The 115343-nt window shown below is 68.7% G+C and carries 107 protein-coding genes, 3 tRNA genes and 1 pseudogene (2 of these 111 running past the window's edge); 45 read left to right on the top strand and 66 right to left on the bottom strand.

Annotated elements, in window-relative coordinates; genetic code table 11:
* A protein-coding gene (locus tag AB1K56_RS07845) for a hypothetical protein (protein WP_371205195.1) crosses the window boundary here: on the bottom strand, positions 1-410 show its 5' portion. 175 nt of this gene lie to the left of the window's left edge; 410 of the gene's 585 nt are visible here — the first part of the coding sequence; the start codon lies at positions 408-410; the stop codon falls past the left edge of the window.
* 146 nt (positions 411-556) lie between these two features.
* Here AB1K56_RS07845 and AB1K56_RS07840 point away from each other — a divergent pair, with 146 nt between their 5' ends.
* On the top strand, positions 557-1231 hold the full coding sequence (locus AB1K56_RS07840; protein ID WP_136585590.1) for a response regulator transcription factor: 675 nt from the start codon (positions 557-559) through the stop codon (positions 1229-1231).
* The gene (locus tag AB1K56_RS07835; protein ID WP_371205194.1) at positions 1228-2658 is read left to right on the top strand and encodes an ATP-binding protein; all 1431 of its coding nucleotides are present in this window, start codon (positions 1228-1230) and stop codon (positions 2656-2658) included. Before AB1K56_RS07840 ends, AB1K56_RS07835 begins: the two co-directional genes overlap by 4 nt.
* 112 nt (positions 2659-2770) lie before the next feature.
* Here AB1K56_RS07835 and AB1K56_RS07830 read toward each other — a convergent pair whose 3' ends face one another.
* Positions 2771-3109: an ATP-dependent DNA ligase gene (locus AB1K56_RS07830; RefSeq protein WP_205822589.1), complete on the bottom strand. Its 339-nt coding sequence runs from the start codon at positions 3107-3109 to the stop codon at positions 2771-2773.
* Between the two features lie 232 nt (positions 3110-3341).
* Here AB1K56_RS07830 and AB1K56_RS07825 point away from each other — a divergent pair, with 232 nt between their 5' ends.
* From AB1K56_RS07825 to AB1K56_RS07795, 7 genes are all read left to right on the top strand, one after another.
* Positions 3342-3737 (top strand): GntR family transcriptional regulator, encoded by a 396-nt coding sequence (locus tag AB1K56_RS07825; protein WP_371205193.1) that lies wholly within the window; start codon positions 3342-3344, stop codon positions 3735-3737.
* Positions 3734-4645 carry an ABC transporter ATP-binding protein gene (locus tag AB1K56_RS07820; RefSeq protein WP_371205192.1) on the top strand — a complete coding sequence of 304 codons (912 nt, stop codon included), beginning with the start codon at positions 3734-3736 and terminating at the stop codon, positions 4643-4645. Before AB1K56_RS07825 ends, AB1K56_RS07820 begins: the two co-directional genes overlap by 4 nt.
* Positions 4642-5337: a hypothetical protein gene (locus AB1K56_RS07815; RefSeq protein WP_371205191.1), complete on the top strand. Its 696-nt coding sequence runs from the start codon at positions 4642-4644 to the stop codon at positions 5335-5337. Before AB1K56_RS07820 ends, AB1K56_RS07815 begins: the two co-directional genes overlap by 4 nt.
* A gap of 242 nt (positions 5338-5579) precedes the next feature.
* Complete coding sequence (locus AB1K56_RS07810; protein ID WP_371205190.1) at positions 5580-6959, top strand: hemolysin family protein; 1380 nt, start codon at positions 5580-5582, stop codon at positions 6957-6959.
* Positions 6956-7981, top strand: a complete 1026-nt coding sequence (locus tag AB1K56_RS07805) for a CNNM domain-containing protein (protein WP_371205189.1) — start codon at positions 6956-6958, stop codon at positions 7979-7981. The genes AB1K56_RS07810 and AB1K56_RS07805 overlap by 4 nt, the downstream gene beginning before the upstream one ends.
* Positions 7982-8168: 187 nt before the next feature.
* The gene (locus AB1K56_RS07800; protein ID WP_371205188.1) at positions 8169-8987 is read left to right on the top strand and encodes an SDR family oxidoreductase; all 819 of its coding nucleotides are present in this window, start codon (positions 8169-8171) and stop codon (positions 8985-8987) included.
* 113 nt (positions 8988-9100) lie between these two features.
* Positions 9101-9469, top strand: coding sequence for a hypothetical protein (locus tag AB1K56_RS07795; protein WP_136585582.1), 369 nt, complete (start codon positions 9101-9103; stop codon positions 9467-9469).
* Between the two features lie 82 nt (positions 9470-9551).
* Here the strand turns inward: AB1K56_RS07795 and AB1K56_RS07790 are convergent, their stop codons facing one another.
* The 4 genes from AB1K56_RS07790 to AB1K56_RS07775 form a co-directional block, all read right to left on the bottom strand.
* The gene (locus AB1K56_RS07790) at positions 9552-10418 is read right to left on the bottom strand and encodes a zinc-ribbon domain-containing protein (protein ID WP_136585581.1); all 867 of its coding nucleotides are present in this window, start codon (positions 10416-10418) and stop codon (positions 9552-9554) included.
* Between the two features lie 115 nt (positions 10419-10533).
* Positions 10534-10607: transfer RNA gene (locus AB1K56_RS07785), tRNA-Ile, on the bottom strand.
* A gap of 87 nt (positions 10608-10694) precedes the next feature.
* Entirely contained in the window at positions 10695-11651 is a 957-nt protein-coding gene (locus AB1K56_RS07780) for an isoprenylcysteine carboxylmethyltransferase family protein (protein WP_371205187.1), read from the bottom strand.
* Positions 11652-11662: 11 nt separating this feature from the next.
* On the bottom strand, positions 11663-12625 hold the full coding sequence (locus tag AB1K56_RS07775; RefSeq protein ID WP_371205186.1) for a DMT family transporter: 963 nt from the start codon (positions 12623-12625) through the stop codon (positions 11663-11665).
* 41 nt (positions 12626-12666) lie between these two features.
* On the opposite strand from AB1K56_RS07775, the gene def reads away from it, so the two are divergent.
* Positions 12667-13233: a peptide deformylase gene (gene def, locus AB1K56_RS07770; RefSeq protein WP_136585578.1), complete on the top strand. Its 567-nt coding sequence runs from the start codon at positions 12667-12669 to the stop codon at positions 13231-13233.
* A 36-nt stretch (positions 13234-13269) separates the two neighbouring features.
* Here the strand turns inward: def and AB1K56_RS07765 are convergent, their stop codons facing one another.
* From AB1K56_RS07765 to AB1K56_RS07755, 3 genes are all read right to left on the bottom strand, one after another.
* Positions 13270-14574 carry a glutathionylspermidine synthase family protein gene (locus AB1K56_RS07765; RefSeq protein ID WP_371205185.1) on the bottom strand — a complete coding sequence of 435 codons (1305 nt, stop codon included), beginning with the start codon at positions 14572-14574 and terminating at the stop codon, positions 13270-13272.
* Positions 14574-14948, bottom strand: a complete 375-nt coding sequence (locus AB1K56_RS07760) for a tRNA-dihydrouridine synthase (RefSeq protein WP_136585576.1) — start codon at positions 14946-14948, stop codon at positions 14574-14576. The genes AB1K56_RS07765 and AB1K56_RS07760 overlap by 1 nt, the downstream gene beginning before the upstream one ends.
* Before the next feature lie 146 nt (positions 14949-15094).
* The gene (locus AB1K56_RS07755; protein WP_371205184.1) at positions 15095-17626 is read right to left on the bottom strand and encodes an acyltransferase family protein; all 2532 of its coding nucleotides are present in this window, start codon (positions 17624-17626) and stop codon (positions 15095-15097) included.
* 139 nt (positions 17627-17765) lie between these two features.
* Between AB1K56_RS07755 and AB1K56_RS07750 the strand changes: the two genes are divergently transcribed.
* The 3 genes from AB1K56_RS07750 (at position 17766) to AB1K56_RS07740 (ending at position 20200) form a co-directional block, all read left to right on the top strand.
* Positions 17766-18260: a DUF2231 domain-containing protein gene (locus tag AB1K56_RS07750; RefSeq protein WP_371205183.1), complete on the top strand. Its 495-nt coding sequence runs from the start codon at positions 17766-17768 to the stop codon at positions 18258-18260.
* Between the two features lie 143 nt (positions 18261-18403).
* A complete protein-coding gene (locus AB1K56_RS07745) occupies positions 18404-19936 on the top strand; it encodes a serine/threonine-protein kinase (RefSeq protein ID WP_371205182.1) in 1533 nt (510 codons plus the stop codon).
* A 69-nt stretch (positions 19937-20005) separates the two neighbouring features.
* Positions 20006-20200 carry a hypothetical protein gene (locus tag AB1K56_RS07740; RefSeq protein ID WP_371205181.1) on the top strand — a complete coding sequence of 65 codons (195 nt, stop codon included), beginning with the start codon at positions 20006-20008 and terminating at the stop codon, positions 20198-20200.
* Between the two features lie 50 nt (positions 20201-20250).
* On the opposite strand, the gene AB1K56_RS07735 is transcribed toward AB1K56_RS07740, so the two are convergent.
* The 8 genes from AB1K56_RS07735 to recO form a co-directional block, all read right to left on the bottom strand.
* A tRNA-Asn gene (locus AB1K56_RS07735) sits at positions 20251-20326 on the bottom strand.
* 62 nt (positions 20327-20388) lie between these two features.
* Complete coding sequence (locus AB1K56_RS07730; RefSeq protein WP_264630858.1) at positions 20389-21162, bottom strand: ATP-binding cassette domain-containing protein; 774 nt, start codon at positions 21160-21162, stop codon at positions 20389-20391.
* An 80-nt stretch (positions 21163-21242) separates the two neighbouring features.
* Positions 21243-23084 (bottom strand): DNA primase, encoded by a 1842-nt coding sequence (gene dnaG / locus AB1K56_RS07725; RefSeq protein WP_371205180.1) that lies wholly within the window; start codon positions 23082-23084, stop codon positions 21243-21245.
* Positions 23084-24418: a deoxyguanosinetriphosphate triphosphohydrolase gene (locus tag AB1K56_RS07720; protein WP_371205179.1), complete on the bottom strand. Its 1335-nt coding sequence runs from the start codon at positions 24416-24418 to the stop codon at positions 23084-23086. The genes dnaG and AB1K56_RS07720 overlap by 1 nt, the downstream gene beginning before the upstream one ends.
* On the bottom strand, positions 24408-25574 hold the full coding sequence (gene dusB / locus AB1K56_RS07715) for a tRNA dihydrouridine synthase DusB (protein ID WP_264630861.1): 1167 nt from the start codon (positions 25572-25574) through the stop codon (positions 24408-24410). Before dusB ends, AB1K56_RS07720 begins: the two co-directional genes overlap by 11 nt.
* 82 nt (positions 25575-25656) lie before the next feature.
* Complete coding sequence (locus AB1K56_RS07710) at positions 25657-26340, bottom strand: DsbA family protein (protein WP_136585568.1); 684 nt, start codon at positions 26338-26340, stop codon at positions 25657-25659.
* A 49-nt stretch (positions 26341-26389) separates the two neighbouring features.
* Positions 26390-27193, bottom strand: coding sequence for an isoprenyl transferase (locus tag AB1K56_RS07705; protein ID WP_264630862.1), 804 nt, complete (start codon positions 27191-27193; stop codon positions 26390-26392).
* The gene (gene recO, locus AB1K56_RS07700) at positions 27190-27918 is read right to left on the bottom strand and encodes a DNA repair protein RecO (protein WP_136585566.1); all 729 of its coding nucleotides are present in this window, start codon (positions 27916-27918) and stop codon (positions 27190-27192) included. The genes AB1K56_RS07705 and recO overlap by 4 nt, the downstream gene beginning before the upstream one ends.
* Positions 27919-27991: 73 nt before the next feature.
* Here recO and AB1K56_RS07695 point away from each other — a divergent pair, with 73 nt between their 5' ends.
* Complete coding sequence (locus AB1K56_RS07695) at positions 27992-28693, top strand: trimeric intracellular cation channel family protein (RefSeq protein WP_371205178.1); 702 nt, start codon at positions 27992-27994, stop codon at positions 28691-28693.
* Positions 28694-28753: 60 nt separating this feature from the next.
* Here AB1K56_RS07695 and AB1K56_RS07690 read toward each other — a convergent pair whose 3' ends face one another.
* The 16 genes from AB1K56_RS07690 to lepA all read right to left on the bottom strand — a co-directional run bounded on the left by AB1K56_RS07690 (position 28754) and on the right by lepA (position 45184).
* The gene (locus AB1K56_RS07690) at positions 28754-29578 is read right to left on the bottom strand and encodes an MOSC domain-containing protein (protein ID WP_371205177.1); all 825 of its coding nucleotides are present in this window, start codon (positions 29576-29578) and stop codon (positions 28754-28756) included.
* Positions 29572-30360 (bottom strand): methyltransferase domain-containing protein, encoded by a 789-nt coding sequence (locus AB1K56_RS07685; protein WP_371205176.1) that lies wholly within the window; start codon positions 30358-30360, stop codon positions 29572-29574. The genes AB1K56_RS07690 and AB1K56_RS07685 overlap by 7 nt, the downstream gene beginning before the upstream one ends.
* Positions 30361-30383: 23 nt before the next feature.
* Positions 30384-32144 (bottom strand): 2-isopropylmalate synthase, encoded by a 1761-nt coding sequence (leuA, locus tag AB1K56_RS07680; RefSeq protein ID WP_264630867.1) that lies wholly within the window; start codon positions 32142-32144, stop codon positions 30384-30386.
* A gap of 180 nt (positions 32145-32324) precedes the next feature.
* The gene (locus tag AB1K56_RS07675) at positions 32325-32915 is read right to left on the bottom strand and encodes a GNAT family N-acetyltransferase (protein WP_371205175.1); all 591 of its coding nucleotides are present in this window, start codon (positions 32913-32915) and stop codon (positions 32325-32327) included.
* Entirely contained in the window at positions 32912-33859 is a 948-nt protein-coding gene (locus AB1K56_RS07670; protein ID WP_371205174.1) for a zinc-binding alcohol dehydrogenase family protein, read from the bottom strand. The genes AB1K56_RS07675 and AB1K56_RS07670 overlap by 4 nt, the downstream gene beginning before the upstream one ends.
* 106 nt (positions 33860-33965) lie before the next feature.
* Positions 33966-34859 carry a GTPase Era gene (gene era, locus AB1K56_RS07665; protein WP_136585560.1) on the bottom strand — a complete coding sequence of 298 codons (894 nt, stop codon included), beginning with the start codon at positions 34857-34859 and terminating at the stop codon, positions 33966-33968.
* Entirely contained in the window at positions 34856-36166 is a 1311-nt protein-coding gene (locus tag AB1K56_RS07660) for a hemolysin family protein (protein WP_264630870.1), read from the bottom strand. Before AB1K56_RS07660 ends, era begins: the two co-directional genes overlap by 4 nt.
* Positions 36163-36630, bottom strand: a complete 468-nt coding sequence (gene ybeY / locus AB1K56_RS07655; RefSeq protein WP_076675771.1) for an rRNA maturation RNase YbeY — start codon at positions 36628-36630, stop codon at positions 36163-36165. Before ybeY ends, AB1K56_RS07660 begins: the two co-directional genes overlap by 4 nt.
* Positions 36627-37652 (bottom strand): PhoH family protein, encoded by a 1026-nt coding sequence (locus AB1K56_RS07650; protein ID WP_371205434.1) that lies wholly within the window; start codon positions 37650-37652, stop codon positions 36627-36629. The genes ybeY and AB1K56_RS07650 overlap by 4 nt, the downstream gene beginning before the upstream one ends.
* A gap of 49 nt (positions 37653-37701) precedes the next feature.
* A complete protein-coding gene (locus AB1K56_RS07645) occupies positions 37702-38049 on the bottom strand; it encodes an HIT domain-containing protein (protein ID WP_371205173.1) in 348 nt (115 codons plus the stop codon).
* A 147-nt stretch (positions 38050-38196) separates the two neighbouring features.
* The gene (locus tag AB1K56_RS07640) at positions 38197-38931 is read right to left on the bottom strand and encodes a 16S rRNA (uracil(1498)-N(3))-methyltransferase (RefSeq protein WP_371205172.1); all 735 of its coding nucleotides are present in this window, start codon (positions 38929-38931) and stop codon (positions 38197-38199) included.
* A 2-nt stretch (positions 38932-38933) separates the two neighbouring features.
* Positions 38934-40055, bottom strand: a complete 1122-nt coding sequence (gene dnaJ, locus AB1K56_RS07635) for a molecular chaperone DnaJ (protein ID WP_136585555.1) — start codon at positions 40053-40055, stop codon at positions 38934-38936.
* A gap of 49 nt (positions 40056-40104) precedes the next feature.
* Positions 40105-41145: a heat-inducible transcriptional repressor HrcA gene (gene hrcA, locus AB1K56_RS07630; protein ID WP_371205171.1), complete on the bottom strand. Its 1041-nt coding sequence runs from the start codon at positions 41143-41145 to the stop codon at positions 40105-40107.
* Between the two features lie 305 nt (positions 41146-41450).
* Positions 41451-42668: a radical SAM family heme chaperone HemW gene (gene hemW / locus AB1K56_RS07625; RefSeq protein WP_371205170.1), complete on the bottom strand. Its 1218-nt coding sequence runs from the start codon at positions 42666-42668 to the stop codon at positions 41451-41453.
* Positions 42668-43312, bottom strand: a complete 645-nt coding sequence (locus AB1K56_RS07620; protein WP_371205169.1) for a DUF1990 family protein — start codon at positions 43310-43312, stop codon at positions 42668-42670. Before AB1K56_RS07620 ends, hemW begins: the two co-directional genes overlap by 1 nt.
* Before the next feature lie 27 nt (positions 43313-43339).
* The gene (gene lepA / locus AB1K56_RS07615) at positions 43340-45184 is read right to left on the bottom strand and encodes a translation elongation factor 4 (RefSeq protein WP_136585551.1); all 1845 of its coding nucleotides are present in this window, start codon (positions 45182-45184) and stop codon (positions 43340-43342) included.
* A gap of 162 nt (positions 45185-45346) precedes the next feature.
* Here lepA and AB1K56_RS07610 point away from each other — a divergent pair, with 162 nt between their 5' ends.
* The 4 genes from AB1K56_RS07610 to AB1K56_RS07595 all read left to right on the top strand — a co-directional run bounded on the left by AB1K56_RS07610 (position 45347) and on the right by AB1K56_RS07595 (position 47841).
* Positions 45347-46072: an alpha/beta fold hydrolase gene (locus tag AB1K56_RS07610; RefSeq protein WP_371205168.1), complete on the top strand. Its 726-nt coding sequence runs from the start codon at positions 45347-45349 to the stop codon at positions 46070-46072.
* A 115-nt stretch (positions 46073-46187) separates the two neighbouring features.
* A complete protein-coding gene (rpsT, locus tag AB1K56_RS07605; protein WP_136585549.1) occupies positions 46188-46448 on the top strand; it encodes a 30S ribosomal protein S20 in 261 nt (86 codons plus the stop codon).
* A 144-nt stretch (positions 46449-46592) separates the two neighbouring features.
* Positions 46593-46838, top strand: coding sequence for a hypothetical protein (locus AB1K56_RS07600; RefSeq protein WP_264630876.1), 246 nt, complete (start codon positions 46593-46595; stop codon positions 46836-46838).
* A gap of 181 nt (positions 46839-47019) precedes the next feature.
* A complete protein-coding gene (locus tag AB1K56_RS07595) occupies positions 47020-47841 on the top strand; it encodes an alpha/beta hydrolase (protein WP_371205167.1) in 822 nt (273 codons plus the stop codon).
* A gap of 143 nt (positions 47842-47984) precedes the next feature.
* Here AB1K56_RS07595 and holA read toward each other — a convergent pair whose 3' ends face one another.
* The 4 genes from holA to AB1K56_RS07575 form a co-directional block, all read right to left on the bottom strand.
* Positions 47985-49022, bottom strand: coding sequence for a DNA polymerase III subunit delta (gene holA, locus AB1K56_RS07590; protein WP_371205166.1), 1038 nt, complete (start codon positions 49020-49022; stop codon positions 47985-47987).
* A 990-nt stretch (positions 49023-50012) separates the two neighbouring features.
* A complete protein-coding gene (locus tag AB1K56_RS07585; RefSeq protein ID WP_371205165.1) occupies positions 50013-50486 on the bottom strand; it encodes a hypothetical protein in 474 nt (157 codons plus the stop codon).
* A gap of 115 nt (positions 50487-50601) precedes the next feature.
* Positions 50602-52908 (bottom strand): ComEC/Rec2 family competence protein, encoded by a 2307-nt coding sequence (locus AB1K56_RS07580; protein WP_371205164.1) that lies wholly within the window; start codon positions 52906-52908, stop codon positions 50602-50604.
* A complete protein-coding gene (locus tag AB1K56_RS07575; protein ID WP_371205163.1) occupies positions 52905-53564 on the bottom strand; it encodes a helix-hairpin-helix domain-containing protein in 660 nt (219 codons plus the stop codon). Before AB1K56_RS07575 ends, AB1K56_RS07580 begins: the two co-directional genes overlap by 4 nt.
* 108 nt (positions 53565-53672) lie before the next feature.
* Between AB1K56_RS07575 and AB1K56_RS07570 the strand changes: the two genes are divergently transcribed.
* Positions 53673-54182 (top strand): DUF2087 domain-containing protein, encoded by a 510-nt coding sequence (locus AB1K56_RS07570; RefSeq protein WP_371205162.1) that lies wholly within the window; start codon positions 53673-53675, stop codon positions 54180-54182.
* A gap of 64 nt (positions 54183-54246) precedes the next feature.
* On the opposite strand, the gene leuS is transcribed toward AB1K56_RS07570, so the two are convergent.
* Positions 54247-56820 (bottom strand): leucine--tRNA ligase, encoded by a 2574-nt coding sequence (gene leuS / locus AB1K56_RS07565; RefSeq protein WP_371205161.1) that lies wholly within the window; start codon positions 56818-56820, stop codon positions 54247-54249.
* 65 nt (positions 56821-56885) lie between these two features.
* On the bottom strand, positions 56886-58145 hold the full coding sequence (locus tag AB1K56_RS07560) for an anthranilate synthase component I family protein (RefSeq protein WP_371205160.1): 1260 nt from the start codon (positions 58143-58145) through the stop codon (positions 56886-56888).
* A gap of 42 nt (positions 58146-58187) precedes the next feature.
* On the opposite strand from AB1K56_RS07560, the gene AB1K56_RS07555 reads away from it, so the two are divergent.
* The 6 genes from AB1K56_RS07555 to AB1K56_RS07530 all read left to right on the top strand — a co-directional run bounded on the left by AB1K56_RS07555 (position 58188) and on the right by AB1K56_RS07530 (position 62288).
* Entirely contained in the window at positions 58188-58868 is a 681-nt protein-coding gene (locus AB1K56_RS07555; protein WP_371205159.1) for a DedA family protein, read from the top strand.
* A gap of 5 nt (positions 58869-58873) precedes the next feature.
* Positions 58874-59905: an App1 family protein gene (locus AB1K56_RS07550; protein WP_371205158.1), complete on the top strand. Its 1032-nt coding sequence runs from the start codon at positions 58874-58876 to the stop codon at positions 59903-59905.
* A gap of 138 nt (positions 59906-60043) precedes the next feature.
* Positions 60044-60754 carry an SOS response-associated peptidase gene (locus AB1K56_RS07545; protein WP_136585540.1) on the top strand — a complete coding sequence of 237 codons (711 nt, stop codon included), beginning with the start codon at positions 60044-60046 and terminating at the stop codon, positions 60752-60754.
* Positions 60755-60798: 44 nt separating this feature from the next.
* A complete protein-coding gene (locus AB1K56_RS07540; protein WP_371205433.1) occupies positions 60799-61662 on the top strand; it encodes a 3-methyladenine DNA glycosylase in 864 nt (287 codons plus the stop codon).
* A gap of 42 nt (positions 61663-61704) precedes the next feature.
* Positions 61705-61777, top strand: a tRNA-Ala gene (locus AB1K56_RS07535).
* A gap of 130 nt (positions 61778-61907) precedes the next feature.
* Positions 61908-62288, top strand: a complete 381-nt coding sequence (locus AB1K56_RS07530) for a hypothetical protein (protein WP_371205157.1) — start codon at positions 61908-61910, stop codon at positions 62286-62288.
* A gap of 54 nt (positions 62289-62342) precedes the next feature.
* Here the strand turns inward: AB1K56_RS07530 and AB1K56_RS07525 are convergent.
* The 8 genes and pseudogenes from AB1K56_RS07525 to AB1K56_RS07490 form a co-directional block, all read right to left on the bottom strand.
* A pseudogene (locus tag AB1K56_RS07525) lies at positions 62343-63377 on the bottom strand (recombinase family protein); the annotation flags it as partial.
* Between the two features lie 231 nt (positions 63378-63608).
* Positions 63609-63842 (bottom strand): hypothetical protein, encoded by a 234-nt coding sequence (locus tag AB1K56_RS07520; RefSeq protein ID WP_371205156.1) that lies wholly within the window; start codon positions 63840-63842, stop codon positions 63609-63611.
* A gap of 4 nt (positions 63843-63846) precedes the next feature.
* Positions 63847-64404, bottom strand: a complete 558-nt coding sequence (locus tag AB1K56_RS07515; RefSeq protein WP_371205155.1) for a hypothetical protein — start codon at positions 64402-64404, stop codon at positions 63847-63849.
* A 19-nt stretch (positions 64405-64423) separates the two neighbouring features.
* Positions 64424-64864, bottom strand: coding sequence for a single-stranded DNA-binding protein (locus tag AB1K56_RS07510; protein WP_371205154.1), 441 nt, complete (start codon positions 64862-64864; stop codon positions 64424-64426).
* An 80-nt stretch (positions 64865-64944) separates the two neighbouring features.
* On the bottom strand, positions 64945-66723 hold the full coding sequence (locus AB1K56_RS07505; protein ID WP_371205153.1) for a type IV secretory system conjugative DNA transfer family protein: 1779 nt from the start codon (positions 66721-66723) through the stop codon (positions 64945-64947).
* The gene (locus AB1K56_RS07500) at positions 66720-67268 is read right to left on the bottom strand and encodes a hypothetical protein (protein WP_371205152.1); all 549 of its coding nucleotides are present in this window, start codon (positions 67266-67268) and stop codon (positions 66720-66722) included. Before AB1K56_RS07500 ends, AB1K56_RS07505 begins: the two co-directional genes overlap by 4 nt.
* Entirely contained in the window at positions 67265-68749 is a 1485-nt protein-coding gene (locus tag AB1K56_RS07495) for an ATP-binding protein (RefSeq protein WP_371205151.1), read from the bottom strand. Before AB1K56_RS07495 ends, AB1K56_RS07500 begins: the two co-directional genes overlap by 4 nt.
* The gene (locus tag AB1K56_RS07490) at positions 68746-69576 is read right to left on the bottom strand and encodes a hypothetical protein (protein WP_371205150.1); all 831 of its coding nucleotides are present in this window, start codon (positions 69574-69576) and stop codon (positions 68746-68748) included. The genes AB1K56_RS07495 and AB1K56_RS07490 overlap by 4 nt, the downstream gene beginning before the upstream one ends.
* Positions 69577-69766: 190 nt before the next feature.
* On the opposite strand from AB1K56_RS07490, the gene AB1K56_RS07485 reads away from it, so the two are divergent.
* The 5 genes from AB1K56_RS07485 to AB1K56_RS07465 are packed head-to-tail and all read left to right on the top strand — an operon-like array spanning position 69767 to position 73835.
* Positions 69767-70753 (top strand): NAD-dependent epimerase/dehydratase family protein, encoded by a 987-nt coding sequence (locus AB1K56_RS07485; protein ID WP_371205149.1) that lies wholly within the window; start codon positions 69767-69769, stop codon positions 70751-70753.
* Positions 70705-71427, top strand: a complete 723-nt coding sequence (locus AB1K56_RS07480; protein ID WP_371205148.1) for a cytidylyltransferase domain-containing protein — start codon at positions 70705-70707, stop codon at positions 71425-71427. The genes AB1K56_RS07485 and AB1K56_RS07480 overlap by 49 nt, the downstream gene beginning before the upstream one ends.
* Positions 71402-71881, top strand: coding sequence for a hypothetical protein (locus AB1K56_RS07475; RefSeq protein ID WP_371205147.1), 480 nt, complete (start codon positions 71402-71404; stop codon positions 71879-71881). The genes AB1K56_RS07480 and AB1K56_RS07475 overlap by 26 nt, the downstream gene beginning before the upstream one ends.
* Positions 71878-72759 (top strand): hypothetical protein, encoded by an 882-nt coding sequence (locus tag AB1K56_RS07470; RefSeq protein ID WP_371205146.1) that lies wholly within the window; start codon positions 71878-71880, stop codon positions 72757-72759. Before AB1K56_RS07475 ends, AB1K56_RS07470 begins: the two co-directional genes overlap by 4 nt.
* Before the next feature lie 14 nt (positions 72760-72773).
* The gene (locus AB1K56_RS07465) at positions 72774-73835 is read left to right on the top strand and encodes a glycosyltransferase family 2 protein (protein ID WP_371205145.1); all 1062 of its coding nucleotides are present in this window, start codon (positions 72774-72776) and stop codon (positions 73833-73835) included.
* On the opposite strand, the gene AB1K56_RS07460 is transcribed toward AB1K56_RS07465, so the two are convergent.
* From AB1K56_RS07460 to AB1K56_RS07400, 13 genes are all read right to left on the bottom strand, one after another.
* The gene (locus tag AB1K56_RS07460) at positions 73836-74606 is read right to left on the bottom strand and encodes an aldolase/citrate lyase family protein (protein ID WP_371205144.1); all 771 of its coding nucleotides are present in this window, start codon (positions 74604-74606) and stop codon (positions 73836-73838) included.
* A gap of 128 nt (positions 74607-74734) precedes the next feature.
* A complete protein-coding gene (locus tag AB1K56_RS07455) occupies positions 74735-76204 on the bottom strand; it encodes a PrgI family protein (protein ID WP_371205143.1) in 1470 nt (489 codons plus the stop codon).
* A 3-nt stretch (positions 76205-76207) separates the two neighbouring features.
* Entirely contained in the window at positions 76208-77581 is a 1374-nt protein-coding gene (locus tag AB1K56_RS07450; protein ID WP_371205142.1) for a conjugal transfer protein TrbL, read from the bottom strand.
* A 30-nt stretch (positions 77582-77611) separates the two neighbouring features.
* Positions 77612-77908 carry a DUF6112 family protein gene (locus tag AB1K56_RS07445; protein ID WP_227007205.1) on the bottom strand — a complete coding sequence of 99 codons (297 nt, stop codon included), beginning with the start codon at positions 77906-77908 and terminating at the stop codon, positions 77612-77614.
* 170 nt (positions 77909-78078) lie between these two features.
* Entirely contained in the window at positions 78079-78345 is a 267-nt protein-coding gene (locus tag AB1K56_RS07440) for a DUF6112 family protein (RefSeq protein WP_371205141.1), read from the bottom strand.
* Between the two features lie 6 nt (positions 78346-78351).
* Entirely contained in the window at positions 78352-79959 is a 1608-nt protein-coding gene (locus AB1K56_RS07435) for a M23 family metallopeptidase (protein ID WP_371205140.1), read from the bottom strand.
* 10 nt (positions 79960-79969) lie between these two features.
* Positions 79970-80662: a hypothetical protein gene (locus AB1K56_RS07430; protein ID WP_371205139.1), complete on the bottom strand. Its 693-nt coding sequence runs from the start codon at positions 80660-80662 to the stop codon at positions 79970-79972.
* A 36-nt stretch (positions 80663-80698) separates the two neighbouring features.
* Positions 80699-81700 carry a ParB N-terminal domain-containing protein gene (locus AB1K56_RS07425; protein WP_371205138.1) on the bottom strand — a complete coding sequence of 334 codons (1002 nt, stop codon included), beginning with the start codon at positions 81698-81700 and terminating at the stop codon, positions 80699-80701.
* Entirely contained in the window at positions 81697-82599 is a 903-nt protein-coding gene (locus AB1K56_RS07420) for a hypothetical protein (RefSeq protein ID WP_371205137.1), read from the bottom strand. The genes AB1K56_RS07425 and AB1K56_RS07420 overlap by 4 nt, the downstream gene beginning before the upstream one ends.
* A gap of 93 nt (positions 82600-82692) precedes the next feature.
* Positions 82693-83097, bottom strand: coding sequence for a hypothetical protein (locus AB1K56_RS07415; protein ID WP_371205136.1), 405 nt, complete (start codon positions 83095-83097; stop codon positions 82693-82695).
* On the bottom strand, positions 83094-83735 hold the full coding sequence (locus AB1K56_RS07410) for a DUF2637 domain-containing protein (protein ID WP_371205135.1): 642 nt from the start codon (positions 83733-83735) through the stop codon (positions 83094-83096). Before AB1K56_RS07410 ends, AB1K56_RS07415 begins: the two co-directional genes overlap by 4 nt.
* A gap of 32 nt (positions 83736-83767) precedes the next feature.
* On the bottom strand, positions 83768-84700 hold the full coding sequence (locus tag AB1K56_RS07405) for a bifunctional DNA primase/polymerase (RefSeq protein ID WP_371205134.1): 933 nt from the start codon (positions 84698-84700) through the stop codon (positions 83768-83770).
* Positions 84700-85767, bottom strand: coding sequence for an ImmA/IrrE family metallo-endopeptidase (locus AB1K56_RS07400; protein ID WP_371205133.1), 1068 nt, complete (start codon positions 85765-85767; stop codon positions 84700-84702). Before AB1K56_RS07400 ends, AB1K56_RS07405 begins: the two co-directional genes overlap by 1 nt.
* Before the next feature lie 310 nt (positions 85768-86077).
* Between AB1K56_RS07400 and AB1K56_RS07395 the strand changes: the two genes are divergently transcribed.
* The 12 genes from AB1K56_RS07395 (at position 86078) to AB1K56_RS07340 (ending at position 103547) form a co-directional block, all read left to right on the top strand.
* Positions 86078-86509 (top strand): hypothetical protein, encoded by a 432-nt coding sequence (locus AB1K56_RS07395; protein ID WP_094182230.1) that lies wholly within the window; start codon positions 86078-86080, stop codon positions 86507-86509.
* 61 nt (positions 86510-86570) lie between these two features.
* Positions 86571-87035 (top strand): hypothetical protein, encoded by a 465-nt coding sequence (locus AB1K56_RS07390; RefSeq protein WP_371205132.1) that lies wholly within the window; start codon positions 86571-86573, stop codon positions 87033-87035.
* Complete coding sequence (locus tag AB1K56_RS07385) at positions 87032-88042, top strand: MAB_1171c family putative transporter (RefSeq protein ID WP_371205131.1); 1011 nt, start codon at positions 87032-87034, stop codon at positions 88040-88042. Before AB1K56_RS07390 ends, AB1K56_RS07385 begins: the two co-directional genes overlap by 4 nt.
* On the top strand, positions 88039-89181 hold the full coding sequence (locus tag AB1K56_RS07380) for an alpha/beta hydrolase (protein ID WP_371205130.1): 1143 nt from the start codon (positions 88039-88041) through the stop codon (positions 89179-89181). Before AB1K56_RS07385 ends, AB1K56_RS07380 begins: the two co-directional genes overlap by 4 nt.
* A 135-nt stretch (positions 89182-89316) precedes the next feature.
* Positions 89317-89517 (top strand): helix-turn-helix domain-containing protein, encoded by a 201-nt coding sequence (locus AB1K56_RS07375; RefSeq protein ID WP_371205129.1) that lies wholly within the window; start codon positions 89317-89319, stop codon positions 89515-89517.
* Positions 89518-89593: 76 nt separating this feature from the next.
* Entirely contained in the window at positions 89594-92794 is a 3201-nt protein-coding gene (locus AB1K56_RS07370; protein ID WP_371205128.1) for a helicase-related protein, read from the top strand.
* A complete protein-coding gene (locus tag AB1K56_RS07365; protein WP_371205127.1) occupies positions 92787-93452 on the top strand; it encodes a DUF4391 domain-containing protein in 666 nt (221 codons plus the stop codon). The genes AB1K56_RS07370 and AB1K56_RS07365 overlap by 8 nt, the downstream gene beginning before the upstream one ends.
* A gap of 18 nt (positions 93453-93470) precedes the next feature.
* Positions 93471-95390: a site-specific DNA-methyltransferase gene (locus AB1K56_RS07360; protein WP_371205126.1), complete on the top strand. Its 1920-nt coding sequence runs from the start codon at positions 93471-93473 to the stop codon at positions 95388-95390.
* A 27-nt stretch (positions 95391-95417) separates the two neighbouring features.
* Positions 95418-97346, top strand: a complete 1929-nt coding sequence (locus AB1K56_RS07355; RefSeq protein WP_371205125.1) for a site-specific DNA-methyltransferase — start codon at positions 95418-95420, stop codon at positions 97344-97346.
* An 8-nt stretch (positions 97347-97354) separates the two neighbouring features.
* Positions 97355-99100, top strand: a complete 1746-nt coding sequence (locus AB1K56_RS07350) for an RNA-binding domain-containing protein (RefSeq protein WP_371205124.1) — start codon at positions 97355-97357, stop codon at positions 99098-99100.
* A gap of 76 nt (positions 99101-99176) precedes the next feature.
* The gene (locus AB1K56_RS07345) at positions 99177-102254 is read left to right on the top strand and encodes a type III restriction-modification system endonuclease (RefSeq protein ID WP_371205123.1); all 3078 of its coding nucleotides are present in this window, start codon (positions 99177-99179) and stop codon (positions 102252-102254) included.
* A 9-nt stretch (positions 102255-102263) separates the two neighbouring features.
* Positions 102264-103547: a HEPN domain-containing protein gene (locus AB1K56_RS07340; RefSeq protein WP_371205122.1), complete on the top strand. Its 1284-nt coding sequence runs from the start codon at positions 102264-102266 to the stop codon at positions 103545-103547.
* 548 nt (positions 103548-104095) lie between these two features.
* Here AB1K56_RS07340 and AB1K56_RS07335 read toward each other — a convergent pair.
* Complete coding sequence (locus AB1K56_RS07335) at positions 104096-104680, bottom strand: DNA cytosine methyltransferase (protein WP_371205121.1); 585 nt, start codon at positions 104678-104680, stop codon at positions 104096-104098.
* 259 nt (positions 104681-104939) lie between these two features.
* Here AB1K56_RS07335 and mobF point away from each other — a divergent pair, with 259 nt between their 5' ends.
* Positions 104940-108551, top strand: coding sequence for a MobF family relaxase (gene mobF / locus AB1K56_RS07330; RefSeq protein ID WP_371205120.1), 3612 nt, complete (start codon positions 104940-104942; stop codon positions 108549-108551).
* 145 nt (positions 108552-108696) lie between these two features.
* Positions 108697-111285 carry an AAA family ATPase gene (locus AB1K56_RS07325; RefSeq protein ID WP_371205119.1) on the top strand — a complete coding sequence of 863 codons (2589 nt, stop codon included), beginning with the start codon at positions 108697-108699 and terminating at the stop codon, positions 111283-111285.
* Between the two features lie 31 nt (positions 111286-111316).
* On the opposite strand, the gene dprA is transcribed toward AB1K56_RS07325, so the two are convergent.
* The gene (gene dprA, locus AB1K56_RS07320; RefSeq protein ID WP_371205118.1) at positions 111317-112318 is read right to left on the bottom strand and encodes a DNA-processing protein DprA; all 1002 of its coding nucleotides are present in this window, start codon (positions 112316-112318) and stop codon (positions 111317-111319) included.
* A gap of 196 nt (positions 112319-112514) precedes the next feature.
* Here dprA and AB1K56_RS07315 point away from each other — a divergent pair, with 196 nt between their 5' ends.
* A complete protein-coding gene (locus tag AB1K56_RS07315; RefSeq protein ID WP_371205117.1) occupies positions 112515-112886 on the top strand; it encodes a sulfate permease in 372 nt (123 codons plus the stop codon).
* Positions 112887-112888: 2 nt separating this feature from the next.
* Here AB1K56_RS07315 and AB1K56_RS07310 read toward each other — a convergent pair whose 3' ends face one another.
* The 4 genes from AB1K56_RS07310 to nadD all read right to left on the bottom strand — a co-directional run.
* On the bottom strand, positions 112889-113236 hold the full coding sequence (locus AB1K56_RS07310) for a hypothetical protein (protein WP_371205116.1): 348 nt from the start codon (positions 113234-113236) through the stop codon (positions 112889-112891).
* 377 nt (positions 113237-113613) lie between these two features.
* Entirely contained in the window at positions 113614-113994 is a 381-nt protein-coding gene (gene rsfS, locus AB1K56_RS07305; RefSeq protein ID WP_371205115.1) for a ribosome silencing factor, read from the bottom strand.
* Positions 113991-115136 (bottom strand): hypothetical protein, encoded by a 1146-nt coding sequence (locus AB1K56_RS07300; protein WP_371205114.1) that lies wholly within the window; start codon positions 115134-115136, stop codon positions 113991-113993. The genes rsfS and AB1K56_RS07300 overlap by 4 nt, the downstream gene beginning before the upstream one ends.
* On the bottom strand, positions 115133-115343 hold the 3' end of the coding sequence (gene nadD / locus AB1K56_RS07295; protein ID WP_371205113.1) for a nicotinate-nucleotide adenylyltransferase. Its footprint extends 386 nt past the window's final position; the window shows 211 of its 597 coding nt (coding positions 387-597); the start codon falls outside the window, past its right edge — the gene reads right to left on this strand; it ends in the stop codon at positions 115133-115135. The genes AB1K56_RS07300 and nadD overlap by 4 nt, the downstream gene beginning before the upstream one ends.

Below are 115343 nucleotides of genomic sequence, written 5' to 3'. Positions count from 1 at the left end.
GGGCCTCCCGCACCGGGGCCCGCGGGACCGGCACCGCCGGGTCCGCACTCGGCGGGTCCTGCGCCTCCACCGGGCGCGGCCGGAGCGGTGCCGTCTGTCGGGGCAGGGCTCGGGACGGTCCCGGGCGTGGGGGCCGTGCCGTCGGCGGGTGCGCCGCTGGGCGTCGATCCGGGCGTCGGGGCGCTGCCGGGACCGGTCGAGCCCCCGTCGGCGCTGGGGGCAGAGGTCGCCGACGCGAGGGTCGCCCCTCCGCCGGTCTGCGCGGCCAGGGCGGCGCTTCCTCCGGTGAGGCCGGCGGCCACGATGACCGCACCCGCGATGAGGGCGGGCCGGCGCCAGCTGCGTCGGCGCGGCTCGGCGGTGTCGTCCAGACGCGGCAGCGGCTGCGTGGGGTTGTCGTCGTCGTTCATGATCTCCTCCTGTGCCGGTGGCGTTCACCGGCTCCTGAGACCAGACTTCGAGCCGGGACTGAAGCGAACCTGAAGCCGGTCGCCGACGGGCGAGCGCATACGCAAGCCATATCCCGCGTTCAGGGGGTGGCTCTAACGTCGGTCGGATGTCCGCTCCCGCCCGCGTGCTCGTCCTCGACGACGACGAGACGATCCGCGTGTCCGTCCAGACCGCGCTGCGCTCCGAGGGCTTCGTGACCGAGGCCGCTCCCGACGGGAGCGATCTGAGCGCCCGGCTCGAGCGGTTCCGCCCCGATCTCGTGATCCTGGACTGGATGATGCCGGGGCCCAGCGGCATCCGTCTGCTCCCCCTCGTGCGGGCGACGGGCGACATCCCGGTCATCATGCTCACGGCGCGCGACGAGGTCGACGACCGCCTGCGCGGCTTCGCCGAGGGCGCCGACGACTACGTCGTCAAACCCTTCACCATGGCGGAGCTCGTCGCGCGGGCCGGGGTGGTGCTGCGTCGGCGCGGGCGCCTTCCGCAGACCCTCGCGATCGGCGACCTCCTCGTCGACCCGGATGCCGCGACCGCCCACCGCGCGGGAGCGTCGCTGGATCTGACGGCCACCGAGTTCCGCCTGCTCCAGCTCTTCGCGGAGAGCCGCGGACGCACGCTGTCGAAGGCGCAGATCCTCACCCAGGTGTGGGGGTACGAGGACTACGACCCCAACCTCGTCGAGGTGCACCTCAGCGCCCTGCGCCGCAAGATGGAGCAGCACGGACCCCGGTTGATCCACACCGTCCGCGGCCTCGGATACCGGCTGAGCGTGACGCCGTGACCACTCCCGTGCTGAGGTCGGGCTCTCTGCGGCGGCGCACGATCGTGGCCGTCGTGGCGCTCGTCGCGCTGCTGCTCGTCGTGCTGGCCGTCGTGGTCGACGTGGCGCTCGGCGCGCGCCTGCGCGGGCAGATCGAGGACCGCCTGCGCGATCGCGCGGCCGCCACTGCGTCGCTCGTCGGCACGGTCGACGACGCCGACCTCGCCGAACGCCTGTCGGACCAGGGTCTCGCGGTGCGCATCGACGGCGCGGGGGGCGAGTCGATCGTCGCCGGACCGAGTCCCGAGCAGCTGCGCGAGGCCCCTCCGGGGCCGGGCGGCCCGGGTGCCGGCGGCCCCGGCGACCGATCCACGCCGCAGGCCGCCCCCTCGAGCAGCGTGCAGGTGGTGGCATCCGAGGTCTCGGGCGACGACCAACTGGTGACTCTGCGGTCGACGTTGAGCGACGGTTCGGTCCTGACCCTCACGGCCTCGGCCGTCGGCGTGGGCGAGACGCTCGCGCAGGTGCGGTGGATCATGGCGGTCGCGTCGGTCGGCGTGCTCGTGCTCGCGGCGGGCGCCGTGACCCTGGTCGTCCGCCGCAGTCTGCGGCCGCTGGACCGCGTGTCGGAGGTGGCCCGGGCGATCGGCGCCGGCGAACGCGGGCGTCGGCTGCGTCCGACCCGCGCCGACACCGAGATCGGGCGCGTCGCGACGGCGCTCGACGACATGCTCGACGACGTCGTCGGTGCCGAGCAGACCGCCCGGGAAGCCGAGCAGCGGCTGCGGGCGTTCCTGTCGGACGCGGCGCACGAACTGCGCACACCGGTCGCCGGCATCCGGGCGGCCGCCGACACCCTCGTGCGGGCCGACCTCGACGGACCCGAGCGCGAGCTGCTGGCCGCCCACGTCGCGCGCGAGGCCGGCCGTGCGTCGCGGCTCGTCGACGACCTTCTGATGATGGCGCGCGTGGACCGGGGGCTCGAGCTGCAGCGCGTCGAGGTCGACCTGCGCACGCTCGTCGACGCCGAGGCGCGTCGGGTGCCGCTCGTGCACCCCTCGGTGCGGCTGCGGACGACGTCGCCGGAGGGGGCCGTGATGGCACGCGTGGACGTCGACCGGCTCGCGCAGGTGGTGGCGAACCTCGTCGAGAACGCCGCGCGGGCCACGGACGGAACCGGACGTATCGACCTCGCGCTCGAGGAGCGCGCTCACCGCGCCGTCATCTCAGTGACCGACGACGGGCCGGGGGTTCCCGTCGCCGAGCGGGAGCGCATCTTCGACCGGCTCGTGCGCCTCGACACCGCGCGGGCCTCGGCCGCGGGCGTCGGCCTGGGGTTGCCGATCGCCCGCGGGATCGCGCGCGCCCACGGCGGCGACGTGCGCTGCACGGCTGCCGGGGACCGGGGCGCGCGGTTCGAGATCGATCTGCCCCTCGCCGCCGACTGAGCGGGGCGACGCCCGCGCGCGAACCTTCCGGAGCGTCGGCGCCGCGGCATCCGTCTTCCCGCGACCGGCGGGGATCAGGATGCCGCGAGCGCCGGCCGCACGCGGGTGCGCGTCAGGACGCGGTGCGCCCGACGGGACGACGGGCCGGGGCGGGCGGCGGAGCGATCCCCGCGGCCGTCAACGTGAGGCCGTCCGCACCGCTGGCGTCGTGCATCATCTGGTCGATGAGCTCGCGATCGATCGCGGGCTCGCGTCCCCCGTAGAACTGCATGACGAGCGCGTTCGAGGCGTGGATCCACAGGCTGGCCTGGCGGACGCCCTCGTTGACGGGCAGCTGCAGCATGAATCCCTCGTTGCGACGCAACTTGTTCATGACGACGATGCGCAGGTGGGCGAGGATGCGGTCGTCGATGTCGAACGATGCGCGGTCTCGGTAGATGAGTCTTCCCACGACGGGTCCTTTTCTGGCGCGCTGAAGCGTACCGGTAGAGCACGGGCGGGACCACGCCGGGAAGCGAGGCAATGCGGGGACCTTCAGTATTTCACTGTTCGGGGGTGTCGGCGGCATCCGACCGATATATCGGTAGCGGTCGCGGGGCTGCATCGTCGGCGGCACTTGACGCGCCCTTCGTCCGTGTTGCATGGTTACTTAGTCAAGTAGGTAACCAACAGACGGAGATCACATGATCGACGACGGCCGGGCTCTGTTCCTCCAGATCGCCGAGAGCGTGGAGGACCAGATCGTCGACGGCTCCCTCCCCGAGGAGAGCCGCGCTCCCTCGACCAACGAATTGGCCGCGTTCCACCGCATCAACCCCGCCACGGCGGCGAAAGGAATCAGCATGCTCGTAGACAAGGGCGTCCTCTACAAACAGCGCGGGATCGGCATGTTCGTCGCCCCCGGGGCGCGCGCCCAGCTCCTCGGCGAGCGCCGCACCGCCTTCGCGGATCGCTTCGTCGACCCGCTCCTGGCCGAGGCACGCACCCTGGGTCTGGGGGCCGACGACCTGGCCGATCTCATCCGCGAGCGCGCCGGGATCGGTTCCGCCGCCGGTCTGACCGAGGGGACGCTGCGATGACCGCCGTGATCGAGGTCTCGAACCTGACGAAGCGCTACCGCGACGCGGTCGCGGTGGACGACGTATCGTTCCGCGTCGAGAAGGACACCATCACGGGCCTTCTCGGCCGCAACGGCGCCGGCAAGACCACCGTGATGTCGATTCTGACCGCGCAGAACATCGCGACCGCGGGATCGGTGCGCATCTTCGGTGAGGAGCCGTACGAGAACGCGCGCGTGCTGTCGCGCATGTGCTTCGTGCGCGAGAGTCAGAAGTACCCCGATGACGCGCAGCCCCGGCACGCGTTCGGGTCCGCGCGACTGTTCTTCCCGCACTGGGACCAGAACCTGGCGGAGCGCCTGATCGATGAGTTCCAGCTCCCGACCACGCGCGCCATCAAGAAGCTCTCGCGCGGGCAGCTGTCGGCGGTCGGCATCATCATCGGGCTCGCCTCCCGCGCGGAGATCACGTTCTTCGACGAGCCCTACCTCGGCCTCGACGCCGTGGCCCGGCAGATCTTCTACGACCGCCTGCGGGAGGACTACACCGACCATCCGCGCACGGTGATCCTGTCGAGCCACCTGATCGACGAGGTCGCGAACCTGCTCGAGAAGGTCGTCGTACTCGACCGCGGGCGCATCGTGATGGACGAGGAGACCGACGCGGTGCGCGATCGGGCCGTCACTCTCGTCGGCGACGTCGGCGCGGTCGACGCGTTCTGCGCCGACCGCGAGGTGCTGCACCGCGAGGGGCTCGGCCGGGTGGCATCCGTCATCGTCGCCGGTCCGCTGTCGCAGACCGACCGTCGCGCCCTCACCGCCTCCCGCGTCGAGATCGTCCCGGTCTCGCTGCAGGAGCTCGTCGTCCGAACCACCCGCCACGCCGCGCAGACCCGCGGCGAGCGCATCGAGGAAGGAGCGCTGCGATGAGCCGCACGCTGAACGTCGTCCGCATGCAGCTGATCAACCGGCAGACCTTCGTGTGGATCCCCCTGATCATCCTGTTCGGGAGCCTGGGGATCAGCCTCGCGCTGTACGGCATCATCCAGTCGGCCGGGGCGTCGGGCGTGAAGATTGGCGGGGGCGTGCAGGCCCCGCTGTGGTACTTCCTGGCGATCGGCGTGCAGGCCCTGACGCGGACGTTCCCGTTCTCGCAGGCGATGAGCGTCACGCGTCGCGAGTTCTGGAGCGGCACCCTGCTCACGGCGGTCGGCACGGCGGTGCTGCTGTCGGCGGTGTTCGTCGTGGGCGGCCTGATCGAACAGGCGACCGGCGGTTACGGCATGAACGGGTGGTTCTTCTTCATGCCCTGGGTGTGGGACGCCGGCGCCCTGGCGGCCGGAGTGGTCTACTTCGCGATCGCGATGTTCTTCTTCGTCATCGGCTTCTGGGCGGCGACCGTCTACAAGCGCTTCGGCGCGACCGTGACGACGCTCACCCTCGTCGGGGTCGGTGTGGGGCTGGTGGTGATCGTGTGGCTCGTCACGGCGACCGGATCGTGGCCGACGGTGGTCGAGGCGGTGACGCGGGCCGGCGCGCTCGGACTCGCGCTCGTGGGGCTCGTGCTCACCGCGGCATTGGCGGCATCCGCGTTCCGCACCTTGCGCCACGCGATGCCCTGACGCGTGGATCGGTGCGGGGCCGCGTCGACGGACGGCGCGGCCCCGCCCCGTGCGCGGTGACCGCGACTCCCGGCGGGATGGGGGCGAATCCCCAGGATGCCGTGACCTCGCGCCGCTAGCGTGAGGGGCGATCTGCGATCACCCGACCCACGAGAGAGAAAACCCGTGAGCCATCACCGCACCTCCACCGACCAGGAGGGCCGATCTTCGAGCCCCCTCTTCTCGAGAGGGGGTGAGATCTGATGCTGGCCGCGGCCCTGACGCTTCTGTTGGGGATCATCGTCACTCTGGCGATCATCGTCGCGTGCGGATTCTTCGTCGCGCAGGAGTTCGCCTACATGTCCGTCGACCGGGCGAAGCTGACCGCGCGGGCCGAGAAGGGCGACGCGCAGGCGAAGCGCGTCCTCGCGATCACCAAGCGCACCTCGTTCATGCTGTCGGGCGCGCAGCTGGGCATCACCGTGACCGGACTGCTGATCGGTTACGTGGCCGAGCCGTTGATCGGCGAGTCGATCGGCACGCTGCTGGGCGGCGTCGGCGTGGACCCGGCCGTCTCGGTGCTCATCGGTACCGTGGGGGCCCTCCTGCTCGCCACGGTGGTCACGATGATCTTCGGCGAGCTGTACCCGAAGAACCTCGCGATCGCGAACCCCGAACCCCTCGCCCGCGCCCTCGCGGTGCCCACGCGCATCTACCTGCTGCTGTTCGGCTGGCTCATCACGGTCTTCGACGTCGCCGCCAACGCCCTGCTGCGTCTGCTGCGCATCGAGCCCCTCGAAGACGTCGACGAGAGCGCCACGGCGCGCGACCTCGAGGCGATCATCGAGGAGTCGCGGCAGAGCGGCGATCTGCCCGACGACCTCTCGATGATCATCGACCGCATCCTGGACTTCCCCCAGCGCGACGTCGAGCACGCGATGGTCCCGCGCTCGCAGGTCGGTTCGGTCTCCCCCGACACCACCGTGGGCGAGGTGCGGGCCCTCATGGCGACGGGCCACACCCGCTACCCCGTGATCGGCGACGAGGACTCCCCCGTGGGCGTCGTCGAACTGATCGACATCCTGCGGGAGCAGCCGGCGGATGCCGCTCCCGTGTCCTCCGTCATGCGCGCGGCCGTCGTGATCCCGACGTCGATGCTGCTGCCGGTGGCGCTGGATCGCATGCGGCACACCCGTAACGAGCTCGCGTGCGTCGTGGACGAGTACGGCAACTTCGACGGCATCCTGACCATCGAGGACCTGACCGAGGAGGTCATCGGCGAGCTCTCCGACGAGCACGACGCCGAGGTGGCCGAGGTGGCCGCCGTCGGCGACGACGCGTGGAGCGTGCCCGGCGACCTGCACCTCGACGAACTCGAGCGGCTCATCGGCTTCGACCTCGCCGACAGCGACGTCGAGACCGTCGCGGGGCTCGTCATCGAGACGCACGGCGATCTCCCGCCGGTCGGCGGAATCGTGCGCATCGACCTGCCCGAGCGGGCCTCCGAGACCGTGCAGGGGCTCGATTACGAGCGCTGGCTCGCCGTCGAGGTCGTCGAGGTCGACCGCCATGTGCCGTCGCAGCTGCGGGTGCAGGTGCATGAGCTGGACCGCGCGGCCCGCGATGAGGAGGTGACCCGATGAACGGCTGGACCGTCGCGCTCATCACCACGGCGCTCATCATCGCGAGCGCCTTCTTCGTCATCGTCGAGTTCGCCCTGTTGGCGGCTCGTCGGCACCGGCTCGAGGAGGAGGCCGCCACCAGCGCCTCCGCGCGCGCGGCCCTGCGCGGAGTCAACGAGCTGACCGTCATGCTCGCCTTCGCGCAGTTGGGCATCACCGCGTGCACCTTCCTGCTCGGAGCGATCACCAAGCCGGCGATCGACTACGCCCTCGCCCCGATGTTCGAGGCGTGGGGGCTGCCCTACGTGCTCGCCGACATCATCGCGTTCATGCTCGCGCTGATCGTCGTCACGTTCCTGCATCTCGTGATCGGCGAGATGGCGCCGAAGTCGTGGGCGATCGCCCACCCCGAGACCGCGGCGAAGGCCACCGGCATCCTGGCCCGCGCCCTCACGTGGCCGCTGCGCCCGTTCCTGCTGTGGATCAACCACATCGCGAACCGCCTGGTGAAGGCGTCGGGCGTGGAGCCCGTCGACAAGGCCGCCGCCGGCGGGCAGGACGCCGACACCATCCGCGAGCTCGTCGCGCACTCGCGTCAGGCCGGCACGCTCGAGCGGCAGTACTCCGAGCCCATCGCGCAGGCGATCGCCCTCGGCACGCTCACCGTGGGCGACATCGTCCGCACCGACCGCTCCCCCACCGCGGTGTCGGCGCAGGCGACGGTCGCCGACATCCAGCGGGTGGCCGCCTCGTCGACCCACCTGCGCATCCTCGTCGGCCAGGGAGCGTCGTCGCGGGTCGCGCACGTCCGCGACACGCTGGCCGTCGATCCGTCGACGCCGGCGATCGAGATCGCGCGCGAACCGCTGCTGCTGGAGCCCACGGCATCCGCCTACGACGCCCTGGCGCGCATGCGCCGCGGGCGCGTGCAACTGGCTACGGTGGTCGAGGGAGAGCGCCTCGTCGGGGTGGTGACCCTCGACGACCTGCTGCGCGAGATCCTGCCCGGACCGGGCGAGGGCGTCGAGGTGGCTGCGCGCTAGGGGGTTCGGGGCGGAGTTCTCCCCTCGGAGCGGCGGTTTCGCGCCCCGAGGGGAGGATGCCGCCCCGATCCGCTCGGCGAGGACGGTTGTCCGAGCGCTCGTGCCGGGCTGTCAAGCCGTCCGAAGGGCCGAAGAACGCGGCGTACCGTCGCTCGCGTTCACCCTCCCCCTTCCCGCAAGGACTCCCATGAGCAAGATCTGGTTCATCACCGGCGCGTCCAAGGGCTTCGGCCGCGAGTGGGCTGAAGCCGCCCTCGAGCGCGGCGACAGCGTCGCCGGCACCGCCCGCGACCTCGACGACGTTCAGGCGCTCGTCGACGCCTACCCCGACACCTTCCTCCCGCTGCAGCTCGACGTGACCGACCACGCGGCCGACACCGCCGCGGTGAAGGCCGCGCACGAGAAGTTCGGCCGCCTCGACATCGTGGTCAACAACGCCGGGTTCGGACACTTCGGAATGGTCGAGGAGCTCGCCGAGGACGAGGTGCGCGCCCAGCTCGAGACCAACTTCTTCGGAGCGCTGTGGGTCACTCAGGCGGCTCTGCCGATCATGCGCGCGCAGGGATCGGGGCACATCATCCAGGTCTCCAGCATCGGAGGAATCAGCGCGTTCCCCTCGGTGGGCGTCTACCACGCGTCGAAGTGGGCGCTGGAGGGGCTGTCGCAGTCGCTCGCCCAGGAGGTCGCCGGATTCGGCATACACGTGACCCTCATCGAGCCCGGCGGATACTCGACCGACTGGTCGGGCCCCTCCGCGAAGCGCAGTGACGAGATCGAGGCGTACGCCGAGGTGCGCGAGCAGGCGGCCAAGCGGCCGTCGGCCGCCGAGCCCGGTGACCCGGAAGCGACCCGCTCCGCGATCCTGAAGGTCGTGGACGCCGAGAACCCGCCGTTGCGCATCTTCTTCGGCAAGGCGCCCCTGGGCATCGCCGAGCGCGACTATGCGTCGCGGCTGCAGACGTGGCGCGAGTGGCAGCCGGTGTCGGAGGAGGCGCACGGCTCGTGAGCCAGACCCCGCCCGGGACCGGCGCGCTGCCGGCATCCCGGGCGGGGCGGGGCCGAGCAGGGCAGTGCGGGGCGCGTCGCCTCACCGCCCGGTCGCGGTGCGATGATGAGTCGGTGAGCTCCGACATCGGTTTCCCCCCGCGCCGCAGTCGCGAGATCCTGCAGGCCTGGGTCGACGACTACCTCGCGGAGTCCGGCCTGAACGGGGCGCGCGTCGACGTCGTGCCGCAGGACGGCGAGGACGACCTCGACACCGGGCTGGTCATCATGCGGCCGAAGGACTCGCCCCTGACCGTGTACATGCAGCCGCGGGCGTTCGACGACCCGCTGTGGGAGCTCACGATCCCCGCCCGCGACGAGGATTCCACGCTCAGCGCCCTCGAACTGGGGGCCGTCGCGGCGGTGGTGCTCGACGCGGCGCGGCTGTGCACGTACCTGCAGTTCCGCTCGCTGGAGTGGGATCGCTCCTCGGGGCGTCGCTGACGCACCCTCCCCTCCCGGGACGTCGCCCGGCGAGGCGCAGGCCTTCGGCGGGAGCGCTCGACGACCACACGCTGTCGGCGCTTCATCGCAGGTACGCATCCACGAGCAGCGGACCCCGGATGCCGCGGAACGCGTCGACCAGCCGGTCCCGTGCCGCACGATTCCAGGTCGTCACCCGAAGATCGTGGGGACCGAGGGGTTCGAGTTTCGCGGTGCGCAGCCGCACGACCTCCCATCCCGCGGCGCGCAGCGCGCGATCCTTGCGCCGGTCGGCCTGTTCCCGCCGTCCGACGTGCTCCAGCCCGTGTCGACCGATCGAGTCGTACTCGACGGCGATGCGCAGTTCGGGGAACACCAGGTCGGGCCAGACCTCGAGGTGCTCAAAGAAGGGTCGAGCGACGCGGACCGCGGTGCACTCGTCGCGCAGGTCCAGCCGTTCCCGCACATCGGCCCGCACGCGCGCCTCGATCGCGGAGGCGGGCTTCGGGGCGCACACGGAGACGAACGCCTCTCCCACCGCGACATCCGGTGTCTTCTCGCACAGCCGCAGGGCGGGTCGCGGGCGTCGGGCACGGAGGACCTCGTTGCCCGTGATCGCGGGCAGGGTGACGGCATCCCGCATCGGCAGCGCCACGGTGAGACGGGGGTTCGCCCTCTCGCTGCACTCGGGACACCAGGCGCTGCGCCGTCGCTCGCGCCCCGGGCGCAGGCGCTGCTCCCCCGGGGTCGCCGCGAACCGGTGGCCTGCGTCGCACTGCCAGAGCAGCAGCACCTCCGCCGCAGGAGGCACCTGGCTCAGCGCGATACCGGCGTTGAGGTCGGGGTGGTACTGCCGCACGAGCGCGGGGAACGGCGCCCACGCCTCGCGATACGTCCCCACCGGATAGGGCACGTCGAGCCCCTTCGACCACTGCCGGCGCGCCCACCAGGCCTGCACTCTCTCCGCCATGCGCCCGACCGTAGCGGCGGCCTCCGACATCGGTCGGCTCGGTGTCGAACTCGTGCGCTCCCGCGCGGCGCAGCGGGGCGACGCTCCACGAGGGCCCCGCGTCGGGGAGGAAGAGTAGGGCGGGTGGGACTTGAACCCACGATCGTCGGGTTATGAGCCCGCTGCCTTGACCAGCTTGGCCACCGCCCCCAGCGATGACGAGCCTAGCGGCATCCCGACCCCGATCTCGAAAGCGACCGGCCCCGACCGACGCCGTCGATCAGCTTCCCGTCGGTATCAGTCCACCGGCCTCAGCCGTGGCACCCAGCACCGGACCGCACGGGCGTACGCGCGGTAGGCGTCGCCGAAGGTGCGCGACAGGTCGGCTTCCTCGTGCGGGCGTATCGCGTAGTTCCACACCAGGGAGCCCGCGAGCGCGTACGCCACGACCATCCACGACGACATCATCAGTCCCACCCCCACGCCCTGCGCGATCCCGGCCATCGCCATGGGGTTGCGCACGAACCGGTAGGGACCGGCGATCACCAGCCGGTTCGGCATGGCCGAGGGCAGCGGGGTCCCGTCGCCTTTCACGGTGAGGGATGCCGCCGACCACAGCCCGAGACCGCTCGCCGACAGCACCACGAGGACGCCGGCGATCGCGACACCGACGGATGCGGGCAGCGACAGGCCCCACCGCGCTTCGAGGGCGTCGATGATGAGCGGGAAGACGACGAGGAACAGGCCCCAGAACACGACGATCTGCCCGAGCGTGACGACGACGTGCACGAGGGGCGTGCGACGCGGACGCGCGGGGCGGAAGGCGAACGGGCCCACCAGCAGCCACTCGGTCGGTATGCGCCCGAGTGCCAGCAGGAACCACGCCCCGACCGCCGCCACGCTCGCCGCGATCATGAGGATCACACCGACTCCCGCGAGGGCGGTGACCGTCGCGTACACCGCGAGCAGAGCGGTGACCACGATCGTCCACACGGTCGCCACGCTCGCCGCGCCGATCGCCGCACGCCCGGAGAGCACCGCGGCCAGCCCCGAGGCGACGACGAACAGCGGGATGTCGACGGCGGCCACGGCGATCGGGTCGAGCGCTCCGAGCGTCGCCTCGCGCACGAGCGGCACGGTGAAGACCGCGACCCACCAGGCGGCACCCGCGACGGCCTGGACGGCGAAGTACGCGCGGCCGATCGTCGCGGCGGCCGGTTCACCCTCGAGCGGGGAGCGGTGCGCGGTGGTCATCCCCGCGCCCGTCAGTGCACGCGCGGTCTCGCGGGCTTGCCGTCGGCGGCGATCTGCGGGTGGTGCTTGGTGAGCTGCACCACACCCCACGTGGCGATCGCGCCCGCGATGACGAACCCGATGAGCGCCCACGCCGGAGCGGTCGAGGCCTCGCCGAGCACGAGCAGCCCGATCAGCACCGCGACGATCGGGTCGATGACCGTCAGGCCCGCGATGACCAGGTCGGGCGGGCCCACCGAATAGGCCGTCTGCACGAAGTACGCGCCGACCGCGACCGCGGCGAGGAGGGCCACCAGGCACAGCAGGGTGAGCCACTCGAAGTTCCCGGCCTGCGCGCGGCTGATGACGACCTTGGCGAGGGTCGCCACGAACCCGTAGATGACGCCCGCGGCCATGATGTAGAACAGCGCCTGCGCGCGGCGGCGCACGAGCACCCAGAACACGCCGAAGACGAGCACGACCACGGCCAGGATGCCGAGGATGATCAGCAGTTCGCGCTCGGTGATGACGTGCTCGGTGGCGAAGAACGCCGCGATCGTGACGAAGATGAAGATGCCGCCGACGCACAGGGCGATCGCGAGCAGCGACTGACGCGTCGGCTTGTGGCGCGACACCCGCGCGTTGAGCACGGTCGTGATCACCAGCGCGATCGCGCCGAGGGGCTGCACCAGGATCAGCGGGGCGACCGACAGGGCCGAGAGCTGGCACACGATCGCCAGGCCCAGCATGAGCGTGCCCGCCACCCACGACGGACGCGTCAGCAGCGAGGTGAGCTGCTTGCGCGAGAGGCCGCCGGTGGTCTTGCCCGACAGGCGCTCGACCTTCTGCACGCCACGGTGCTGGTACTGCGCCCCGAACGACATGAACACCGCTCCGAGCAGCGCCAGCGGGATGCCGAGGAGGATGCGCGGATCGCGGAAGACGCCGACGAGCTGATCGATTCCGTCGCTGAGGGTTGCATCGAGCGGAGTCACCCTCCGACGATAACCGCACGCCCGCTGGTTAGGCTGGTGACGTGGCCGTACTCCCGATCCGCATCATGGGTGATCCCGTGCTGCACGCTCCCGCCGCCCGCGTCGACGAGATCACCGACGAGGTGCGTCAGCTCGTCGCCGACATGTTCGAGACGATGGACGCCGCTCCCGGCGTCGGTCTCGCGGCGCCCCAGGTTGGCGTCGGGCTGCGCATCTTCACGTACACGTACGAAGACGACGAGGGACAGCCGTGGCGCGGCGTCGTCATCAACCCCGAGCTGTGGATCCGTCCGCTCGAGCCCGGCTATCCCGATCCCGACGACGAGAGCGAGGGCTGCCTGTCGTTCCCCGGCGAGCGCTTCCCCCTGCGCCGGTCCGAGGCGGCCCTGCTGACCGGCACCGACCTCGACGGTCACGCCGTGCGCATCGAGGTCACGGGGTGGCGTGCGCGCATCCTTCAGCACGAGTTCGACCACCTCGACGGCATCTTGTACGTCGACCGACTCGACGACGAGGACGCCCGGGTCGTGGCGAAGATCGCGAAGAAGCGCAAGTGGGGCAAGCCGGGCGCGTCGTGGATGCCGGGCGTCGACGACATCGACGCCTGAGCGTCGGGGTCGCCGGGCCCGCCGGCATCCGGATGCTCAGGATTCGATGATGTTCGGGGCGAAACGGCAGTAGTAGTCGGTGATGGGGCCGTCGGACTCGCGGATGCCGACGCCGAAGGCCTCGTCGTTCACCACCCAGGACCCGAGCACCGGGTGGTTGCTCCCCCGGCTCCCGGGGTAGTCGGGCAGCTCGTGATACTGCTGCCACACACGTTCGCGACCCCGGCCCTCGCGTCGATACTCCTGGCCGTTGGAGGCGACGCTCCCGTCGGCGCGGTGCACGCGGATGCCGTCCCCCTCACGACCGAAGACGGGTTTGACGACGAAGTCGGTCATGCCGTTCGGACCGTCGGCGTAGGCGGGGAGCAGGTTCGGGTGACCGGGGAACAGTCGCCACAGGGCGACGAGCAGCAGCTTGTTCGACAGGAGCATCTTCCAGGCCGGCTCGTACCAGCGGCCGAACAGGCCGCGCCCCGCGATGAGGAGGGCCCCGAACTCCTGATCGCCCACGACGCGGTCCTCACCCGAGACGAGGTCCTCCCACGGGTAGAGCTTGAAGAGGTTGCGGATCACGGGGTACTGCGTGCCGGGCTCGTCGCCGGGGAGCACGGCGACGCTGCGTGAGGAACCCCACGGCTCGGGCACGCCGACGAACTGCCGCGCGCCGTGGTGCCAGCCGATGTCCTTCATCTCGATGCCGGTGTGCTCCCACCCGGCCTCCGCGGCGAGGTCGCGCATGTAGGCGACGGTGTCCCAGTCCTCGCCGTAGATGTCGGCGTCCGAGTGGGCGACGAAGAGCCGCCCGCCCTCCCCCTCGCTGAGGGAGCGGTGCAGCAGCGTCCGCCAGCGGTCGACGAGGGCCTCGTGCAGCCCGTTCCACTGGTCGGTGTCGGCGGGGAGCGCCCCGGTACGGATCCGGTCCTGCAGCCAGAACCACTGGGTCACCGAGGCCTCGATGAGTCCCGTGGGGGTGTCGGCGTTGTACTCGAGCATCTTGGCCGGCGATCCGTCGCCGTCGTAGGCGAGATCGAAGCGCGCGTAGACGTCGGGTTCGTCCTGTTCGAGCGACCACTGCGCGAACTCGAACGCCCGCGGGTCGAGCCCGAGGGTGCCCATCTCGCCGCTCGCGAGATAGCGCGCGGCCTCGCGGCTCATGCGGTGCAGCTCTTCGGTCTCCCTCTCCAACCGCTCGACCTCGGGGAGCGTGAAGACGTAGGCGGCGGCGTCGTTCCAGTACTCCACCGCTGATCCGTCGTCGCGCAGGGTGCGCGAGTAGATCAGTCCCGACTGCTTGATCGTACGTTCCCAGTCGGGGCGGGGGTCGAGTTCGATGCGGCGCATCAGCCGCCGTGGCTTCCGTCGGACCCGGAGCCGCCGAAGCCGCCCCGCGACACGCTCGCCCCGTCGCTCGAGATCCCGCGCGCCGCCGTCTTGCCGGAGGGGAGCTCGTCGACGCCGCCTGTCGTCGGCTGGCCCACCGCGGGGACCGTCCGCCCGCTCGAACCGATCGGGAGGTAGTACCAGTGCGCGCTGCCGCCGTGGTTGTTGCAGTCGTCGTCGGGCAGGCGCTTCTCCGTCGCGTTGTCGCGGCAGATCTGCGCGTAGTCCTCCGACACGTTCGCGCCCTGACCGCACCCGGTGAGGGTCGCGGCGAGCGCGGCGACGACGCCGACGGTGACGGTGCGCGACGCGCGACGGCGCGTGGGGGGATGCATCGGTGGTCTCCTCGGGATGCCGGGACGGCGGGGCCTCCGGTGATGCTCTCACACCGTTGCGACGCCCGGGGCACGCGCCGCCGCGCGAGGCGTCCCGCGGGTGTCGTGCGTGGACGCGCGCAGATCGCGGTCGCGTCGTCGGGCGCTCACCACAGGCCGCGTGACGTCAGCTCGCCCCGCAGGATGGGCGTCAGCCGCTCGGCGTAGGCGGGGGTGATGTGGGTGTCGTCGTATCGCACGGGCGTCTGCCCCGCGAAGGCCGGGCAGACGCCCTGCCAGCAGGTGAAGCGGAGGGCGCTGATCGCGGCGTCGCCGGTCGTCGCCGCCTGCGCCTCCGTCGCCGACTCCATCTGCGTCCACACGTCGTCGACGGCCGACAGGCAGGCTCCCGGCCCCGTGACGGGCGAGAAGCAGCGGCCGAGGTCGGCGCCGTGCGGCGGAGGTGCGAGGTGCACGGTGCGTCCCGCCGGAACCCATCCGGCCACTTCGCGTGCGGTGGCGGATGCCAGGTCCGCGGCATCCAGATCCCGCCCGTCGACGGTGCGGGCCAGGGTGAACGCGTTCGAGACGACGAGGAGATCCGCGGGATCGGCGGCCACCATCGCCGCCACGGCGTTCTTCCGCGCGTCGCAGCCGGCCGTGACCGCGGGGTCGCGGCTCTCGATGAGCACGTCGGTGAAGCGGCATCCGTACATGCCGACGGTCGTGACCCGCCACGCGCCGCCGCTCTCTTCCGCGAGACGGGCGAAGGCCGGCGCATAGGCCATCGCGCTGGAGTCCCCCACGAGGGAGAGGTGGTGGGAGGCGCCGGCGTCTCCCCAAGTGCAGCTCGACGCATCGGGGGTGCGATCGGGCGTGAAGCACTCGTGCGCCCGGTTCGTCGCCGACGAGTCGCGGATCGCGTCGTCGAGGGAGGGATGCAGCTCGGGCCACGCGTTCGCCGTCGCCGCGGCCGCGAGGTCGCTCTGAAGGCGCGTCAGGGCGTCGTCGTCCTGAGCGGCCACCGCGGCCGGTGGAGCCGCGACGAGGGGAACCCCCGGGAGGGTCGGCGCTCCGTAGGCGACGAAGACGGCGAGAACCGTCGCGCCGGCGCCGATCACCAGCGTCGCGAGGGCCATCGCCGTGCGCGGGGCGAAGCGCGCCCTCCAGGTCGACCAGGACTCGTCTCGGTCCGTCGGGCGCGAGGGGGACGTCTCAGTCGGACCGACGTCGAGGGAGGTGGTGTCTCCTCCCGGCGCGGGGGATGGTGCGGTCGCCGCCGGAGCGGTCTCGACGCGGGGACCGCGGGAGGTCGCCGCCGTCACGGCGGGGACGACGGCCGGGGCGCCCGGTCCCGGCGTCGCGGCGGGGCTTCCCGGCTCGGTCGCGGGGGCGCCCGGCTCGATCGCGGGGGGCCGCGCGCCCGGGTAGTACCGCTGCCCGGGGACCCAGCCCGCCGGACGCGACGCCAGCGCCCTCGGGCGCGGTGACGGTTCCTCCGCGCGTGCGGACGCGGCCCTCGTGCGCGCGGGCGTCGCCACAGGGCTTGCAGAGGTCGCCGCGACGACGGCGGGTGCGGCACCGACCGATCCGGCGGCCGGGGGCGCGGCATTTGCCCGTCCGGCGTGGCGCGGCCAGGGCATCCGGTGCACGGGCTGCTCGACCCCGAGGAACGTCGCCACCGACAGTACGACGATCGCCAGAGCCGTGATGGCGAGAGCGCCCGGGCCCGGCGGCAGAAGGATGCCGGCGAAGACGATGACGGGCAGGTGCCAGAGGTAGAGCGAGTACGAGAGGTCGCCGATGACCACCGCGAGCGGGTTCGTCAGGACGAACAGGGGCCGGTGACGCGGATCGCCGCCGACGCCTCCGGCGATGACGAGCGCCGCGCCCGCGACGGGGAGGGCGGCCCACGGGGCGGGGAAGGCGGCATCCGGGTCGACGACCACGAACGACGTGGCGATCACCGCGACGCCCAGCCAGGAGAACAGACCCCCGACGGCTCGAGGGAGGCGGGCGAGCGGAGCGGCACCGGCCGCGATGACGGCACCCACGGCGAGTTCTCCGACCCGCGTGAGAGTCGAGAAATACGCCAGGCTCGGATCGGTCGGGGTGAACATCCCCGCGGCGGCACCCGACGCGACGACGACCAGGAGCGCGAGCAGGGCGATCAGCACGCGAGCCGTACGTCCGCGTCGGGCGATCGCCGGAAGGATGGCGACGGCGAGGAGGACCAGCAGCGGCCATGCCAGCGAGAACTGCTCCTCGACCGACAGCGACCAGAAGTGCTGCAACGGCGACATGTCGGTGGTCGCGAAGTAGTCGCGGCCCTCCCACCCGAACCTCCAGTTGGAGGCGAGCCCGAGCGCGGAGAGCGCATCGAGGAGCGTCCTCTCGGCGCGGGTCGTCGAGAACAGAACGGAGCCGAGCGCCACGACGCTGATCAGCACCAGCACCGCGGCCGGGAGGAGGCGCTTCACGCGCCGCGCGAAGAAAGCGGTCAGGCGCACGGTCCCCGCCTCGCGCAGGTCGCTCAGGAGGATGCCGGTGACCAGAAACCCCGAGAGGACGAAGAACACGTCGACGCCGACGAAGCCGCCGCGCGGCCACCCGGTCAGGTGGGTGGAGACGACCGCGAGCACCGCAACGGCGCGGAGCCCCTGCAGGTCGCGGCGCCTGCCCGCGTGGCTCGTGGTCACGGAACGTCCTTCCCGGCCGTCGGGATCGACCGGAGAGAGCTTAGTGGAAGCGCTCCCACGTCGTCCGTCCTCGGCAAGCACGTCTGTCCGGCTCGCGCAAGCCCGATGTCCGATCACGCACCGGTGGTTCCATGTGCGCATGTGGCAGATCGCGGGCCTCCCCGCCCACCCCTTGCTCGTTCACGCCGTCGTGGTGCTCATCCCCCTCGCGGCCCTCATGGTCGTCGTCGGCAGCGTCTGGCCGGCGGCGCGCCGCCGTCTCGGCATCCTGACCCCGATCGTGGCTCTCGTCGCGCTGATCTTCGTGCCGCTGGCGAAAGAGGCGGGTGAGGCCCTGGAGCGCCAGGTTCCCGAGTCGGCCGTGCTCGAGCGGCACACCGAGCTCGGTGATCAGCTGCTGCCGTGGGCGATCGGACTCTTCATCGTCGCGGCCGGCCAGTGGCTCTGGTTCCGACTGCGCGCGCGGCGCGCCGACCGACGGGACGGCGGCGGCCGTGCCGGCGGACGCGTGGCGACGATCGCCATCGCGATCGTGGCGATCGTGGTCGCCGGTGCCACCACCTTCTCCGTGGTGCAGGTCGGCGACAGCGGCGCGCGCGCGGTGTGGTCGAGCGGGTCGTCGGGATCCGACTGAGACGCTCATTATCGGCGTCGGTCGCGCGCACCGCCACCCCCATGGGGGCGCAGTGCGGCCGACGTAGCGTTCGCAGGGGTGGATCGTCACCCGCCTCCCACCGCCTCCGTGGCGCTCACGCAGCGCCCACCGTGAAGGATTCGATGGACCACGCACTCGACGCGCCGCTGCCCCACGCGGGCGACATCCTCGGTGGACGCTACGTGCTCACCGAGCGCATCGGCGCCGGCGGGATGGGGCGGGTGTTCCGCGCCCGCGACGAGGTGCTGCGCCGTGACGTCGCGGTGAAGATCTTCTTCACCGACCGCAGCGACGACGCCGAGCCGCTGCGCCGCATGTCGGAGGCGCGGGCGCTGGCCGCGCTCGATCACCCGTCGCTGGTGACGCTGTACGACGCCCGGCTCGACGCCGGCGACCACGTCTACCTCGTGATGGAGCTCATCGACGGTCCGTCGCTGCAGCGGCGAATCGAACAGGGGCCCCTCTCCCCCGTGGAGGTCGCGGGCATCCTGTCGGACCTCGCGGCGGCCGTGGCGGTCGTGCACGACGCGGGCATCGTGCACCGCGACATCAAGCCCTCGAACGTCCTCCTCCGCCCCGTCCGCGGCGCGGCGCGCGGGTTCGAGGCGGTGCTGGCCGACTTCGGCGTCGCCCACCTCGTCGACGCGACGCGCCTGACCACCCCGGGAACCGTGATCGGTACCGCCGCCTACCTCGCGCCCGAGCAGGTGCGCGGCGAGGCACCGCAGGCGGCATCCGATGTCTATGCGCTCGGACTCCTGACGATCGAGGCGCTCACCCGTCTGCACCCCTTCGGCGGGGGCTCCGTGCAGGAGACCCTGCTCGCCCGGCTCGCCCGGCAGCCGGACGTGCCCTCGACCCTTGGGTACGCCTGGCGGTCCCTGCTCACGGCCATGACCGCGCACGATCCGTCGTCGCGGCCGTCCGCTTCCGATGTCGCCGCGCGGGCGGCGGTGCTGGCAGCGGGGGCGGAGACGCTCGCGGCCGACACGGGACCGGTGACGGTGACGACGGATGCCGCGTGGGCCGACCTCGGCCTGGCGGGCGTGGCGATGGGCGGGGCGGTCGCGACCGAGAGGCTGTCCAAGCCGTCGACCGTGATCGCGGCTCCGGCCGACCCCGCGTCACTCCGCGGCGAGACGGAGGCCGCGGCGGTTCCGTCGCGTCGACGACACCGGCTGTGGGCCGGAGTGGGCGTGGCGGCGGCGGTCGTCGTCGCCGGACACCTCGTGGCGTTCTCCGTCGCCGGGTCGGGCGGTGCGCCCGCGGGCGGGAACGTCGCGTCTCCGCGGCCGTCGGTCGTCGCCGAGAGCCCCGCTCCGTCGCCCTCGACGGAGCCTTCAGCCCCCACCGTCCAACAGGTCGCGGACACCGGCAGCGATGCCACGTCCGGACAGGCCCCCGCGGACCCTGTCTCCGTCGACCAGCCGACCGTCGATCAGGCGCCCGCAGACACCACCCCGGTCGAGCCCGCCCCCGCCGCCCCTCCGATCTCGGAGCCCGCACCCGGCACCGGCCCGGGAGCGGGCAACGGAGCGGGCAACGGAGCCGGCAACGGTGGCGGCCCGGGACCAGGCCGCGGGAAGGGCGAGGCGAACGGTCCGGGCCCGGGCGCATCGCACGGCAACGGGAAGGGTTCGCCCGGCGCGCCCTGACGGGCGGTTCGCCGTCGGCGGCTCGGGGCGGCTGCCGCGGGAGTGCTGCGCCGCCACGGTGGGCTCGCGATGGACCCGGTTCAACGTCGGGCCGCGGTCGCTCTGGTGGAGGCGGCGCGCATCGCGCTCCCCCGCGCGAAGGAGGACCCGCGCGGGCGGTTCTCGCGCACGCTGTTCCCCGCGCACCTCGACGCCGCCCAGGCGCGCGAACTGGTGGCGCACCCGCCGCGCTCGGACGAGGATCTCCCGATCGCGGTCGGCTGAGACGACGAAGGCCCGGACCTCGCGACTTCTGCGAGACTCCGGGCCTTTCGTGGCTCCCCGGCTTGGACTCGAACCAAGAACCTATCGGTTAACAGCCGATTGCTCTGCCAATTGAGCTACCGAGGATCATGCTCGCCTTGCGGCGGGCAACCCCACGATACTAACAGCACCCGGGGCAGCCGGAAAAATCAGCGCGCCGAAATCCGTCGCTCGGGCGTGCCGTCGGGCGTCCACTGCAGTGTCTCGTCGCCGTGCCCCAGCGCGACCGTGTGCCCCGCGTGCAGCACGAGCACGTCGGCGTCCAGATCGCGCGGCGCATCCGCGTCGTTCGTGACGATGAGCGACGCCATGCCGCGGTCGTCGCGGCGGCGGATGATCGAGGCCCGCGCGGCCGCCCGCACCTCGACGTCGAGGTTGGCGTACAGGTCGTCCGCGACGAACAGTCGAGGCTCCAGCACGAGGGCGCGCGCGAGGGCCACGCGCTGGCGCATGCCGGCGCTCAACTCGTACGGGTACTTCGGAGCCGTGCCCAGCGGCAGCTCCATCTCGTCGAGGAGCGTCGCCACGCGCACCGCGAGGGCGCGGGTGTTGACCCGGCGGTCACGACTGGTGATGGGTTCGGCGATCACGTCCTGCACCGTCAGCCGCGACGGGAGTCCCGCTCCGGCGCCCTGCGGCAGGTATCCGGTGTGGAAGGTCCACTCCCGACGGGCGCGTCCCGGCCGACGAGCCGAGATGCCGTGCACGCGCGCGTCTCCGCCGACCACGGTGAGACCGTCGTCGGGATGACCGGCCAGCAGTGACACAAGCGAGGTCTTGCCCGCTCCTGTCGCCCCGCGGACGATGAGCGTCTCCCCCGCGGACAGCGAGAGGGTGACCCCGTCGATGACGCGCACGCCGTTGCGCGCGAGCGAGAGGTCGTCGGTGCGGAGGGCGACGTCGGTGTCGAGGGAGCGCGGCATGTCCTCATCCTCCCCGACGATCGCGTCGCCCGTCGCGGGGCTTCCTCGCGACACGCCGGTGCGGTAGCGCTCCCGCGGGGTCAGGTGGCGACGAGTCGCTGACGGTCGGCGTCCAGTTCGCGCAGCCGCAGCCGCAGCCGGCGCCCCTCCTCCGATTCCGCGGGGACGCGCTGGATGCCGCGGAGGAGCTCGTCCTTCTCGCGCTGCAGTTCGCGCACGAGGAGGCCCCGCGCGAGGTCGTTCGCCGAGGCCACGGCTCCCTCTTCGGTGCGGGCGGGGAACTCCGCGGTCAGCAGCTCGGCGGCGAGGGAACGGAACGGCTCGCGCACCGCCTCCACGGCCGTCACGGCCCAGCCGGGCTGCGACAGATCCGTGGATGCCAGGGACGCGCGCACCGCCTCGAGGGCGGGGTGGCCGAACGGCGTCTGCAGGGCCCGCAGGAACAGGTCGGGATCGATGCGGTGCCCGTACTGCAGGAAGGCCATCATCGCCCCGCGTTCGAGGGCGACATCGCGGGTGTGCGGGAGGGAGGCCATCGTCACCGAGACCGCGACGGGGGCGGGCTCCGCGGAGCGCTGCGCGTCCCTCTTCTCGGCGCGGTCGGCCCCGCGGGCGGCCCGCTCGACCGCGGACTGCACCTCGGGGATGTCGAGGCCCAGGCGACGCGCCAGCACGCGCACGTAGCCGGGTCGCAGGGCGGGGTCGCGGATGTCGGCGACGATCGGCGCGGCCGCGTTCAGCGCCCCGGCGCGGCCCTCGACGCTGGAGAGGTTGAAATCCTTCAACCGCTGATCGATGACGAACTCGAACATGGGGGCCTTGGTCTCCATGAGCGAGCGGACGGCGCCGTCGCCGCGCTGCAGACGCAGGTCGCACGGGTCGAGGCCCTCGGGCGCGACGGCGACGTACGTCTGCGCCGCGAAACGCTTCTCGTCGGCGAAGGCGCGCAGCGCCGCCTTCTGGCCCGCGGCATCCGGATCGAAGGTGAAGACGACCTCGCCGGAGGCGCTGTCGTCGCCCATCACCCGCCGGAGCACGGTGATGTGGTCGCTGCCGAACGCCGTTCCGCACGAGGCGATCGCGGTGGTCACGCCCGCGAGGTGGCAGGCCATCACGTCGGTGTAGCCCTCGACCACGACCACGCGGTGGGAGCGCGAGATGTCGCGCTTGGCGAGGTCGAGCCCGTAGAGCACCTGCGTCTTCTTGTAGAGCGGAGTCTCGGGGGTGTTGAGGTACTTGGGGCCCTGATCGTCGTCGTAGAGCTTGCGCGCCCCGAAGCCGATCACCTGCCCGGTGATGTCGCGGATGGGCCAGACCAGGCGGCCGCGGAAGCGGTCGTAGACTCCCCGCTGGCCCTGCGACACCAGTCCGGCCTGCAGCAGCTCGTCGCGGGTGAACTTCTGCGCGCTCAGGTGGTCGAGCAAGTGCGACCAGCCCTTCGGCGCGTAGCCGACCCCAAAGTGCGCGGCCGCTCCGGCGTCGAAGCCGCGATCGCCGAGGAACCGGCGACCCGTCTCGGCCTCGGGAGTCATGAGCTGAGCGCGGAAGAATTCCGCCGCGGCGGCGTTGGCGGCGTACAGGCGCGAGCGCCCGGAGGTCTCGGGGGCGGCTCCCCCGTCTTCGTAGTGCAGGGTGTACCCCACGCGCGCGGCCATGCGCTCGACCGCCTCGGTGAACGAGACGTGATCCATCGCGCGCAGGAACGAGTACACGTCGCCCGACTCGCCGCACCCGAAGCAGTGGTAGTAGCCCACCTGCGGGCGCACGTTGAAGCTCGGGCTGCGCTCGTCGTGGAAGGGGCACAGGCCCTTCATCGAGCCCACGCCCGCGGGCTTCAGAGCGACGCGCTCACCGATCACGTCGGCGATGTTCACCCGCGCTTTGACCTCGTCGACGTCGGCCTGACGGATGCGTCCCGCCATCAGGCATCCGCTCCGCGCGAGGCGCGGGCGCCGGGCGCCCAGACGCCCAGCTCGGCGGCGTCGACCTCGCCCACCAGTCGCCCGTGCCACGAGATCGCGAGCTGGTCGGTCAGGCTCGCGACCTGGTCGACGACGACGCGTCGTGCCGCGGCGTCGTCGCGAGCGGCCGCGAAGTCGGGGGCGTGCAGGGCGTCCAACGCTCCGGGGTTCTCCCACAGCGCGGATGCCAACCGCTTCAGCACGTGGCGCTGCTCGCGGTACAGCACCTTGCGGCCGTCGATCGAGACGACGGTGGCGCCGATGATGCCCTTGAGCACCGCCATCTCGACCTCGACCTCGGCCGGGACGATCACATGGGCGCGGTAGCGCGTGAGCTCGTCGGCGGGGTACGCCTCGCGCGTCGCGGCGGTGGCGGCGCGTGCGAAGCGACCGATGAGGTCGGAGGTGAGGTTCTTCAGTCTCGCGAGCGCCGGGCGCGTGCCGTCGAAGGAGTGGATCCACTCCGGCATGGCCATGAGGCGCTCCAGGCCCGCGGCGAGGTCGTCGCGCACGAAGTCGTAACCGACCCAGCGCTGGATCGCGTCGAGCAGCCCCTCGCGACCGACGCGCGAGGCGAGGCGCGCCGGGTCGACGTAGCGGTTGACGACCGCGTCTTCGAAGTCGTGCACCGAATAGGCGATGTCGTCGGAGAGGTCCATGACCTCGGCTTCGATGCAGCGCTGTCGCGTCGGGGCGCCCCCGCGCATCCAGTGGAACACCGGCTCGTCGTCGGGGTAGACGCCGAACTTCAGGCGGCCGCCCGGATCGGGCACGGGCTCATCCACCGTCCACGGGTACTTGCAGGTGGCGTCGAGGCTCGCGCGGGTGAGGTTGAGGCCGAACGGTTCGCTGCCGGCACCGAACACTTTCGGCTCGAGGCGCGTGAGGATGCGCAGCGTCTGCGCGTTGCCCTCGAAGCCGCCGATCTCGTCGGCCCACTCGTTGAGGGCCCGTTCGCCGTTGTGCCCGAAGGGCGGGTGGCCGAGGTCGTGGCTGAGGCACGCGGTGTCGACCACGTCGGGTGAGAGCTGCAGCGCGGTCGCCAGCTCGCGCCCCACCTGCGCGACCTCGAGGGAGTGCGTGAGACGGTTGCGGGCGAAGTCGGCGGGACTCGCGGGGCTCAGCACCTGCGTCTTCGCGGCGAGCCGCCGAAGCGCGGCCGAGTGCAGCACGCGGGCGCGGTCGCGCGCGAAGTCGTCGCGCTGGGAGCGGTGGTTCTCGACGTGGAAGCGCGCCGCGTCGACGTCGTCGTAGCCGACCGGTCGCGCGACCGTCGGCGACGCCTCAACCGCCACTGTGGTGCAGTTCCGCGTCGGCGAGGGCGCGGCCGGCTTCGACGCCGATCTCGCGGGAGTCGAGCCACCCGTCGGGCAGGGCGGGGCGCTTGGGCGTTCCGGCGCGACCGCGCTGCCCCTCGGCCGCGGCTCCCGGGTAGGGGGCGTCGAGTTCCATCGTGGCCAGCAGCTCGTCGATCTCGTCGAGCGTCGAGGCCGTCGCGAGGCTCGCGCGCAGCTCACCGCCGACGGGGTAGCCCTTGAAGTACCACGCGACGTGCTTGCGGATGTCGCGGCATCCGCGCCCCTCGTCCTCAAAGAACTCCACGAGCAGCTCGGCGTGGCGGCGGAAGGCCTTCGCGACGAAACCGAGGGTGGCGTCGACGGGCTCGCCGTGGGCCGCGTCCGGACCGCCGAGGGCGCGCGCGAGGTCGCCGAACAGCCACGGACGGCCGAGGCAGCCGCGACCGACCACGACGCCGTCGCACCCGGTCTCGTCCATCATGCGCACGGCGTCGTCGGCCGACCAGATGTCGCCGTTGCCGAGCACGGGGACGCTCGAAACCGTCTCTTTGAGCGTGGCGATCGCGGCCCAGTCGGCGTGGCCGGAGTAGAACTCGCTCGCCGTGCGGGCGTGCAGGGCGATGGATGCCACCCCCGCCCCCTCGGCGATGCGTCCGGCCTCGAGATAGGTGAGGTGATCGGCGTCGATGCCCTTGCGCATCTTGACCGTCAGCGGCTTGTCGCCCGCCGCCTTCACCGCGCGCTCCACGATCTCGCGGAACAACGAGGTCTTCCACGGCAGGGCGGCGCCGCCGCCGCGCCGCGTGACCTTGGGCACCGGGCAGCCGAAGTTCAGGTCGATGTGGTCGGCGTGGTCTTCGTCGACGATCATGCGCACGGCCGCTTCGGTCGTGGCCGGATCGACGCCGTAGAGCTGGATCGAGCGCGGCGTCTCGGACTCGTGGTGGCGGATGAGACGCATCGTGGTCTCGTTGCGTTCGACGAGCGCGCGCGTCGTGATCATCTCGCTCACGTAGAGCCCGGCACCGTATTCGCGACACAGACGACGGAACGCCGTGTTCGTGATGCCGGCCATGGGGGCGAGCACGACGGGGGCGTCGAGTTCGATGTTGCCGATGCGAAGCGATCGCGTCGGAGCCAATGCCGTATTCACCCTGTCATTCTCCCAGACGCCCGACGCCGACGGTGCCCGCGTCCACGGATGCGGGAACGCGGGCCGGGGGTGGGGAGGAGCCTCACGCGTCGGCGGTTTCGGCGACCTCGCGCCGCTCGCCCCACACCTGACGCGCGATCTGGCTGAACGCCTCCACGGGCTGCGCGCCGCTCACGCCGTACTTGCCGTCGATCACGAAGAAGGGCACGCCGGTGATGCCGAACTGGCGGGCCTGTTCCTGATCGGCGCGCACGGCGGCGCGGAAGCGCTGCGACGACAGCGCCTCGCGGGCGGCATCCTCGTCGAGTCCGACCTCGACGGCGAGGGCGACGAGGTCGTCGTCGCGGCCGACGTGCTTGCCCTCGAGGAAGTACGCCGACATGAGCACCTCGGCGAGCTCCAGCTGCTTGCCGTTCTCCTTGGCGAAGTGCAGCAGCTCGTGCGCCTTGACGGTGTTGGTGTGCTGCAGGATGTCGAAGCGGTACGCGAGTCCCGCCTCGGCGGCGACGCCGGTGACGCGGTCGAGCATCTCGCGCGCCTGGTCGGGCGAGATGCCCTTGTGCTGCGAGAGGTAGTCGACCTCGCCGCCGTGGAAGTCCTCGGGGGTGTCGGGCGAGAGCTCGAACGAGTGGTACTCGATCTCGACGACGGGGGCGTCGTCATCGCCGGCCGTGGCGGCCAGGCCGTTCTCGAGGTTCCGCTTGCCGATGTAGCACCAGGGGCAGGCGATGTCGCTCCACACGTCGATCTTGATGGCATCCGTCATATCGCGTGCAACTCCTTCGATGGTGGATCTATTCCGATCGCGGCATCCGTCACGCCGTCGGCGCGTCGACCGCGCCCCCGAACCGCCGATCGCGCGAGAGGTAGAGCCCGATCGCGTCCCACAGGTGCGTGCGGCGGAAGTCGGGCCACAGCGTGTCGAGGAACACCATCTCGGCGTACGCCGACTCCCACAGCAGAAAGTTCGAGGTGCGCTGCTCGCCGCTCGAGCGCACGAACAGATCGACGTCGGGCATGTCGGGCTGGTACAGGTTTTTGCGGATGAGCTTCTCGGTCACGGCCGAGGGCTTGAGCTTCCCGGCGGCGATGTCGTCGCCGATGCGGCGCATGGCATCCACGATCTCCACGCGTCCGCCGTAGTTCACGCACATCGTCAGGGTCAGCGTGGAGTTGCCCTCGGTGAGGCGTTCGGCGTGCTGGAGCTCCTTGATGACCGAGCCCCACAGGCGCGGCTTGCGGCCCGACCACCGGATGCGCACGCCCCACTCGTTCAGCTGATCGCGGCGGCGGTGCAGCACCTCGCGGTTGAAGCCCATGAGGAAGCGCACCTCGTCGGGAGAGCGCGACCAGTTCTCGGTCGAGAAGGCGTAGACCGACAGGTGCTTCACGCCCGCCTGGATCGCCCCGGCGACCACGTCGAGCAGGGCCGCCTCGCCCGCGCGGTGCCCCTCGACCCGCGTGAGTCCCTGGCGGTTGGCCCACCGGCCGTTGCCGTCCATGACGATCGCGACATGCTCCGGCACGGCGCCCTTGGGGTACGTGGGCGGGTACTCCCCCGTCCAGTCCAGGGGGCGGTACGGCACGGCGTCGCGGTGCGTGAACGGCTTCGGTGTCATCGATGCGACTCCAGGTGCGAGAGGGAACGGATGCCGCGCTCCAGGTGGAACTGCGCGTACGCGGCCACCAGACCCGAGGCGGCGGCCACGGTGCGGCCGGGGGCGTCGTCGATCGTGTCCCACTCCCCCGCCATGAGGGCGCGGAGCATGTCGACGGTCTCGCGCGCGACGCGCGGCGAGCCCGCGGGGGCGCAGGTCGAGCAGACGACCCCGCCGAGCTGCGGGAGGAAGTACGGGTGATCGCCGATCGTGCCGCACCGCGCGCACTCGGTCAGCCCGGGGGCCCACCCCGACAGGGCCATCGCGCGCAGCAGGTACGAGTCCAGCACGCTGCGCTCCGCGTGGTCGCCGCGCGCGAGCGAGCGCAGACCGCCGACGAGCAGGAGGTACTGCTGGGGCGTGGCCTCGGCCTCATTGAGCCGGTCCGCGGTCTCGACCATGGCGCTGGCGGTGGTGTAGCGGTCGTAGTTCACGACGATGTCGGCGCCGTAGGAGCCCAGCGACTCCGCCTGCTGCACGATGTCGAGGTTGCGGCCCTTGAACAGCTGCACGTCGGCGACCATGAAGGGCTCGAGGCGCGAGCCGAACTTCGACGAGGTGCGCCGCACGCCCTTGGCCACCGCGCGGATCTTGCCGTTGCGGCGGCTGAGGAGGGTGAGGATGCGGTCCGCCTCCCCCAGTTTGTGGGTACGCAGGACCACGACTTCGTCGCGGTAGGTGGGCACAGTCCATTATCCGTCCGCCCACCCGTGAGCGGCCTGCGCGGCGCGCGCGGGCGGCCGCCCTCGGAACGGGAGAATGGATGCCGTGGACACGCCGACCTTCGTCATCCCCCTCTGGGCGGATCTCACCGCCGTCGCCCTGGGCGGCGTGCAGGGGGCGCTCTTCGCCTCGGGATTCCAGGGGCAGCGACGCCTGGACCTGCTCGGGGTCGCGATCATCGGCATCCTGCTCGGCATGGGCGGAGGCCTCATCCGCGATCTGCTGCTGGGGTTGACCCCCGCGACCCTGCAGAGCAACTGGTACCTCATCACGGCCACGCTCGCCTCGATCGTGGGCATGCTGCTGTCGGGGATCTTCCAGCGGCTCAACCGCGCGATCGTCATGCTCGACGCCGTCGTGATCGGTCTGTTCGGCGCGTTCGGCACCTCGAAGGCGCTCGCCCTCGGGATGCCCGCGGTGCCCGCGATCTTCGTCGGCGTCCTGGCGGCGGCCGGCGGCAGCGTGCTGCGCGACGTGCTGATGGGCCTGCCCGTCGCGATCATGCACGTGGGGTCGCTCTACGCCGTCGCGGCGGGCGGCGGATGCGTCGTGCTGGCGACGACCGCCGCGTTCGGCGTGCCGCTGCCGATCGCGGCGGTGATCGGCGTGGTGGTGACGACCGTCATCCGCGTGCTCGCGGTGCTCTTCGACCTGTCGCTCCCCGAGCAGCGCAAGCTCTACCGTCGCAAGGTGGCGGTCGAGACCACCGGCATCCCGATCATCCGCACCGAGGACTGACCGCGCGAGGTGCGAAGATCTGTCGCCTCACGCGCGCTCGAGGCGACGACTCCTGGCGACTCAGGCGTCGAGGATGACCTCGTCGCCGACGCGGATCGTCCCGCCGTCGGCGACGGGCAGCAGCAGGATGCCGAGGGTCGGTTCGTCCTGTCCGAACTCCGTCGTCAGCACCCTCAGCAGGCGCGCATCGCGCACACCGGTGTCGGGGTTCGCGGTGATCGCCGCGCACCGCTCGATCGGCTTCTGCACCGCGAACTCGACCTCGCCGATGCGCACGCGCCCGGCCCAGCCGAGCTCCTCCCACGCGGAAGTGCCCGACACGACGATGTTCGAGCGGAAGCGCCGATCGTCGACGGGCGCCTCGACCGCGGCATCGAGGTCGGCGACCGAGGCCGCTCCGTGCAGCGAGACGAACCCCTGCGGACGATCCTGGAACCGCGCCGTGCGGCCGTCGCCGAGAAGACCCAGGGGCAGGATGCCGTCGGCGTCGAGCAGTCGGGCATCGCCGGTGGTCCGCAGGTACGCGGTGACGGCCTCGGCGAGTCGCGCGCGACCGTCGTCGCTCAGGTCGGCGGTCACGTCGATGTCGTCGACGCGGAGCCGCAGGGTCCGCGCCTCGTCGTCGAACGCGAGGTCGACGCGCGCGAGAGACGGGAAGGTCATGAGCGCGAGACCGCGGCTCTTGGGATACGTGGCGTCCTCGGGCTCGACCGCGTCCGCGAAGCGGAAGACGAGCGACCGGTCGCCCTGCACCCGCCCGTCGGGCTGGATCACGAGGTTGTCGCGCCGCTCGGGCGTGAAGCCCTTCACCGGGTAGCGGAAGAGGGCGTCGATGCGGATCACGTCGTTCATCTTGGCATCCACGCCCTCCGCCGCTGTCACCACCGGGCGAGCACCTCGCCGTGCGGGAGCAGGATCCACCCGTCCGGGTGCGCCGCCCACTCGCGCCACGCGTCGGAGATGCGCTGCAGCGTCGCGTCGTCGGCGAGACCCAGACGCCGCGCGTGACCCGCGAAGGACGACGCGAGCACGCGATCGGCCCACATCCCACCCCACCACGCGCGTTTGTCGGGGGTGTCGAACACCCACACGCTCGCGCTGGCCTCGATGCGGGTGAAACCGGCTTCGCGCGCCCACGCTTTCAGGCGTCGACCCGCATCGGGCTCGCCCGACGATCCGCGATGCACCCCGTGATAGATCTCGAGCCACTCGTCGAGGGCGGGGATCACCGGATGCCAGATGACTCCGCCGTAGTCGACGTCGCGCACCGCGACCAGGCCCTCGGGTCCGGCGACGCGGCGGAACTCCCGCAGCGCCTGCACCGGCCGGGCGAGGTGCTGCAGCACCTGGTGGGCGTGCACGATGTCGAACGAGGCGTCGGGCTCGCCGAGTGCGTACGCGTCACCGGTGCGGAAGGTCACGTTCGTGCGCTCCCCCGCGGTCGCGCGGGCGATCTCGACCACGTCGGGAGCGGCATCCACTCCGACGACCTCTCCCGGGAACACCCGGTCGGCGAGGTCGACGGTGATGGTGCCGGGGCCGGCGCCCACATCGAGGATGCGGGCGCCGGCCGACAGCGAAGACACCAGGTAGGCCGCCGAGTCGGCGACGGTGCGCGCGGCGTGGGAACGCAGCACGCTCTCGTGGTGTCCGTGGGCGTAGGCCACGGTCGTGTCTCTCGTGCGCGGTGTCAGACGCCGGCCAGCTCGCCGCTGGTCTGACGGGTACGGATCGCGCGGTTCACGCCGGAGACGATCGCCTTGAGCGAGGCCGTCGAGATGTCGCCGTCGATGCCGACGCCCCACAGGCGCTGGTCGTCGACCTGCAGTTCGACGTAGGCCGCGGCCTGCGCGTCGCCGCCGGAGCTGAGGGCGTGCTCGACATAGTCGTACAGCGTCACGTCGAAGCCCTGGGAGCGCACGATCTCGAGGAACGCGGCCACCGGACCGTTGCCCACGGCCGAGGCCGGGTGCGTGGTGTCGCCGTCGCGCAGCGAGACGTCGAGGTGCACATCGCCCGACATGTCGCTCGACGAGCGGGTCGAGAGCAGCTCGAAGCGGCCCCAGCGCTGGTCGTCGACGGTCGAGGGCAGGTACTCGTCGGTGAAGATGTCCCAGATCTGAGCGCTCGACACCTCGCCGCCCTCGGCGTCGGTGCGGGCCTGCACGACCCCCGAGAACTCGATCTGGAGCTTGCGCGGCAGGTCGATCGCGTGGTCGGCCTTCAGCAGGTAGGCGACGCCGCCCTTGCCCGACTGCGAGTTCACGCGGATGACGGCCTCGTACGAACGTCCCAGGTCCTTCGGGTCGATCGGCAGGTACGGCACCGCCCACTCGATCTCGTCGACGGTCTTGCCCTCGGCTTTCGCGCGGGCCTCCATCGCCTCGAAGCCCTTCTTGATGGCATCCTGATGCGATCCGCTGAAGGCGGTGAAGACCAGGTCGCCGGCCCAGGGGCTGCGCTCGGGCACGGGCAGCTGGTTGCAGTACTCGACCGTGCGCTTGACCTGGTCGATGTCGCTGAAGTCGATCTGCGGGTCGATGCCCTGCGTCAGCAGGTTGATCCCCAGCGCGACCAGGTCGACGTTGCCGGTGCGCTCCCCGTTTCCGAAGAGGCACCCCTCGATGCGGTCGGCGCCGGCCATGTAGCCCAGCTCCGCCGCCGCGACGGCGGTGCCGCGGTCGTTGTGCGGGTGCAGCGAGAGGATGACGTTCTCGCGGTGGTTCAGGTGACGCGACATCCACTCGATGGAGTCGGCGTACACGTTGGGCGTGGCCATCTCGACGGTGGCCGGCAGGTTCAGGATGACCTTGCGCTCGGGCGTCGGCTGGAACACCTCCAGCACCTCGTTGCAGATGCGCAGCGCGAACTCGAGCTCGGTGCCGGTGTAGCTCTCGGGCGAGTACTCGTAGAACACCTGCGTCTCGGGGATCGTCGCCTCGTACTTCTTGCACAGGCGCGCGCCCTCGAGGGCGATGTCGACGATGCCCTGCTCGTCGGTGCGGAACACGACCTCGCGCTGCAGCACGGAGGTGGAGTTGTACAGGTGCACGATCGCCTGCTTCGCGCCGGCGATCGCCTCGTACGTGCGGGCGATCAGGTGCTCGCGCGCCTGCGTCAGCACCTGGATCGTGACGTCGTCGGGGATGAGGTCGTCGTCGATCAGCTGGCGGACGAAGTCGAAGTCGGTCTGGCTCGCGCTCGGGAACCCGACCTCGATCTCCTTGTAGCCCATCTTCACCAGCAGGTCGAACATGACGCGCTTGCGCTCGGGGCTCATCGGGTCGATGAGCGCCTGGTTGCCGTCGCGCAGGTCGACGGCGCACCAGCGCGGCGCGACCTCGATGCGCTTCGACGGCCACGTGCGGTCGGGCAGGTCGACCCGGATCTGCTCGTGGAAGGGACGGTACTTGTGCACCGGAGCGGACGTGGGCTTCTGCGTGTTCTTCATGATGTGTCGCTTCTTTAGATTCGTTCGGTGGGGCCGACGACGATCTCCGCGACGAGGAAGGCCCTTAGAACGAGGACTCGTCGCGGCAGCTAAGAAGAAGCAGGCCACCGAAGCGCATTCTGCGATCGTAGCAGCCCCGTGCCGCGGCATCCGTCCACCGCGGACCGGCGGTCACCGAGTTCACCCCGCGGGCGTGTCCCATTCGCGCGCGAGGACGGCGTATACGAGCAGGTCGCTCCACCGGCCCTTGAACCAGTCCTCCTCGACGAAGTGGGCCTCGCGCCGCATGCCGAGCCGCTCGGCCAGGGCGACCGAACGGGCGTTTTCGGGATCGATCCGGGCCACCAGTCGGCGCAACCCGTACACCTCGAACGCGGTGTCGATCAGCGCGCGAACGGCTTCGGTGGCCAGCCCCCGACCGGATGCCGCCGGGCTCATCACCCAGCCGATCTCGGCGGAGCCCGCGGCGGGATCGAGGTGGAAGAGCACGAGGTCGCCGATCACGAGGTCGTCGTCGAGGCGCTCCACCGCGAGCATGACGCCGCCGTTCTCGCCCTCCAGCGTCGTCCGCCCCATGAGGGCTCCGTTGCGTCGACGGATGTCGTCGGCTGTCTGCGGATCGAAGGGCAGGTAGCGGCAGACCTCGGCGTCGCCGCGGTAGGCGGCCATGGCGTCGAGATCGCGCTCCTCGAAGGGGCGCAGTCGCACGCGCTCCCGCCTCACGTCGAGTCGGTCGGGCGCGGGCTTCAGCGAGAACGGCGACGCGCTCACGGCAGCAGGGCCACCTTGCCGCCGGGGTGGCCGGTCATGACGAAGCGCACGGCCTCGACCGCCTCCGCCAGGGGGAAGGTGCGCGAGACGGGGACCTCGAGGGCCCCGGATGCTGCGAGCTCGAGCACGCGGGCGCGGGCGATGTCGCGGAAGCGCGCGCTCTCGGGCCGGGCCCCGGCGATCCAGAGGAACCCGTCGGCGGCAGCGCGGTCGGGCGACACGATCGTGACGACCCGGTCGCGGTCGGCCACGAGCTCGAGCGAGACGTCGATGGCCTCGTCGGTCCCCGCGGCATCCCACGCGGCGGCGATCGTCCCGCCGTCGGCGGCCGCCTCGACGCGCTCGCGCAGGCCCTCGCCGTAGGCGACGGGGATCCCGCCGTATCGGCGGACGCGGTCGGCGGAGTCCGCGGCATCCGGACCGACGGTGCCGATCACGCGGATGCCGAGCTCTCGCGCCTGCTGCAAGAGGCTCACCCCGACCGCTCCGGAGGCGGCGTGCAGGAGCACGGTCTCGCCCTCGACGACACGGGTGACCTGGACCATCTCGGCGGCGGTGGTCCCGGCCAGCAGCAGGTTGGCGGCCTCGGCGTGGGAGAGCGACGAGGGCTTGGCGAAGACGTCGCGCGCCGGCACCGTGATGTCGGTGGCGTAGGCGCCCTGCACGCGGAAGGCCACGACCTCGTCGCCCACCGCGAGCTCCCCCGATCCGCCGACCGTGTCGGGGCCGATCGCTGTGATCTCGCCGGAGAGCTCGTATCCGATCGCGACGGGGAACGTCGCGCCGGGACGGGCGGTCGCGACGTGCTTGGCGTCGGCCGGATTGACGCCCGCCGCGCGGACCCGCACAGTCACCTCCCCCGCACCGGGGGCGGGCACCTCGACGTCGTCGAAGCTCCACGTCTCGATGGGCCCGGGGGTCGGGGCCGTCCACCTCTTCGCCATGCCTGCACCTTCCGTTGCGACCGCGCGATCTCGCGCGGATCGGACTGAGACGAGCGCGCTCTCGCGCGACGTCGGGGTTGCTCGGGCGCCGGGTCGCAGCCGGGGCTCAGAAGCCGAGGCGTCCGAGCTGCTTCGGGTCGCGCTGCCATTCTTTCGCCACCCGTACGTGCAGCGACAGATAGACGCGCCCGCCGACGAGAGGCTCGATCCCGGCGCGGGCGCGCGCTCCCACGTCGGCCAGGCGCGAGCCCTTCTTGCCGATGATGATCGCTTTCTGGCTGTCGCGCTCGACGACGATGTTGGCGTACACGTCGGTCAGATCGCTGTCTTCGCGCGCGGCCACATCGTCGACGGTCACCGCGATGGAGTGCGGCAGCTCGTCGCGGACGCCGTGCAGGGCCGCCTCCCGGATGATCTCCGCGATGCGATCCTCGAGGGTCTCGTCGGTGACGACGTCGTCGGCGTAGAGCGCGGGCCCCTCGGGCATGAGCGCGAGGAGCTCGTCGCTCAGCACGTCGAGCTGGTCGTTCGTCACCGCCGAGAGCGGGATGACCGCGGCCCAGTCCTCGCGCAGGGCGTCGACCTCGACGAGGCGCTCGGTGATCTGATCGCGCGTGGCCGCGTCGGTCTTGGTGACGAGGGCGACCTTCTTGGCGCGCGGGTAGCCCGACAGCGACTCCGCGATCCGGCGATCGCCGGGGCCGACCTTCTCGGTCGCCGGAGCGCAGAACGCGATGACGTCGACATCGCCGAGCACCTGCTCGACGAGGTCGTTCAGTCGCTGCCCGAGCAGGGTGCGCGGGCGGTGGATGCCGGGGGTGTCGACCACCACGAGCTGACCACCGGGGCGGTTGACGATGCCGCGGATCGCCCGTCGGGTCGTCTGCGGCTTCTCGCTCGTGATCGCGACCTTCTCGCCCACGAGGGCGTTGGTCAGCGTGGACTTGCCGACGTTGGGCCGGCCCACGAAGGTCACGAAACCGGATCGGGTGTCGGTCATCTGTCGTTCCTTTCACGCGCCGAGGCCTCTGCCTCGGCGTCGTCGTCGGCGGGCGTCTCGCCCCGCTCGACGATCACGGTGGCGATGCCCCGGTTGCGACCGCGCGACGCGCCGCCGGTCATCACGAGGCCGGAGTGCTCGGCGGTGGCGCCGGGCTGGGGGATGCGGCCGAGGGCCTTGCCGAGCAGACCGCCGATCGAATCGACGTCCTCGTCGTCGAGCTCGAGCCCGAAGAGGTCGCCGACCTCGTCGAGGCCGAGGCGGGCATTGACGCGGTAACGCCCGTCGGGGAGCTCGACGATCTCGGTGTTCGGGGCGTCGTACTCGTCGGCGATCTCGCCGACCAGCTCTTCGATGAGGTCTTCGAGCGTCACCAGTCCCGCGACCCCGCCGTACTCGTCGACCACGAGGCAGACGTGCACGGCGTCCCTCTTCATCTGCTGCAGCAGGGTCTCGGCCTTCATCGACTCGGGCACGAAGACCGCGGGACGCGCGATGCGGCGGATGGGCGCATCGCGCCAGCCCGCCTCGTCGCGGAAGCCGAACTGCACGAGGTCCTTCAGGTACAGCACGCCCACGACGTCGTCGGCGTCGTCGTCGGCGAGGGGCACGCGCGACACGCCTTTCTCGAGGAAGAGGGCGAGGGCCTCGCGCGAGGTGGCCGCGGCATCCACACTCACCATGTCGGTGCGCGGGACCATCACCTCGCGGACGTACCGATCGGTGAAGTCGAAGACCGAGTGGATGAGCTCGCGGTCGTCCTCTTCGATCAACTCGTTCTCGGCGGCCTCGTCGATGATGCTGAGCAGCTGCTCCTCCGACGCGAACGAAGTCGACGGCGACACCCCCGGCGTCACCTTGTTGCCGACCGCGACGAGCCCGTGGGCGAGGGGGCCGAGGAGCACGCGCATGCCCCGGATGACCGGGGCCACGCCGCGCAGCAGACCGCGCGCGTGCTGGCGACCGACCGAGCGGGGGCTCGCGCCGACCGCGACGAACGAGATGCCCGTCATCAGCACGGCCGCGGCGGCGACCGCCAGCCAGATGTTGTCGAAGATCAGCATGAACGCGGCGGCGACGAGCACGGCCGCGGTGGTCTCGGAGAGCACGCGGATGAACACCACGGCGGTGTTGTGCGCGCTGGTGTCGTCGGCGATGCGGCGCAGCGACCGTGCGTTGCGCCCCGAGGCGCCCAGCTCGAGCAGGTCGGTGCGCGAGGTCACGCCCAGCGCCGCCTCCGAAGCCGCCATCAGACCGCCGAACGCGACGAGCAGGAAGGCGGCGACGAGGAGGAGCGCCTCGGTCATGCCCGGCGCTGGCGCTCGACGGCCTGGAAACCGGTGATCAGCTCGCGCTGCAGACCGAACATCTCACGCTCTTCGTCGGGCTCGGCGTGATCGAAGCCGAGCAGGTGCAGCAGACCGTGGGTGGTGAGCAGGATCAGCTCGTCCTGCGTGGAGTGCTTCGCCGCGACCGCCTGGGTCTCGGCCACGGCGGGGCACAGCACGATGTCGCCGAGCAGACCCGCGGGGGTGGGGGCGTCTTCGGATCCGGGACGCAGCTCGTCCATCGGGAAGCTGAGCACGTCGGTCGGGCCGGGCTCGTCCATCCACTGCACGTGCAGCGACTCCATCGCCCCCTCGTCGACGAGCACGATCGCCACGTCGGCGTCGGCGCTGACGTGCAGCTCGGCCAGGTTGTACTCCATCAGGCGCAGCAGCACCTGTTCGTCGACCTCGTGGCCGGACTCGTTGTTGATCTCGATGGTCATGAGCGGTTCCGTATCGGGAGGTGATCGCGGGGTCCGGCGGCACCGGGGCCGCGTCGCTCCGCACGGGTGGCGAATTCGGAGGCTTCGTCGCGTTCGCGACGCGCGGCCAGGCGTTTCTCGTCGTACTCGCTGTACGCGTCGACGATGCGGCCGACGAGCGAGTGCCGCACGACGTCGTCGCTGGTCAGGCGGGAGAAGTGGATGTCGTCGATGTCGCTCAGCACCCGCGTCACCAGCCGCAGGCCCGAGGCACCCTGAGGGAGGTCGACCTGGGTGATGTCGCCGGTCACGACCATGCGCGTGCCGAAACCGAGGCGCGTGAGGAACATCTTCATCTGCTCGGGCGTGGTGTTCTGCGCCTCGTCGAGCACGACGAACGAGTCGTTCAGCGTGCGACCGCGCATGTACGCCAGAGGCGCGACCTCGATCGTGCCCGTCGCCATGAGCTTGGGGACGATGTCGGGGTCCATCATCTCGTTGAGCGCGTCGTACAGGGGGCGCAGGTACGGGTCGATCTTGTCGGTGAGCGTGCCGGGAAGGAAGCCGAGCCGCTCCCCCGCCTCGACGGCGGGCCGCGTCAGGATGATGCGGTTGACCTCTTTGCGCTGCAGCGCCTGCACGGCCTTCGCCATGGCGAGGTAGGTCTTGCCGGTTCCGGCGGGGCCGATGCCGAACACGATCGTGTTCTCGTCGATCGCGTCGACGTACTCCTTCTGACCGGCGGTCTTGGGGCGGATGACCTTGCCGCGCGACGACAGGATCGCCTCGCCCATCACCTCGGACGGACGGGGTCCGCCGTCGCTGCGCAGCATGCGGTTGGAGCTGGACACGTCGGAGGGATCGAGGCCCTGTCCGGAACGCGTCATGGCGAGCAGTTCGTCGACGAGATCACGCGCGGCGCGCACGGCCGAGGCCGTTCCCGTCAGCGTGATCTCGTTGCCGCGGACGTGCACGTCGACGTCGGGATGCTCCTTCTCGACGACGCGCAGGAGGCGGTCCTGCGGTCCGAGCAGCTGCACCATGGCGACGCCGTCGACAGCGATCTGCTCGGAAACGGTCTCTTCGGGGGAATCAGCCACCCAGGCTCTTTTCGTTCAGGCCGCCCGCGAGGACGTGGGCGTGCACATGGAAGACGGTCTGACCGGCGCCCTCGCCGGTGTTGAAGACGAGGCGGAAGTCGCCGTCGGCGTGCTCGGCCGCGACGCGATGGGCGAGGTCGACCACCTCGGCGAGGAGAGCGGGGTCGCCGGCCGCGAGAGCGACGACGTCGCGGTACCGCGCCGTCTTGGGGATGACGAGCAGGTGCACCGGCGCCTGCGGGGCGATGTCGCGGATCGCGAAGACGTTCTCGGTCTCGGCCACGATCTCGGCGGGGATCTCGCCCTGCAGGATGCGCGTGAAGATCGACGGTTCGCTCATGGCATCCAGTCTAGTGAGGGCCTCCGACACGCAGGCCGAGTCGGCGGGGCCGCCGGTGCGTCGACGAGCACTTCGGGGCGGGTTGCGCCGTTCGGGACCGACATCTCCCGCGCGAACGGCGAAGGTCACCCCGAGGAAGCGGGCCGCTCACCACCGCCCGTGCGCGGCGGACAGCACCGAGATCGCCGCGGCTCCCGCGGTGGAGGTGCGCAGCACGGTGTCGCCGAGGCGCACGAGTCGCGCGCCGGCGTCCTCGAGGGCGGACAGCTCTTCGGGAGCGATCCCGCCCTCCGGGCCCACCACGAGCACGACATCGCGTGTGTCAGAGGCCTCCGCGGCCACCTCGGTGAGACGGACGGATGCCGAGGGCTCCAGCACCAGCACGAGAGCGCTGCCGGCGCGGGCGACGAGATCGGCCGTGCGCGCCACGCCCTCCACGTCGGGGATCCACGCGCGATGCGCCTGTTTCGCGGCCTCGCGCACGATCGTGCGCCAGCGCGCGAGACCCTTCTCGGCCTTGGCATCCCATCGCGAGACGCTGCGCGAGGCCTGCCACGGCACGATCGCGTCGACGCCGAGCTCGGTCGCGGCCTGCACGGCCAGCTCGTCGCGATCGCCCTTCGCGAGGGCCTGCACCAGAACGAACCGGGGGACGGGGGCGTCGACCTGCTCGCGACCCGTGACCCGCACGTCGACCTGCTTGGGCGCGACGGCGGTCACGACGCCCGAGAGCCAGGCGCCGCGGCCGTCGCCGAGCGTGACGGCCTCGTCGACGCGCACGCGCCGCACGGCCGCGGCGTGATGCGCCTCGGCGCCGGTGAGGGCGATCGTGTCACCGGGACGGGCGAAACCCGCCTCGTCGACGACGAAGTGCAGTGCCATGCTCAGTGCCGGAAGCGGTCGCGGAACTTGCTGAACATGCCCTGCTGGTGCTCCGCCAGGCGCGGCTTGGGTGCCTTGGTGCGCTTGGCGAACTCCTCGATGAGGGCGCGCTCCTTGTGGTCGAGGCGGGTGGGGGTGACCACGTGCACTCCCACCTTGAGGTCGCCCCGCTGGCTGCCGCGCAGCGGGGTGATCCCGCGGCCCTTGATCGTGAGCACGTCTCCGGACTGCACGCCCGGGCGCACCTCGAGGTCGACGCTGCCGTCGAGGGACTCGATCGTGGTCGTGGCGCCGAGGATGGCATCCGGCATCGACACCTCGAGGGTGGCGACGAGGTCGTCGCCCTCCCGGCTGAACGCGTCGTGGGACTCGACAGTGATCTCGAGGTAGAGGTCGCCGTTGGGGCCGCCCGCGGGTCCGACCTCGCCCGAACCGGGCAGCTGCAGGCGCAGCCCCGACTCGACGCCGGCGGGGATGTCGACCGAGACGGTGCGGCGCGCGCGGACGCGTCCTTGACCCTGGCAGGTGCCGCAGGGGTAGGGGATGGTCGTGCCGTGCCCGTGGCACACGGTGCAGGGCTGGCTGGTGACGACGTTGCCGAGCAGGCTGCGGACGGTGCGCTGCACGTGGCCGGAGCCGTGGCAGATGTCGCAGGTGACCTCGCTCGTCCCCGGCTGGGTGCACGCGCCCTGGCACGTCTCGCACAGCACGGCGGTGTCGACCTCGAGGTCGCGGTGCGTGCCGAACACGACGTCGCCGAGCTGCAGAGTGACGCGCACGAGGGCGTCCTGGCCGCGCTCCCGGCGGGAACGCGGTCGCGGACCGCGTCCGCCGCCGCCCTGGGCTCCGCCGAAGAACGTCTCGAAGATGTCGCTGAAGCCGCCGAAACCGGCCGCTCCCCCGCCGCCGAACGGGCTCTGGTCGCCGCCCATGTCGTAACGGCGACGCTGCTCGGGGTCGCTCAGCACGTCGTAGGCGTGCGTCACGAGCTTGAACTTCTCGGACGCGTCCTCACCGGGGTTCACATCGGGGTGCAGCTGGCGCGCGAGACGCCGGTAGGCCTTCTTGATGTCTTCGGGGCTGGCGTCTCGTTCGACGCCCAGGACCTCGTAGTGGTCAGCCACAATCGCCTTCCTGCCCGCTCCCGCGGGGTCGTTCTCTTCGGGGATGCCGTCAGCGCGCGCTGTCGTCGTCTTCGAGCATCCGGGTCAGGTAGTGCGCGACGGCGCGGACCGCCGCGAGGTTGGAGGAGTAGTCCATGCGCGTCGGGCCGAGCAGCCCCACCCGCGCGCCACCGGTCGAACCGTCGTACCGGCTCGCGAGCACCGAGGCCTCGACGAGACCGAACGGCTCGTTCTCGCGGCCGATGCTCGCGGACAGCCCCTTCTCGTCGGCGACCATCTCGCTCATGAGACGCAGCAGGGTGACCTGCTCCTCGATCGCCTCGAGGAGGGGGTAGATGCTGCCGCGGAAGTCCTGTTCGCGCTTGGCGAGGGTCGCGGCCCCGGCCATGACGAGTCGGTCCTGACGGAACTCCTCGAGCTCTTCGCCGACGACGCGCAGGACGGCGTCGGCGATCGCGTCGAGGATCACGCCCGGGCGCGGGCCGTCGGCGAGGGCGTCGGCGACGCGCTGGGAGCTGTCGGCCACGCTGCGGCCGACGAGCACCGCTCCGACGCGCGAGCGCAGCAGGGCGATGTCGCTGTCCCCCGGCTCCGCGGGCACGAGCGCGATGCGCTGCGACACGCGACCGGTGTCGGTGACGAGGATGACGAGCACGCGCGGTCCGCCGAGGGCGACGAGCTCGACGTGCGTGACGTTGGCGCGCGCGAACGAGGGGTACTGCACGATCGCGACCTGACCGGTCAACTGCGTGAGGGCCCGCACGGTGCGCGCGAGGAGGTCGTCGAGGTCGCCGGCCTCGTCGAGGAACGACGTGATCGCGCTGCGCTGCGCGGTCGACAGGGGGCGCAGTTCGGCGAGGTGGTCGACGAAGACGCGGTAGCCCTTGTCGGTCGGCACGCGCCCGGACGATGTGTGCGGAGCGACGATGAGGTCTTCGTCTTCGAGCAGCGCCATGTCGTTGCGGATGGTCGCCGCCGACACGCCGAACGCGTGCCGCTCGACGATCGCCTTGCTGCCGACGGGCTCGCGCGTGTCGACGTAGTCCTGCACGATCGCGCGGAGCACCTGGAGACCGCGTTCCGACACCATGCGCTCTCCTCCCGTCTGGCACTCGACTCGACTGAGTGCCAATTCTACGACGATCACCGCCACCCTGCGTCGAGCGGCTCGCGGAGCGCTCCGCGCGCGGCCCGTCCGCCCTCGCGATGAACGCCGATCCCGTCGAGACACGCGGCGTCGCGCCGAGTGTCGACAGGATCGGCGTTCATCGAGGGATGCGGCGCAGCCGGATGCCGGGATGCGCGAGGGAGCGGGATGCGCGCAGGAGCGACACCTGCGGCCGGCGCCTCGCACCGCAACGGCGAGGATCCGACGGGGCATCGACGCCGCGAGGGTCAGACCGTGAGCGCCCGGACCACGGCATCCGCCAGCAGCCGCCCGCGGCGCGTCAGCACGATGCGGCCGCGGATGGCATCCGCCCCCTCGATGAGACCGTCGGCGATGAGGGATGCCACGGCCTTCCGGCCGTCGCCGACGACCTCCGACACCGCGATCCCCTCGCGGATGCGGCTGCGCAGGAGCACCGACTCGAGGCGGCGCGCGGTCTCGTCGGGGCGCTCCCGCGCGGCGGCCGGGGATTCCGCGGCGGCCAGGCGCTGGGCGTACGCGGCGGGGTGCTTGACGTTCCACCACCGGAGCCCCGCGACGTGACTGTGCGCTCCCGGACCGAAGCCCCACCAGTCGGTGCCGCGCCAGTACGCGAGGTTGTGACGCGAGCGGTGGTCCGCCCCGCGCGAGAAGTTCGACACCTCGTACCAGTCGTAGCCCGCAGCGGCGAGCAGATCGTCGGCGAGCTCGTACATGTCGGCCTGCAGATCGTCGTCCGGCATCGCGACGGCGCCGGAGCGGATCTGGCGCGCGAGTTTCGTGCCGTCCTCGACGATCAGCGCGTACGCCGACACGTGATCGGGCTCGAGCGCGACGGCGGCCTCGAGCGAAGCGCGCCAGTCATCGAGCGACTCCCCCGGCGCGCCGTAGATGAGATCGACCGAGACATCGAGACCGGCACGGCGCGCGGCGGTGACCGCGGTCGCGACGTTCAGCGGATCGTGCGTGCGATCGAGCGCGGCGAGCACGTGCGGCCGGGCCGACTGCATGCCGATCGACAGGCGGGTCACCCCGGCCGCGGCGAGCGTCTCGGCGACCGTGTCATCGACCGTGTCGGGGTTGGCTTCGACGGTGACCTCGGCGCCCTCGGCGATTCCGAACTCGTCGTGCACCGCGCGCAGCATCCGGGCGAGGTCTCCCGGCGGCAGCAGCGTCGGCGTTCCTCCCCCGAAGAACACGGTGGATGCCGCCCGCCGACCGCCCGCGGCATCCATCACCCCACCCGCGAGGCGCACCTCCGCGGCCAGGGTGTCGGCGAAGTCGTCTTGCCGCGCTCCGCGCAACTCGCTCGCGGTGTAGGTGTTGAAGTCGCAGTAGCCGCAGCGCACGCGGCAGAACGGCACGTGCAGGTAGACGCCGAAATCGGCGGCGGGGTCGACGACGAGGTCGTCGGGGAGTCGTCCGTCGACCGGGGCGGGGTCGCCGAGCGGGAGGGGCCCGCCCATCAGGACGAGTACAGCGGCGAGATCGCGCGGAGGTAGCGGGCGAAGAGCGCCTTGCGCCGGCGGCGGACGCGGCTCGTGAAGAGGCGGTAGGACGGGGCCGTGGGCCGGTCGAAGGCGCGCACGACGAACCAGACCTCGTCGTTCTCGCGCCACTCGAGGGAGAAGAGCTCCTCACCGCTCACGATGGAGTGCCCGACGGTGCCGAGGATGAAGCCCACGCGGCGGGGTTCTTCGAACACCGAGATGACGCGCAGCTCGGCGTCGGCGCGGTGCCCGTCGACCTTGCCGTGCAGGCGCACGCCGGTGCCGGGGCTGACGAAGGGCGTGCCGTCGGCCGCGAAGCGCTGCTCGGCCTCGAGACGGCTCGGTGCGACCGGGGCGCCCTCGGCGTCGAAGCCGACGCCCGCGTAGCCGGTGTTCGAGGCGGGGCGCACGTCGGTGATGCTCAGCTCCTCGGAGCGCAGCGGAGCCCACGACAGCAGCAGCTCGCCCGCCGCGGCGAAGCGCTCTTCGCCGCTGCCGATGCGCCACGCGTCTTCGGCGGGCACGGAGTGCTCCGGCGGGTACTGCATGAGGTCGGGCGCCTGGGTGGCGCCGACCGCGGCGTAATCGACCGTGTCATCGGTGAAGTTCTGCCTGCGCATGATTCACCCCTCTCGGTTGCGTGCGTATTACTTCTTGGCCTCGACGTCGCCGGAGAGCGCGGCGATGAACGCCTCTTGGGGGACCTCGACGCGACCGACCATCTTCATGCGCTTCTTGCCCTCCTTCTGCTTCTCGAGGAGCTTGCGCTTTCGGGTGATGTCACCGCCGTAGCACTTGGCGAGCACGTCCTTGCGGATCGCGCGGATCGTCTCTCGCGCGATGATGCGGGCGCCGATCGCGGCCTGGATGGGCACCTCGAACTGCTGGCGCGGGATGAGCTTGCGCAGACGCTCGGCCATCATCGTGCCGTAGCTGTAGGCCTTCTCGCGGTGCACGATCGAGCTGAACGCGTCGACCTTGTCGCCCTGCAGCAGGATGTCGACCTTGACGAGGTCGGCGGTCTGCGAGCCGGCCGGTTCGTAGTCGAGGCTCGCGTATCCCTGCGTGCGGGACTTGAGGTGGTCGAAGAAGTCGAAGACGATCTCGCCGAGCGGCATGTTGTAGCGCAGCTCGACCCGGTCTTCGCTGAGGTAGTCCATGCCCAGCAGGGTGCCGCGGCGCGACTGGCACAGTTCCATGACGGTGCCGACGTAGTCCTTCGGAAGCAGGATGCCGACCTTGACGATCGGCTCCGACACCGAGGCGACGCGCCCGTCGGGGTATTCGCTGGGGTTGGTGACCGACACCGTCTCGCCGGTGTCGGTGGTGACCTCGTACGTCACTGACGGGGCGGTGGTGATGAGGTCGAGGCCGAACTCGCGCGAGAGGCGCTCGGTGATGATCTCGAGGTGCAGGAGGCCCAGGAAGCCGCAGCGGAAGCCGAAGCCCAGGGCCACGGAGGTCTCGGGCTCGTACTGCAGGGAGGCGTCGGAGAGCTTGAGCTTGTCGAGGGCCTCGCGCAGCTCGGCGTAGTCGCTGCCGTCGATCGGATAGATGCCCGAGAAGACCATCGGCTTCGGGTCGGTGTACCCCGCGAGGGCCTCGGTGGCGGGCTTGCGGTGCGTGGTGATCGTGTCGCCGACTTTCGACTGGCGCACGTCCTTCACGCCGGTGATGAGGTAGCCGACCTCGCCGACGCCGAGCCCCTGGGTGGGGATCGGCTCGGGGCTGGAGACGCCGATCTCGAGCGCCTCGTGCGTGGCGCCGGTCGACATCATCTGCAGGCGCTCGCGCGGCTGCAGTGCGCCGTCGATCATGCGCACGTAGGTCACCACGCCGCGGTACGCGTCGTAGACGGAGTCGAAGATCATCGCGCGCGCGGGCGCGTCGGCCACGCCGACGGGGGCGGGGATCTTCTCGACGATGAGGTCGAGGAGCTCCTCGACGCCCATACCGGTCTTGCCGCTGACGCGCAGGACGTCGGCGGGGTCGCCGCCGATGAGACCCGCCAGCTCGGCCGCGTACTTGTCGGGGTCGGCGGCGGGGAGGTCGATCTTGTTGAGCACCGGGATGATCGTCAGATCGTTCTCGAGCGCCAGGTAGAGGTTGGCGAGGGTCTGCGCCTCGATGCCCTGGGCGGCGTCGACGAGCAGGATCGCGCCCTCGCACGCCGCGAGGGAGCGACTGACCTCGTAGGTGAAGTCGACGTGGCCGGGCGTGTCGATCATGTTGAGGGCGAACGTGCCGTCGGCGGTGGACCACGGCATCCGCACGGCCTGCGACTTGATCGTGATGCCGCGCTCGCGCTCGATGTCCATGCGGTCGAGGTACTGCGCGCGCATGTCGCGGTCGGCGACGACGCCGGTGATCTGCAGCATGCGGTCGGCCAACGTCGACTTGCCGTGGTCGATGTGGGCGATGATGCAGAAGTTGCGGATCTGCGCCGGCGGGGTGGCGGACGGCTCGAGGGGCTTCAGGGCGCGCGGTGACATGTTCCGTCGATTCTACGGTGGTGCGCCGACATCGCCGTCCGCGGATGCTCGGGGACGCGGCATCCGGGGCCGCCGAGGTCCGTTGCGGCGCGTGATCCCGCGGCCCCGTTCGGTCGCCGGAGGATGGGCCGGACGGGGTGCGGCGCTCCTACAGTGGATGCCATGACGGTCCAGGTCGTGCTCGTGCACGGCATCCGCACGTCGGCGACGATGTGGCGTGCGCAGGTGGCCCACCTGCGGGACCGCGGGAACCCCGTGACGGCGGTCGACCTGCCGGGCCACGGAACGCGTCGGGGCGAGGACTTCACCCTCGAGGAAGCGTTCGCGACGATCGACCGGGCCGTTCAGGATGCTGCGACGCGCGGCCCCGTGCTGCTCGTGGGGCACTCGATGGGCGGCCTGCTGTGCATCGACTACGTGGGGCGGGAGGAGCCGCCGCCGGTCGCGGCCTTCGTCGCGGCATCCTGCACCTCGATCCCGCGCGGGGTGGGGCTCGCGGCGTACAGGTTTTTCGCGCGTCGATTCGACAGCCTCCCGGACCGGGGCCTCGGACTGACCAATCGCGTGCTGGATCGCACGCTCCCTCCCGAGACGCGACCGGACTTCGGCGCCGGCGGCTACGCGTTCGACGCGCAGGACACCGCCCTCGCGTCGCTGTCGGTGCTGGACCTGCTGGCGGCGCTGCGCCGGATCGACGTCCCGCTCTGGTTCGTCAACGGGCAGTGGGATCAGCTGCGCGTGAACGAGAGACTGTTCGTCTCGATCGCGAAGGATGCCGAACTGATCGTCGTCCCGCGCACGACCCACCTCGTGACCGCGATGAGGCCGCGCGTCTTCAACGCGCTGCTGGACGTGGCGCTCACCACGGTCGAGACGTCGACCTGTTAGACTCGTCTCTTGGCTTGCGTGTGGGGTTTTTCCCGACCTCCACGACCGCCGGTACGGCGCCCCTCTACCGCTCGACCGGCACTTCCAACACTCACTCAAACGAAAGACCGTCGACGTGGCGAACATCAAGTCGCAGATCAAGCGCAACAAGACCAACGAGAAGGCGCGCGAGCGCAACAAGGCCGTCAAGAGCGAGCTGAAGACGCACGTGCGTCGCACCCGCGAGGCCGTCCTGGCCGGTGACAAGGAAGCCGCCGAGAAGGCGCTCGTCCTCGCCGGCAAGAAGCTCGACAAGGCCGTGAGCAAGGGTGTCATCCACCAGAACCAGGCCGCGAACCGCAAGTCGGCCATCGCGAAGCAGGTCAACGCTCTCTGAGCCGCGGCCGTTTCGACAGCCCGTCCCGCATCCGCGGGGCGGGCTTCGTCGTTTCCGGAGGGATCCCGCAGCGAACGGATCTCATCCTCGCGGAGGATGCCGCGGCATCCGGGTCTCCGTAGCGTGGAGAGCCGGAGGTGCGACATGCAGAGCGAACGCGCGGCGAAGATCTTCGGTGACGGGGAGGACCCCCGGGCCCGGCTCGTGGAACTGTTCGGCGGGGAGATGCCGGCCGCGGGCCAGCCTCCCGAGACCGCGCTGCGCTGGGCGCGGGCGGTGTCGTCGCCCGAGCACGACGAGATCGTGGTGGTGCGCGATCTGCGCCGGGCAGAGCCGAGGCTCACGCTGAGGGCGGCGACATTCCTGGCGCGGCATCTGGTCGGGGTGTGATCCGGGCCCGTCTCCGCTCGCGTCCCCGACCGTCGAGGCGGGGCGGGGTCTCGCCGGCACCGATCACCCGACACGGTCCGGAGGGTGAGGGGAACGGTCGGCCGGCCCGCGCACTCTACCCGCACGGACGCATGCGCGGCCGAGCGTGGCGGAAGGACCACCGCGCGACGAAAATCGAGGGATGACGCACACCCCCGAGCCCCTCTCCCCCGACCTCGCGGCGGTCCGCGCGCAGCGGGAGCCCGTCGTGACCGCGGTGGAGCTGACGCACCGCGACCGGACGCTGCGCGGCTGGCGATGGGACGCCGGGACCGCGGCATCCGCCTCCGCGCGCGTGCTGTTCGTGCACGGGTTCAGCAGCACCTCGGCCGGATCGCGCCAGCTCTTCGTGCAGGCGGCGCGGTACCTGGTCGACCGGGGAGCGGCGGCGTGGTCGTTCGACCGTCTCGGACAGGGGGTGAGCGACGGGGACTTCTTCGACATCACGGTGCGCGACGAGGTCGAGCAGGTGCGGGCGATGATCCGCGAGGTGGCGGGCGAGGGACGCGTGCACGTCGTCGGCCACAGCCTCGGCGCCGTCGAGTCGGCTCTCGCCGCGGCACGGGATCCGGAGCGGGTCGCCTCGGTGACCCTGTGGTCGCCGGCCGGCGTGATCGTCGACGACATGACGGTGCACGACCGGGTGATGGGCGAACCGCTCGCGGCGATGCGCGCGCGAGGGTACGTCGACCTCGGCGGGATGGCGGTGGGGCCCGCGATCGTCGACGACGTGCGAGACGGACTCGACGTGTACGGTCCGGTGGCCGCCTATCCCGGGCCGGTCGACGTGCTGCACGGTTCCGCCGACGAGGTCGTGCCCGCGGACTACGGCTCCCGCTACGCGCGGACGATGCCGGGCGGGTCGTTCACCCTGGTCGACGGAGCCGACCACGGCTGGTCGTCGCTCCCCTGGCGGCGGCAGCTGTTCGAGACGCTTGCATGCCGCGTGGGTCTGTCGGGCTGAGACCAGCCGGCATGCCCGCTGACCCCTGCCCCGGGGCCCGCGGATGGCGGGGCAGGGGTCAGGACGCCGTGCCGCGACGGAGCGGTCGCGGCGTGAGCGGGCATTCTCCCGCCGGGAGCGCGCGTCGGGGCGGGAGGCGTTCCTCAGTCCCCGTAGGGAGCGCGCGTGGCGATGATCGTGATCATGCGCTCGAGCGCGAAGACCGGGTCGCGCGAGGCGCCCTTGACCTCGGCGTCGGCGCGGGCCGTGGCGTGGATCGCCATGCCGAGGGTGTTGCCGGTCCAGCCGACGAGGTCGCGGCGGGCGCGGTCGACCTGCCAGTCCTTCATGCCGAGACGCTGGGCGGTGGCCGACGACGACTCGCGGGTTCCGGCCACCCGCGCCATCGTGCGCAGCTTCATCGCGACGGCGGCGACCAGCGGCACGGGGTCGGCTCCGGATGCCAGGGCGTGACGCAGGGCGAGGAGCGCCGGCCCGTACTGCCCGGCGATGGCGGTGTCGGCGACGGTGAACGCGGAGGTCTCGACGCGCCCCCCGTAGTAGCGCTCGACGATGCGTTCGTCGATGTCGCCGGGGACGTCGGCGATGAGCTGCTGGCAGGCTGCGGCGAGCTCGGTGAGGTCGTCGGCGAAGGCCGAGACGAGCGAGCGCAGGGCGACCGGCGCGATGCGCTTGTTCGCGGCCTTGAACTCCCCGACCGCGAAGTCGAAGCGATCGGAGTCGCGCTTGACGGCCGGGCACGCGATCTCGATGCCGCCGCCGGTACCCGCGCGGATGCCGTCGAGCAGCTTCTTCCCGCGGACGCTCGCTCCGGTGTGACGCAGGACGACCGTGGCGCCCTCCTGCGTCTGCGACAGGTACGACACCGCTTCGGTGAGGAAGGTGTCGCTGCACTTCTCGACCCCGCTGACCCGGACCAGCCGCGGCTCGCCGAACAGCGAGGGCGAGGTCACGGCGAGGAGGGTTCCCGCGGCGTAGTCGTCGGCGCGGATGTCGGTGACCTCGAGGCTGGGGTCCTCGCTCTTCAGCATCGAACGGATGCCGGCGATCGCCCGCTCGGCGCAGACCTCTTCGGGACCCGACACGAGCACGACCGGAGCCGGCTGCGGGGCGCGCCACGACACCTGCGGGATGGCCGATTTGGCCTTGGCAGGGGCTGCGCGTCGGGGGGCCGGGGTCACTCCCCCAGCCTACCGATCGCCTCGGACACCGCGGTCGGGGCGGAGTCCGAGGCACGGGTAGCGACGTTCCCTCTACATCCGCAGGTTCGACGAGTTCGTCCACGAGGTCGGCATGGATGTCGAGCGGGTTCTCGACATGCTTCCGAGTGCGCGTCGGCACGTGCACGCCCCGGAGCGTCATCCCGAAGCGTCCGATAGTCAGAATCCGCAACCGCGCATCGATGACTCCTGCTGGCCATCTCGCCGGAAGATGAGTGTGGTGTCGAAAGTTGCGGAGTCGGGGTCGAGGCTCCGCGGTATGAGCACGCAGAATTGCAGACCACCGTGATCACGCCAGATGACGCCCGTGAAACTCCCCCTGCTGCACGGCGATGGGTCCAAAGAGAAGCGAACGTACGCATCTGAACCTTCGATGTCACTCGTCCAATGCCCCGCAACATCGACGCGACGGGAAAGACCAAGCTGCTCCCTCGACTCGACGTCATCCGTGCAGCTCAGTTGCTCCGGCCAGTCAGCCCCATCGAGTGAGCCATCGGCATTCAGTGTGAGCACAACCGGCGAAGCGGAGCCCAAGTCTGCGCGCCACGTGCCAGGCAAGTCGGCCGGTTCCGTCCCGTACGCGATACTGCCCTCCGCGCATCCCGCGAGCGCCAGCCCCACGGCTAGGAGCACGGTGATTCGCGGCAGCTTCGAGCTCACCATCTGTTCTCCTCGGCTCAGGTTGAGACCTGGATTCTCTCGGCGAACCGACCTGACTCGCTGGGCAGCGTACCCAACCTCTCACCCGCTGCGGTACGCGGCAAGATCATCGATCGCAGCATGGTCTTGTTCGTCGAAGCGACGGCCGCCTCTGCTGTATTCGAGCGAGGGAGCCACCGGCGCCCGCACGTCGAGATATCTGATCGTGAGAAGACCCCGGCGGCATCGCCCCACCCAGAGGGCGAAACCCGGCGAGCGCCGCGTCACGGGCCGCTTTTCCCGAGCTGAGGATCAGTCCTCTCTCGTCTCACCGGCAAACGTCAGTGGTGACGATGCCTCGCACTCTGCCAGCGTGAGATTCACCCAGTCCAACGAATCGATGAAGCCTTCGTCGGCGACCAGCAGCGTATCGGCGGCCGAGCGCAAGTGCAGAACACCGTCTGCCACCACTTCCCACGACCCGGTTCCGGTGAATTCTGAATCATCGCTCTTGAAACAGGGGACCGCTGACTCCAGATCAGCCGTACCTGTCCGCATGTTCCACATCATGGCCGTCCCGTCAGGACGCAGCTCGAAGCCGGACTTCGCCGATTCTGGCGTCAGCCAGTTCCGCGGGATATCGGGATTGGTCTCGAGCCACACTCCGGGAACCTCTGCCTGCTGGCGCAGATCGTTGCGATCTGGCGAGGCGATGCAACCGCTCGCCGCAAGCACCACAGCGACCAGGCCGAGCCCCGCGAGGACAATCCTTCGTCTCGCTTTCACGCTGGCGCCGTGCTCCCAATTCGATCCGCGATGTGAACACCATATCGGCCACCGTTCGTGCTGGAATCCGTACGCTGCGTCTCGACGGTCCCCACAGTGCACTCCAATGCACCGCTCACCCTCCCCGCTGCTGCCACAGGGCGAGTCGCCCGTCATCTTCGCGCCAGACGGCGAGGAGTCCGCCGGTGTCGGTCCGTGCGGCCTTCGTCGCGGTTTCCCGGAGGATGCCGAGCAGCCTCTCGGTCGGATGACCGTAGGTGTTGTGCGCACCCACGCCGATCAGGCCGAGGGCGGCGTGCAGGCGGTGGTATAGCGCGGGATCCTGGTCGGCGCTCCCGTGGTGCGAGACCTTGACGACCTCGACGCGCGGCGGGTCGACACGTCGGAGGAGGGCCGCCTGCGGTTCGGCGCCCAGGTCTCCGAGCATGATCGTCCGGGGGAACCCGTCGCCCGAGACGTCGATCGCGACGCTCGCGTCGTTGCCCGGCTCGGCGCCGGGGAGCGGGCCGAGCGCCTGCCACCGCGTCGCACCGACGCTGCCGCTCATTCCCATCGTCGCGAGCTGGACGGAGGCCCCGTCACGCTCGAGCCGATCCAGCAGACGCTGGTCGGCGGCCTCGGCGGGCGGACCGTGGACGACGACCGTGGCCCGCCCGATGACCGCCGCCGTCCCCCCGACGTGGTCTTTGTCGAAGTGGGTCAGCACGACGAGGTCGAGGTGCGAGACGCCCAGCGTGCGCAGACACTCGTCGAGCGGAGCGGGATCCGGTCCGGTGTCGACCAGGGCGACGGCTGAGCCGGATCTCCACAGCGTCGCGTCGCCCTGCCCGACGTCGCACATCGCGATCTGCCAGCGCGCGGGGACGGTGAGCGGACCCGCCACCGTGCGGACCGCGCTCGTCGCGCCAGTCACTCCCACGAGCACGGCGACCATGGCCGTCGCCAGAGCGGTCAGACGCGGGATCCTCCGGGGGCGGGTGATCGCGATCGTGATCGCGACACCCACGAGCGCGAGCAGCGCCGCACCGGCCGGGCCGTCCGGCCACGGCAGGTTCTGCGCGGGGATCGCGGCCGTCGTGTGCGCCACGGCGGCGATCCACGCGGCGGGGATCCAGGCCAGAGCGGTGAGGCCGTCGCGCAGCCACGGCACGGGCGCGACGCACGCCAGAGCACCCAGGATCGTCGCGGGTGCCGCGGCGGGGTCGGCGAGCATGTTGGCCGCAACGCCCAGCAGGGGCACGTGCGGATCGATCAGCACGATCAGCGGACCGCAGGCGATCTGCGCCGAGGTCGGCACCGCCAGGGCGAGGGCGACGGGAGGCGGCATCCATCGCGACAGGCCGGACGCGAGGGGTGGAGCGAGCACGAGGAGGGCGGCGGTCGCGGCGGCCGACAGGGCGAAACCGAGGGACCGGCACAGCCACGGGTCGCTGATCAACAGCACGGTCGTGGCCGCCGCGAGGACGGCGACACCGATGGCCGGACGACCGAGCCCCATCGCGACGAGGGCGATCGCGCTCATCGCGGCGGCGCGCACGACGCTGGGCTCGGGTGTGACGAGCACGACGAAGGCCGCCAGGACGACGAGGGCGCCACCCACCCGCAGCCCGCGGGGCGCCCCGCACAGCGCGAGGAGGCCGAACGCCGCTCCGACGACGAGCGCGCAGTTGGCACCCGACACCGCTGTCAGGTGCGACAGCGAGGCGGCGTTCATGGCCGCCTCGGTGCCCGGGTCGAGACCGGAGGTGTCGCCGACGGCGAGCCCCGGGATCAGCCCCGCCCCGGGAGGGGGCAGCCCCCGGGTCGAGGCCACCAGAGCGTCGCGCACCTCCTCGGAGACGGCCCAGAGGCCCTCGGGTGCGGAGGCGCTTTCGATCTCGCTCCCACGCAGCGTGAGGACGGCGCGGTCGGTGTCGACGTGCGGCAGCGCCGTTCCCGACACGGTGATCCCGCTTCCGGGCCCGATCGTCGACGCCTCGCGCGCTCCGTCGGCGTCGAGCCCGATGCGCGCGGGGATGGTCCCGCGCACCGTCGTCGCCCCGGCCTGCACCGACGACACCGTCGCGTCGAACCAGGTCGTGCCCCCGGGGGTCGCGTTCAGATGCCCCGTCACGGTCGCGACGACGCGGAGGTGACGCCCGCCGTCGACCTCGAGGCCGGCGATCGCCCGCTGCGCCGGTGCGAGACTCCAGACGGTCCCGGCCGCGGCGGCCGCACAGGCGAGGGCCACGGCCGCCACGATGACCGCCGGGTGCCGCACGCGAAGACTGAGCGCGACCGCGGCCAGTGCGCCGATCGCCGCCGCGACCGCGATCACCCCGGGTTCGGGTGTGGCCGTCGCTCCTGCGGCCGCGACCCAGGCCACGCCCGCGACCGTGATGGATCTCCAGGTGCGTCGCCGCAACAGCATCCGGTCGCTCATACCCGCACCAGATCGCGCAGGGCCGCGAGCATCTTGTCGCCGATGCCGGGAACCGAGAGCAGGTCGTCGACGCTGGTGAACCGCCCGTTCTCGGTGCGCCACGCGATGATGCGGTCGGCCATCGCCGGCCCCACGCGCGGCAGGGTGTCGAGCTGCTCCTTCGTCGCCGTGTTCAGGTCGATCAATCCTCCGGTGAAGCCACTGGCGCCGGCCCCACCCGCTCCTCCAGCCGCGGCGGCGGAGGCGTCGGCCGCGGCCCCCACCACCGGTACGACGATCTGCTCCCCGTCGGCGACGGGGCGGGCGAGGTTGACGGCGTCGCGGTCGGCGTCGTCGGCGAAGCCGCCGGCCAGGGCGAGCGCGTCGGCGACCCGTCCGCCCACCTCGAGCCGGTAGAGCCCGGCGTGGCGCACCGCGCCGGCGACGTGCACGTACACGCCGGTCGCCGCCGGCATGGCCGCGCCCGGCGAGGCGGATGCTGATGGCGAGGCCTCGGTCGCCACGGTCTCGACCCCGGTCGCGCCGCGGAACATCCCGATGAGGATCGTGAGGGCGAACGCGCCGAGCACGAGCACGATGACCGCGCCCACCCCGAGCCGGCGTCGCGCGCCGGCAGAGCGCTCCGCATCCGGGGACGGAGCGGAGCGGGCGGCCATGCGCTCACGGTAGGGACGACCGCCACCCGCCCGCGGGCGCTCGCGGCGGATCCGTGGACGAGGGTGTCGACCGCTCCGTTGGGGAGGAGCCCCGCCTAGCCTGGAGCGATGGATGCGAACGCCTGGCGCGCCCTCGTCGCCACCCTGTCCGACGACCGCTGCCGGCGCGTCTACGCGCGGCTGGTGCTCGGCGACGACGCGACGGAGGAGTTCCGGGCGATGTCACCGGGAGCGGCGCGCCGCGTCGAGCGCTCCCTCGTGACCGCGGGCCTCGCGGAGCGGGACGGCGACCGCCTGCGCCCCGTCCCCGAGGTCTTCGCGCGCGCCCTCGCCGCCGCCCCCGTGCCCGAGCGTCCGTCGGGCGTCGACCGGTTCTTCTCCGCGGGCCGTCTGCGCGTCTATCCGGCGCGTCAGGCCGACGGCGCCGCCGTGCTGGCCCGCATCGCCCACCGCGTGATCACCGTCGACGAGAGCGTCGACGAAGCCACGATCAACGAGCGGCTCTCGGCGATCGTCGACGACGTCGCGTCGATGCGGCGGTATCTCGTCGACGCGGGACTGCTCACCCGCTCGCGCACCGGAGACGCCTACCGTCACGCCGGCGCCCCGCGACCCTGAGACGCCGGATGCCACGCCCGCACCGTTCCGTGGAGCGCGAGGACGTGGCATCCGGGATCGACGATCACTTCGTCGAGAAGCTGACCACCTTCGGCGGGCGCACGACCGCGCGCACGATCTCGCGGTCGCCGAGAGCGCGGCGCACCTTCTCGTCGGCGCGGGCGAGCTTCTCCAGCTCGTCGGCGCCGATCTTGGCCGAGACCTGCAGCGTTCCGCGCACCTTGCCGTCGATCTGCACGACGGCGGTGACGCTGTCTTCGACGAGCAGTGTCGGGTCGGCCTGACGCCAGGTGACGAGACCGACGAAGCCCTCGTAGCCGAGCGTCTGCCACATCTCCTCGGCGGTGTGCGGGGCGAACAGGTCGAGGGTCATCGCGATGACCTCGGCCGCCTCGCGCACGGCGGGGTCGCTCGCCCCCGCCGAGCCGTCGATCGCCTTGCGGGTGGCGTTGACCAGCTCCATGAGGCGGGCGACGACGACGTTGAACTTCGTCTGCTCGATGAGGTTGGGCGCCTCGGCCAGCAGGCGGTGGGTCACGCGGCGCAGCGACGCGTCGCCCTCGGCCCAGACGACGTCGGTCTCGCTGTCGACGTCGTGCGCGATGCGCAGGGCGCGGGCGAGGAACTTCGCCGCTCCCGTGGTCGAGACGTCGTTCCAGTCCTTGTCGTCCTCCACCGGGCCCGCGAAGGCCAGGGCGACGCGGAGGGCGTCGGCGCCGTGGGCGTTCAGCTCCTCCTGGAACAGCACGACGTTGCCCTTGCTCTTCGACATCTTCGCGCCGTCGAGGATGACCATGCCCTGGTTGATGAGGCTCGAGAACGGCTCGGTGAACTCCACCAGGCCCATGTCGAAGAGCGCCTTCGTGATGAAGCGCGCGTACAGCAGGTGCAGGATCGCGTGCTCGACACCGCCGATGTAGAAGTCGACCGGGCCCCACTTCGACGCCTCGCGCGTCGGGAACGCCTCGGTCTCGTTGTTCGGCGAAAGGAACCGCAGGTAGTACCACGAGCTGTCGACGAAGGTGTCCATCGTGTCGGGGTCGCGCAGCAGCGTCTGCCCGGTCTCGGGGTCGGTGACCTGCACCCACTCGGTCGCAGCACCCAAGGGCGACGTTCCCTTGGGCTTGAGGTCGAGGCCCTCGACCGAGGGCAGGCGCACGGGCAGCTGATCGGCGGGGACGGGCGTGATCGAGCCGTCCTCGCCATGCAGCATCGGGATCGGCGTGCCCCAGTAGCGCTGGCGCGAGATGAGCCAGTCGCGCAGGCGGTACGTCTTGGCTGCCCGGCCGACGCCCTTCGCCTCGAGCTCCTCGATCATGCGTGCGATCGCGTTGCGCTTGCTGAGGCCGTTCAGCGACCCCGAGTTGATCATGCGCCCGTCGCCGGTGAGTGCGATCCCGGTCTTCACGGGGTCGGTCTCTTCGACGTCGCCGAGCGGATCGATCGGCACGCCGTCGGCATCCAGCTCGATCACCGGAATCGCCCCGGTCACGGGGGCGTGGGTGTCGACGACCACCTTCACGGGCAGATCGAAGGCGCGGGCGAAGTCGAGGTCGCGCTGGTCGTGCGCGGGCACGGCCATGACCGCGCCGTGGCCATAGTCGGCCAGCACGTAGTCGGCGGCCCAGATCGGCAGCTTCTCGCCGTTGACGGGGTTGATCGCGTAGTGCCCGAGGAACACGCCGGTCTTCGGGCGGTCGGTCGCCTGACGCTCGATGTCGGTCGCACGCTGCACCTGCTCGAGGTAGGCGCGGAACGTCTCCTGCACGCCCTGATCGGCGGATGCCGCCAGCTCGGCCGCGAGGTCGGACTCGGGCGCGACGACGAAGAACGTCGCGCCGTGCAGCGTGTCGGGCCGGGTGGAGAAGACCGTGATCTTCTCGTCGCGCCCCTCGATCTCGAAGGTGATGTCGGCGCCGACGGAGCGGCCGATCCAGTTGCGCTGCATCTGGAGGACCTTGCTCGGCCAGAAGCCCTCGAGCTGGTTCAGGTCGTCGAGCAGGCGGTCGGCGTAGTCGGTGATGCGCAGGAACCACTGCGTCAGCTTCTTCTTCACCACGACGGCGCCGCTGCGCTCGCTCGTGCCGTCGGGCAGCACCTGCTCGTTGGCGAGCACGGTCTGATCCACCGGGTCCCAGTTGACCAGGGCGTCCTTGCGGTAGGCCAGGCCCTTCTCGTACAGCTTCTGGAACAGCCACTGGTTCCACCGGTAGTACTCGGGGTCGCTCGTGTGCAGCACGCGGCTCCAGTCGAACGAGACGCCGTAGTCCTTCAGGCTCTCCTTCTGCTGGTCGATGTTCGCGTACGTCCACTCGACGGGGTCGGCGCCGCGCTTGATGGCGGCGTTCTCGGCCGGCAGGCCGAACGAGTCCCATCCGATGGGGTTGAGCACGTTGTAGCCGCGGTGACGCCAGAAGCGCGCCACGATGTCGGAGTAGAGGTAGTTCTCGGCGTGACCCATGTGCAGGTCGCCCGAGGGGTACGGGAACATCGCGAGCACGTACTTGCGCGGACGCGTGTCATCGTCGCCCCCGGCGCGGAAGGGGTCTTTCTCGGCCCAAGCCTGCTGCCACTTCGCCTGGATGGCGTGGGTGTCGAAGCCCCCCTCGCGGGGGTCTGCTGCGGAATTCTGAGACACGGGTGAAGCCAATCGTGAAGGTCGGGAGGCCGCGGGGACCAACCCCCAGGCTATCGGAGTCCGCGTCACCACCCGGGCGGGACCTCGGCCCCGAGGGCGGCGAGGGGGCTGCGCGCCTTGAGCCCGACCTCGGCCACCTCGGATGCCGCGACAGACCGCCACGTGATGCCTCCCCCGGCGCCGACCCAGGCGGCATCCGCTTGCACCACGACGCTGCGGATGACCATCGCGAGGTCGGCCGAGCCGTCGTCGCCGATCCACCCGAACGCTCCCGAGTAGACGCCGCGGGGCTCGCCCTCGAGCGCCGCGAGGATCTGCATCGCCGAAGCCTTCGGGGCGCCGGTCATGCTGCCCGCGGGAAACGTCGCCGACAGCAGGCCGCCGAGGGTCGTGGCCGCCAGGAGTGTGCCCGACACCTCGCTGACCAGCTGGTGCACGTTGGGGTAGGTCTCCACCTCGAGCAGGCGGTCGACGCCGACGCTCGATGGCTCGCAGACGCGCGAGAGGTCGTTGCGCATCAGGTCGACGATCATGACGTTCTCGGCCTGCTCCTTGGCATCCGTGCGCAACTCCTCCGCGAGCGCGCGATCGATGGCGGCGTCGGCGGAGCGGCGCCGGGTGCCCTTGATGGGATGGGTGTGCACGCGCCCGTTCCGTACTTGCAGGAACCGTTCGGGCGAGGCGCTCGCGAGCGCCGTCTCGCCGAAGCGGACGAAGCCGGCGTGATGCGAGGTCGACGTCGCGCGCAGGCGTCGGAAGACGTCGAGGGCGTCGAAGCTCCCTGTCAGGGTGAAACGGGTGGTGAGACAGAGCTGGTAGGCGTCACCGTCCCGGATGCGGTCGCGACACTCCTCGATGAGCTCGGCGTACCGGTCGGGTGAGACGCGGGCGGATGCCGCGCCCCGGGCCGTCGCGGAGGCCACGGCGGGAGCGGCCGGCGCCGCCGCCACTTGCGCCGCGAGGTCGGCGTCGCCGAAGACGAGGACGCGACGGCTGCCGTGGTCGAAGGCGACGAGGGCGTCGACCCTCATCCAGGCGTCGGCCCCCTCGTACGTCCGCCAGCCGACCCATCCCCCGCGGAACGCCCCGTCGTCGGAGGCGGGGTGCTCGGCCCCGTCGTCGCCGCCGTCGGCGCGCGCGGCGACGACCGCGAGGGGGGCGTCCGGGGCGACGGGCGTCCCGGTGCCCATCCAGCTCCAGCCCGTCTCGGCATCCGTCCCGGCGTCGAGCCAGAAGGCGTGCGCGGCCGTCGCGAACAGGTGCACGAAGACCGCCTCGGGGTCGATCCAGCCGATCCGGGCGAACGGGGAGGAGGAGTCGGGCACGCTCCCAGGCTAGGCGTGGCCGGCGGCTCTAGGCTGACGGAGGTGAACGAGATCCTCACGTGGCTGCTCGACGTCGTCCAGAACGTCGACCCCGTGTTGCGCACGGTCATCGCCGGCATCGCGGTCATGCTCGAGACGAGCGTGCTCGTCGGTCTCATCGTGCCCGGCGACACCATGGTGATCGTGGCCGGCACCGCGGTCGCCTCCCCGGTCGAGGGCGTGGTCCTCGCCGCGGCGATCGTCGTGGGAGCGCTGATCGGCGAGAGCTTCGGCTTCTGGCTCGGACGGTTCTTCGGACCGCGTATCCGCGCCTCCCGACTCGGCCGGAAGCTGGGCGAGCGCAACTGGGACCGGGCCGACCGTTACCTCCGCCGCCGCGGGGGGCCGGCGATCTTCCTCTCGCGCTTCCTCCCCGTGCTGCATTCGCTCGTCCCCCTCACCGTCGGCATGAGCGGCTACAGCTATCGGCGCTTCCTCGCCTGGACGGCCCCGGCCTGCGCCGTGTGGGCGAGCCTGTACGTCGGCGTCGCGGCGGGCGCCGCGGGTACGTACCGAGAGCTCAGCGACCAGATCCACTACGCCGGTTACGTGTTCGTCGGCATCCTCGTCGTCTTCCTGATCCTCGTCTTCGTCGGCAAGAAGGTCATCGAACGGATGGAACGTCGTCACCTGGCCGATGACGACCAGATCCTCGAATCCGCGGACGGTGACGTGAAAGACTGAGGCGGATGCCTCGCAATCCTCGCGCCAAAGTGCTCTGGTTCGCCCGACTGGAGCGTCGCTTCCACCGCTGGCGCGAACGTCGCGCCCGGGCCCGCGGTCTCCGGCCCGCCGTCACCGGCTTCCCGGGCTACGGCACCGAGGAATGGGTGCGCGTCCTCGGCCGCGTCCTCATCGCCCCGCCGAAGCGGCGCACCTCCACCGGCGAGCTCGAGAGCCTGCGCGGATGGCGCAGCTTCGCCGCGGTGCCGGTGGGCTTCGCGCACGTCACGGTCGTGATCGACGGGGTGACGCATCAGGTCGCGGCCGATCGCGGCGGGGTCATCGACGCTCAGCTTCCCGCGTCGCTCGCGCCGGGCTGGCAGAGCATCACGATGTCGGTCGAGGGCAGCGAGCCCGCCGAGACCCGGGTCTTCGTCGTCGGCTCCGACGTGCGCTTCGGGGTCGTCAGCGACGTCGACGACACCGTGATGGTCACCGCCCTCCCCCGACCGCTCCTCGCGGCGTGGAACTCCTTCGTCGTCGACGAGCATGCGCGCCAGCCCGTCCCCGGCATGGCGGTCATGCTCGAGCGGCTCACGCGCGAGCATCCCGGAACCCCGGTCATCTACCTCTCCACGGGTGCGTGGAACGTCGCCCCCACCCTGACGCGCTTCATGCGCCGGCACCTGTTCCCGGCGGGCTCGTTCCTGCTCACCGACTGGGGGCCGACCCACGACCGGTGGTTCCGCAGCGGCCGCGACCACAAGGAGCAGAACCTGCGCCGCCTCGCCGCGGAGTTCCCCGACGTCAAGTGGCTCCTCGTCGGCGACGACGGACAGCACGACGACGCGATCTACACCGGTTTCGCGATCGAGCACCCGCAGAACGTCGAAGCCGTCGCCATCCGCCGCTTGCTGCCCGCCGAGGCCGTGCTCGCCGGCGGACGCACCGTCGTCGACGACCACTCGGCGGCCGAGGTGCCGTGGGTCACAGGATCCGATGGCGCCGCGCTGCTCGACCGCCTCGAGAGCGTCGGGGTCATCTCCCCCGACGCCTGATCCCGGATGCCGCGGCGTTCCCCTCCGCGCCGGGAGGACCGTCGTGATGCGCGCGGGGAGCGGCGTGCCGTCGGTCGTGGCCGCGTTCGGCGGCCGCTCGCGGATCCCGGTGTCGGAGGGTCCGCGTACGGTGGAGGCATGTGCGGTCGATTCGTCGTGGCCAATGTCGCCAGTGAGCTCGTGGGGGTGCTGCGCGTCGACGTCGAGGCCGACGAGCTGCCGCGCCCCTCGTACAACATCGCCCCGACCTCGCCGGTGGCGATCGTGCTCGACTCCCTCAAGAGCGAGCCGCCCGTCCGACGCCTCGAGGTGGCCCGGTGGGGTCTCGTTCCGGGGTGGGCGAAAGACGTCAAGATCGGTGCGCGCGCGTTCAACGCGCGCAGCGAAGAGGTCGAAGACAAGCCGATGTTCCGCAACGCGCTGATCAAGCGCCGTGCGATCATCCCGGCATCCGGGTACTACGAGTGGAAGACCACCGACGCCGGAAAGACACCCCACTACATCCACCCCGCCGACGGCTCGCCGCTGTTCTTCGCGGGGCTGTACGAGTGGTGGAAAGACCCCGCTCGCGCCGATGACGATCCCGCCCGGTGGGTGCTCAGCTGCACGATCCTCACGCGGGACTCCATCGGCCGGCTCGGCTCCATCCACGACCGCATGCCCCTGTTCATGGACCCCGACGTGGCCGAGGCGTGGCTCGACCCCACCACCGAGAACGTCGGCGACATCCTCGACGCCGCGATCGACGCGGCTCCCGACGTCGCCGAGACCCTCGACGACCACGTCGTGTCGTCGGCGGTCGGGAATGTGCGCAACGACTCCCCCGAGCTCATCGAGCGCGTCGAGTGAGCGACCTGCTCGCGGCGGCCGCGGTGCTCTCCCGAGACGAATGGATGCCGCTCGCGTCCGCGCACACGGAGCGCGCCGAGGCGCTGACGGCCGCGCATCGCGCGCGCGCCAGCCGTGGCGAGAAGCACCCCGTCGAGGACTTCCTGTTCACGTACTACTCCTACAAACCCGCGATCCTGCGCCGGTGGCATCCCGGACCGGGCATCGTGCTGCGTGACGCCCCCGAGCGCTCCGCGTGGCGCTGGTACCGCGCCCAGGGCGATGACGTGAGGGTGGATGCGGCCGGCTTTCGCGCCGAGAAGGGCTCGATGTACCGCGGCATCGTCAACCTTCTGCGCGCCACGCGAGACCGGGCCCCGCAGTTCGGGTGCTTCGGCCTGCACGAATGGGCCATGGCGTATCGCGCCGACGAGGTGCGCCACGCGGTTCCGCTGCGGCTCGGCCGGGACGGCACCGACGCGGTCGTCGACGCGCACGAGCTGAAGTGCACGCACTTCGACGCGTTCCGCTTCTTCACACCCGAGGCGGTTCCGCTGAACCGCACAGCGCTCCGCCGCGACGATCAGGTGGGGCGCGAGCAGCCCGGCTGTCTCCACGCCGGCATGGACGTCTACAAGTGGGCCGTCAAGCTCGGTCCCCTGGTTCCCGGCGACGTGCTCCTCGACGCGTTCGAGCTGGCTCGCGACATCCGCACGCTCGACATGGAGGCCTCGCCGTACGACCTGACGGACTGGGGGTACCGCGCCGTGGCGATCGAGACCCCCGAGGGCAAGGCGGAGTACGTGGCACGCCAACGTGCCGTGAGCGCCCGTGCACAGGCCCTCCGCGCGCGGCTCCTCGACGCCGTGACCGCACCCGACGACACGCCCGGCGACGCCGATTTTTCTCGTCTGCGTTCCGTGTTGTAAGCTCATGGAGTTGCCTCAAACGGGGCGGAAAACAAAAAACGCGGGCCTGTGGCGCAGCTGGTAGCGCACCTGCATGGCATGCAGGGGGTCAGGGGTTCGAGTCCCCTCAGGTCCACCCCACGCACAAGGCTCGAACCCTTGCCAACGGAAACGTTGGTCGAGGTTCGGGCCTTGTTCATGTCTGCGGCCCAGGTCAGGGCGTTGGCGTTGACCTGCGGATCGAGGAGCATCTCGAAGGGCCGGTTGTGCTCGACGCGCAGCTCGTTGTCCTCGTCGATGAAGACCTTGGTGAAGAATGCCTGGTTGCACAGGCGCCGGTTGGTGTCGTCGCACCTGCGGTAGATGTCGGCGCAGTCGCCCAGCAACCCGAGCGCGTCGTCGAGGTGGGCGCGGGCGTCGGCGTAGTCTCCGAAGTGGGCGTCGATGCGACGGGTCACCTGGTCGAGTTCGGCGACGATCCGGTCTTGCTCGCGCTTGAGCACGGAGAGCGGGATCGCGTCTGCGTAGTGCGCCTGCATGAGCCGGTCCTGCTCGCCTTCGAGCCGGTCGCGGTTGGTGGTGAGGCGTTCCAGTTCCTCGGTTTCAGCGGCCATGAGCCGATCGAACTCGTGGTGGAGCATGCCTGAGAGGGCGTCTTGCTGGGCGGGTGTGATCTGGACTCGGGTGTAGTAGTCCTCGATGAGCTTCTCGACGTCCTCGATGAGCATCGCCTGGCGCGTGCAGTCGGTGCGCTTGGAGTGCCGGCCCGAGCATACGAAGTAGCAATACACGTTCCCGTGGCGGTTCTTCGCGTTGGAGACGATGAGCCGGGAACCGCACTGGCCGCAGTGGATGGTGCCTTTGAGGTAGTGACCGTGGACTTGGGTTGCCTCGACGGCGCACTGGTGCGCGGTGAGCACGGACTGGACCTGGTACCAGACCTCGGCTGGCACGAGCGCCGGGTGGTTGCCCTTGTACCGGGTGCCGCGGTAGATGACATCACCCTTGTAGTACGGGTTGGTCAGGAGCCGATGGATAGTGGACACGGCCAGCGGCTTCGCCGGCCTCTTCGGCGTCGGCAGGCTGCGCAGCCCGCGCGAGGTGAGTTCGTCGTGGAGCTGGCTGACGCTCCAGTTGCCCGAGGCGTAGGCCTTGAACGCCCACTCGATCATCGGCGCTCGTTCGGGATCGAGCTCGATGGTGCGGACTTCGCGGCCGAGCTCGTCGCGCTTGCGCACGTTCAGGTACCCGATGGGTGCGCGTCCGTTCGTGCCGCCACCGATGGCCTTCTGGGTCATACCCTTGGTGACCTCGGTGGCGAGGTTGCGGGAGTAGAACTCGGCGATGGTGGACATGATGCCGTGCAGGAGCATCCCGGAGGGGGTCTCGTCGATGTTCTCCGATGCGGACACGAGCATGACGCCGCACTGTTGGAGCGCGAGGTGGATGCTCACGTCGTCGGCACGGTTGCGGGCGAGCCGGTCGACCTTGTGAACGATGCAGTAAGCGACCTTGTTGGCCTTGACGTACTGGATCATCCGCATCAGTTCGGGCCGGTCGGACGACTTGGCCGAGGCTCCTGCGTCGACGAACTCCTCGACGATGCCGGCGCCGAGCTGTTCGGCCTTGCGCCGGGTCGCTTCGCGTTGGGCCGGGATCGAGAAGCCCTCGTCGGTGCCGCCCTTCTCGGCCTGCTCGCGGGTCGAGACCCGCAGGTAGGACACGGCGGCGGCCATTGTCTTGGGCGGGTCGATGAGGCTGGCTGCCGGATCGTCGGCAATGGTGGTCATCGGGGGCTCACTCTCACGCGGTTCGACCCTCGCGCTCCCAACTGTTCGTGGGAGGGGTGTTGATCGTGAGAGCAGCCGGTGAAGGCTGTAGGGCGAGACCCGATGGTCTCGGTGCGTGTTGCCCGCCGAGCGGCGAGGTTTAGGCCACAACACCCCGCATCGCGAGGCTTGCACGGTTCATTCTACCCGGGCGACTTCCAGGGCGGCCAGGACATCCGTCGCCGCCCGGTAGGTGTCGGGCACCCGCGCGGCCGCGCGGGCCGCGCGGCTCTCGCCGGTCTCCTGCAACGTCAGCCGGATGAGAACCTCGGCGAGCTTGTGCAGGTCGGCGCGTTCGCGGTGGACGGCCCGGACGGAGAACGAACGCTCCTCGTACGGGCGACGGTCGGTCTTCTTGGAGTAGCGGCTCATCGGTCTACGGACCCTCGTCGTCAGCCAGGCTGGCGTAGAACTCGTCTTCGGCCTCCTGGCGCTTACGGACCTGCGCGATGACGAACTCGACGAACTCGGTGTCGCGGTCGGTGAAGGTGAAGTCCTGGATCGTGGGTGCAGGGTCCTCACCGGGCCAAGCAGCTTGCCGGGTCGGGCGGTCGTGGTCGCCACGGGTACCGCAGGCGGTGACCCAGTAGCGAAGGCGCTCTCGTGCGTCGGCGAAGTCGCGGTGCCAGCCGAGCGGCGCGGATGCGTTCTGCTCGGGGTCGTAAGCACCGAGCCAATGCAGGTGCAGCGCCGACAGCTCCCAGACCATCTCCGGGTGGTGGTGCCAGAACGGCGGCACCACCGCGACGGTGAGGCCGTAGGTACGACGCAGCCAGTCAACCCACCGGTTCAGTGCGAGCCATTCCTGCTCCAGCTCGTGCGCCGTCAGCAGGTTCCAGTTCACGGGGTGAGGCGGCTCGGGCATGTCCGCGTTGGTGACGCGGGGCGGCCCGTCGAAGACGTCCGGCTCATCCATCTCATGTTGATCGTTCATGGTGCCGTGGCTCCCGAACTCACATGCTGACTGGGGTGTGCGCCGCGGTCGCTGCTCGCTGCGTCGGGTCGTACGCCGCTGCATCCCGACCGACTCCATTGCGCGGCGTCCGGTCCACCTCGTAGCGGGTTCGCGCGGGGTCGTGGCCGATCTTCTTGGCGACGAACTCCTCGCCCTCGATCGCCTGACCGTTGCGCTCGTAGTTGACCGGCCGCGTGTAGCCCTCGGCGACGAAGTTGTCGCCCTGCGCGAAGTTCGCGTGCGCATGCTCAGCGGAACGCCCGAACATCACCAGGTGGTGGTAGGTCGTCTCGGTCTGCGTGAACGATCCGTCGTCCTCGCGGCGGAAATGCTCCTTACCGATCCGGGCGAAGAACCGGGCGTCTCCCTTGGCCGTCTCGGTGAGCAACGGCTCCGAGGCGATGAAGCCTGACAGCGATTCCTGCGTGTGAATGGCCATGATGGCCTCCTCCTGACTCGGGCGACCAACTGCGTGCGGGTCGCTCTGTTAGGCAGGTGCACCCCGATTCCCAAGCGCCGTCAGGCCGAGGGACGGTGGCGCAGCAGTGCTTCGAGTTCGTCGCGGTCGCTGCGGAGTTGTGCGGCGTCGGGGCGGGTCGGCCAGGCGCGGAGGTCGGTGACGATGGGCGGCGCGGAGCGCAGCATCGTGATGCCGGTGCCGAATGGCAGTGTGCGGATGCGGTCTGGCGGCAGGATTGGGACGCGGCGGATCGAGCGCTGATTTGAGCGGGTGCCGTGGTCGCCGAGGGTCACGCTGTCGGTGTACTCGTCACGCTCGCCGATGAGCGTGGAGAGGTCTTGGAGGTCGCGGCTGTTGGACGCGCCGCCGAGGATGATCTTGACGATGCTGGCGTCCCAGATCGCGCCGGCCTGGTGCTCGCTCCACCGGTCGCGAGCCTGTGCGAGGGACTGCAAGACCGGCATGGTCGTGATCCCCGTGCCGCCGCCCTCGGCCATGAGCGTCGGCAGGGACGGCAGCGGGGCGAGGTTCCCGATCTCGTCGAGTGCGAGCAACAGGGGCGGGTCGAGCCGGGCTCCGGGTGAGCGGGCGGCGAGCCGCCGGGCGGTTTCGATGAGGTCTTCGACGAACGCCGCGACCAGCGACGCGGAGGCTCCTGCACCGGCTCCGGTGGCGAGCAGGTAGAGGGTGCCCTGTTCGGTGAGGAAGGTCTCGGGGTCGAAATGCTCGTGTGGGCCGGGGGTGACGGCATCGAGCACGCGCGGGTCGGCCAGGGCAGCGAGAGCGAGCGAGACGCCTTGCCAGATGCTGTCGCGAGTCTTGGGATCGGCGTCAATCATCGCGGCTAGCGAGTCGTCCCAGCCCATCGCCGCGTTCGGGTGGGAGTTGAGGATCGCGACGGCCTCCGACGCCGCGCTGGGGTCGAGGGTCCACCTGAACAGCTCGGCCGGAGCGCGGCCGTCGAGCGCAGCCGCATGCAGCAGGCTCTGGAGTGCGGTGCGGGTCTTGCCCTCCCAGAACCCGCCGGACTCGACCCCTCCAGCGGACAGTCCCGTGGCGGCGGCGAGCCCGTTGGCGCGGATCATCGCGGTCAGCGGATCATCGCACCCGCGAATGGGCGACCATCGGAGCCCGGCGGGAATGCCTTCGGCGAGGTGTTGGGGGTCGAACACGGCGACCGGCCCGCCCTTGCGGCGTCGAGCGCCGAGGGTCGCGGTGAGGTTGTCGGGCCTCGTGCTGGTCGTGACCACAGCACCCGGCGCATCGAGGATCGCGTTGATGACGACATGCAGGCCCTTCCCGGAGCGGGGCGGGCCGATCAGCAGGATCGAGTCCTCGACCGATGCCCAGACCTTCGTCCCACGACTCGCCCCCAGCAGGTAGCCGACATCCTGCGGCGCTGGCGACTCCAAGGAGGGCCGCAGGGTGGCCGCGCGGTGAAGCAGTGCCTTCGCGGATGCGGCGGTCTTGACCTCATGGCCGGTCGCGATCCCGGCCAGTCGGTGCGGGTCAGTCTCGGTCCTCCGCGTGTGTCGCCGTAGCACGATCCAGACCCAGACGATCCCGGCGGCAAGTCCGCCGAGCAGCGCGGCGCTGACGAGCCAGTACACGACCGGGTTGAGCCCGTCGGCACCGAGCGCGGTCGCCGGATCGCCGGGGTTGAACAACACGGCGAGCCCTCCCGCCGCGCCAGCGTCAGGCTGCGGTGTGCCGGTGAGGAACGCGGCGACGCTGCCAGACGCGCGGAGGACGAGCGCGATCCCGAACATGCCGATCAGGCCAATCAGGGCGGCGTTGGTGAGTTCGTCGCCCATGCCCCCGGCCTGCCGCTGGTTCATGTCAGCCGCCGCACCGCGAGCGTGCCCGAGATACGCCCGAACAGAATCACCTCGTGTGTGCCGTCAGGTAGGTCGTCGAGGTCAATGAGTGCGCGGGCCTCGCCGGTCCCGGTAGCGTCGGTTTGGGAGACAATCGTCGCGACGGCGACATCCTCGCCAGGCACGAACCCGCCCGCGGTGACCTCCGCCAGACGCGGCACACGTCGGGCGTGACGACTCCGACGAGTCTCCGGCAACGGGCTCTCGGTCAGGGCCACTGCGCGTCGGGGCTTGCGGGTGCGGAGGATGTCGGTGAAGACGCTGCCATCGTTCTCGCGCACCTCGACCCGGACCGCGATGGTGCGGTCCTTGGTGATGGCATCCATGAGCGGCCCAAACGTCGCGCGCGTCCACACGCTCGCGTCCGGCGACGCGTACGGTGTCCCATCGACCATCGCGGCGAGGGTGCCGTCCTCGGCGACGGTCACGAGGACGTGCGGCAGCTCGACGGGAGCCGTCGTGTCGTCGTCGTTCGGGCATGGTCGGTGCGGGCCGGTGAAGTTCATCGGTGACCTCCCGCGGCGCGGCTGCTGGTGTCGAACAGGGCGAGTTCGTCGGGGTGGAGCTGGTGCTGGCAGACGAAACTCCTGGCCTTGATCCGCCACAGGCCCTGGCCGACGCCGAGGTTCGGCAAGAGCTGCTGCTCCGTCCCAGTCAGACCGAGTGCCCTTGCGGTCGGCCCGAGCTGGTCGGACTCCTGCCGGTACACGATCCGCGTCTCGGCATTCGCGAGCAGCGAGTTGGCCAGGGAACGCATGGCGGAGCCTTGGTCGCCCACATTGTCGAGGTCTGTGAGCTTGTGGAAGATCAGCATGTTCGCGATGCCGTAGTGCCGTGCGAGTCGCCAGTGCGCATCCATCCGCCGCAACAGTGCGGGATGGGACATGAGCCGCCAGGCCTCGTCGTAGATCACCCACCGCTGCCCACCGTTCGGGTCGAGCAGCGCGGACTCCATCCACGCCGACGAGCACGTCATCAACACCGAAATGAGCGTCGAGTTCTCGGTGACCCGCGAGAGGTCGAGCGAGATCATCGGCAACGACGGATCGAACGCGACCGTCGAAGGCCCGTCGAACAAGCCGGCCAGGTCACCGGCCACGAGACGGCGCAGCGCGTGGCCGACGAGTCTGCCGTCCTCGGCCAACCGGCCGTCGGCATCCGCGCTCGGGGCGAGGATGCGATCAACGACCATCGGCAGGATCGGCACGGCGTTCTCCCGCACCGTCTGCGTCAGGGCAATGTCGATCGCGGTGTGCTCCAACGGCGACAACCCACGCGCGAGCACGGTCTCCGCGAGCGCACCGATCAGATCACGCCGCCGGGCCGCGACGGTCGAGGCCCACTGCACGTCCGACAGGCCGCTCGGTCGGTGACCTTCGTCGAGTGGATTCAGGCGAGTGTTGAGGCCGTGCCCGAGGACGATGGCACGTCCACCGACAGCATTGGCCACGGCGGTGTGTTCGCCCTTAGGGTCGCCAGGCACATACACGCGCCGCCCGAACGGCAGCGACCGCGTGTAGAGAGACTTGGCCAGCGAGGACTTGCCGGAGCCGACGATCCCGGCCAGCAACACATTGGGTGCGGTGATGATGCCGCGCGCGTAGAGCACCCACGGGTCGTAGACGAAGCTCCCACCCGAGTACAGGTCTTGACCGACGAACACGCCATCGGCACCGAGCCCGCCCTCGGCGACGAACGGGTACGCACCCGCCAGCGTCGCCGACGTGTCCTGATGCCGCGTCAGATGGAACCGACCCGGAGTGCGCAACCGCGCAGCACCCGGCTCGCCGGCCTTCGGTAGATAGACCGTCGCGCGGCGCTCGGCACGCTCCTCTTCCGCCTTCGACTTCGCAGCGGCGATCGCGGTCCTTCGCTGCTCGGCGTGGAGCCGGGCCTCTGCCTTGCGGCGCTGCTTGCGGAGCTTCCGCCGCTCCTTCGACGGTGCCACCAGAACGGCGGTGTGCAGCCGCGCGCGATCCTCGGTCACAGCACCAGCCCCCGCGCCTGCTTGACCGCCGTGATCTTGGCCGGCTCGAACCACGACCCATCCCGCTTCGGGGCGGGATGGTCGGCCTGCTCCGGGGCACCCGGCGACGAGTACGACACCAGTAGCTCCGGCCCCGCCTGCGCCCGAGCGGACTCGACCTGTTCGGCATCCCGGGGCTCTGCCTCCGGTTCTGTGTAGCGGCGCAGCAGCGAGACATAGCCGACGTGCGGGTTCACGACCAGTGCATAGTCGCCCGACAGCGCCACCTGGTCGTTCGTTCCCTCACCGGGCTCGTCGTAGACGTACCCGTTCTCCAAAGCGGCCTGCGTGGTCTCGTCGCCGTAGTCCCACTGTGCGAGGAAGTCCACCGCATCGACATGCCCCAACTCGCCGAGGATGCGCAACGGCCGGTCAGCCTCCTCGCCCTGGAGGAACACCACGCTGACCCACCGCGACGGCACGGACTCCTCGACGGCGGGCTCCGGACGCCAAGCGATCCGCCCCGCGGCGATGAACCCTTCCGCGAGCCGGTCATACGCCCGGTCGACGAGGTTCGCGGCCTGACGCAGCTCCTCCGCAGTGGCGAGCGCGTCACGCACTCCAGCCTCGTGGCTGCCAGCATCGTTGAAGGCGTGCGCGGCCTTGCGCTCGTGAACATCAGCGATCTGGTCGAGCGCCTGCCGCAGCGAGCGCATCCCCGAAGACAGATCACCGATCACCCCATACATCTCGGCGGGCTGATCGAAACCCCGGCTCGCGTGAGCGAGTCCGCGCAACGCTTCGGACGCCTCAGCGGCATCGGCAGTCGAATCAAAGAACGTGGGCATGGTGGCCTCCTGGCGTTGGGAGTCTGCTGAGACGACAGTCAGGTGCACAGGAAGGACCGAATGCTCTGGACTGGGCACCCCGGCCCTCTCCATGTCCTTCCGGTAAACTGACGGTGCGCGCGGAGAGCCGACTCCCTAGCGGTGAGCCTGCCTCAGACAGCGGTCACCCTCGACCAGGTTCTGTCTGACAATGCGCCATCAACAGGCAAGCGGAGGTTCGATGGGGAGACTACTGGTCACCGGTGCAGGTGGCTTTATAGGAAGCGCAGTTGCTCGACGCTTCCTAGACGAAGGACATGAGGTCACGACCATCGACAACCTCAGTTCTGGTTCCGCTGGGGCCATCCCCGAAGGCTGCACGACCGTCATTGCTGATCTCAGTAGTCCGCATACGTTCGACCATCTTGGCGAGCATCAGTTCGACGCGATCTATCACATTGCCGGGCAGAGTGGGGGCGTTCCTAGTTTCGCGGACCCAGTGTATGACCTCCAAGCCAATGTCCAGTCAACACTGCTGCTGCTTGCCTATGCAAAGAAAACCGGATGTCCGACTGTCATATATGCGAGTTCAATGGCAGTTTACGGCGATCCGGCGACGCTTCCAGTAACAGAGGAACACCCTTTCAGTCCGAAGACATTCTATGCAGTTGGCAAGATAGCCGCCGAGTCATACCTTCGACTCTACGCTGACCAAGGAATAGCCTGCACCGCGCTACGCCTCAACAACACTTACGGACCCGGCCAAGACCTGTCCAACCTCAATCAAGGTATGGCGAGCATCTTCCTCGGCCAGGCAGTAAGTTCCGGACAGATCAAGGTGAAAGGCGGCAAGGACCGCTTTCGCGATCTGGTCTATATTGATGATGCCGTCGAAGCCTTCGCCTTGGCGGGCGCCTCGGCGCGGCCTTTTGAATTCCGTGCGTACAATGTCGCCACCGGAGTGAAGACAACAGTAGAGGAACTGCTCTCCTTGATCGCTTCCTCGCTGCCGTTCAACGTTGAAGTCGAGGTGGAGGGAAGCACCCCTGGCGATCAACACGGCATCTATTGTTCATTCGATCGCATCGCCAGGGAGCTGAACTGGAGTCCGAAGGTAGATGCAGCCGCAGGAATCCAGCGCATGGCTCAGTGGGCACTTGGCGAGGCGGGCGACAAGAGAAAAGGGGTGGAGACGTGAGAGTCGTAGCGTTGGTGGCCGCCAGGGGCGGCTCACAACGAGTCCAAGACAAGAACACACGACCATTCGCCGACAGCACCCTTCTCGACATAAAGTTGGGCCAGTTGATCCGTGTGAGAGGTATCGATGAGATCGTAGTCAGTTCTGAGAACGAAAGAATCCTCAAGATCGCACGGAAACATGGCTGCGTAGCGAAGCGCCGCCCTGGTTCACTCGCCTCCAGCGAAGCACCGATGAGCGAGGTCTACCGCCACATGGCTTCGGAGCTTGAAGCTGAGACGATCCTCTATGCCAACTGCACTAGTCCGCTTATCCGTGACGCAACTGTCGAGGATCTCATTGAGACTTTCATGAGCATGGATGAAGATCATGACTCAGTTAGTACGACTTCGCTTGTACGGGAGTTCTTGTTGCGAGACGGGAGTCCAATCAACTACGACCCAGCAAATCAGCCGCGGTCGCAAGACCTTCCAAGAATCGACGCGCTGAACTTCGCGATCAACATTCTGCCGCGTACGACGATGATTGAACGCAAGAACGTTCTTGGCTACGCTCCCGTGCTTCGCGTGCTTGACGAAATCGAAGGCATCGATATTGATACACCCACAGACTTTGCGGTTGCGGAGTTTCTGTACGAGTCTTACGGGGGTGAGGCGCATCTTCGCAGACGGTGAAGCACGCGTGCGCACCGATCGTCTCCACGCTCTCATTATGTGGCCTGCGACGTTTGGTGGTTATCGAGCCAATGATTCGGAGCAACTGATCAATGGCGCTCTGCAAGTTAAACATAGGCTCCTGCTGCCCTCCATGCACTACTCGACGTTACGACAGTTCGTAGTGCGCGTTTATGCCGGCGAGGACTTCATCGGCACTGAGGACGACGGGTTTCGATTCTCGACCGATAAGTCGAAGGGTGTTTGGCGCGAATCGGACCGCGCTCAAATATTGGTCGTTGAAGCCGAAACAAATCTGGTTCTGCAAGTCAAGGAAGAGGTTCGGCGGATGTGTGGAGTCGGGCGCCATGCGCTTCACACCACGGACTCGATTGAAGAGTTCCGACAAGTCTGGCAGACCGCTACCAGGCTACGCGAGACTGGATTTCACACCGAGAGTCTTTGGATGCGATGAAGACGTATACCGCCGCGTTGCAGCCAATCCGCAAGGCATTCTGGCATGCCCGTAGTTCTCGGTACCTTGCCTCGCACCCAGCAGAGCGGCAGGCCATCAAGTTGAACCTTCCGCTTCGTGGCACGCACCAAGGCGAGAGGTGCTTCATTCTGGGTAATGGACCCTCGTTGCTTGACGAAGACCTCACACTGCTAAACGGTGAGACTCTGTTCTCCGTCAACAACCTCGATGCTCAGGAGTTGGGAGCGCCGCCACCGCGCTACCATGTGATCTCTGATCGGCGATTCTTTTCCATGGGTTCTGATTCAGTCGCTGATCGGGCGATGGCCTCCCGCCTCGCGCACATCACGAGCAGAGAAGGAGTGGCCTCCGGCCAACCGCCGACCACCTTCGTCCCGAGTTCGGAGATCGGGAAACTTGAGGAATTGTCTGGTGCGCGCGTACATGACGTCCGGTACTTTTGTAACCCGTACTACTTTTCGGACTACTACCAGATATCGGACAACCTGTCTCGCGTGATACCACGATTTAGTTCCGTCATTCAGCACTGCATAGTTGTCGCGATACATCTCGGATTCCGGCAGATCTACCTCCTTGGTTGCGACACTACGAACATTGTCGCCAACGTCCAGACGGCGATGGAAGAGAGTGCGGACAGCAGCTACGCGTATAGCGTGTCGCCCGAAACTGATCAGTGGCTTCGGAATCAGTATCGCAAACGCGACATGGAGCGATGCGCAGAGTCATATCTTGAAGTGCTTATGGCATTCCGATTTCTGTCCAGTTATTGCCAAAGCCGCGGCGTCGAGCTGGTCAACTGCTCATCGAGAACGGTCGTCGACTCGATCGTGCGCGCGCGGCTGCGAGACCTTTTGTGATTCTCTCAATTGTCATGCCTGCACACAATAGCAGTGGCCACATGGCGCCCACGCTCAAGAGCGTCGCCTCCTTGCTCGGTGAAGATGCCGAACTGATCTTTGTGGATGATGGCTCGTCCGACAACACGGCTGATCAGTTCTTCACTCTCCAGCGAAGCATCCCACTCGCGAACTCGAAGATTGTCAGGCAATCTCACCAAGGGGTAAGTGCGGCACGGAACAGGGGCATCGAGCACGCAAGAGGCGACTACCTACTCTTCCTCGATAGCGATGACTGCGTGTCGCATGAACTCCTTGCTTTGCTTCGAGCGTCTGTTTCTGACTATGCGGCCGACGTAGTGTGTTGGGGGTGGGACACCGAATCTGCCGACGGTTCGGTCCTCCGACGATACTTCGACGTCCATCCCCAGCTCCCACTGAACATGACTGGCGAGGAGGCGCTTTACCGGCGCGTAGTCGATCGTTCACTTCGTGTCTGGACGGCGAGTGCTGCCTACAAGCGCACGCACGTTGCAGAGCATGCGCTGGCATACACGCGAAATTGTTCTGTTGGAGAGGACCTGGAGTTTAGTTACCTAGCGCTCTTATACGCGAAGAAGGTCTCGTTTCTCCCGCGAGTGCTCGCCACCTACCGAAAACGCTCCGGTTCGGTGACCTCGAAGCCAAGGCTTTCGCGCTTCGACAGCATCCTGGCCCTCAAGCGCGTTCAGGCTGCGCTGGATGCTGACGGGAGACCGAGCGTTCGCGCTGTTGCTAGCCACTTCCGCCGGACGAAGATTCTCGTGAACTACTTTTACACGCTGGAGTCCTATCTGATGAATCCGACGGCCGGGTCGATATCGGAGACGCTCGCAGCGCTGAACGAGGTATTTCCGGAGCTGACTTCAGAGATCCAAGAAACGATCTCCGGCGACAGGTTGGGTTTACCAAAGGAGTGGCGGCTGTTTGCGGTTTCTCCGATGGCTTGGTGGGCCTGGGTTCGCGTTCGGCGCAGAACAGATCGATATCTACCAACGCGATTTAGGTCCTCTGGTCCACTCGCGCAGATGCGGCGTGCGGAACTGCTTGCGCGATGATCAGGTGGTGGCCAACCTCACTCCCAGGTCAGCACGTCTCTTAGCCTCAGCTGCTGTAAGCGGCGCGAGCTCCCGCGATTTCAAGTCGAGCCAGGCCAACTCAAAATGGACTGCCGCCGCGATCGCAGCGGATAGGTGCGAAGTCCTCCCGATCGGGAACACAACTTTCCTTGTCTCCACGCTGTCGATAAGCGCCGATAGTGATTGAATGAAGGGAACAGACCGCAGAGTAATTGTCCCGCCGAGGGTCGTCGATATGCCAAGCCTTCGCGCGATCTGAAACGTCTGGATAGCCAAATCCCTGACGGCTGAATCTTCAACATGCCCACGGGAGAGTCCGAGAGAGTCAGTCAAGTCTGTCCGTCCCAGCACGAGGCGTTCAATCTTCTCTGCGACGGGCGCGTTGGCAATTTCAGGAAGCGCCGCAACACCTGCGACTGACTCGATGTTGATCGCAAGTTGCGGTAGTTTCATGCCCTGAAGGTCAGCTTCAACGGTGACAGCGCGCACGAACTTTGAAGCGGCGAATGGGGATTCGATCATCGGCGCGACCACGCTCTGGGCTCCGAGTTGAAGAGTTTCTCGGATGTCTCGCACGGCTTCGCAACCGCCGACCTTGACAACCAGCTCCAGGTTGGCTTCGTCGGCGAGTGTAGCCAAGAGGGACGCTTCCGCGCTTGTTGCTCCTTCAGCCTCGAACTCGACTTTGAGATGTGACGCTCCGGCCTTACAGACCGCCTCAATCGCATTTCGCGCGTCCTGAATGGTCACTACAGCGAGCCTCCTTGTCGCCAGGGATCGTGGAGTTCCATCCTGCCAGAGGTGCCCCCGTCGACTATGGCTCCGGTCGGTGCGTCGGTCCCGACATCGCCAATCTTGGATGCCACCATGATCGACCTTCACACTCTGCGGCAGAGCGGGAGTGTGGCGGCGGTGAACGCGGCTGCTTGCTGGCCGACGAGGAGCCGAGTCTCGCAGGATGCTTGGATCGCGGCCTGCTCAATGGCGGCGACGGCGGCATCGAGTTCCTCGACGGTGGGCGCGGAGACGGCGATGAGGCCGGTGTAGCGGAGGATGCCGTGTCCGGCGGTGAGGTCGGCTTCTTGTTGGAGCACGTCGTGGTACTCGGCGGTCTGGGAGGCGTCCTCGATCTGGCCGATCTTCGCGCGCTGGGCCTGGTCGGAGATGTGCTCGACCTTCTTCTTGCGGATGTCGCGAGCAGCGGCATCGGAGCGCATCGGGGTGCAGATCAGCGAGAACGACCGCTGGATGCCGGTGGACAGCAACACCGGCGACAGGAACCCCGGATACACCAGCGATCGCGGCCACTCGCTGACCCAGAGCACCGCGTGATGGGCGGAGTCGGTGCGTAGCCTGCCCCAGGTCTCCGTGACCGCAAGCGGCCCCGCAGTCGCAAGGGACTGGCCGAGCCTCCCGTGCCGTTCCAGGGTCGCAGCGATCGCCGGGTCGTAGGCGGAGCGCAGCATCACCGCGATCTGCCCCGGCGTGAGCCACCCCGAGGGCGAGAGGTCGGCGGAGCGGAGCGCGGCGACGAGGGTGTTCATCTCCTGTCGCAACACGGCGGCAGCACCGCGTATCCCGCCTCCGGCGGTCCTGATCTGCCGCGCCGCCGTCTTCATGTCCAGTGACAGTGAGAGCGTGGTGGCGTGGCGTTCGCCGGCGGGTCCCGCACGCTGGATGAGTTCGGCGTAGGTGTCGGCCGCCCACGATCCATCTGGAGTGCCGTGGGTGGCCCACCATTCGGCCAGTCCGGTGCCAGAGTCCGGCAGCGTGCGCTCCAAGACCTGAAGGGTGGCGATCCGCCCGGAGCGGCAGACGGTGGCCAGCACACGGCCCCAAGACGTAACACGGCGTTCCTGTTCGCCCGGGTCGAGGAGCACGAACGCGGGATGGGTGACCTCGCACACCACGGTCAGTGTGGCGGCGTGGGGGTCGTGGATCATCCCGGCACTGGTGTCGGGGTCGGTGTATTCGCGCAGTCGCGCCATGTCGCCGGGCAGGGCGAGGGTGCCGACGGGGCGAGGGACGACGATCCTGCGCCGGTACAGCAGTTGCCCGCCGGTGGTGCGCCATAGCCACCAGCAGGCGATGGGCAGCCACTCCACGATGGGCCGGCCCGCGATGGGTATCCAGGTCAGCGCGGCGGCGAGTACCCAGATGGGGGCGGTGTAAGCGAGCAGCATCCCGCCGCCGGCGTAGAACGCGCCGATGAGCGTGGCTCCGCCGATGGCGAGCGTGATGAGCTGGGTCAGCGACAGGCCGAGGAGGACACCGCGGCGGGTGAGGCGGGAGAACTTCACCGGCACGAGTTCGCCCGCGGTGGGACGGTCGTGGTTCGTGCTGCTCATCGTCTATTCCTTCGGTGGGCGTGGCGCGGGCGGCGGGGGCTGCTTCGGCGGCGGGGACGGATCAGTGCTCGGCGGTCGTGGTGCAGGGCTCGACGGCGGTGCCGCAGGCGAGGCTGCGGGCGGTGGCGGTGTCTGCGCGGCTGCGTCGGCGGCGTGCTCGCCTTGGGCTCCCAACGCGGTTCCGGCCTTCGGGCCGGCGGTCGCGGCACCCTTGGCGACGCTCGCGCCGACCACGACGCCTGCCGCGACGGGACCGGCTGCGGCCGCGCCGCCCCCGCTTGCTGCGGCTCCACCACCGGCTGCACCTCCGCCGCCCGCGGCGGGTGCCGGTGCCGGGGTCTTCGGGGGTGGCGGTGCGCTGCTTCCTCCACCGGAGCCTCCTCCTGCGTTCCCGCTGCTGCTGGTTCCGTCGAGTACCTTCTTCGGGTCGCCGCCGCCTTGGGGTTTGGTGGGGACGGGGATCGGGCGGTTGAGTGCGCTCTTGGCGTCCTGTTCGGAGCCGATCGCGTGGTACATGTCAAACCCGACGAACGCGATGAACTTGTAGGTGAGGTAGGGGGCGAACGCGGCCATCGCCATCAGCACGATCCCCGCGATGGGGTCGCTGACGGAGGCGAGGTCGGCGTCGATGGGTGCGGAGACCTGGGTGATCGCGACGAGGAACATCACGACGAGCACGAGCTTGGAGCAGATCAGGGCGACGACGAACATCGCCCACTTTCCGATCCACCCGCGCGAGGCGTCCCAGGATGCGCCGCTGAACGCGAGCGGCGCGAACACGACCGCCACCAGCAGCAGTGCTTTCCTGACGAGGAGGGACAGCCACACGATCGCGGCGGCGGTGAGCGCGAGGCCGGCCATGAAGATCGTGATGATCGCACCGACACCGGGGGCCGCGATGTTGATGCCCACCAGTCCTGCGGCGAGGAGGGCGATCTTGTCGCCCATCGACTCGGTGGTCTCTCCGGCGGCCTGCACGATCCCGATGCACAGCTGGTCGACGACTTCCAGCAGCAGTGCCGTCAGCGTGATGACGACGAACGATCCGAGGACGGACTTCGCCAGCCCGAGCGCGGCGCGGGTGAGTGCGGTGGGGTCGCGGCGGATTAGGCCGGTGATGAGTTGGAGGCAGAAGAAGATCAGCATCACGAAGACCGCGATGCCGAACAGCAGGTTGTAGACGGCGATGTAGCCGGGCTTGGTGACATCCACCAGGGTCGTGGTGTCGAAGACCGACCAGACCGCCTCGAACAGCCACCCGGCGGCGGCACCCATCGCCTGGGCGAGCCAGTCGAACGGGGCCGCGACCAGAGAGGCGGCTCCTTCGCCGACGGCATCGCAGACCGAGGAGATCACGGGAACGTCGCACACGCCCATCACGAACACCAGCTCTCGACGACAGGCGAGTCAGACGGACTGGCCGACGTTCCAGAAGAAGTTGATGAGCGTCACGCTCGCGCCGCAGATCACCGCGGCACCGCAGGAGACGAGGACGCCGATCTTCCCGCGCGAGGCGAGGTGCGGGTTGGAGGAGTTCGCGCCGAAGCCCCACACGATCGCGGACACGATCAGCGCGAGCACGGACAGGATCAGGCCGATGGTCATCACCGCGCCGACGATGGTACGCAGTTGATTGATCCCCGGCAGCCCGTTGGTGTTGGGGTCGATGTTGATGTCCATCGGCACCAGCAGCGGCGCGGACATGACGTTGGCGAGCAGATCGAACACGGTAGGTCTCCTTGGCGACGGGCGGCCCGCCCACGGACTCGCAGACGGGGGTACACGCCACAGGTGCACCCGCAACCCCTCGACAGCAGAGACAGCGATGCCCACGCCGCCGAGGACGTGGGCATCGAGCTCAGAGAGGTTCAGCGTCAGAGTTGCTGGCCGAGGTTGAGGAGCCAGTTCATCCAGGCGACGCCGCCTCCCGCGAGGACGGCGGCACCGACAGCGACCAGCACTCCGATGCGTCCTTTGCTGGCGGTTGCGTAGTTGCCGTGGGCTGTCGCGATGGCCCAGACGATCGCGGAGACGATGAGCATGAGGACGGCGACGATGAGGACGAACGTCAGGAGCGCGCCGACGACGGCGCGGAGGTCTCCGATGCCGCCGAGCCCGTTGAAGTCGGGGAAGACACCCATCGTCGATCACCCTGCCTTGACGGTGACGTGGAGGTGGTCGTAGTGGCCTCCGGTGATGGAGGCGGGGTCGTGCATGCCGCCGCCGTTGTAGGGTCGCCAGCCCTCGGCGTCGCGGGCGACGGACCAGATTTGGCCTTGCCAGATCAGGTACTCGACGCCGAGCACGTCGGCGTTGTCCTTCATCCAGTTGGTGACCTTCCAGCCGGCGTCGAGCTGTGTCGGGGTGGGGTGCTGGCCGATGCGGTTGCCGAAGGTGATGTCGCACGCTCTGCCGAGGGGATGCTCGGACTTGGTGCCGGGGCGCGGTGAGTAGCAGCCCCAGCCGGTGTCGGGGAACGCGGTGAGGGTCTGCTGGCGGAGGTGGAGCATGCGGGCGGTGATCTTGCCCGAGCTGGTGGGATCGTCGACGAGCCGGTCGGGGTCTCCATCGACACCGGTCGGCGCGCCCGCAGTCGCGTTGCAGGCGGCGGGTGATCCGCTGGTCGCCGTGGGCAGGTTCGCGGCCCCGTGCTGGTTGAGCCAGGCGGCGGCGTCGATGGCCTCGCCGTTCGTGCCGCCGGGCCGGACCTCGAAGTGCAGATGTGCGCCGGTGCTCATGCCCGAGGAGCCGACATCGCCGATGTGCTGCCCGGCGCTCACGCGGTCACCGGGGCGGACGTGGATGCCGCTTTGCCACATATGCGCGTAGGCGGTCGCGACGGTCTTGCCGTCGATGGTGTGCTCGATGACGATGAGGCCGCCGTACCCGCCGGAGAACTCGGCGATGGTCACGGTGCCGTCCGCGGCGGCGAGGATCGGGGTGCCGTCGGGTGCGGCGAAGTCGGTGCCGGTGTGCATTTTCCGTTCGCCTGTGATCGGGTGAATGCGCATCCCGAACGGCGAGGTCAGCACCCAGGTGCCCTCGGGCAGCGGGAACACCACCCGCGACGACGAGACCGCCGGGCCACCCACTCCGCCAGTCGCGCTGCCGCTGTTGGTGAGGGCGGCGAGGATGCTGTCGGCGACGGGCGCGTAGGTGCGGTAGCGGTCGGGGTAGGCGGAGACTTCGACGGCTTGGGCGGCTTCGCCGGGTTCCATCTGTTGCCAGCCGGGGATGTCGAGCAGGCCGCGCGGTGAGGGGTAGTTCGGTCCGGTTGGCCCGCCGAAGAACGCTCGCGCCTGATAGTTCGGGTCCATCAGTTCGGCGACGGTGCCCCATCCCGATTGCGGGCGCATCTGGAACAGTCCGAGGGAGTCGTGGTCGCCGCCGTTGCCGTCGTTGGGGTAGTTCGCCGACTCGGGGTAGGTGCCGGTGTTGGTGAGCATCCGTAGCGTGGATTCGGTGAGCGCGGCCATCAGCGCGATCTTGATTCCTGGCCGGCCCACGTCGGTGATGCCGTTGCCGGCGGCGATGATCGTTGCCGCGTGCGTGAGCTGCTGACGGTTCAGAGTGAAGGTCTCGCCGTTCGCGGTGGTCACGGTGAGCGAGTCTGGGATCGTGCCGAGGTTCACGGTCCCGGCAGGGGTGGCGCAGTAGGCGGCAGCGGGGTTCATCAGCACCCCGATCCCGAGGAGTGCTGCGGCGGGGGCGAGGAACAGCAGCGCCAGGGCTGCGATGGCGGCTTTGCGGAACACGACAGCCCCTTCACCGCAGCGGGTTGTCGAGCTGCGACAGCCGCAGCAGATGGCACGTCGGGTAGGTGGGTCCGCAGACGACGAACACGGTGAACGCGACCGGATGCTCGCTGGTGACCGGTTGCCCGTTCCAGACCCCGGCGCGGTGGCGGGTGCCCTCGATCGTGACGGCCGTCGTGCCTGCCGCGAGCTGCCCTGGCTGGGCCTGCGCTACGGCGTCGGCCCAGGCGTCGGGGACGTACGCGGTGTCGATGGTGAGGTGCTGGCGGGTGGCGTATTGCCGCAGCTCGATCCAGGCGTCGCGGGTCGGCAGGTAGACGGCCACGTCGGAGGCGAGCCCCGCCTGTTCGTCGCCGCTGGGGTCACCGACCGTGAGGATCGCTGAGGTGTAGTCCAGCGGCCACAGCCCCGAGGCGGTGTCCCACGCGAACAGAGTGGACGCGACACCGCGAGCGAAGGTCTCGGGATCGGCCGAACGCGGAACCGCCGGTACCCGCGGCGACCGGGGCGTGCTCGGTGCCACCGACGGCGGTGCTGTCGTGGTCGGGCCAGGCTCGGGGTCGGGATCGGGGGTGGTGTTGCTGCGGGGGCCGGTGAGGAGTCCGTAGACGCCGACGCCGGCTAGGAGCAGCAGGACGATGCCGGCGGCGATGAGGGCGAAGAGTCGGCGGCGGTTCCGGGGATCGGTGGATGCAGGGCTCATGCCGAGCAGGTGCGCACCCGGCACCCGTGCCCGTGGTCAGAGCGCGCGGAGGCGTGGCCGCCCCGCCGCGTCGTCGCGGGCGGTGCGGAGTGCGTCGGCGAACCGGACTGTGCCGTCGGCGGTGGCGAGGAAGTTCTCGAACTGCTCGTCGGTCAGCTCGGCGGCGAGGGTGTCGGCGTCGTAGTGGATCCACCAGTTCGTCAGTTCGCCCCAGGTCTGGACGAACGCCCGGAGCGGATAGCGGACGGGTTGCCCGTCGCCGGTGACGAGCGGCAATGGCTTGGGTGGGGTGCGCTTGCCCTTCTTGATCGACTTCGCGCGGGCAACGGCTGCTTCGGCGCGAGCGTGCATCTCGGCCTCGCGCCGCTCCCGCGCGGTCGTGTCGGCCTCACGGATCGCCTGGTAGATCGGATGCACCGGGTCACCGGCCTCAATCCTCTCCAACCCAGCGGAAGCCTCGGCGCGCAGGGTCTCTGGCAGGGCAGGGTTGCCAGCGATGTCTTCGAGGTAGCCGATCTTCTCGAACGTCGTGTGCGACGCGCCGCCGGGGATCATCGCCGCCGCCTGCTCGCGGGCCTTCCCGAGCGGCCCGCTCGACGGTGGTGCAAAGTTTGCACCACCGTCGTTTCCGGGCTGGTTCTCGCTGCTGAACTGCGTGGCGGACTTCCGGCGGGCGGCGTCCTCGGCCATGACCTGCTTGAGTTCCCGGTACAGGCCGGCGGCTTCGAGCTGGGTGTAAGGCTTGTGGAGCATGTTGTCGTCCTGCTCGGCGAGGAGCTGCCCGAGCCGGTCGGACAAACCGCTGCGAACCCACACGTTGACGGTGCGCCAGCCGAGCTTCTTGATCGCGGCCAGGCGTCGTGCCCCGCACACGAGCACGCCGTCGATGGTGATCGTGAGGGGTTGCAGCAGGCCGTCGCGGTCGATGGACGCGGCGAGGGCGTCGATGTCGCCGAGGTCGGCGCGGTGCCGGGTGCCGACGTGGATCGAATCGACGGTGCGGTCGAGTTGGATGCTGCCGATCTGTGGCTCGGTCACGATGACTCACCGCCTCCACTACTCGGTGCGGCCAGTGCGAGCGCGAGGATCAGGTCGTCGTCGCGGAGCAGCAGGTCGAGCGTTTCGCCGAGCAGGAGCCGGAGCAGGATGCCGCGACCGCTGCTGGTGGCGACGTAGGCCGGGTGCGGGTTCCCGAGCAGTGCTTTCAGGAGTGCGGCCCAGGAGCGGCGCGGCAGGTCGAGCAGTGCCCGCGCGTGCCGATCGCGGCGCAGCGTCTCGTAGGCGGACTGGCGGGTGCCGGCCTTCATCAACGCCCCGCAGACGTGCTCGACGGCGGCCCGTGCGGTGTCGGCGGGCCAGTCGAGTAGGCACAGCATCGTGATGGCGTCCTCGGCCGCCGACCCGGCGGACATGCATGCCTGCGCCGACCCGAGATTGTCGCGCGGTTGCGGTTCGAGGTCGCTGGGGCGCAGGTCGGTGGTGTGGAACGCGGGATGGTAGTCGGCCAGCGCGGTGTCGCGTTCGGAGAATCGTTCGGGGTCGTGGAACGCGGAGACGTGCGCGCGGCGGGCCTGGTGCACCGAGCAGAGCAGTCCCTGGGCTCGTTCCTCGTAGACGCAGGTGATCCGCACGGCGTGGGTGATGATCGCCCACGGATCGTTGGCCTCGCGGGTCGAGCGGTACTGCATCGCGTCGAACGCCGCCGTGACTGCTTCCCAGGTATCGAGCTTGTGCTTCCTCGCCAGAGCGCGGTACTTGTCGGCGGCGAACTCCATCAGGTCGCGGGCCACCGGGTCGTGAACCCAGGCATCCTCGCCACCTTCGGCGAGGCGATTGAGCAGGGCGCGCAGGCCCTCGCCGGTGGTGAAGTCCTCAGCCCCGTAGACCGTCGCGTGTTCGGTGCTGGTGTTCCTGCTGGTGCTGGTTGGTGTGGTCATGGTGTCGGCACCTCCTGGCAGGCAGGTGCTCACTCGCTCCCACGAGCGCGTCCTGCTTGCCGATGCCGTCGCAGCCATGACCTGTCACCTCCGTCAACTCATCGAGACCCCGGAACGGGACACCTGCGACGCCGGTGCGGTGCTGCGCCCGAACGCCGAGATCGGAGGCAGCCGCCGGGCGCGATCTCCGAGACGGCGAACGCCGGCCCCGAGCGGGGTGCGGGTGCGGCGGGCGAGCTCGGCGTGGAAGTCGAGGCCACGCCCGGCCGCGTGCGCCGAGTGCCGGGCGATCAGGTCGGTGGGGCGCACCCACTCCACGCCGCGCCCGCGAACGAGCGCGTGCTGCTTGTCATCGCGGGCGACCTGCGCGGCCCGCACCGCCTCCGGCGTACTCGTCGCCTCGGCGGGCTCGGGGCGTTCCCGCGGCTCGTCAGGCACCAGCCGTGCCGGATCGGGCCTAGCGGGGTCGCGGTGCTGCGGGTTCTCAGTTGTGTTCATGGGGTCGTCTCCTCCCGCTCGTCTGCGGTGTTGTTGGTGTCAGTGAGGTGCGCGACGGCGAACCAGCGGCCCACGGTCGAGGGATGCACCCCGAGTTCGCGGGCGATCCGCTTGTTCGACCAGCCCGCCTCGCGCAGCTCCCAGCCCAGGGCACGCCGATCCGCCACATCGTCGTCTCGACGAGCCGGTTGCGCGTCGCCAGACGGCAGCTCTGGCATGGGCTCGACGGCGACCGTAGAGAACGCGGCGGCGGGTTCCTTGTCGGGGTCGGTGGTGCGGGTGAGGATCACGGTCAGGTGCGTGATGGCGAGCAGAACGACGGGCGGCACCGCGGCGACCGAGGCCGCGAGCATCCTGGGAACGTCGGCGTCTGCGGCGACGACAGCGTGAATGGCGTTCGCCGTCACCGAGACGAGCGCGCCGCCGACCAGCAGCACCCACGGGTACCAGGCCGACCGCTGCCCGGCCAGAGCGACGACGGCGACCGTGGCGACGACGATGATGCCGTCCACGATCAGCGGCCACGCCCACGCCTGCCCCGCCCCGATCCCGGAGCGAGCGGCCAGATCGGCCAACGACGTGAACGACAGCCAGAACGCCCCGGCGGCGATGAACACCGTCCCCGCAACCGCCGTCATGGCAGCCCAGCGCCGCCCGTCCGATTCACGCCTCACAGCCCGGCCCTCCCGAAGGCTGCGGACGGCGCGCTCGCCGAGCGGCCGAACCATCGACCCGCGCTCTGGGTTCTGCCGTCTGACGTTGCCTCGGGCGCGGGCTGGGTGGATCGGTAGGCAGAGCGCACCGTCGTGGTGATCTCGCGATCACCCAGACCCGCCGACTGTGCCGCAGCCCCCAGTGCATCGAGGGCGTCGGACGGCGGGACGCCGTTCTCGGCGAGGCGGCAGGCGGCCCAGAACAGGCCCCGGTTCCGCTCGCCCTCGCCCCGCCCGGCGACCCACGCCGCCAACCGCTCAGCATCCACACCCATCGAGCCGCTGCTCGCGCGTGGTGGAGCGACGGGGCGCGGGTCGAGGAAATCCCGCAGACGGGCCGCATCCACCGCGCAGACCGAGTGCGCGGCGATGTCGGCGACCTCGTACCGGCGGACGTGGCCGTCGATGATTCGCCGGGAGGGCGGAGCGATGATGTAACCGCCGTCGCCCCGGAAATCGACACCAGCGGTGGCTGCCTGCCACGACCGCTGCTCTCTGCCCGGTGTCGCCGGGAAGTACACGTGCGCGCCACCGGTCGGTGTGCGCACCAGCAGACCCGCCCCGTCGACGAGCCCCGCGTCGGCGGCGCGCTGGAAGGCCGGGCGGCCGTCGTGGGGGCCGTGGACATCGACATCGACGACAACGACACCTGATGCCGCGCCGGTCGGGATGCCGATGTTCGCGTCCGGTGTGCGCGACCACCACGCCGCAACCTGTTCCGGGTCGCTGCTCGCGTCGAGGAACCCACGACGGGTCAGCGGACGCTTCCCCTCGACGACGCACGGAAACACGGGCACGCCAGCCGCCGCGAGGGTCCGCGCCGCCAGCGCCAGGCTTGGCGAGCGATCCACGCGGATGAGCGCCGCAAGGACATCGAACGGTTCGGGCATCACAGCCCCCGCCCTGCCATAACCGGCACAGCACGCGGTCGATCCGCCTCCACCGCAGGTGTGCGGGAGGTGCGCGGACTGGGGGTGTTGCGTTCGAGGCCGGGCGGGGTGCCGTCGCCGACTTGGAGCGTGTCGAGCTGGTCGAGGATCGCCAGCGCGGTCTTCCGCACCCGCTCGCCGGTGGCCTGCACCACCTGGACGGGCTCTTGGCCGTCCACGCGGGCAGCCCACGTCGACACGTACGGGATCGTGTACCCGGCAGTGTCCATGCCGTGCGCGGCACCGATCATCAGCGCGACAGACTCAGCTTCGACCTCACGGATGCCGCGATGCTGCCGCGCCTCCTCGTCATCGGGATCGTGCATCACAACATGCGCCAGCTCGTGCGCGAGAGTCTTGACCTGCGCGGCCGGGTCCATGTTCTCCCGCACCGCGACCGTGCGCGCCTCGTAGTCGGTCATGCCGTTCGCGCCGGAGATCATCCCCTCGTGCGGCACCCGCAGCACCTCAAACCCCGCCCCGCGAATCTGCCCGGCCAACCCCTCCCACAACCCCGAGGGCGCTTCGCCTTCCAGCAGCGTCGGAGCGGGCGGCCCCGGCAACGGTTCACCGTCGGTCTGCGAGGCATCCCACACGTACGCCGGCCTCGCGCCGACCATCCGCGAGCGCACCACCTCGCCGGCTTTCGGCTTCTCCCGCGGCCCGAGCCGCCGCCACGACCCCGCATCGGCAGGCGTCGCGGTGGCGAACCGGCCCGTCACGGGCGCGAAGATCATGTAGCCGGGCTGGCCCTTCATCACCTGCCGCCCGAGCCCCTGCCACTGCCGGTACCCGGCAACCAGAGTCGGGAAGGGCTCCGGCACCCGGCCGGCCTCGAACGCGGCCTCGTGCTGCACCCAGATCAGCATCGTGTTGTTGAACGACCGCGACCGGAACCGAGCCGCGAAGGCCAGCGCCTGCCGCCAGTCGTCACCCGAGACCAGCGACTCGACAGCGCCAGTCAACTTCTCGTGCAGCTCGTCGAGCTTCGCTTCCCTTGCCGCGCGGGCGTCCTCGTTCGATGCCATGCTCCGGCCTCCTCTTCGGCGGGCCGCGCCAAGGTTGCGCGCGGCGGTACACCTGGCAGGTAGGCGCGAACACCCGCGCCCGGATCGTGAGCTGGACATCGTTCACCTCCTTGAGGCAGCCCGAGCCGAGACCGAAACCGAGCATTGAGCATGCTCAAAATGTCCCGGAGTCCTGTTCTAACACCCATCGTTGAGCATGCGCAAGCCTTGATTTGTGCATGCTCAACGACTACGGTTGAGCATGCACAACCACCCTCCGGGTGGATCACATGGATGCCTTGCCCGTCGCGAAGGGAAGGGGGTCACCGCCATGACCGAAGACGAGAGCCAGGCTGCGGCCGAAGACCTCGCCAAGCGTCTGCGGCTCCTGATGGACGTCGCCGTCGCCGAGTCCGGCACGGAACCGACGTACTCGCAGATCGCCGACTACCTCCACGAACGAGGCACCAACCTGTCGCGGTCGCGCTGGACCTACATGGTCAACGGCCACCGCTACGTCCAAGACCCCGCCGTCTTCGAGGGGCTCGCCGCGTTCTTCGACGTGGACGCCGCGTTCCTTCTCGGTGAGGACGGTGCCGCCACTCCCGAGAAGGTCTCAGCGCAGCTCGATCTGGTTCGGTCCATGCGGGCCGCGAAGGTGAAGTCCTACGCAGCCCGCACCCTCGGCGACATCTCGCCGAAAGCACTCCACGCCATCACCAAGTTCTTGGACGAGGAAATGACACACATGCCCGAGCACTGACCGGTACCGCACGACACGGAGCCGACGCCGGTCTCTGCTCCCCACAGACAAGGGGCAAACCGTGAATATCGAACAGACCGTATCGGCGGCCGTCGCGGGCCTTCAGCTCGGCAACACCTTCACCTTCGACAACCTCCGCCACACCGTCCAAGACCGACGGCACCGGCGGCTCCGCATCGTCGAACTCGCAGACCTCAACGCTCACGACGGCCTCTGCGCGGCATTGCTCTCCACCGACGCCGACGACTACGTGCTCCACGCCCGCAGCGACTCCGCACTCCACCGCCAGCAGTTCGTGCTCCACGAGCTCGCCCACATGATCCTCGGGCACTGCGACGGCGACGACTGCGCCGCCGAGGAAGCGCTACTGCCCAACATCCCGCCGCACACCCGCGCACGCCTGCTCGCTCGGCAAGACCTCGACAGCGAAACCGAGATCGCCGCCGAGTCCCTCGCCGACCGGCTCGCCGCCGGCATCCGAGCATCGGTGTTCGCCGAATCGGCCTACTCGGAGGTCTTCGGATGATCCAGACGCTCGTCGCAACGCTCATGTGGGCGCTCGTGGCGAGCCTGCTCATCTTCCGCCGCAAACGCACCGACCGCAGCATCACCTACGCCGCCCTCACCATCGCCATCGCCATGACGCTGAACGTCGATGGCATCTACACGGTCGTCGATCCACTGCTCGGCGGCACCAACCTCACCACCCTGCTCGCGGACGCACTCCTGATGACCGGGCTCTTCTTCCTCGGACGCGGCGTCATGAAGTCCGGCGAGTACCGGCCCAGGCTCGTCCGTGCCGCCGTCAGCGCACCCGTCCTGCTCATCGCACTGCTCGCGATCACCGCATCGTTCCTGGCCATCGACCGCGGCACCACCACGACACGATTCATGAGCGACCTCGGCGAGCAGCCCGCAGCAGCGGTCTACTCGATCATCAACTTCAGCTACGGAGCACTCGTCATCGCAACGATGCTCGTCCTCGCCGCACGGCAGTATCGACACAGCACCGGCATCCAACGCCTCCCCGCTGCGCTGCTCAGCCTGGGATCAACGTTCGGCGTCGCCCTCTGCCTCGCCGTGATCGTCATGGACATCGCCCACGCTACCGGCCACCTCGGCCTCATGCACGCCATCCAGGCCGCCTACGATCCGCTGTCCGCACTCACTTTCGTGTTCCTCTGCGCCGGGTTCGCGGTCCAGCCCGCCGTCCGCCGCGCCCAGCACCGCTCCCGGCGTCGGCACACGATCTCGTTCACGGCGCAGTTGGAGCCGCTCTGGCTCCGAGCGACCCACGCGCGACCCGGGCTCAGCCAAGCCGACCCCCTCGCCGCCAACAGCGAAGACCCCGAAGGCCACCTCCACCGAGTGATCGTCGAAATCCGCGACGCGATGATCGACCCCCGCATCACCTTCGACATCAACGCCGACGAGCGCGACCTACTCGAACGCGCCGAGAGCCACCTCGTCGGAAGCGAGACCGCCGTCGCAGCGGGCTTGCCAGTTCCCAACGTCGAGGAGCGGGAGTCGTGATCGGCCGCGTCGCTCTCGGAAGCGGGGTCGCGGCGGCAGCGGCTGCCGGGGTCGGGTGGGCCATCGCGCGGCGACTCACCGCACCCGTCGACCCACGAACGTTCGACCTCGCCATCCGAGGCATCGAGCACGACGGCGACGGCGACGGCGGCCTGATCGTCCTCGACCGAACCGAGCAGACCACTGCCGATGGCATCTACAACCTCTGGTTTGAGCGCGGCGGCTGGGCGCAGCTCTCCACCGAGGTCGTCGATCGCGGCCCTACCCGCGTCGCCCGCAGGATCATGGGCACCACACCCGGCCTCACCCCGAAGGTCGGCGACCGTGCCTCGTGGAGCGGCATCTACTACGCCAGCCCAGCCGACGCCGGACTCCACGCCCGCGACATCACCATCACCACACCGGCAGGGCCATGCCCGGCCTGGCGCATCGACGGCGACCCGTCGACCTGGGTTATCCATATGCACGGGCTCAGCAGCACCCGCGCAGGCACCCTCCGCGGCGTCCTCGCGGCAACCGAACTCGGTTACACCTCCCTCATCGTCAGCTACCGCAACACCGCAGAAGGGCCGCGAGTTGGCACCGGGCGATCAACCCTCGGCCGCACCGAGACCGCGGACGTTGACGAAGCCATCGGATACGCCGTCCGACGCGGAGCCCAACGAATCGTGATCTTCGGCTGGTCGATGGGTGCCGCGATCGCACTCCAGCTCGCCGACCACCCGCGGCACCAGGGACTCATCGCTGCGCTCGTCCTCGACTCACCCGTCCTCAACTGGACCGAGGTCGTCAAGGCCAATTGCGCCCGAAGCGGACTGCCCGCAGCAGTTGGGCACCTCGCGCTCCCATGGCTCACCGCCGAGCCGCTGGCGCGTGCCGTCGGGTTGCCGGGGCACATCCCGCTCCGCTCGTTCGACTGGACATCCCGAGCGACAGACCTTACGACACCGACCCTGATCCTTCACGGTACTCGGGACGACTCCGTACCGATCCGGCTCTCACGAGCACTCCGAAATGCCCGCCCGGACCTTGTTGATCTGGCGACCTTCGACGCCGGCCACACCCTCTGCTGGAACACCGCCCCCGACCGGTGGCAGGACGCAGTGACCACCTGGCTCAAGGCGCGTGTCCCACGCTGATCGGCAGAACGGAGCGACCACCCTCGGCACCCATCTCGTTCGGCCACGCCCGGAGAAACCCAACTCAAGCCGTACCTCCGCCGGTATCATCGTGAGTGTTGGCCTGCCTGGGCCATTGAGCGAGGGAGGACCAACGTGGCTGAGCCGTGGCTGTCCGCAGAGGACATCGCCGCCCACCTCGGGGTCACCAAAGACACCGTCTACACCTGGATCGCCGAGAAGGCCATGCCCGCCCACAAGGTCGGACGCCTCTGGAAGTTCCAAGCCAGCGAGGTCGACGACTGGGTGCGACGAGGTGGCGCCTCGTCCTCGACTCACGACGAGGACGCTGGGTAGTCGCGTGCGGATCATCAATAACGTCTCCGACCTGCTGGGTGACGATCTCAAGGCCGAGATCGCGCCGGGCTCGAAGGTGCGCATCGCCGCGTCGACGTTCTCGATCTTCGCGTTCGAGGCGCTCCGCAAGGAGCTGGAGAAGGTCAGCGAGCTGGAGTTCATCTTCACGTCGCCGTCGTTCGTGACGGAGAAGGTGACGGACAAGCTCCGCAAGGAGCGGCGTGAGTTCTTCATCCCCGGCGGGCAGGCCGAGTCGAGTCTGGCGGGGTCGGACTTCGAGATCAGGTTGCGCAACAAGCTCACCCAGCGGGCGATCGCACGTGAGTGTGCCGATTGGGTTCGCCGCAAGGTCACCTTTCGCTCGAACGCCACGGGGAACCCGATGCAGCAGTTCGCTGTCATCGATGACAAGGCGGCCTACACCCAGCTTCAGGGGTTCACGACCGCCGATCTCGGCTACGAGCGCGGCAACGCCGTGTCGAGCTTCGTGAACCGTCTCGACGAAGCCCCGATGACCGAGCAGTACATGCAGTTGTTCGACCAGATTTGGAACAACCCTGAGCAGGTGAGCGATGTCACCCAGGCCGTTCACGACCACATCGCCAGCGTGTACACCGAGAACTCCCCGGCACGCATCTACTTCCTGATCCTGTACAACCTCTTCGCAGAGTTCCTCGACGACATCAACGAGGACGTGCTGCCGAACGACCGCACCGGCTACCAGGAGACGAAGGTCTGGCAGAGCCTCTACAACTTCCAGCGCGACGCGGCCACGGGCATCATCAACAAGTTGGAGACCTACAACGGCTGCATCCTCGCCGACTCCGTGGGCCTCGGCAAGACGTTCACCGCGCTCGCGGTCATCAAGTACTACGAGCTGCGCAACAAGTCCGTGCTGGTGCTCTGCCCGAAGAAGCTCGCCGAAAACTGGACGAATTACAACGCCAACCTCACGACCAACATCTTCGCCTCCGACCGGTTCAACTACGACGTGCTCGCCCACACTGATCTCTCCCGCACGAAGGGTGAGTCGCTCGGCCTGCGGCTGGATCGGATCAACTGGGGCAACTACGACCTCGTCGTGATCGACGAGTCCCACAACTTCCGTAACGCCGACTACGCCGAGGAGAAGGAGTCCCGCTATCAGCGCCTCATGCGCCAGGTCATCCGCGAGGGTGTGAAGACTAAGGTGCTGATGCTGTCGGCCACCCCGGTGAACAACAGGTTCAACGACCTCAAGAATCAGCTCCAGCTCGCCTACGAGGGTGAATCGGAGAGTCTTGCCCAGCACCTGAGTCTGTCCACGACGGTCGAGAAGGTCTTCTCCGACGCGCAGCGCGTGTTCAACGAGTGGTCCAAGCTCGACCCCGAGCAGCGCACGACCGACCGCATCCTTCAGATGCTCGACTTCGACTTCTTCGAGCTGCTCGACTCCGTGACGATCGCCCGATCCCGCAAGCACATCCAGGCGTTCTACGACACCACCGAGATCGGGGCATTCCCGGAGCGACGCCCGCCGATGTCCATCCGCGAGCCACTCACGGACCTCCCGGACGTGCCGGGCTTCAACGACATCTTCGAGCAGCTCCAGGCACTGACCCTCGCTGTCTACACCCCGCTCACGTACGTGTTCCCGAGCCGGCGCTCCAAGTACGAAGACCTCTACAACGTCACTGCCGGTAGCGCCCGATCCAACCTCGGGCAGGCGGGCCGTGAGCAGGGCTTGAAGAAGCTCATGACCGTCAACCTGCTCAAACGATTGGAAAGCTCGGTCGATGCCTTCCGTCTCACCCTGGCGAAGATCGAGGACTCCGTGACCCACACGCTCGGGCGCATCAGTAACCACGCCGGCAACCTCGCCGACCTCAGCCCCGAACTTGCCGGGCTCGACTTCGATGTCGATGACGAAGACGACGCGAACATCGAGGCGCTGTCCTTCGGCGAGAAGATCAAGATCGACCTCGACGACCTCGATATCGAGTCCTGGCAGCGCGACCTGTGGAACGACCGCGAGACCCTGCGGGAGCTTCTCGACGAGATGCGCAAGGTCACTCCTGAGCACGACCTCAAGCTCCGCAGGCTCAGGCAGCTCATCGAGGACAAGGCCGAGCATCCGATCAATGACGGCAACCGCAAGGTGCTCGTGTTCTCGGCCTTCGCCGACACCGCCGACTACCTCTACCGTGAACTTGCACCCACGCTCGCAGCCGCCGGGTTGGACATGGCAGTGATCACCGGTGGCAGCCACGGTGCGAAGACGACCCTCGGCACGGGCTTCGACTTCCAGCAGGTCATGTCTTTGTTCTCGCCGCGCTCCAAGCAGCGCCATCTCACGATGCCGCGCGAGACCCGCGAGTTGGATGTGCTCATCGGCACCGACGTGATCAGTGAGGGCCAGAACCTCCAAGACTGCGACTTTCTGATCAACTACGACATCCACTGGAACCCGGTGCGTATTATCCAGCGCTTCGGGCGCATCGACCGCATCGGCTCCACCAATGGCCAGATTCAGCTCGTGAACTTCTGGCCTGACATCTCCCTTGACGAGTACATCAACCTCAAGGAACGCGTCGAGAACCGCATGGTCATCGCCGACCTCGCGAGCACTGCCGACGATAACGTCCTCACCCTTGAGGACTCCGACGCCGCCTTCCGCAAGGAACAGCTCCGCAAGCTCCAAGACGAGGTCATCGAGCTCGAAGATGTCCGGACCGGGGTCTCGATCACCGACCTCGGGCTCAACGACTTCCGCATGGACCTGCTCGGCTATATCAAGGAACATGGCGACCTCGACACCGCACCGCGCGGCCTCCACGCCGTGATCCCAGCAGACCCCGCAAAGGGACTACGACCAGGCGTCATCTTCGCCTTGCGGAACCTCACCGCGGACGAGCACATCAATCGAGGCAACCGCCTCCACCCGCACTACCTTGTCTATCTCGATGACCAGGGCGAGGTGATCGCGAACCACACCGAGGCCAAGCACCTCCTCGACCTGCTGCGCGTCGGCTGCCGGCCCCACGAAGAGCCGGTCAGCGATGTCGTCGGCATGTTTAACGCCGCGACCGGCGAGGGCGCTCAGATGGGGAAGTACTCGGCGCTGCTCACCGACGCAATCCACTCGATGATCGATGTCACCGAGGAACGCGACATCGACAGTCTCTTCACCGGCGGCAGCACCACGGCCCTCACCCAGACCATCGCCGGCCTCGACGACTTCGAGTTGACCGCGTTCATTGCGGTCGTAGACCCCAATGGGGGCGGCGCCGATGACTGACATCCTCTACCGCTGGCCCGAGGCAGCGAAGTTCGGCAGACGCGTGCCCAAGGAGAAGTTCTACGAGCACGGCACCGTCAACACCGCTGTGCGAGAGAAGTTCATCAATGAAGTCCAACGCGCCACCTGGGCCTACAAACTCGCCGAGGCCACGATCAACCTGCCCAGCACACCAGCAGTGCCGGAGATACAGGTCTTCACGATCGACGCCAAGACCGACGACGTTAGCGAAGCCGTCCTGGGTGCCATCGACAAGGCCATCCCGTTCCCGATTATCTTCGAGATCGCGCGCCACCGCGCCGATCAGCCCGAGGTTCGGATGGTCGCGGCGCACAAGCAGCTCGGGGCCGGAACGCCGAAGCTCAGCCCTTACTACTCGACTGGTTGGCAGCCAGAGGACACCCTGCGGCAAGCCCTGCCGACGGCGATCACCTTGCCGACGCTCTACCCTGCGCTCCTGCAACCGCTGACTCCGATCACCGCACGCCCGGGCGAGGAAATGTCAGACGTCGCCGACAGACTGGCCACGGTGCGCAAGCTCGAACGCGAGGTCGCGTCCTTGGAGCGCAAGCTCCGAACCGAGCCACAGCTCAACCGCAAGGTCGAGCTCCGCCGCACACTCAAGACGAAGCAACACGAACTGGAACAGCAGAGGTAACCCGTGGAGAGACTACGCATGACATCGCCCGACCTCACGCGGGCCAACATCGACAAGATCGCTGATCTGTTCCCCAACGTCGTCACCGAGAGCTCCGACGCCGACGGCAACCCCGTGCGAGCGGTCGACTTCGACTTGCTGCGTCAGGAACTCAGCGACCACATCGTGGAGGGTCCGCAGGAACGGTACCGGCTCGACTGGCCCGGCAAGCGTGCCGCCGCCTTCACTGCGAACGCTCCGATCGCGAAGACCCTTCGCCCCGTGCGGGAGGAGTCGGTCGACTTCGACACCACGAAGAACCTCTTCATCGAGGGCGACAACCTCGACGCACTCAAGCTGCTCCAGGAGTCCTACCTCGGCAAGGTGAAGCTGATCTACATCGACCCTCCGTACAACACTGGGAACGACTTCGTCTACAACGACGATTTTGCGGAAACGACCGACGAGTATCTGACGCGGTCCGGGCAGAGGGATGGCACAGGGGTTCGACTCACTGCCAACCCGGAGTCGAACGGGCGGTTACACTCAGACTGGCTCAGCATGATGTACCCGCGGCTCAAGCTCGCTCGCAACCTGCTTCGTGACGACGGCGCGATCATGATGAGCATCGATGACCACGAAGTCGCCAACCTTCGTGCGTTGTGTGACGAGGTCTTCGGTAGCGCCAACTTCGAGGCATCATTCGTCTGGCAACGCAAGCAGTCACCCCAGCGCGACGCAACCAATGTCTCGGCCACTCATGATCACATCCTCGTTTACTCGCGCCGTCGGCCCGAAGACCGTAAGGATGCCAGTGGATGGCTCGCGAGACTCCTGCCGATGGGCGAAGAGCAACTGAACCGCTACGACAACCCCGACAACGATCCACGGGGGGTCTGGACATCGAGCGACTGCACGATCAACAAAACAGCCAAAGAACGTCCGAACCTCTACTACCCGGTGCGGAACCCTCACACCGGTGAGGATGTATTCCCGTCCCAGAATCGCACCTGGATCTTCGACCGGAACTCAATGGCGAGGCTGATTGCTGAGGACCGACTCTGGTGGGGCGCCAAGGGAACCAACTTCCCACGCCTAAAGGCCTTTCTGGCAGAGAACCAGCAGGGCGTTAAGCCTCAAACGCTGCTTCTTCGGACAGTTGTGGGCGATAACACCGCCGCCACGCGCGAAGTCAACGCACTTTTCCCGGAGGGAAACGTATTCGATACCCCTAAGCCAACTTCGTTGATCAAACACCTGATCTACGTTGGAAACACTCAGCATGACGACATCGTCTTGGACTTCTTCGCTGGATCGGCCACTACTGCGGAGGCTGTGTTGCAGCTCAACGCTGAGGATGGGCAGGAACGACGATTCATCATGGTGCAACTGCCCGAAGAGTATGGTGACGACTCGCTAGCGAAGTCGCTCGGATTTGCCACCATCGCTGAGACGGCCCGTGAGCGCATTCGGCGGGCAGCGGCCAAAGCCTCTGTGGGTGTTGGTCTGGTCGGCCTGGATGCCGGCTTCCGATCGCTCCGTGTTGACACAACGAACCTGGCAGAGACGGCAACCGCAGCCGACGATCTTGTGCAGACCGCTCTGATCGACGCTGTCAGCAGCGTGAAACCCGACCGCACGGGTGAAGACCTGTTGTTCCAGGTTCTTCTCGACTGGGGCCTGGAACTCACGATGCCGATCAAGAAGGAGACCATCGATGGCTTCGAGGTGTACGACGTTGAGGAGGGTGCGTTGATCCTGTGCACACGTCCGCGTGAGGCGCGCGACCTCTCTCTCTCTCTCTCTCTCTCTCTCTCTCGGGCTGCCGCAGCCATCGCGGAGCGTCAGCCGCTACGTGTCGTGTTCCTCGACGAAGACTTCGCGGACGACGCGGAGCGCATCAACGTCGGGCAGGTGTTCAGTGAACGCTCGCCACACACTGAGGTCAAGACCATATGACCGTCGCTCTCTGGTCGGTGGTGCGTGATGGAGAAGCGCACCCTGCATACCCCCGACCTCACCGCTCGCAACATCGAGCGAATCGCCGACCTGTTCCCGCAGGTCATCACCGAATCGAGGGACGCGGAGGGCAACGTGACGGTCTCTGTTGACTTCGACCTACTCCGGCAAGAGCTCTCGGACCACATCGTCGAGGGGCCACAAGAGCGCTACCGGCTCGATTGGCCCGGCAAGCGCGCCGCCGCCTTCACGGCGAACGCCCCAATCGCCAAGACCCTTCGCCCTGTTCGCGAGGAGTCGGTGAACTTCGACACCACGAAGAACCTCTTCATCGAAGGAGACAACCTCGAAGCACTCAAGCTGCTCCAGGAGTCCTACCTCGGCAAGGTCAAGCTGATCTACATCGACCCGCCCTACAACACGGGAAACGACTTCGTCTACGAGGACGACTTTGCCGAGACCTCCTCCGAGTACCTCGCTCGGTCCAGGCAGGTTGCCCCTTCCGGCGAGCGTTTGACGGCGAACACAGAGTCGAACGGGCGATTCCATTCAGACTGGCTGAGCATGATGTACGCGCGGCTCAAGCTCGCACGGACATTCCTTGCAGACGACGGCGTCCTAGCCATCAGCATCGACGACAACGAGGTCGCGCGGCTTGGACAGATGCTCGATGAGTTGTTCGGCGACGACGGCCGGGTAGCTCAAGTGGTTGTGCAGGCAAACAAGGGAGGTCGTGACTATCTGCCGCTTGCGCAGACCCATGAGTACCTCCTGATCTACAGTCGCACCGGCGGAGCTGGCATCTACGACCTTCCGAGAGACGTTTCGGCCCTCCCACTTGTGGATGAGATCGGACCGTATGAGGCGCGCGAGTTAAGGAATCGCAATCCGAAGTTTCACCGTGGCAACCGACCCAACCTGTTCTACAGCTTCTACGTAAATCCAGACCTAACGGATGAGCACGGATACTCGGCGGTCTCTCTCGAACCGCGCTCGGGATATGCCGTAGAGACGGTGCCGCTAAACAGTCAGGGTGCGGAGAGTTGCTGGCGTTGGGGGCGGGACAAGTCACGAGACGCCATCCAGATCGACGACCCTCGCGCGTCACAACTCGTTGCTCGACGAGTGCGCACCGGAGCATGGAACGTCTACGAGAAGCACCGCCCGACCACGCAGAAGGCGAAGACGATCTGGGACGAGACGGAGGTACGCACGGAGGCTGGAACGCGCGAGGTTCGCGCAATGTTCGGCGCACCAGTCTTCGATCATCCGAAGCCTCTCGATCTACTGAAGAAGCTGATCTCCATCTCGACGACTTCCGAATCGATTGTGATGGACTTCTTCGCCGGTTCCGGGTCTACCGCTCATGCGGTAATGGAACTGAACCACAGCGATGGTGGATGTCGGCAGTTCATCTCTGTGCAGCTTGACGAGGATTGCCAGACTGGCTCAGTTGCGGCCCAGCACGGCTTTCGAACGATTGCGGACATCGGCCGCGAGCGCCTTCGAAAGGCTGCGAATACTCTGGGAAACCTTCGCAAAGGTGAGGATGTTGGCTTCCGGTCGCTGCACGTAGATAGCAGCAACAGGACCGACGTGCTGAGAGCAGCAGATGACACCGAGCAACTCGAACTCAGTGCCTTGGAGCCGAGTGTTGTGGCCGGTCGTACAGGCGATGACCTCCTGTTCCAGGTGCTTATCGATTGGGGCCTTGAGCTGTCGCTTCCGATCGTGCGCGACGAGGTTGATGGTTACGAGGTGTTCGCGGTTGACGGTGATGCGCTGATCGCCTGCTTCGCGGAGTCTGTGACCCCGGAAGTCGTGCGAGTGATCGCCGAGAGTGGCCCGCTGCGGGCGGTCTTCCGCGATGATGCCTTCGAGTCCGACGCTGCACGAATCAACGCAGAGCAGGTGTTCCGTGAGGTGTCGCCCGCGACCGAGGTAAGGACTATCTGAGGAACGACATGACTCTGACGAACGACGAACTCATGACACTCCTCGACCGGCTGCTGGCCGGTTGGGAGAACGAGGTTGTCGAGTTCAAGGAGGCTGCGCGCCAGTTCTCTGCGGACAAGACTGGTGAGTACGTCTCGGCGCTGAGCAATGAGGCGAACCTGCGCGGACTCGCCTCGGGGTGGCTCGTCTTCGGGGTCTCGAACGCTCGGCAGGTTGTCGGCACGACGCATCTCATCGACGTGCAGCAGCGCCAGACGTTGAAGCACCACATCCATCAGTCGATCGACCAAGGGCTGACTGTCCGTGAGGTCTATGAGGTCATGCACTCGGGTAAGCGCGTGGTGCTTCTGGAAGTGCCGGCTGCGCCCCGCGGCATCCCGATCTCGTGGAAGGGTGACTACCGCGCCCGTGCCGGTGAGAGCCTGGTGCCGCTCTCGCTCGACAAGTTGGACGAGATTCGGCGGCAGACCATCGGCGCTGACTGGTCGGCGGTCGTGGTTCCTGACGCCACGCTCGCTCACCTCAATCCGGCGGCGATCGCACGCGCGCGTCAGGGGTTCACCGAGCGATACGCCTCCCGTATCCCCGCTGCTGACATCGACGCATGGGATGACGCGACCTTCTTGGCCAAGGCCCGGTTGACTCGCGACGGCCAGATCACCCGAGCCGCGCTTCTTCTGCTCGGTGCTGACACCTCGACGCATCTGCTGACCCCGCACCCGGCGCAGATGACCTGGAAGCTCGTTGGCGAGCAGCGGGCGAACGAGCACTTCCGGCTGCCGTTCCTGCTGAACACGACGGCACTCGCGAAGCGTATCCGCAACGTGCAGCTCCGGCTCCTGCCACCTGACGAGCTGATCTATCGAGAGATCAGTAAGTACGACGAACGCAGCCTGCTCGAAGCGCTCTACAACTGCATCGCGCACCAGGACTACACGCGACACTCCCGGATCATCGTCACCGAGCATGCCGACCGCATCGTGTTCGAGAGCGTGGGCGAGTTCTTCGATGGCGCACCCGACGACTACGCCCTGGATGAGCGGACCCCACGGCAGTACCGCAACCCGTTCCTCGTCGAGGCGATGACCGAGCTGAACCTCATCGACCAGATGGGCTATGGAATCCACCGCATGGTGCAGGACCAGGTCCGTCGCTTCCTGCCTCTGCCCGACTACGATCTCAGTACCGCTGGCGAGGTGAAGCTCACCATCCCTGGCGCGGTGATCGATGAGTCCTACTCCCAGCTGCTCATGGTCCGAACTGATCTTCCGCTCGAAGACGTGCTCGCGCTGGATCGGGTGCAGAAGCGGCTCGACATCAGCGAGAAGGCTGCCCGCCACCTGCGGAGAGCTGGCTTGATCGAGGGCCGTAAGCCCCACCGCCGGATCACTCCTCGCGTCGCAGCAGCGACCGGGGCGATGGCCGACTACATCCGCACCCGCCCCCAGGCGGACGCGCACTACACCGCCCTGCTGACTGACTTCCTCCGCGCGCAAGGACACGCAGACCGCAGCGACGTGGAGGCCCTGCTCCGGCCAGCGCTCAGCGAGGCACTCACCGAGCAGCAGAAGGCAACCAAGATCACGAACCTTCTGACGAAGCTGCGACGCCACGGCGTCATCGTCAACCGGGGCACCCGCACGAAGCCACGATGGGAGCTTTCTTACGCAGGCGACGAAGGCGCGCAGTCCGAGCCCTCACGCAAGAAGGCTGACGACGTCGGCGGTACCGCTAGAGGGCCGGGATCAGCGTGAACACAGGCATCCCCGCCGCCCGCAACCTTCTAGCAGCGACGACGAACAGCGCCGATTGCAGAAAGAAAGACACTCGATGAAGCTCCAGTTCAAGGTCCAGCAGTACCAGACCGATGCCGTCGATGCTGTCGTCGAGACCTTCGCCGGGCAGCCGAAGCATGACGGCATCTCCTACCGGATCGACCCCGGCAAGGTCCGCCCCGTGACCGCCCCGGCACTGTTCGAGGCCGAGGAGCGCTCGGACGCCGGTCTGCGCAACGCTGAGATCGTCCTGTCGGGAGCGCAACTGCTGGAGAACGTGCACGCAGTGCAGCGGTCACGGAACCTCCCGCTGTCGGCCAAGCTCGCCTCCAGTGCCGCCGCTCCCGGCGCACCGAACCTTGACGTGGAGATGGAGACGGGCACGGGCAAGACCTACGTCTACATCAAGACGATCATGGAGCTGCACAAGCGGTACGGCTGGTCGAAGTACATCATTGTGGTGCCGTCGGTCGCGATCCGCGAAGGAGTGAAGAAGTCGTTCGACGTGACTGCCGAGCACTTCCAGCAGCTCTACGGCACCAAGCCGCGCTCGTTCATCTACAACTCATCCCAGTTGCACGAGTTGGAGAGGTTCAGCTCGGATGCTGGGGTGCAGGTGATGATCATCAACATCCAGGCGTTCAATGCCACCGGCAAGGATCAGCGCCGCATCTACGACGAGCTCGATGACTTCCAGTCGCGTCGTCCGATCGACGTGATTAAGGCCAACCGCCCGATCGTGATCATCGATGAGCCGCAGAAGATCGGCGCCGACAAGTCGCTCAAGGCGCTGGCGGAGTTCAACGCGTTGATGCTGCTGCGGTACTCGGCCACGCACAAGGTCGATCACACCAAGGTGCACCGACTCGACGCGCTGGATGCCTACAACCAGAAGCTCGTGAAGAAGATCGCCGTGCGTGGTCTCACCGTGAAGGGACTCGCCGGCTCGACTGCCTACCTGTATCTGGATGCGATCGAGATCGCGAAGGGTGCCAAGCCTCGGGCGCGGGTCGAGATCGAGGTACAGACGGCCTCGGGCATCAAACGGCAGGTCAAGCGCCTCGACATGGGAGCGAACCTTCACGATGTCTCCAATGGGATCGAGGCGTACAAGGGCTTGTTCATCACCGAGGTGGACGCCAACCGCGACGTGATCGAGCTGAGCAACGGCGATGTGGTCGTGGCCGGGCAGCTCGCCGACCGGGATGTCACCGAGGAGACCAAGCGGCGCATCCAGATTCGCGAGGTCGTCCGGGCGCATCTGGACAAGGAGCGCGAGCTGTTCAGCCAGGGCATCAAGGTGCTCTCGCTGTTCTTCATCGATGAGGTCGCCAAGTACCGCGACTACAGCCGCGAGGACACCCTCGGCGACTATGCGCGCATATTCGAGGAAGAGTACGCCGCGATCCGTGACGAGGTGCTCGGCGAACTCGCCATCGACGCGGCCACCGAGGAGTACCAGAGCTACCTGCGCCGCGACGATGTGCGCCGGGTGCACGAGGGCTACTTCTCCATCGATAAGAAGACCAAGCACCAGATCGACGGCAAGGTCTCCGGCCGGGGCGACGACAAGGGACAGTCCACTGACACCGATGCCTACGATCTGATCCTCAAAGACAAGGAACGCCTGCTGTCGTTCGCCGAACCCGTCAGGTTCATCTTCTCCCACTCCGCGCTGCGCGAGGGCTGGGACAACCCCAACGTGTTCGTCATGGGCATGCTCAAGAAGAGTGACAACACCGTCTCGCGCCGCCAAGAGATCGGACGTGGGCTGCGGCTGGCCGTCGACCAGCACGGCGAGAGGATGGACAACCCCGTCACCGTGCACGACATCAACGAGCTGACCGTCGTCACCGACGAGTCCTACACCGACTTCGTGACCGGCCTCCAACGAGAAATCTCCGAATCGCTCGCCGCGCGGCCGCGCAAGGCCAGCGTCAAGTTCTTCGTCGGCAAGACCATCCAGACGCTCTCGGGCGAATCGGTCATCGAAGAGGCCGTCGCGCAGGCGCTCTACAAGTACCTCGTCAAGAACGACTACGTGAACGACGACGACACCATCTCCGACACCTACAAGCAGGCCAAGGAAGACGGAACCCTCGCCGCGCCAACGTCCGAGGTGCTCCTGCCGGTGATCGACTTCGTGTGGCCGCTGATCGATGTGCTCTACCTCGACCTGCCGGTGCCCACCGACGACCGCAAGCCGAAGAAGATACCGCTGAACGAAGCCAACTTCGCCCGCAAGGAGTTCCAGGCACTGTGGGGCAGGATCAACCACCGCGCCGTCTACCAGGTCGAGTTCGACTCGGGCGAACTGATCCGCAAGGCGATCGACCACCTCGACAAGCACCTCAATGTCGCCGCACTGCAATACGTCGTGCAAGCCGGCCAGCAGCGCGAGCAATTGGAGGCGGACGACCTGACCAGCGGCTACGGCTTCGCGGTGCAGACCACCCAGACGCACACCGAGACCGTGAGCGCCGGCTCGCAGGTGAAGTACGACCTGCTGGGCGAGATCACCGAGAAGACCCAGCTCACCCGTCGCACGGTCGCCGCGATCCTCCGCGGCGTCACGCCAGGAACGTTCGCCAAGTTCCGCCTCAACCCTGAACAGTTCATCACCGAGGCGGCCCGGCTCATCAACGAGCAGAAGGCCACGGTCATCGTCGAGCACCTCGCCTACGACGCGCTCGAAGACCGCTTCGACTCTGCGATCTTCACCGAGAACCAGACCGCCCAAGACTTCTCGAAGGCCGGGTCGAAGCTCAAGAAGCATGTCTACGACTACGTGGTCACTGACTCCAAGATCGAGCGTGAGTTCGTCACCGAACTCGATACCAGCAACGAGGTCGCCGTGTACGCGAAGCTCCCGCGAGGGTTCTTCATCCCCACACCAGTCGGCGACTACAACCCGGACTGGGCCATCGCCTTCACCGAGGGCAGCGTCAAGCACGTCTACTTCGTCGCCGAGACCAAGGGCTCGCTATCCACACTCCAACTCAAGGGCGTCGAGGACGCCAAGATCGAGTGCGCCCGCAAGTTCTTCGCCTCCCTCAGCGAGAAGAACGGCAACGACGTCACCTACGACGTGGTGACCGACTACACCGAGCTGATGCAGCTCGTCACAGCGTAGGAGGATTCCGTGCCCTTGTACGCTTCCACCTTCCAGTGGCCCGACCCAGTCACAAGCTTCGTTTCTCTGTCCACTGGGGCCCGTGACGGCGACGCGGAACTCGTGGAGAAGGGCGATCGCTGGATTCTGAAAGCGCCCGGACACTTCTCGGGAGCCACCGGTCAGTCTGAACAGCGCATCCTCAGTACGACTCTCAACGGCGAACCGGCACAGATACGGGGTTCGGTGTTCGCGATCGACGGCGACCTCGGTCTTCGCGTGGATGAACTGAGGGTTGGATCAGTGGAGCCGGATGCAGAGTACGTTTCTGCCACGGCCAACTTTGAGCACCTCGCCTCCGCGTGCACGTATCGACCAGAAGACGGCGCTGCGCGCGACGCCAATCAAGCTCTCACCTTCCCAGCTCTCGACGATGCACCCGGAATGCGAGCGGAGCTACCTTGTCGCGCCACGGCCATCACCCTTTCCGCAGATGCGCCCGTGCCCTTGGAAGCGTTCGAGGCACAGCTCACCACATTCCAGGACCTACTCACGTTTGCAGCCGACCAGCCGTGCGGTCGAACGAGCTTGATACTGACCGACCGCTCAGGCAATGATGTTCGAGTTTTCGGCAGGGAGAAGTACCAGCCGTTCAACGGGAAGACGCGGAAGCCGGTTGAATTCTCACTCCGCTTCGTCAGCGATCAGACTCAGCGAGTGATCGACGGGTGGTGGAAAGCTCGTGACGAGCTGCTCCCGGTCACGCAGATCATCGCGGGCCTGCGCTACCAGCCTGGATATGTCGAAGCGGACGCTATCCTGAGCGCGGCCGCGATCGAGGCCTTGGCTACTGCCGCGCTGGGCGCTTCTCGGCCCCCGTTGAGCGTTGAGGAGGCTGAGCCGATCATTACTGCTCTGGACTCGCTGAGTGGCATGAATAGCGCTCAGAGTGAAGCGATCGCGAGATTGAAGGGGGACCTGCATAGGACCATATTCCGCTCGAAAGTTGAGAGTCTGATCCAGGGCGTAGCGCCCGAGAAGTGGCGGTTCTCCCGAGTCGAGGTAGATGAGTGGATCAAGCTATTCATCAAGGCGAGGAACGGAATCGCGCACGCAGCTTCGGGACTTCCCGGCGGAGCGAACATCTGGAAAGAGAGTGAACTCCTTCGCAGGATTCGGGACGCGAACTGGATCGTCATCACCCTGGTATTGCTCACCCAACTTGGCGTACCGGATGCGGCGATCGATCGGGCGGCAGAACGCCTCGGAACGCGCTACGGCGTTCGCCACAGCGGTACACCACTATTCACGTAGCGGGAGTGCTGAGTCTCGCATCAGAGAACCACGCCCACCCCTACTGGACCAATATCGACAGCGCCGAGGTGGCTTGGAGCGGCAGAACGCCATTGCCGAGCGCGGTGATCCGCTGGTTCTGCGTCAGGTTGTCGGTACCGTGACCCACCCCGCGGGCAGGCCCATGAGCCATTCGACGAATGCTGGTGCTGGGCGGGGGCCGTCGGCGTCGTTAAGGAGCGCTGGCGCTGGCGCGGGGCGTCCGGTGATGTGTTCCCAGCGGGCGATTGCGTCGGCGTAGCGTCCCCAGCGCTGAACAGTCCGTCGATCAGGGACCACAGCGTTTCCGGTTCGCCTCTCCTGCTCGGCGAGCCAGCCGGTCCGTGGAGTGCGAAGTCGATGATCTGGTGCGACAGCGCGATCGTCCCGCGCCTCGCTCGCACTTGGTCGAGAGTCTCCCGGCCGCGAGATGAGTCCGTCGCCAGCGGGGTGCAGAACAGCGCGCCGGGCGAGGGCGAAGACGCGGAAGCGTTGGTGAGGAGCGCCGACAAGAGAAGCCGGTAGGCCGATCAACCGCACAATCCAGCCGCAGGTCGGCCAGATCGCCGAGAACGGCGCCGAGAGCCCGTAGAGGTCGAGCTGCGTTGTCTCCCAGATGCCACGGGTCGGATTCCACGCCGCGAAGGGTTGCGCCGTCGGGGGGTTGCGTCGCCGGAGTTGCGTCGTTCATGAGCGCCTCCTTCTGCGGGTGGCCGCGTGGCGGGTGAGGACAGCAGCCCGCGGACGTTCTCGATGACGACCCATTCGGGCTGGAGCGCGTCGATGCCTGCGGCCATGTGCGCCCAGAGACCCGAGCGCGTTCCGGGTGCGAGGCCGGCGCGCTTTCCGACGGTGGACGCGTCTTGGCATGGGAACCCTCCGATGAGGATGTCAATGGGCGCGACCTGACTCCAGTCGATGGTGGTGATGTCGCCGAGGTTCGGCGCATCGGGCCAGTGCCGCGAGAAGACGCGAGCGACGGTCTCGTTGAGTTCGGAGAACCACACGGTCTTGGCGTTGAAGACGTGCTCGACGCCGAGGTCGAGGCCGCCGTAGCCGCTGAACAGCGACCCGATCCTGAGTTCTGAGCCGCCGCTGGCGTTGAGGTCGTGCATGAAGTCCGCTCCGGTGACGGTCGTCCCCGGCATCCGTGCCTCATCGAGAACTGATGCCGAGCTGGTCACCTGTCAGGTGCACGACTCCGACACGCGCCCGCTGCTCAACTGAGCCCCCGCTTGCCGCCGTCCGATGCCTCCATCTCCGACCTCAGCTCCGACCGCCCTCCGAGGTCACACGCGTCTTGCAGATCGAGGTCAAGCCGGGCATTGCCGCAGGGTGCGCGTGCTCACCTGTCGCGCAGGAGCGGAGGTGAGCATGACGGTTTCGATGCGTGTGATGTCGGCTGGTGACGGTTACAAGTACCTGCTCAAGACGGTCGCGGCCGCCGACGGCAACAGGCGGCTCTCGACGCCGCTCACTCGCTACTACCTGGAGGAAGGCACACCACCCGGGCGATGGCTCGGCTCAGGCGTAGCTGCCCTCGGGAAGGGCGAGATTCAGGTGGGCGACCGGGTATCAGACCACCAACTCCAGCTCCTGATGGGGACTGGCCATGATCCGATCACCAACGAGCCGCTCGGTCGAGCGTTCCCGAGCTACAAGGGCCAGGACGAGCGGATCGAGGCGCGGATCGCCGACCTGGAACCGACGATGACGCCCGGCGCCAAGGGAGAGGCCGTGGCACAGATCGTTGCCGAGGAGACTGCCCGAACCACACGGCGTGCGGTGGCGGGCTTCGACTTCACCTTCTCGATACCGAAGTCCGCGTCAGTGTTGTGGGCGGTCGCCGATGCCGGGGTCCAGGCTCTGATCGCCGAGGCGCATCATCGGGCGGTTGCGGAGGTGGTTGCGTTCATGGAGCGTGAGGTTGCAGCGACTCGCACGGGGGCAACCGCCGGGGACGGTGCGGTTGCGCAGGTCGATGTCACCGGCCTGATCGCGACTGCGTTCGATCACTTCGACTCCCGCGCCGGCGACCCCCACCTCCACACGCACGTGGTCATCATCAACAAGGCCAAGACCGTCCTTGACGGTAGGTGGCGCTCGCTTGACGGCAGACCGATGCACGCCGCCGTGGTGGCGCTCTCCGAACTACACGAAGCCGTGTTCGCCGACCACATGACACGCACCTTCGGCGTCTCCTGGGAGGCGCGCGAGATGGGCCGGGACCGGAACCCAGCGTGGGCGGTCACTGAGGTTCCGGAAGCGCTGGTCGCGGAGTTCTCCACTCGCGCCCGCCACATCGACGCGGAGAAGAACCGGCTCATCGCCGAGTACGTCGCTCAGCACGGACGCCAGCCGTCGAACGCGACGATCCTCAAGCTGCGAGCCCAAGCCACACTCGCGACACGCCCCGAGAAGCAGGTCCGATCCTTGGCGGCCCTCACCTCCGAGTGGCGGGAGCGCGCCACGAAGTCGCTGGGGCGGGATGCGACGACGTGGGCTCAGGAGGTCACCGACAACGGAAAGCCGTTGTTACTGCGTGCCGACGACGTGCCCCTCGACGTGATCGGCGAGCTGGGGCAGTCAGTCGTCGAGGTCGTCGGTGAGAAGCGCTCGACCTGGCGACGGTGGAATCTCATGGCCGAGGCCTCCCGGCAGACGATGGGCTGGCGGTTCGCCACCATGCAGGACCGGGAAGCCGTCGTCGCGATGGTCGCCGACGCCGCCGAGCTCGTCTCGCTCCGATTGACGCCACCTGAACTCGCCGCCTCTCCGGTCGTGTTCCGCCGGTCCGACGGCACCTCGGTGTTCCGTCCGAAGAGCTCGACCGTGTTCACCTCCGAATCCCAGCTCGCGGCCGAGGACAGACTCCTCGAACGAGCCGCCAACCTCAGCGGGCCGACGGTGCCACTCACGATGGTTGAGAAGATCACGCGCAGCCCCGATGCGGACGGTCGGATGCTAGGCGACGACCAATCCGACGCACTGACCCGCATCGCAGTGTCAGGCCGGATACTCGACGTACTCGTCGGTCCCGCCGGGGCGGGCAAGACCACCGCCATGAACGCGCTCCGACGAGCGTGGGAAGCCGAGCACGGCTCCGGTTCAGTCGTCGGTCTCGCGCCGTCAGCGGTCGCTGCCCAGGTTCTCGCCGATGATCTCGGGATCGGTACTGAGAACACTGCGAAGTGGTGGCAGAACCACCTCATCCACGGCACGACGTTCGAGGCGGGCCAGCTCGTCATCATCGACGAAGCCTCCCTCGCCGGCACCCTGTCGCTGGACCGCCTCACCCACCTCGCCCAAGACGCGGGCGCGAAGGTGCTGCTGGTCGGCGACTACGCCCAACTGCAATCCGTGGACGCCGGCGGCGCGTTCGCGATGGTCGCCCGAGAGCGGGCAGACACCCCCGAGCTCGCCGATGTTCACCGCTTCACCCACGCCTGGGAGAAGACCGCCTCCCTCGAACTACGCCACGGACGCACCCAAGCCATCGACACCTACCTCAGCCACGAGCGCATCACCGACGGCGAGGCCGAGGCCATGACTGATACGGCCTACAACGCCTGGCGCGCCGACCGCGACGCGGGACTGGTGTCCGTGCTTATCGCCGAAACCCACAAAGACGTGACCACGCTGAACGGTCGCGCCCGTGCCGACCTGATCCTCAACCAGACGCTGACGCCCGAACGTGAGGTCGAGCTGCGCGACGGCACCGCCGCAGGCGTCGGCGACACCATCATCACGCGCCTCAACAACCGGAACCTCCGTACCCAGGCCGGGCGGGACTGGGTGCGCAACGGCGACATCTGGACCATCACCGCTGTCGGCGTCGACGGGACCATCACCATCGCACGCGACTACGGGACCGGCACCACCGTCCGCGACGACGGGACCATCACGGCTCGCGGGCGTGGGCGCAGGTTCGGCGGCACCATCGTCCTCCCGGCCTCGTACGTGGCCGAGCATGTCGATCTCGGCTACGCAGTCACCGCCTACCGCGCCCAAGGCATCACCACCGACACCGCGCATGTGTTGGTGGAACCGACCTCGACGAGGGAGACCTTCTACGTCGCGATGACCCGGGGACGGCACTCGAACTACGCCTACGTGACCCTCGACCGCGCCGACGACCACGCGCAGCCGCACCCTGGCGATGACCCGCATGCCACCGCGCGAAGCGTCCTCTACGGCGTTCTGCAGCACAGCGGGGCCGAACTCTCGGCGCACGAGACCATCGTGGCCGAGCAGGAGCAGTGGGGCTCGATCGCGCAGCTCGCTGCTGAGTACGAGACCATCGCCGCCGCAGCTCAACACGACCGCTGGGCCATCCTCATCCGCGGCTCCGGGCTCACCGACGAACAGGCAGAGAGCGCCATCGAATCCGAGGCGTTCGGCTCGCTCACGGCTGAACTCCGCCGGGCTGAAGCGAACCATCACGATGTCGATGCGTTGCTGCCGCGCCTCGTCGCTGCGCGTGGATTCGGCGACGCGGACGACATCGCCGCCGTCCTCCACTACCGAGCCGAGCGCGCGACGGCGCGACCCGCAGGGTCGGGCAGGACTCGCAAGCCACCGCGGCTCATCGCCGGCCTCATCCCACAGGCGCACGGGGCCATCGGCGCCGAAATGCGAGCAGCCCTCGACGAGCGAGAAGCACTGATCGAGGCACGCGCCGACGCCGTTCTCGAAGCCGCGCTCACGGAGAGCACGCCGTGGACGAACGCTCTTGGAGCAGCGCCCACCGACCGGCGACGAGCCGCGACCTGGCGCAAGGCTGCCCGCGTGGTCGCTGCCTACCGAGACCGCTACCGCGTCACCGACGACGCACCCCTCGGCGCCCCACCCGAGTCTGCGGCCCAGAGGATCGACGCTGCGCGGGCGCGTACAGCCCTGGACAGAACGATGAACCTCGCTCGCGTCGAACAAGATCAAGAACACTCCCGACACTCTCGGACCCAGCGAACCGGGCCGTCGTTGTGAGCCAGAACGAGCTTCGGAGCGCCGCGGCCGCTGTGTCGTCCGGCCCGACCCCCGACTCCTCAGGCATGATGGACAGCACCATGACAGTTCGAGCTGGATCGGCGACACGTATCTCCTGACACCGTTCGCCAGGACGGAGGCAGACGTGGCCGCTGAACAGGTCTCGGTCAACTTGGGAGACGCGACGCCCCGACGCTTGCTCGTGGGTTGGGCGAACGGGCAGGACGCATGGGTGCGTCAGATCACTGCCGAAACGATCCTCTCTCGCCAGGCGCCGAGCGATGCCCTGCTGGACGCCGCCTACACCACCTTCCTTGCGGAGAAGGGGCTTGGCGATGGTGAGGCCCCGGAAGTTCCGAAGCTTGAACTCGTCGCCACGGATGCGGCGGAAGAGGAGACTCTTGAACTCGTCAGTCTGGCGAGCATCGAAGGCGTCAATGCGCTCGCCGCTGACCAAGAACTTGGCTTCGACCCGGAACTGACCGTGCTCTTTGGGCAGAACGGATCGGGGAAGACCGGGTATGCACGAATACTGAAGCGCATCTCGGCTGTTCGGACCGCTGAAGACATCCTGCCGAACGCGCACACCGCCTATCTCGACAGCCCGCCGTCGCCCAGCGCCACCATCCAGTACCGACTGTCTGGCATGGACTCCTCGGTGATGTGGAAGGACGAATCCGGCCTTGCGCCATTCACCCGCATCAGCGTCTTCGACGCGAGCGCAGTCTCGTTGCACGTTGACAGCGATCTGGGTTACGTCTACACACCGGCCGAACTCGCACTGTTTGGTCACGTCGCTGCCGGGCTGCAAGGCATTCAGCAGCGGATCGCAACCGAGGTCAAGGCCTTGGCGCCGGGGAGCAACCCGCTGTTGTCGAGGTTCACGCGAGGTACGAAGGTGTATCCCGTGATCGAGACCCTGGGTGCCACCACAGACCTCGCGGAGCTTGACGCACTGGCAACGCTGCCTGACGGTGTCGAGGCCGACCGCGAGCGGCTCGAAGGTGAGATCGCGGCGCTCCGTTCCAACTCGCTCGACGCGATTCTCTCCAGCACACAGGAGACGGTACGTCACCTCAATCGGCTGCACGGCGTGCTTACAACGGCGATGAACTTCGATGCGGTCGTCTACGAGAAAGCCCGGGTGAAACTCCAGGAAGCGGAAGGTCGAAGGACAGAAGCGCGAGAGCAACTCTTCAGTCAGGATGAGCTGCCAGGCCCCGCAGATGGGGAATGGCAGGAGTTCATCGTTGCGGGAGACTCGTACCGCCAACACCTTGACCGCGAGCACTATCCAACTGCCGGAGACAAGTGTCTCTACTGCATGCAGGAGCTCAGCCCGACGGCCTTGAACCTGCTGACTCGCTATCGCACGTTCCTCGATGAAACGCTTGTCCGTCAGGTCGCGGACGCGAACACCGAGGTGCGCAACTCCAGCCTCAGGTTCGACGAAGCCGAGCTCACCCGCGCGAACGAGTTCGCCACAGAACAGCGGGATGGTGAAGACCCACCGGTATGGGCGAGCCAAGCATGTGACGTGCTCGCGGCGGCCCGAGCCGCAGCTCAGGACACCGCGAATGGGAAGCCCGTGACCGCAGGCACCCTCCGAGAGAGCGCAGAAGCAGTGGCCTCCAAAGTCGGAGCCGAACTGGCGACTGCACGGGCGGCCGTTCAGCAGATGTCGGAGGACAAAGTAAATGCGGCGAGCGCGCTCACCGGAAAGCAGAAGGAGCTTTCAGAACTCACGGCACGCATTGAATTGAACCGCAACATCGCCGCAGCCCGCGAGTATGTCCGACGTGCGCGAAGAGCGCAACAACTTGACAAGCTCTCACGGGTCATTTCAAGCGGCGCGTCGAAGCAACTCACGGTCCAGTCCAAGCTTGCCAGTGAAGACCTCGTGAACAAGAACTTCGAGACGCTGTTCGCCGAGGAGTGCGCTCGTCTTCGAGCGCCTCAGGTCGCACTTCGATTTCTGGGGCGTAGCGGACAGGCGCAACGCAAGAAGGCGGTCGCCTCCTACAAGCCCTCTGCGGTGCTCTCGGAAGGTGAGCAGAAGGTGTTGGCGCTGGCCGACTTTCTTGCCGAGAGTCGGATGCGAGGGACCAAAGCACCTCTGATCTTCGATGACCCGGTCACAAGTCTCGACTACCGCAGACTTGATGAGGTTGCTGCACGCATCCAGAATCTCGCCGAGACACATCAGGTTGTTGTCTTGACCCACAACATCATGTTCGCGTCAGCGCTGATGGCCGCCAGGCAGAACAAGAAGCTCAGGACGAAAATCTACGAGGTGCGCGACGGTGGAGAGGCCAAGGGAATCCTGGCTCCGGACGTCGAGCCGAGGCTCGATACGCCGGCCGATCTAGCCAAGCGGATCAACGTCAAACTTCAAGAGATGACCAGCGCGGAGCCCGTGGTCCAGGATGCACTCATCAAAGAGACCTACGACCTCATTCGCGCCTGGTGCGAAGCATTCGTTGAGCAGGAACTCCTGCAGAACGTCACACAGCGATATCGCAAGAACATCATGATGACCCGCCTGTCGAAGATCGACAGTTCTCGGCTCGATGCTGCCATCGCAGTCATTGAACCTCTCTTCGATCGTGCTTGCGAACGGATGACCGGACACTCTCACGCCGCCGAGTACATGAGCACCAAGCCGACTGTGAGCGAAGTGCAGGAGGACTGGGAGAAGGCGAAAGCAGCGCGCTCGGCATACATCGCCACTTGAGCGGCAGATCGTAGAAGCGGCTCGCAGGCAGCTACAGGGCGCGGGTGCTCATCGACTTCGTGGCTGTTGACGGCCGCCCTGAACCGCGGGAAGCCGCAGATGCCCGGATCGCGCTTGCGCCGTCACGTCCGCGTGGAGAGAGCAGGTCCGCGGCATCCGTCACCAGTGACGCGCTATCTCGCAGGAGTTGGTGCGGCCCGGCGCTCGCTGCGCTGGTCACCGGACCGGGAACAGCTCCGACGGTGCGGCCGAGTTCGTGCGCACGCCGGGCGACGGTCATCGATCCAGAGCGAACGCCAGCCTCGACAACGACGGTCGCTGCGGAGAGCGCGGCCATCAGCCGCGTCCGAGCAATGAAGCGATGGCGCGTCGGCACCGCGCCCGGCGGAACCTCACTGACCAGGAGGCCGAGGTCAGCCACCCGCTCAAGCAGTTCACGGTGCCCCATCGGGTAGGGGCGATCAACGCCGTTCGCCACGACCGCGATCGTGTCGCCGCCTGACGCGAGGGCCGCTCGATGAGCAGCACCTTCGATGCCGTACGCACCGCCGGCCACGATGATCCGCTCAGCGCTGGTGAGGTCGGAGGCAAGCTGTCCGGCCACATGCTCGCCGTAGGAGGTCGAGGCCCTCGCGCCGGTGATCGTGACGAGATCGTTGAGCGGTCGCGCGAGAAACGATGTCGTGCCACGAGTCCAGAGGACGTACGGCCGCCGGTCGCCAAGATCGTCGAGCGCGGAAGGCCATTCTTTGTCGCCGGGAATCAGCGCGGCGATACCGGCGCGCTCGGCTCCGACGAGGTTCTGTTCAAGTGTCCGAGTGTCTGAGCGCCGGAACTGGGCACGCCACACTTGAGCGTCAACGGTACTGAGCCCCGGCACCGAGTCTTCACCCTCGGCGAGCCGAAACAGCTCAAGCGCGCCGAGCTCGCCCAGGAGGCGACCGGTCACGGCATCGTCCGGTTCGACGAGTATCGACAGCGCCATCCGCGCCGTGCGTTCGTCCTGGACTACCTGGCTCAGGGTCGTCGTCACGTCGGGTCCTCTCACTCGTATAGAGAGGTGCGCGCGGCGACGCCGGGAGCCCGAGGGTTCCATGAACGCGGACCCCGGCGTACAGTGGATGGCGAGGCAGGTTCTCCTCATATTGCGGGTCCTCCGGGACGGCCTTCGGGCACTCATACACGTTCTGCCTCCTCGACGGAGTAACACGTGTGACGAGAGGTCCGTCATGTTCCGCCTTATCTGGACGCTCAGCGTTCGCACCCGCGACTACCTGCACCGCTACATGCCGAGCAACCGACTGCTCGCTGTCATCCGCACCCGGCGCGGACTCAAGTGGGGGATACCAGCGATGCTGGTCGCGCTTCCGTACATCCTGATCGCCAGCATCTGCTCTGGCTCGGCAGCCGACGGCGGCCCAGGCTGGCTCCACCTCATCGTGCTGTGGGCATGCTGGAACGCGCTCAAGTTCATCATCATGGGACCCGTGAGCGTCGCTCTGCTCATCCGTGCGCGCCTGCGCGAGGCCGCGGTCCGTCGTCACCAGCGCCACGACTCGCGCGGCGAGGCGAGCCTGCGTGAGCCAGCCCTCCGTGTCTAGGCTCAACCGCTCACGGCAGTGGATGCCGTGATGCGAGAACCACAGCGCCCGCCAGGCCGAATCACGACGCCGTGCGAAGCGAGCGCTCGCCGGACAGCCTGAGGCCCCGCCCCAACCTTCACGCCGACCTCTACCAGCGTCAACCCGCTGAGGTAGAGGTCGGCTGCTTCGTGGATGCGGGAGGGATCGAACCGTCCACGGCGGATCGTCACCTCCCGCCGGGTGAGGTGGGTGGCGACTGTGCGGCGGTTCACGCCGAACACGGATGCCAGTTCCACGAGCGTTGCGCCCTCGCGGTACTGCGCCACCAGATCGTCGACCTGCTCCGGGCGAAGGAGGGTTTGAGTCATCCCAAGTGATCGCACCACTCGCCCCCTGGAATCGGTAACGGTAGGCTCAGAGGAGCGCTGGTCGTGGTTGTAGAAGCCCCGTGACCTGCGCAAAGACAAGGTCTTGAGGTGTGGGCAGGGGTTCTCAAACTCTCTACGGAGGCCCACCCAGAGAGAAAGCCCCCGCTTCGGCGGGGGCTTTCTCGTTGCATCCGTGGGCAGCAGCGAGCGGCGGCATTCGTCCTCCCCCCTTCCGCCGTTGCGGCCGGCCGTCCTCCACCGTTCAGGACGGACATGTCGCTCTCCCGCGCGCACGCGCGAGTCCTCCCCGCCGCACCGCGCGTACGCCAACCAGAACGCCCCCTGCCGGCGGGCAGAGGGCGTTTGTCGAGGGGCCGTTACTCGGCCGCGTTGGCCGGGGTCGGCAGCTCGACCGGGATGACGGGGCAGTCCTTCCAGAGGCGCTCGAGGCCGTAGTAGACGCGCTCCTCCTCGTGGAAGACGTGCACGACGAGGTCGCCGAAGTCCAGGAGCACCCAGCGCGACTCCTGGCGTCCCTCGCGGCGCAGACGCTTGTGTCCGGCCTCGAGGAGCTTCTCCTCGACCTCGTCGGCGATCGCGGCGACGTTGCGCTCGTTGCGACCGGTGACGAGGAGGAAGACGTCGACGAGCGGAAGGGGCTCGGACACGTCGAGGGCGACGATGTCGTCGCCGCTCTTGGAGTCGGCGGCGAGGGCGGCGATCTGCGCCATCTCGCGACCGTTGTCGGTGGCTGTCATCGGAAGACTCCTGTCGTGAAGGCGAGCACGAGGGTGACGGCCACCGCCAGCGCGAGCGCGCCGGTCGTGATGATGAGGCCGACGAGGAGCTTGCTCCCCTTCTCGGGCGCCGGGGGGCGGATGATCTCGCCCGGTTGCTTGACGGTGCTGATCGCGGCGCTGGCTGCGATCGGCGTGGGGGACGAGGCGGGCGGGAGCTCGCCGTCGAGGAGCACCGCGTCGGCGTCGCGGCCGTCGGTGGTGCCGGGTGCGTGACCGACCGATCCGAGACCCTCGGGGAGCTCGAAGGTGCCGGTGATCATGATCTCTCCGGTGCCGTTGATCGGGCCCACGAGCGGGACGCCCGCGGGGGTCTGCGAGAGGATCAGGGCGTTCGGCGTCGACACCGCTCCGGTCGCGCCGGTGTTGCGGGCGATCAGCTGATCGAACGAGGCCGGGAGGGTGACATCCGGCGTCTGTCCGTCGAGCAGATCGGAGCCGAGCGCCGGGTTGACCACCGACGGCGCGGGAACCTCATCGGTCGAGGCGACGGCGTTCTCGTCGGTGTCGGCGACGGCGGGACGGAAGATCGCGGGGACGGGTCCCTCGGCGGCCGCGGGCGTCGGCAGCGGGCTCTGCCGCGGCTGAGCCGGCTCGAGATCGGGGCTGATGATGGGAACGGCCGCCGTGCGGATCTTCTCCTGTGCGCGCACCTGACGACGTGTGAGGCCGGACACGCCGAACTCGGCACCCGCGTCGCTGAACGCCGAATCGAAGGTGGCGGGACGCAGAGCGGGCGCCGTCGCCTCCGAGACCGGAGCGGGAGCAGGGATGTCACCGCTCACCGCGGGGGCCGGGGCGGCGTCACCGGTCTCGTCGCGGATCTCCCTCTCGTCGCGGTTCTCCGACTCCTCGGCGACGACGCCGTCGTCGTGACGTTCCTCGGGCGCGGGGGCTTCGTGCGCGGGGGCTTCGGTCGCGGGGGCTTCGGTCGCGCCGGCGGGAACCGCATCGATCACGTCCGCGGGCGCGGAGTCCGCGGCATCCGGGGCCTGCTCGCCCTCGGGCTGCGGCGGGATGATCGGGGTCGCGCCGGTCTGACGCAGCTCGCGCAGCTGACGACGGGTCAGGGCGGGCGTCTCGGGATTCTCGGAAGTGCTCATGCCTTGCTCCGGTAGAGGTGATGCTTGGCGATGTACTGCACGACACCGTCGGGCACGAGGTACCACACGGGGTGCCCTCGGCGCACGCGGGCGCGGCAGTCTGTGGACGAGATCGACAGGGCCGGGATCTCCAGCTGGCTCACGTTCTCGGAGGGCAGTCCCTCCGTGGTGAGCACGTGGCCGGGGCGCGAGACGGCTACGAAGTGC

It is taken from the genome of Microbacterium sp. BWR-S6Y (assembly GCF_041379845.1).
GTDB classification, from domain to species: Bacteria; Actinomycetota; Actinomycetes; order Actinomycetales; family Microbacteriaceae; genus Microbacterium; species Microbacterium hydrothermale.
This window is presented reverse-complemented; position numbering and strand designations above follow the sequence as displayed.

What these genes read in the sequence shown, in the direction of transcription:
- AB1K56_RS07840 (WP_136585590.1), top strand. Translation starts at nt 557, where the DNA reads ATGTCCGCTCCCGCCCGCGTGCTCGTCCTCGACGACGACGAGACGATC.
- AB1K56_RS07825 (WP_371205193.1), top strand. Translation starts at nt 3,342, where the DNA reads ATGATCGACGACGGCCGGGCTCTGTTCCTCCAGATCGCCGAGAGCGTG.
- AB1K56_RS07820 (WP_371205192.1), top strand. Translation starts at nt 3,734, where the DNA reads ATGACCGCCGTGATCGAGGTCTCGAACCTGACGAAGCGCTACCGCGAC.
- AB1K56_RS07815 (WP_371205191.1), top strand. Translation starts at nt 4,642, where the DNA reads ATGAGCCGCACGCTGAACGTCGTCCGCATGCAGCTGATCAACCGGCAG.
- AB1K56_RS07810 (WP_371205190.1), top strand. Translation starts at nt 5,580, where the DNA reads ATGCTGGCCGCGGCCCTGACGCTTCTGTTGGGGATCATCGTCACTCTG.
- AB1K56_RS07805 (WP_371205189.1), top strand. Translation starts at nt 6,956, where the DNA reads ATGAACGGCTGGACCGTCGCGCTCATCACCACGGCGCTCATCATCGCG.
- AB1K56_RS07800 (WP_371205188.1), top strand. Translation starts at nt 8,169, where the DNA reads ATGAGCAAGATCTGGTTCATCACCGGCGCGTCCAAGGGCTTCGGCCGC.
- AB1K56_RS07790 (WP_136585581.1), bottom strand. Translation starts at nt 10,418, where the DNA reads ATGGCGGAGAGAGTGCAGGCCTGGTGGGCGCGCCGGCAGTGGTCGAAG.
- AB1K56_RS07780 (WP_371205187.1), bottom strand. Translation starts at nt 11,651, where the DNA reads ATGACCACCGCGCACCGCTCCCCGCTCGAGGGTGAACCGGCCGCCGCG.
- AB1K56_RS07765 (WP_371205185.1), bottom strand. Translation starts at nt 14,574, where the DNA reads ATGCGCCGCATCGAACTCGACCCCCGCCCCGACTGGGAACGTACGATC.
- AB1K56_RS07760 (WP_136585576.1), bottom strand. Translation starts at nt 14,948, where the DNA reads ATGCATCCCCCCACGCGCCGTCGCGCGTCGCGCACCGTCACCGTCGGC.
- AB1K56_RS07750 (WP_371205183.1), top strand. Translation starts at nt 17,766, where the DNA reads ATGTGGCAGATCGCGGGCCTCCCCGCCCACCCCTTGCTCGTTCACGCC.
- AB1K56_RS07745 (WP_371205182.1), top strand. Translation starts at nt 18,404, where the DNA reads ATGGACCACGCACTCGACGCGCCGCTGCCCCACGCGGGCGACATCCTC.
- AB1K56_RS07740 (WP_371205181.1), top strand. Translation starts at nt 20,006, where the DNA reads ATGGACCCGGTTCAACGTCGGGCCGCGGTCGCTCTGGTGGAGGCGGCG.
- AB1K56_RS07730 (WP_264630858.1), bottom strand. Translation starts at nt 21,162, where the DNA reads ATGCCGCGCTCCCTCGACACCGACGTCGCCCTCCGCACCGACGACCTC.
- dnaG (WP_371205180.1), bottom strand. Translation starts at nt 23,084, where the DNA reads ATGGCGGGACGCATCCGTCAGGCCGACGTCGACGAGGTCAAAGCGCGG.
- AB1K56_RS07710 (WP_136585568.1), bottom strand. Translation starts at nt 26,340, where the DNA reads ATGACGGATGCCATCAAGATCGACGTGTGGAGCGACATCGCCTGCCCC.
- AB1K56_RS07705 (WP_264630862.1), bottom strand. Translation starts at nt 27,193, where the DNA reads ATGACACCGAAGCCGTTCACGCACCGCGACGCCGTGCCGTACCGCCCC.
- AB1K56_RS07695 (WP_371205178.1), top strand. Translation starts at nt 27,992, where the DNA reads ATGGATGCCGTGGACACGCCGACCTTCGTCATCCCCCTCTGGGCGGAT.
- leuA (WP_264630867.1), bottom strand. Translation starts at nt 32,144, where the DNA reads ATGAAGAACACGCAGAAGCCCACGTCCGCTCCGGTGCACAAGTACCGT.
- AB1K56_RS07670 (WP_371205174.1), bottom strand. Translation starts at nt 33,859, where the DNA reads ATGGCGAAGAGGTGGACGGCCCCGACCCCCGGGCCCATCGAGACGTGG.
- era (WP_136585560.1), bottom strand. Translation starts at nt 34,859, where the DNA reads ATGACCGACACCCGATCCGGTTTCGTGACCTTCGTGGGCCGGCCCAAC.
- AB1K56_RS07660 (WP_264630870.1), bottom strand. Translation starts at nt 36,166, where the DNA reads ATGACCGAGGCGCTCCTCCTCGTCGCCGCCTTCCTGCTCGTCGCGTTC.
- ybeY (WP_076675771.1), bottom strand. Translation starts at nt 36,630, where the DNA reads ATGACCATCGAGATCAACAACGAGTCCGGCCACGAGGTCGACGAACAG.
- AB1K56_RS07650 (WP_371205434.1), bottom strand. Translation starts at nt 37,652, where the DNA reads ATGGTGCAGCTGCTCGGACCGCAGGACCGCCTCCTGCGCGTCGTCGAG.
- AB1K56_RS07645 (WP_371205173.1), bottom strand. Translation starts at nt 38,049, where the DNA reads ATGAGCGAACCGTCGATCTTCACGCGCATCCTGCAGGGCGAGATCCCC.
- AB1K56_RS07640 (WP_371205172.1), bottom strand. Translation starts at nt 38,931, where the DNA reads ATGGCACTGCACTTCGTCGTCGACGAGGCGGGTTTCGCCCGTCCCGGT.
- hrcA (WP_371205171.1), bottom strand. Translation starts at nt 41,145, where the DNA reads ATGGTGTCGGAACGCGGTCTCCAGGTGCTCCGCGCGATCGTGCAGGAC.
- hemW (WP_371205170.1), bottom strand. Translation starts at nt 42,668, where the DNA reads ATGGGCGGGCCCCTCCCGCTCGGCGACCCCGCCCCGGTCGACGGACGA.
- AB1K56_RS07620 (WP_371205169.1), bottom strand. Translation starts at nt 43,312, where the DNA reads ATGCGCAGGCAGAACTTCACCGATGACACGGTCGATTACGCCGCGGTC.
- lepA (WP_136585551.1), bottom strand. Translation starts at nt 45,184, where the DNA reads ATGTCACCGCGCGCCCTGAAGCCCCTCGAGCCGTCCGCCACCCCGCCG.
- AB1K56_RS07610 (WP_371205168.1), top strand. Translation starts at nt 45,347, where the DNA reads ATGACGGTCCAGGTCGTGCTCGTGCACGGCATCCGCACGTCGGCGACG.
- AB1K56_RS07600 (WP_264630876.1), top strand. Translation starts at nt 46,593, where the DNA reads ATGCAGAGCGAACGCGCGGCGAAGATCTTCGGTGACGGGGAGGACCCC.
- AB1K56_RS07595 (WP_371205167.1), top strand. Translation starts at nt 47,020, where the DNA reads ATGACGCACACCCCCGAGCCCCTCTCCCCCGACCTCGCGGCGGTCCGC.
- AB1K56_RS07580 (WP_371205164.1), bottom strand. Translation starts at nt 52,908, where the DNA reads ATGAGCGACCGGATGCTGTTGCGGCGACGCACCTGGAGATCCATCACG.
- AB1K56_RS07575 (WP_371205163.1), bottom strand. Translation starts at nt 53,564, where the DNA reads ATGGCCGCCCGCTCCGCTCCGTCCCCGGATGCGGAGCGCTCTGCCGGC.
- AB1K56_RS07570 (WP_371205162.1), top strand. Translation starts at nt 53,673, where the DNA reads ATGGATGCGAACGCCTGGCGCGCCCTCGTCGCCACCCTGTCCGACGAC.
- AB1K56_RS07550 (WP_371205158.1), top strand. Translation starts at nt 58,874, where the DNA reads ATGCCTCGCAATCCTCGCGCCAAAGTGCTCTGGTTCGCCCGACTGGAG.
- AB1K56_RS07545 (WP_136585540.1), top strand. Translation starts at nt 60,044, where the DNA reads ATGTGCGGTCGATTCGTCGTGGCCAATGTCGCCAGTGAGCTCGTGGGG.
- AB1K56_RS07540 (WP_371205433.1), top strand. Translation starts at nt 60,799, where the DNA reads ATGCCGCTCGCGTCCGCGCACACGGAGCGCGCCGAGGCGCTGACGGCC.
- AB1K56_RS07520 (WP_371205156.1), bottom strand. Translation starts at nt 63,842, where the DNA reads ATGAGCCGCTACTCCAAGAAGACCGACCGTCGCCCGTACGAGGAGCGT.
- AB1K56_RS07515 (WP_371205155.1), bottom strand. Translation starts at nt 64,404, where the DNA reads ATGAACGATCAACATGAGATGGATGAGCCGGACGTCTTCGACGGGCCG.
- AB1K56_RS07510 (WP_371205154.1), bottom strand. Translation starts at nt 64,864, where the DNA reads ATGGCCATTCACACGCAGGAATCGCTGTCAGGCTTCATCGCCTCGGAG.
- AB1K56_RS07505 (WP_371205153.1), bottom strand. Translation starts at nt 66,723, where the DNA reads ATGAACCAGCGGCAGGCCGGGGGCATGGGCGACGAACTCACCAACGCC.
- AB1K56_RS07500 (WP_371205152.1), bottom strand. Translation starts at nt 67,268, where the DNA reads ATGAACTTCACCGGCCCGCACCGACCATGCCCGAACGACGACGACACG.
- AB1K56_RS07490 (WP_371205150.1), bottom strand. Translation starts at nt 69,576, where the DNA reads ATGCCCACGTTCTTTGATTCGACTGCCGATGCCGCTGAGGCGTCCGAA.
- AB1K56_RS07485 (WP_371205149.1), top strand. Translation starts at nt 69,767, where the DNA reads ATGCGCCATCAACAGGCAAGCGGAGGTTCGATGGGGAGACTACTGGTC.
- AB1K56_RS07470 (WP_371205146.1), top strand. Translation starts at nt 71,878, where the DNA reads ATGAAGACGTATACCGCCGCGTTGCAGCCAATCCGCAAGGCATTCTGG.
- AB1K56_RS07465 (WP_371205145.1), top strand. Translation starts at nt 72,774, where the DNA reads ATGCCTGCACACAATAGCAGTGGCCACATGGCGCCCACGCTCAAGAGC.
- AB1K56_RS07455 (WP_371205143.1), bottom strand. Translation starts at nt 76,204, where the DNA reads ATGAGCAGCACGAACCACGACCGTCCCACCGCGGGCGAACTCGTGCCG.
- AB1K56_RS07450 (WP_371205142.1), bottom strand. Translation starts at nt 77,581, where the DNA reads ATGGGCGTGTGCGACGTTCCCGTGATCTCCTCGGTCTGCGATGCCGTC.
- AB1K56_RS07445 (WP_227007205.1), bottom strand. Translation starts at nt 77,908, where the DNA reads ATGTCCGCGCCGCTGCTGGTGCCGATGGACATCAACATCGACCCCAAC.
- AB1K56_RS07440 (WP_371205141.1), bottom strand. Translation starts at nt 78,345, where the DNA reads ATGGGTGTCTTCCCCGACTTCAACGGGCTCGGCGGCATCGGAGACCTC.
- AB1K56_RS07430 (WP_371205139.1), bottom strand. Translation starts at nt 80,662, where the DNA reads ATGAGCCCTGCATCCACCGATCCCCGGAACCGCCGCCGACTCTTCGCC.
- AB1K56_RS07420 (WP_371205137.1), bottom strand. Translation starts at nt 82,599, where the DNA reads ATGACCACACCAACCAGCACCAGCAGGAACACCAGCACCGAACACGCG.
- AB1K56_RS07415 (WP_371205136.1), bottom strand. Translation starts at nt 83,097, where the DNA reads ATGAACACAACTGAGAACCCGCAGCACCGCGACCCCGCTAGGCCCGAT.
- AB1K56_RS07410 (WP_371205135.1), bottom strand. Translation starts at nt 83,735, where the DNA reads ATGACGGCGGTTGCGGGGACGGTGTTCATCGCCGCCGGGGCGTTCTGG.
- AB1K56_RS07405 (WP_371205134.1), bottom strand. Translation starts at nt 84,700, where the DNA reads ATGCCCGAACCGTTCGATGTCCTTGCGGCGCTCATCCGCGTGGATCGC.
- AB1K56_RS07400 (WP_371205133.1), bottom strand. Translation starts at nt 85,767, where the DNA reads ATGGCATCGAACGAGGACGCCCGCGCGGCAAGGGAAGCGAAGCTCGAC.
- AB1K56_RS07395 (WP_094182230.1), top strand. Translation starts at nt 86,078, where the DNA reads ATGACCGAAGACGAGAGCCAGGCTGCGGCCGAAGACCTCGCCAAGCGT.
- AB1K56_RS07385 (WP_371205131.1), top strand. Translation starts at nt 87,032, where the DNA reads ATGATCCAGACGCTCGTCGCAACGCTCATGTGGGCGCTCGTGGCGAGC.
- AB1K56_RS07365 (WP_371205127.1), top strand. Translation starts at nt 92,787, where the DNA reads ATGACTGACATCCTCTACCGCTGGCCCGAGGCAGCGAAGTTCGGCAGA.
- AB1K56_RS07360 (WP_371205126.1), top strand. Translation starts at nt 93,471, where the DNA reads ATGACATCGCCCGACCTCACGCGGGCCAACATCGACAAGATCGCTGAT.
- AB1K56_RS07355 (WP_371205125.1), top strand. Translation starts at nt 95,418, where the DNA reads ATGGAGAAGCGCACCCTGCATACCCCCGACCTCACCGCTCGCAACATC.
- AB1K56_RS07350 (WP_371205124.1), top strand. Translation starts at nt 97,355, where the DNA reads ATGACTCTGACGAACGACGAACTCATGACACTCCTCGACCGGCTGCTG.
- AB1K56_RS07345 (WP_371205123.1), top strand. Translation starts at nt 99,177, where the DNA reads ATGAAGCTCCAGTTCAAGGTCCAGCAGTACCAGACCGATGCCGTCGAT.
- AB1K56_RS07335 (WP_371205121.1), bottom strand. Translation starts at nt 104,680, where the DNA reads ATGCACGACCTCAACGCCAGCGGCGGCTCAGAACTCAGGATCGGGTCG.
- mobF (WP_371205120.1), top strand. Translation starts at nt 104,940, where the DNA reads ATGACGGTTTCGATGCGTGTGATGTCGGCTGGTGACGGTTACAAGTAC.
- AB1K56_RS07315 (WP_371205117.1), top strand. Translation starts at nt 112,515, where the DNA reads ATGTTCCGCCTTATCTGGACGCTCAGCGTTCGCACCCGCGACTACCTG.
- AB1K56_RS07310 (WP_371205116.1), bottom strand. Translation starts at nt 113,236, where the DNA reads ATGACTCAAACCCTCCTTCGCCCGGAGCAGGTCGACGATCTGGTGGCG.
- rsfS (WP_371205115.1), bottom strand. Translation starts at nt 113,994, where the DNA reads ATGACAGCCACCGACAACGGTCGCGAGATGGCGCAGATCGCCGCCCTC.
- AB1K56_RS07300 (WP_371205114.1), bottom strand. Translation starts at nt 115,136, where the DNA reads ATGAGCACTTCCGAGAATCCCGAGACGCCCGCCCTGACCCGTCGTCAG.